General features: G+C 60.6%; 91 protein-coding genes and 1 tRNA gene (2 of these 92 cut by a window edge). 57 read left to right on the top strand and 35 right to left on the bottom strand.

Going from position 1 to position 115,343, the window contains the following annotated elements:
- Positions 1-8,111, bottom strand: the 5' portion of a protein-coding gene (locus AB4N91_RS26040; protein WP_460111893.1) for a retention module-containing protein. It extends 6,631 nt beyond the left edge of the window; 8,111 of the gene's 14,742 nt are visible here — the first part of the coding sequence; the start codon lies at positions 8,109-8,111; its stop codon lies off the left edge, out of view.
- A gap of 358 nt (positions 8,112-8,469) precedes the next feature.
- Here AB4N91_RS26040 and AB4N91_RS26035 point away from each other — a divergent pair, with 358 nt between their 5' ends.
- The 7 genes from AB4N91_RS26035 (at position 8,470) to AB4N91_RS26005 (ending at position 19,052) form a co-directional block, all read left to right on the top strand.
- Entirely contained in the window at positions 8,470-9,822 is a 1,353-nt protein-coding gene (locus AB4N91_RS26035) for a TolC family outer membrane protein (RefSeq protein ID WP_010464927.1), read from the top strand.
- Positions 9,823-9,858: 36 nt separating this feature from the next.
- The gene (locus AB4N91_RS26030; RefSeq protein WP_460111892.1) at positions 9,859-12,015 is read left to right on the top strand and encodes a type I secretion system permease/ATPase; all 2,157 of its coding nucleotides are present in this window, start codon (positions 9,859-9,861) and stop codon (positions 12,013-12,015) included.
- Complete coding sequence (locus AB4N91_RS26025) at positions 12,005-13,372, top strand: HlyD family type I secretion periplasmic adaptor subunit (protein ID WP_010464925.1); 1,368 nt, start codon at positions 12,005-12,007, stop codon at positions 13,370-13,372. The genes AB4N91_RS26030 and AB4N91_RS26025 overlap by 11 nt, the downstream gene beginning before the upstream one ends.
- 437 nt (positions 13,373-13,809) lie before the next feature.
- Entirely contained in the window at positions 13,810-14,730 is a 921-nt protein-coding gene (locus tag AB4N91_RS26020; RefSeq protein WP_154913441.1) for a LysR family transcriptional regulator, read from the top strand.
- Positions 14,731-14,950: 220 nt separating this feature from the next.
- The gene (locus tag AB4N91_RS26015; protein WP_010464923.1) at positions 14,951-16,486 is read left to right on the top strand and encodes an MFS transporter; all 1,536 of its coding nucleotides are present in this window, start codon (positions 14,951-14,953) and stop codon (positions 16,484-16,486) included.
- A gap of 26 nt (positions 16,487-16,512) precedes the next feature.
- Positions 16,513-17,580 carry an HlyD family secretion protein gene (locus AB4N91_RS26010; protein ID WP_154913445.1) on the top strand — a complete coding sequence of 356 codons (1,068 nt, stop codon included), beginning with the start codon at positions 16,513-16,515 and terminating at the stop codon, positions 17,578-17,580.
- Entirely contained in the window at positions 17,577-19,052 is a 1,476-nt protein-coding gene (locus AB4N91_RS26005; protein ID WP_460111891.1) for an efflux transporter outer membrane subunit, read from the top strand. The genes AB4N91_RS26010 and AB4N91_RS26005 overlap by 4 nt, the downstream gene beginning before the upstream one ends.
- Here the strand turns inward: AB4N91_RS26005 and AB4N91_RS26000 are convergent.
- Positions 19,033-19,722: an NYN domain-containing protein gene (locus AB4N91_RS26000; RefSeq protein WP_460111890.1), complete on the bottom strand. Its 690-nt coding sequence runs from the start codon at positions 19,720-19,722 to the stop codon at positions 19,033-19,035. The two genes, AB4N91_RS26005 and AB4N91_RS26000, sit on opposite strands and share 20 nt — an antisense overlap.
- 497 nt (positions 19,723-20,219) lie before the next feature.
- Between AB4N91_RS26000 and AB4N91_RS25995 the strand changes: the two genes are divergently transcribed.
- Genes AB4N91_RS25995 through AB4N91_RS25980 form a run of 4 tightly spaced genes read left to right on the top strand, consistent with a single transcriptional unit; the run spans position 20,220 to position 24,925 of the window.
- Positions 20,220-21,002, top strand: coding sequence for an efflux RND transporter periplasmic adaptor subunit (locus tag AB4N91_RS25995; RefSeq protein ID WP_154502473.1), 783 nt, complete (start codon positions 20,220-20,222; stop codon positions 21,000-21,002).
- Positions 20,999-22,318: an efflux RND transporter periplasmic adaptor subunit gene (locus AB4N91_RS25990; protein WP_102594837.1), complete on the top strand. Its 1,320-nt coding sequence runs from the start codon at positions 20,999-21,001 to the stop codon at positions 22,316-22,318. Before AB4N91_RS25995 ends, AB4N91_RS25990 begins: the two co-directional genes overlap by 4 nt.
- The gene (locus AB4N91_RS25985; RefSeq protein ID WP_460111889.1) at positions 22,319-24,415 is read left to right on the top strand and encodes an HlyD family efflux transporter periplasmic adaptor subunit; all 2,097 of its coding nucleotides are present in this window, start codon (positions 22,319-22,321) and stop codon (positions 24,413-24,415) included.
- A gap of 12 nt (positions 24,416-24,427) precedes the next feature.
- Positions 24,428-24,925, top strand: a complete 498-nt coding sequence (locus AB4N91_RS25980) for a GNAT family N-acetyltransferase (RefSeq protein WP_460111888.1) — start codon at positions 24,428-24,430, stop codon at positions 24,923-24,925.
- Between the two features lie 116 nt (positions 24,926-25,041).
- On the opposite strand, the gene AB4N91_RS25975 is transcribed toward AB4N91_RS25980, so the two are convergent.
- Complete coding sequence (locus AB4N91_RS25975) at positions 25,042-25,353, bottom strand: DUF6916 family protein (RefSeq protein ID WP_424479449.1); 312 nt, start codon at positions 25,351-25,353, stop codon at positions 25,042-25,044.
- 50 nt (positions 25,354-25,403) lie between these two features.
- Positions 25,404-25,991 carry a phage tail protein gene (locus tag AB4N91_RS25970; protein WP_083375317.1) on the bottom strand — a complete coding sequence of 196 codons (588 nt, stop codon included), beginning with the start codon at positions 25,989-25,991 and terminating at the stop codon, positions 25,404-25,406.
- 241 nt (positions 25,992-26,232) lie between these two features.
- Here AB4N91_RS25970 and AB4N91_RS25965 point away from each other — a divergent pair, with 241 nt between their 5' ends.
- The 7 genes from AB4N91_RS25965 to AB4N91_RS25935 all read left to right on the top strand — a co-directional run bounded on the left by AB4N91_RS25965 (position 26,233) and on the right by AB4N91_RS25935 (position 40,921).
- A complete protein-coding gene (locus AB4N91_RS25965; protein ID WP_154913449.1) occupies positions 26,233-27,804 on the top strand; it encodes a glycosyltransferase family 39 protein in 1,572 nt (523 codons plus the stop codon).
- Positions 27,805-27,930: 126 nt separating this feature from the next.
- On the top strand, positions 27,931-28,767 hold the full coding sequence (locus tag AB4N91_RS25960; RefSeq protein ID WP_460111887.1) for a sulfotransferase family protein: 837 nt from the start codon (positions 27,931-27,933) through the stop codon (positions 28,765-28,767).
- Positions 28,768-28,818: 51 nt separating this feature from the next.
- Positions 28,819-37,011 (top strand): Ig-like domain-containing protein, encoded by an 8,193-nt coding sequence (locus AB4N91_RS25955; RefSeq protein ID WP_460111886.1) that lies wholly within the window; start codon positions 28,819-28,821, stop codon positions 37,009-37,011.
- A 41-nt stretch (positions 37,012-37,052) separates the two neighbouring features.
- Complete coding sequence (locus AB4N91_RS25950; RefSeq protein ID WP_042932453.1) at positions 37,053-38,567, top strand: TolC family protein; 1,515 nt, start codon at positions 37,053-37,055, stop codon at positions 38,565-38,567.
- Positions 38,551-39,156 carry an adenylyl-sulfate kinase gene (gene cysC, locus AB4N91_RS25945; protein ID WP_154913453.1) on the top strand — a complete coding sequence of 202 codons (606 nt, stop codon included), beginning with the start codon at positions 38,551-38,553 and terminating at the stop codon, positions 39,154-39,156. Before AB4N91_RS25950 ends, cysC begins: the two co-directional genes overlap by 17 nt.
- Positions 39,153-39,938, top strand: a complete 786-nt coding sequence (locus AB4N91_RS25940; protein WP_154913455.1) for an aspartyl/asparaginyl beta-hydroxylase domain-containing protein — start codon at positions 39,153-39,155, stop codon at positions 39,936-39,938. Before cysC ends, AB4N91_RS25940 begins: the two co-directional genes overlap by 4 nt.
- Positions 39,926-40,921, top strand: a complete 996-nt coding sequence (locus tag AB4N91_RS25935; RefSeq protein WP_154913456.1) for a sulfotransferase family protein — start codon at positions 39,926-39,928, stop codon at positions 40,919-40,921. Before AB4N91_RS25940 ends, AB4N91_RS25935 begins: the two co-directional genes overlap by 13 nt.
- 86 nt (positions 40,922-41,007) lie before the next feature.
- On the opposite strand, the gene AB4N91_RS25930 is transcribed toward AB4N91_RS25935, so the two are convergent.
- The 3 genes from AB4N91_RS25930 to AB4N91_RS25920 form a co-directional block, all read right to left on the bottom strand.
- The gene (locus AB4N91_RS25930) at positions 41,008-41,391 is read right to left on the bottom strand and encodes a DUF6124 family protein (RefSeq protein ID WP_077747463.1); all 384 of its coding nucleotides are present in this window, start codon (positions 41,389-41,391) and stop codon (positions 41,008-41,010) included.
- A gap of 326 nt (positions 41,392-41,717) precedes the next feature.
- Positions 41,718-42,476: a slipin family protein gene (locus tag AB4N91_RS25925; RefSeq protein ID WP_094469722.1), complete on the bottom strand. Its 759-nt coding sequence runs from the start codon at positions 42,474-42,476 to the stop codon at positions 41,718-41,720.
- 2 nt (positions 42,477-42,478) lie between these two features.
- Positions 42,479-43,012, bottom strand: coding sequence for an NfeD family protein (locus tag AB4N91_RS25920; RefSeq protein ID WP_154913488.1), 534 nt, complete (start codon positions 43,010-43,012; stop codon positions 42,479-42,481).
- A gap of 199 nt (positions 43,013-43,211) precedes the next feature.
- Here AB4N91_RS25920 and AB4N91_RS25915 point away from each other — a divergent pair, with 199 nt between their 5' ends.
- The 9 genes from AB4N91_RS25915 (at position 43,212) to AB4N91_RS25875 (ending at position 52,021) form a co-directional block, all read left to right on the top strand.
- A complete protein-coding gene (locus AB4N91_RS25915) occupies positions 43,212-43,673 on the top strand; it encodes an aminoacyl-tRNA deacylase (RefSeq protein WP_010464901.1) in 462 nt (153 codons plus the stop codon).
- A gap of 138 nt (positions 43,674-43,811) precedes the next feature.
- On the top strand, positions 43,812-44,057 hold the full coding sequence (locus AB4N91_RS25910; RefSeq protein WP_010464900.1) for a DUF2789 domain-containing protein: 246 nt from the start codon (positions 43,812-43,814) through the stop codon (positions 44,055-44,057).
- A 424-nt stretch (positions 44,058-44,481) separates the two neighbouring features.
- A complete protein-coding gene (locus tag AB4N91_RS25905; RefSeq protein WP_154913457.1) occupies positions 44,482-44,910 on the top strand; it encodes a MarR family winged helix-turn-helix transcriptional regulator in 429 nt (142 codons plus the stop codon).
- On the top strand, positions 44,907-46,979 hold the full coding sequence (locus tag AB4N91_RS25900) for an FUSC family protein (RefSeq protein ID WP_077747464.1): 2,073 nt from the start codon (positions 44,907-44,909) through the stop codon (positions 46,977-46,979). The genes AB4N91_RS25905 and AB4N91_RS25900 overlap by 4 nt, the downstream gene beginning before the upstream one ends.
- Positions 46,976-47,185 (top strand): DUF1656 domain-containing protein, encoded by a 210-nt coding sequence (locus AB4N91_RS25895; protein ID WP_010464893.1) that lies wholly within the window; start codon positions 46,976-46,978, stop codon positions 47,183-47,185. The genes AB4N91_RS25900 and AB4N91_RS25895 overlap by 4 nt, the downstream gene beginning before the upstream one ends.
- Positions 47,182-48,069 carry an efflux RND transporter periplasmic adaptor subunit gene (locus tag AB4N91_RS25890; protein WP_010464891.1) on the top strand — a complete coding sequence of 296 codons (888 nt, stop codon included), beginning with the start codon at positions 47,182-47,184 and terminating at the stop codon, positions 48,067-48,069. Before AB4N91_RS25895 ends, AB4N91_RS25890 begins: the two co-directional genes overlap by 4 nt.
- On the top strand, positions 48,066-49,514 hold the full coding sequence (locus AB4N91_RS25885) for an efflux transporter outer membrane subunit (protein WP_288113960.1): 1,449 nt from the start codon (positions 48,066-48,068) through the stop codon (positions 49,512-49,514). Before AB4N91_RS25890 ends, AB4N91_RS25885 begins: the two co-directional genes overlap by 4 nt.
- An 81-nt stretch (positions 49,515-49,595) precedes the next feature.
- The gene (locus AB4N91_RS25880) at positions 49,596-50,231 is read left to right on the top strand and encodes an NADH:ubiquinone oxidoreductase subunit N (protein WP_083375310.1); all 636 of its coding nucleotides are present in this window, start codon (positions 49,596-49,598) and stop codon (positions 50,229-50,231) included.
- Positions 50,232-50,515: 284 nt separating this feature from the next.
- Positions 50,516-52,021, top strand: a complete 1,506-nt coding sequence (locus tag AB4N91_RS25875; RefSeq protein WP_083375309.1) for a YdgA family protein — start codon at positions 50,516-50,518, stop codon at positions 52,019-52,021.
- A gap of 74 nt (positions 52,022-52,095) precedes the next feature.
- On the opposite strand, the gene AB4N91_RS25870 is transcribed toward AB4N91_RS25875, so the two are convergent.
- Positions 52,096-53,625, bottom strand: a complete 1,530-nt coding sequence (locus AB4N91_RS25870) for an FAD-dependent oxidoreductase (protein WP_460111885.1) — start codon at positions 53,623-53,625, stop codon at positions 52,096-52,098.
- A gap of 139 nt (positions 53,626-53,764) precedes the next feature.
- On the opposite strand from AB4N91_RS25870, the gene AB4N91_RS25865 reads away from it, so the two are divergent.
- From AB4N91_RS25865 to AB4N91_RS25840, 6 genes are all read left to right on the top strand, one after another.
- Complete coding sequence (locus AB4N91_RS25865) at positions 53,765-54,325, top strand: YbhB/YbcL family Raf kinase inhibitor-like protein (RefSeq protein WP_460111884.1); 561 nt, start codon at positions 53,765-53,767, stop codon at positions 54,323-54,325.
- An 89-nt stretch (positions 54,326-54,414) separates the two neighbouring features.
- Positions 54,415-56,118 carry a vWA domain-containing protein gene (locus AB4N91_RS25860; protein WP_460111883.1) on the top strand — a complete coding sequence of 568 codons (1,704 nt, stop codon included), beginning with the start codon at positions 54,415-54,417 and terminating at the stop codon, positions 56,116-56,118.
- Between the two features lies 1 nt (position 56,119).
- Positions 56,120-56,686, top strand: coding sequence for an RNA polymerase sigma factor (locus AB4N91_RS25855; RefSeq protein ID WP_460111882.1), 567 nt, complete (start codon positions 56,120-56,122; stop codon positions 56,684-56,686).
- Positions 56,683-57,321, top strand: a complete 639-nt coding sequence (locus AB4N91_RS25850) for a hypothetical protein (protein ID WP_460111881.1) — start codon at positions 56,683-56,685, stop codon at positions 57,319-57,321. Before AB4N91_RS25855 ends, AB4N91_RS25850 begins: the two co-directional genes overlap by 4 nt.
- A gap of 20 nt (positions 57,322-57,341) precedes the next feature.
- Positions 57,342-57,608: a hypothetical protein gene (locus tag AB4N91_RS25845; protein WP_154502514.1), complete on the top strand. Its 267-nt coding sequence runs from the start codon at positions 57,342-57,344 to the stop codon at positions 57,606-57,608.
- Positions 57,605-57,847, top strand: a complete 243-nt coding sequence (locus AB4N91_RS25840; RefSeq protein ID WP_010464870.1) for a hypothetical protein — start codon at positions 57,605-57,607, stop codon at positions 57,845-57,847. Before AB4N91_RS25845 ends, AB4N91_RS25840 begins: the two co-directional genes overlap by 4 nt.
- A 29-nt stretch (positions 57,848-57,876) precedes the next feature.
- On the opposite strand, the gene AB4N91_RS25835 is transcribed toward AB4N91_RS25840, so the two are convergent.
- Positions 57,877-57,953: transfer RNA gene (locus AB4N91_RS25835), tRNA-Arg, on the bottom strand.
- A 349-nt stretch (positions 57,954-58,302) separates the two neighbouring features.
- Between AB4N91_RS25835 and gabD the strand changes: the two genes are divergently transcribed.
- The 3 genes from gabD (at position 58,303) to AB4N91_RS25820 (ending at position 62,558) form a co-directional block, all read left to right on the top strand.
- On the top strand, positions 58,303-59,745 hold the full coding sequence (gene gabD / locus AB4N91_RS25830; RefSeq protein ID WP_010464868.1) for an NADP-dependent succinate-semialdehyde dehydrogenase: 1,443 nt from the start codon (positions 58,303-58,305) through the stop codon (positions 59,743-59,745).
- 185 nt (positions 59,746-59,930) lie between these two features.
- Positions 59,931-61,208, top strand: coding sequence for a 4-aminobutyrate--2-oxoglutarate transaminase (gene gabT, locus AB4N91_RS25825; RefSeq protein ID WP_077747474.1), 1,278 nt, complete (start codon positions 59,931-59,933; stop codon positions 61,206-61,208).
- Positions 61,209-61,343: 135 nt separating this feature from the next.
- Positions 61,344-62,558, top strand: a complete 1,215-nt coding sequence (locus AB4N91_RS25820; RefSeq protein ID WP_221107964.1) for a response regulator — start codon at positions 61,344-61,346, stop codon at positions 62,556-62,558.
- Positions 62,559-62,629: 71 nt separating this feature from the next.
- Here the strand turns inward: AB4N91_RS25820 and AB4N91_RS25815 are convergent, their stop codons facing one another.
- Together AB4N91_RS25815 and desA are read right to left on the bottom strand one after the other, a co-directional pair.
- The gene (locus AB4N91_RS25815; protein WP_102595053.1) at positions 62,630-63,619 is read right to left on the bottom strand and encodes a GGDEF domain-containing protein; all 990 of its coding nucleotides are present in this window, start codon (positions 63,617-63,619) and stop codon (positions 62,630-62,632) included.
- Positions 63,620-63,874: 255 nt separating this feature from the next.
- Complete coding sequence (desA, locus tag AB4N91_RS25810; RefSeq protein WP_145309089.1) at positions 63,875-65,059, bottom strand: delta-9 fatty acid desaturase DesA; 1,185 nt, start codon at positions 65,057-65,059, stop codon at positions 63,875-63,877.
- A 146-nt stretch (positions 65,060-65,205) separates the two neighbouring features.
- On the opposite strand from desA, the gene dibA reads away from it, so the two are divergent.
- The 6 genes from dibA (at position 65,206) to AB4N91_RS25780 (ending at position 71,363) form a co-directional block, all read left to right on the top strand.
- The gene (gene dibA / locus AB4N91_RS25805) at positions 65,206-67,125 is read left to right on the top strand and encodes a phosphodiesterase DibA (RefSeq protein WP_460111880.1); all 1,920 of its coding nucleotides are present in this window, start codon (positions 65,206-65,208) and stop codon (positions 67,123-67,125) included.
- A gap of 204 nt (positions 67,126-67,329) precedes the next feature.
- Positions 67,330-67,512 carry a sulfur starvation response protein OscA gene (gene oscA, locus AB4N91_RS25800; protein WP_010464855.1) on the top strand — a complete coding sequence of 61 codons (183 nt, stop codon included), beginning with the start codon at positions 67,330-67,332 and terminating at the stop codon, positions 67,510-67,512.
- A 74-nt stretch (positions 67,513-67,586) separates the two neighbouring features.
- The gene (locus tag AB4N91_RS25795; protein ID WP_460111879.1) at positions 67,587-68,600 is read left to right on the top strand and encodes a sulfate ABC transporter substrate-binding protein; all 1,014 of its coding nucleotides are present in this window, start codon (positions 67,587-67,589) and stop codon (positions 68,598-68,600) included.
- Between the two features lie 69 nt (positions 68,601-68,669).
- The gene (gene cysT, locus AB4N91_RS25790) at positions 68,670-69,488 is read left to right on the top strand and encodes a sulfate ABC transporter permease subunit CysT (protein WP_007899634.1); all 819 of its coding nucleotides are present in this window, start codon (positions 68,670-68,672) and stop codon (positions 69,486-69,488) included.
- 12 nt (positions 69,489-69,500) lie between these two features.
- On the top strand, positions 69,501-70,370 hold the full coding sequence (gene cysW / locus AB4N91_RS25785) for a sulfate ABC transporter permease subunit CysW (protein ID WP_458369075.1): 870 nt from the start codon (positions 69,501-69,503) through the stop codon (positions 70,368-70,370).
- Positions 70,371-70,373: 3 nt separating this feature from the next.
- On the top strand, positions 70,374-71,363 hold the full coding sequence (locus tag AB4N91_RS25780; RefSeq protein WP_010464846.1) for a sulfate/molybdate ABC transporter ATP-binding protein: 990 nt from the start codon (positions 70,374-70,376) through the stop codon (positions 71,361-71,363).
- Between the two features lie 92 nt (positions 71,364-71,455).
- Here AB4N91_RS25780 and AB4N91_RS25775 read toward each other — a convergent pair whose 3' ends face one another.
- The gene (locus AB4N91_RS25775) at positions 71,456-71,974 is read right to left on the bottom strand and encodes an Mpo1 family 2-hydroxy fatty acid dioxygenase (protein ID WP_010464844.1); all 519 of its coding nucleotides are present in this window, start codon (positions 71,972-71,974) and stop codon (positions 71,456-71,458) included.
- A gap of 84 nt (positions 71,975-72,058) precedes the next feature.
- Between AB4N91_RS25775 and AB4N91_RS25770 the strand changes: the two genes are divergently transcribed.
- Positions 72,059-72,745, top strand: a complete 687-nt coding sequence (locus AB4N91_RS25770) for a Crp/Fnr family transcriptional regulator (protein WP_010464842.1) — start codon at positions 72,059-72,061, stop codon at positions 72,743-72,745.
- A gap of 70 nt (positions 72,746-72,815) precedes the next feature.
- The gene (locus AB4N91_RS25765; RefSeq protein WP_154502551.1) at positions 72,816-73,181 is read left to right on the top strand and encodes a response regulator; all 366 of its coding nucleotides are present in this window, start codon (positions 72,816-72,818) and stop codon (positions 73,179-73,181) included.
- A 156-nt stretch (positions 73,182-73,337) separates the two neighbouring features.
- On the opposite strand, the gene AB4N91_RS25760 is transcribed toward AB4N91_RS25765, so the two are convergent.
- Positions 73,338-74,342, bottom strand: a complete 1,005-nt coding sequence (locus tag AB4N91_RS25760) for an AraC family transcriptional regulator (protein ID WP_010464838.1) — start codon at positions 74,340-74,342, stop codon at positions 73,338-73,340.
- 100 nt (positions 74,343-74,442) lie between these two features.
- Between AB4N91_RS25760 and AB4N91_RS25755 the strand changes: the two genes are divergently transcribed.
- The 7 genes from AB4N91_RS25755 (at position 74,443) to AB4N91_RS25725 (ending at position 84,335) form a co-directional block, all read left to right on the top strand.
- A complete protein-coding gene (locus AB4N91_RS25755; protein WP_304818576.1) occupies positions 74,443-75,516 on the top strand; it encodes a fatty acid desaturase in 1,074 nt (357 codons plus the stop codon).
- A gap of 384 nt (positions 75,517-75,900) precedes the next feature.
- Positions 75,901-76,482: an alpha/beta hydrolase gene (locus tag AB4N91_RS25750; RefSeq protein ID WP_424481378.1), complete on the top strand. Its 582-nt coding sequence runs from the start codon at positions 75,901-75,903 to the stop codon at positions 76,480-76,482.
- Between the two features lie 59 nt (positions 76,483-76,541).
- Positions 76,542-77,474 carry a sigma 54-interacting transcriptional regulator gene (locus AB4N91_RS25745; protein ID WP_083375298.1) on the top strand — a complete coding sequence of 311 codons (933 nt, stop codon included), beginning with the start codon at positions 76,542-76,544 and terminating at the stop codon, positions 77,472-77,474.
- Positions 77,475-77,648: 174 nt separating this feature from the next.
- Entirely contained in the window at positions 77,649-78,431 is a 783-nt protein-coding gene (locus AB4N91_RS25740; protein ID WP_010464830.1) for a MetQ/NlpA family ABC transporter substrate-binding protein, read from the top strand.
- 686 nt (positions 78,432-79,117) lie between these two features.
- Positions 79,118-80,221: an efflux RND transporter periplasmic adaptor subunit gene (locus AB4N91_RS25735; RefSeq protein ID WP_145309097.1), complete on the top strand. Its 1,104-nt coding sequence runs from the start codon at positions 79,118-79,120 to the stop codon at positions 80,219-80,221.
- The gene (locus tag AB4N91_RS25730; RefSeq protein ID WP_424481377.1) at positions 80,218-81,285 is read left to right on the top strand and encodes an efflux RND transporter periplasmic adaptor subunit; all 1,068 of its coding nucleotides are present in this window, start codon (positions 80,218-80,220) and stop codon (positions 81,283-81,285) included. Before AB4N91_RS25735 ends, AB4N91_RS25730 begins: the two co-directional genes overlap by 4 nt.
- On the top strand, positions 81,282-84,335 hold the full coding sequence (locus tag AB4N91_RS25725; RefSeq protein WP_010464825.1) for an efflux RND transporter permease subunit: 3,054 nt from the start codon (positions 81,282-81,284) through the stop codon (positions 84,333-84,335). The genes AB4N91_RS25730 and AB4N91_RS25725 overlap by 4 nt, the downstream gene beginning before the upstream one ends.
- Positions 84,336-84,449: 114 nt before the next feature.
- Here AB4N91_RS25725 and AB4N91_RS25720 read toward each other — a convergent pair whose 3' ends face one another.
- The 13 genes from AB4N91_RS25720 to AB4N91_RS25660 form a co-directional block, all read right to left on the bottom strand.
- Complete coding sequence (locus AB4N91_RS25720; RefSeq protein WP_083375296.1) at positions 84,450-85,079, bottom strand: class I SAM-dependent methyltransferase; 630 nt, start codon at positions 85,077-85,079, stop codon at positions 84,450-84,452.
- A gap of 175 nt (positions 85,080-85,254) precedes the next feature.
- Positions 85,255-85,611 (bottom strand): DUF6124 family protein, encoded by a 357-nt coding sequence (locus AB4N91_RS25715; protein ID WP_083375295.1) that lies wholly within the window; start codon positions 85,609-85,611, stop codon positions 85,255-85,257.
- Between the two features lie 542 nt (positions 85,612-86,153).
- A complete protein-coding gene (locus AB4N91_RS25710; protein WP_077747487.1) occupies positions 86,154-86,798 on the bottom strand; it encodes a methionine ABC transporter permease in 645 nt (214 codons plus the stop codon).
- Positions 86,788-87,909, bottom strand: coding sequence for a methionine ABC transporter ATP-binding protein (locus AB4N91_RS25705; RefSeq protein ID WP_460111878.1), 1,122 nt, complete (start codon positions 87,907-87,909; stop codon positions 86,788-86,790). The genes AB4N91_RS25710 and AB4N91_RS25705 overlap by 11 nt, the downstream gene beginning before the upstream one ends.
- A 2-nt stretch (positions 87,910-87,911) precedes the next feature.
- Positions 87,912-88,721 (bottom strand): MetQ/NlpA family ABC transporter substrate-binding protein, encoded by an 810-nt coding sequence (locus tag AB4N91_RS25700; RefSeq protein WP_172792016.1) that lies wholly within the window; start codon positions 88,719-88,721, stop codon positions 87,912-87,914.
- A gap of 143 nt (positions 88,722-88,864) precedes the next feature.
- Positions 88,865-90,223 carry an LLM class flavin-dependent oxidoreductase gene (locus tag AB4N91_RS25695; protein WP_077747490.1) on the bottom strand — a complete coding sequence of 453 codons (1,359 nt, stop codon included), beginning with the start codon at positions 90,221-90,223 and terminating at the stop codon, positions 88,865-88,867.
- A complete protein-coding gene (locus tag AB4N91_RS25690) occupies positions 90,223-91,416 on the bottom strand; it encodes an SfnB family sulfur acquisition oxidoreductase (protein ID WP_172792018.1) in 1,194 nt (397 codons plus the stop codon). Before AB4N91_RS25690 ends, AB4N91_RS25695 begins: the two co-directional genes overlap by 1 nt.
- 23 nt (positions 91,417-91,439) lie before the next feature.
- A complete protein-coding gene (locus AB4N91_RS25685; protein WP_010464809.1) occupies positions 91,440-92,681 on the bottom strand; it encodes an SfnB family sulfur acquisition oxidoreductase in 1,242 nt (413 codons plus the stop codon).
- A 323-nt stretch (positions 92,682-93,004) separates the two neighbouring features.
- Positions 93,005-93,769: a hypothetical protein gene (locus tag AB4N91_RS25680; protein WP_102593417.1), complete on the bottom strand. Its 765-nt coding sequence runs from the start codon at positions 93,767-93,769 to the stop codon at positions 93,005-93,007.
- 491 nt (positions 93,770-94,260) lie between these two features.
- A complete protein-coding gene (tcyN, locus tag AB4N91_RS25675) occupies positions 94,261-95,016 on the bottom strand; it encodes an L-cystine ABC transporter ATP-binding protein TcyN (RefSeq protein WP_154502563.1) in 756 nt (251 codons plus the stop codon).
- 4 nt (positions 95,017-95,020) lie between these two features.
- Positions 95,021-95,686 (bottom strand): cystine ABC transporter permease, encoded by a 666-nt coding sequence (tcyL, locus tag AB4N91_RS25670; RefSeq protein ID WP_010464804.1) that lies wholly within the window; start codon positions 95,684-95,686, stop codon positions 95,021-95,023.
- Entirely contained in the window at positions 95,686-96,486 is an 801-nt protein-coding gene (tcyJ, locus tag AB4N91_RS25665; protein ID WP_010464802.1) for a cystine ABC transporter substrate-binding protein, read from the bottom strand. Before tcyJ ends, tcyL begins: the two co-directional genes overlap by 1 nt.
- A gap of 248 nt (positions 96,487-96,734) precedes the next feature.
- The gene (locus AB4N91_RS25660; RefSeq protein WP_200667460.1) at positions 96,735-97,733 is read right to left on the bottom strand and encodes a D-cysteine desulfhydrase; all 999 of its coding nucleotides are present in this window, start codon (positions 97,731-97,733) and stop codon (positions 96,735-96,737) included.
- 190 nt (positions 97,734-97,923) lie between these two features.
- Here AB4N91_RS25660 and epsC point away from each other — a divergent pair, with 190 nt between their 5' ends.
- The gene (gene epsC / locus AB4N91_RS25655; protein ID WP_010464798.1) at positions 97,924-98,850 is read left to right on the top strand and encodes a serine O-acetyltransferase EpsC; all 927 of its coding nucleotides are present in this window, start codon (positions 97,924-97,926) and stop codon (positions 98,848-98,850) included.
- 427 nt (positions 98,851-99,277) lie between these two features.
- Positions 99,278-101,233 carry a choline transporter BetT gene (gene betT / locus AB4N91_RS25650; RefSeq protein WP_169857611.1) on the top strand — a complete coding sequence of 652 codons (1,956 nt, stop codon included), beginning with the start codon at positions 99,278-99,280 and terminating at the stop codon, positions 101,231-101,233.
- An 18-nt stretch (positions 101,234-101,251) separates the two neighbouring features.
- Here the strand turns inward: betT and AB4N91_RS25645 are convergent, their stop codons facing one another.
- Both AB4N91_RS25645 and AB4N91_RS25640 read right to left on the bottom strand, forming a co-directional pair.
- The gene (locus AB4N91_RS25645; RefSeq protein WP_010464795.1) at positions 101,252-101,512 is read right to left on the bottom strand and encodes a hypothetical protein; all 261 of its coding nucleotides are present in this window, start codon (positions 101,510-101,512) and stop codon (positions 101,252-101,254) included.
- 135 nt (positions 101,513-101,647) lie between these two features.
- Positions 101,648-102,388, bottom strand: coding sequence for an SDR family oxidoreductase (locus AB4N91_RS25640; protein ID WP_077747494.1), 741 nt, complete (start codon positions 102,386-102,388; stop codon positions 101,648-101,650).
- A 124-nt stretch (positions 102,389-102,512) separates the two neighbouring features.
- Between AB4N91_RS25640 and AB4N91_RS25635 the strand changes: the two genes are divergently transcribed.
- Both AB4N91_RS25635 and mgrA read left to right on the top strand, forming a co-directional pair.
- Complete coding sequence (locus AB4N91_RS25635; RefSeq protein ID WP_077747495.1) at positions 102,513-103,403, top strand: LysR family transcriptional regulator; 891 nt, start codon at positions 102,513-102,515, stop codon at positions 103,401-103,403.
- A 163-nt stretch (positions 103,404-103,566) separates the two neighbouring features.
- Complete coding sequence (gene mgrA / locus AB4N91_RS25630) at positions 103,567-104,604, top strand: L-glyceraldehyde 3-phosphate reductase (protein ID WP_102593420.1); 1,038 nt, start codon at positions 103,567-103,569, stop codon at positions 104,602-104,604.
- A gap of 144 nt (positions 104,605-104,748) precedes the next feature.
- Here mgrA and tauD read toward each other — a convergent pair whose 3' ends face one another.
- From tauD to AB4N91_RS25595, 7 genes are all read right to left on the bottom strand, one after another.
- Positions 104,749-105,591 (bottom strand): taurine dioxygenase, encoded by an 843-nt coding sequence (gene tauD / locus AB4N91_RS25625; protein ID WP_427701438.1) that lies wholly within the window; start codon positions 105,589-105,591, stop codon positions 104,749-104,751.
- A 139-nt stretch (positions 105,592-105,730) separates the two neighbouring features.
- Positions 105,731-106,564, bottom strand: coding sequence for a taurine ABC transporter permease TauC (gene tauC, locus AB4N91_RS25620; protein WP_010464786.1), 834 nt, complete (start codon positions 106,562-106,564; stop codon positions 105,731-105,733).
- The gene (gene tauB / locus AB4N91_RS25615; RefSeq protein WP_154502578.1) at positions 106,561-107,355 is read right to left on the bottom strand and encodes a taurine ABC transporter ATP-binding subunit; all 795 of its coding nucleotides are present in this window, start codon (positions 107,353-107,355) and stop codon (positions 106,561-106,563) included. Before tauB ends, tauC begins: the two co-directional genes overlap by 4 nt.
- Positions 107,356-107,371: 16 nt before the next feature.
- Positions 107,372-108,349: a taurine ABC transporter substrate-binding protein gene (gene tauA, locus AB4N91_RS25610; RefSeq protein WP_200667464.1), complete on the bottom strand. Its 978-nt coding sequence runs from the start codon at positions 108,347-108,349 to the stop codon at positions 107,372-107,374.
- A 242-nt stretch (positions 108,350-108,591) separates the two neighbouring features.
- Complete coding sequence (gshA, locus tag AB4N91_RS25605) at positions 108,592-110,175, bottom strand: glutamate--cysteine ligase (RefSeq protein ID WP_010464781.1); 1,584 nt, start codon at positions 110,173-110,175, stop codon at positions 108,592-108,594.
- 280 nt (positions 110,176-110,455) lie between these two features.
- Positions 110,456-110,839, bottom strand: a complete 384-nt coding sequence (locus AB4N91_RS25600) for a PaaI family thioesterase (protein WP_010464779.1) — start codon at positions 110,837-110,839, stop codon at positions 110,456-110,458.
- Positions 110,839-113,163, bottom strand: coding sequence for a Tex family protein (locus AB4N91_RS25595; protein ID WP_460111877.1), 2,325 nt, complete (start codon positions 113,161-113,163; stop codon positions 110,839-110,841). Before AB4N91_RS25595 ends, AB4N91_RS25600 begins: the two co-directional genes overlap by 1 nt.
- A 361-nt stretch (positions 113,164-113,524) precedes the next feature.
- On the opposite strand from AB4N91_RS25595, the gene ompR reads away from it, so the two are divergent.
- Together ompR and AB4N91_RS25585 are read left to right on the top strand one after the other, a co-directional pair.
- A complete protein-coding gene (gene ompR / locus AB4N91_RS25590) occupies positions 113,525-114,265 on the top strand; it encodes an osmolarity response regulator transcription factor OmpR (RefSeq protein ID WP_010464774.1) in 741 nt (246 codons plus the stop codon).
- A 101-nt stretch (positions 114,266-114,366) separates the two neighbouring features.
- Positions 114,367-115,343: the 5' portion of an ATP-binding protein gene (locus AB4N91_RS25585; protein ID WP_010464772.1), read on the top strand. The gene runs 337 nt beyond the window's last position; the window shows 977 of its 1,314 coding nt (coding positions 1-977); its start codon is at positions 114,367-114,369; its stop codon lies beyond the right edge, outside the window.

The raw sequence follows: 115,343 nt of genomic DNA, 5'->3' as shown, positions 1-115,343 counted from the left end.
GTGTCGGCAGGATGGCTCAACGTGGCGGTGTAGTTGATCTGACCACCTTCGCCGACGGTGCTCACATCGGCACTGAGCTTGAGCGTGGTGGTATCCACGGTGTCGTTGACGGTGGTGGTGTGCGTGGTTTTGCTGACGTCGAGTTTTTCGAAATTGCCGCCGTCGGTGCTGGCGATGCCAACGGTGATTTTGCTGCCGTCCTTGTAGACGTCATCGCTCGGCGCCGGAACGGTGATGAGGCCCGACTTGTCGCCGGCCTTGATCAAGACGCTCTCGCCGTTGCTCAGTTTGACCGTCATGTCGGTGCCGGCGGCATTGCTGAGGTTGACGGTGTACGTAATGGTGCCGCCCTCGACCACGTAGTCGCTGGCGGTCATGGTCACTTTGGTGGTGTCCAGGGTGTCACTGATGGCGGTCGAGGTCGGGGTCTTGTCGGCGACCAGGCTCTCGTAATTGCCCCCCGTCACATCCTTGATGGCGTTGGTCAGCGGCTCGTGGCCGACCAAGGCATCGTTCGGCGCTTTGACGGTGATCGAGGCGTTACTTTCGCCGACCGCAATGGTGATTTTTTCGCCATTGGACAAGGTCACGACGACCGGCGAACCGGTGACCGGCGCGGTGACGGAAGCGGTGTAGACCACGTTGCCGCCTTCGGCGACAGAGGAAGTTGCGGTCAGGCTGACGGTCGACGTATTGATCGTGTCAGTGACTTCAGTAACCGCCGCTCCCGGGCTGGTGACCAGGTTTTCGAAGTTGCCGCCAGTCGCGTCTTTGATGGTCGCTTCGACTTTTCCGGCATCTTTGTAGACGTCATCGGCTGGTGCCTTGACCGTCACGGAGCCGACCGTCGCGCCGGCCGCGATGGTGATCACGGCACCGTTCGACAGGTTCACAGTGACCGGGGTGCCGGCAGCATTGGTCAACGTCGCGGTATAGACAATCGAACCGCCTTCCGCGACCGAGTCGGTAGCGCTCAGGCTGACGGTGGTGGTGTCTGCGGAATCAGTAATCGAGGTGTCTGCCGACTTGCCGTCGATGTCCAGCTTCTCGTAGTTGCCACCCTTCGCGTCGTCGATTTTCACGCTCAGAGAACCACCGCCCGCCAATGCGTCGTTTGGCGTTATGAAGTCCACACTGGCGCTGCTCGAGCCGACCGGAATGGTGATGGTCTGGCCGTTGGACAAGGTCACGACAACCGGCGAGCCGGTCACCGGAGCGGTAACGGACGCGGTGTAAACCACGGTCCCGCCTTCCGCCACGCTGCTGTTGGCCGTCAAGCTGACGGTCGAGGTATCGAGGGTGTCGGTAACGTCAGTCACTGCCGGAACAGTGCTTGGCACCAGGTTCTCGAAGTTGCCACCAGTCGCGTCTTTGATGGTCGCTTCGACTTTCCCGGCGTCTTTGTAGACGTCATCGGCTGGTGCCTTGACCGTCACGGAGCCGACCGTCGCGCCGGCCGCGATGGTGATCACCGCACCGTTGCTCAGGTTCACGGTGACCGGGGTACCGGCAGCATGGGTCAACGTCGCGGTGTAGACGATCGAACCGCCCTCAGCCACCGAATCCGAAGCGCTCAGGCTCAGGGTGGTGGTGTCTTTGACGTCGGTCACCGAAGTCACCGCCGGGGTTTGATTCGCCACCAGGTTTTCGTAGTTGCCGCCGGTGGTGCCATCGATTTTCACGCTCAGAGAACCGCCGCCAGCCAAGGCGTCGTTCGGTGCAACAAAATTCACGCTACCCGAACTCGCGCCGACCGGAATGGTGATGAACTGGCCGTTGGACAACGCCACTACCACCGGCGAACCGGTCACTGGCGCATTGACCGACGCGGTGTAAACCACGGTGCCGCCTTCGACCGTGCTGGCCGTGGCGGTCAGGGAGACGGTGCTGTTGTTGATGGTGTCGGTTACGTCGGTGACTGCTGGCGTCTTGTCGGCCACCAGGTTTTCGAAGTTGCCACCGGTGGTCTTGGTGATGCTGGCGTCGACTTTTCCAGCGTCTTTGTAGACGTCATCCTTGGGGGCGGCGAAGTTCACCGAACCGCTGGTGGCGCCCTTGGCGATGTTGATGACTGCGCCGTTGCTCAACGTCACGGTCATTGCAGTGCCAGCGGCATTGGTCAGGGTCGCGGTGTAGACGATCGAACCACCCTCGGCGACCGTACCGGTGGCGCTCAGGCTCAGGCCGGTGGTGTCGGTCGAATCGGTGACGGTGGTGACCGCTGGCGAAGAGCTGGTGACGACTTTTTCGAAGTTGCCGCCGTTGTGGCTGGCAATCGTTGCCTGGACTTTGCCGCCGTCGATGTACGGCGTATTGGCCGGTGCGGCGAAGTTCACCGACCCGGTGGTGGCGCCGGCGGCGATGTTGATCACTGCGCCGTTGCTCAACTTCACGGTCATCGCCGTGTCCGTCGGGTTGCTCAGGGAGGCGGTGTAGGTGATCTGGCCACCTTCGCTCACGGTGTGGCTGGCCGACAGGGACAGGGACGTCGTGTCCACCGTGTCTTTGACGGTGGTGCTCACTGACGTCTTGCTGACGTCGAGTTTTTCGAAGTTGCCACCGCTGGCGTCCGTCATCTTGACGGTGAGCTTGCCGGCATCCTTGTAGACGTCGTCGCTCGGCGCCGCGATGGTGACCGAACCGCTGGTCTTGCCGGCTGCGATGGTGATGGTCTCGCCGTTGCTCAGCTTGACGGTCACCGGGGTTTGCGCGGCGTTGGTCAGGGTCGCGGTGTACGTGATGTGCGAACCTTCGAGCGCAGACTTGTCAGCGCTGAGGGTCAGTTGTGTGGTGTTAGTGGTGTCGGCGACGTTGGTCACGGCCGGATTCGGGCTGGTGACCAGGTTCTCAAAGTTGCCGCCAGCGGCGTCCTTGATGGTGACTTCGAGTTTGCCAGCGTCTTTGTAGACGTCGTCTTTCGGCGCGTCGACGGTCACGGTGCCAGTGGTTTTACCAGCCGCAATGGTGATCACGGCACCGTTGCTCAGGGTCACGGTGACCGGAGTGCCGGCCGGATTAGTCAGGCTCGCGGTGTAAACGATCGACCCCCCCTCGTTGACGTTGCCGGTGGCAGTCAGCGACAGGGTGGTGGTGTCGACGGTGTCGGTCACGCTGGTGCTGACCGGGGTTTTATCGGCGACCAGGTTTTCGTAGTTGCCGCCACTGACGTTGGTGATCGAATTACTCACCGGCGCGTGGCCGCTCAGCACATCATTCGAGACCACGGCGTTGACGGTGCCGCTGCTGGCGCCGACCGCTATGGTGATGGTCTGACCGTTGGCCAGCGTCACGATCACAGGCGAGCCGGTGACAGGTGCGCCGACCGAGGCGGTGTACACCACGGTGCCGCCTTCAGCCACGGCGCTCGTTGCGGTCAGCGTGACGGTCGACGTGTCGAGGGTGTCGGTGACGCTGGTCACCGCTGCGGCCAGGTCCTTGACCAGGTTTTCGAAGTTGCCGCCAGTGGCATCCTTGATGGTCGCTTCGACTTTGCCGGCGTCTTTGTAAACGTCATCGGCCGGAGCCTTGACGGTCACGGAGCCGCTGGTGGCGCCGGCTGCAATGGTGATCACTGCGCCGTTGCTCAGGGTGACGGTGACTGGTGTGCCAGCCGCGTTGGTCAGGTTGGCGGTGTAGACGATCGAACCGCCTTCAGCGACCGAATCGGTTGCTGTCAGGCTCAGCGTGGTGGTGTCCGCCGAGTCGGTGACCGAGGTGTCGGCCGACTTGCCGTCGACGTCCAGCTTCTCGTAGTTACCGCCCTTGGCGTCGTCGATTTTGACGCTCAGCGAGCCGCCGCCGGCGAGGGCATCGTTCGGCGCAACGTAGTTCACGCTGGCGCTGCTCGAACCGACCGGAATGGTGATGGTCTGGCCGTTGGACAAGCTCACGACAACTGGCGAGCCGGTCACTGGCGCGGTGACGGACGCGGTGTACACCACGGTGCCGCCTTCGGCGACGGAAGAAGTCGCAGTGAGGCTGACGGTCGAGGTGTCGACGGTGTCGGTCACATCGGTGACCGCTGCCGCTGGGTTTTTCACCAGGTTCTCAAAGTTGCCGCCAGTGGCGTCCTTGATGGTGACTTCGACCTTGCCGGCGTCTTTGTAGACGTCATCGGCCGGTGCCTTGACGGTCACGGAGCCGCTGGTGGCGCCAGCGGCGATGGTGATCACCGCGCCGTTCGACAGGTTTACGATGACTGGTGTGCCAGCCGCGTTGGTCAGGTTCGCGGTGTAGACGATCGAACCGCCTTCAGCGACTGAATCGGTTGCTGTCAGGCTCAGCGTGGTGGTGTCCGCCGAGTCGGTGACCGAGGTGTCCGCCGACTTGCCATCGACGTCCAGCTTCTCGTAATTGCCGCCCTTCGCATCATCAATCTTGACGCTCAGCGAGCTGCCGCCCGCCAGGGCATCGTTTGGCGCAACGTAGTTCACGCTGGCGCTGCTCGAGCCGACCGGAATGGTGATGGTCTGGCCGTTGGACAAGCTCACGACAACCGGCGAACCGGTCACTGGCGCGGTGACGGACGCGGTGTAAACCACGGTGCCGCCTTCGGCCACGGACGAAGTCGCAGTGAGGCTGACGGTCGAGGTGTCGACAGTGTCGGTGACGCTGGTCACCGCTGCGGCCGGGTCCTTGACCAGGTTTTCGAAGTTGCCGCCAGTGGCGTCCTTGATGGTTGCTTCGACTTTGCCCGCGTCTTTGTAGACGTCATCGGCCGGCGCCTTGACGGTCACGGAGCCGCTGGTGGCACCGGCGGCGATGGTGATCACCGCGCCGTTCGACAGGTTTACGGTGACTGGTGTGCCAGCCGCGTTGGTCAGGTTGGCGGTGTATACGATCGAACCGCCTTCAGCGACCGAATCGGTTGCTGTCAGGCTCAGAGTGGTGGTGTCCGCCGAGTCGGTGACCGAGGTGTCGGCCGACTTGCCATCGACGTTGAGCTTCTCGTAGTTACCGCCCTTGGCGTCGTCGATTTTGACGCTCAGCGAGTTGCCGCCCGCCAGGGCATCGTTTGGTGCAACAAAATTCACGCTACCCGAACTTGCGCCAACCGGGATGGTGATGGTCTGGCCGTTGGACAAGCTCACGACAACTGGCGAGCCGGTCACTGGCGCAGTCACGGACGCGGTGTACACCACGGTGCCGCCTTCGGCCACGGACGAAGTCGCAGTGAGGCTGACGGTCGAGGTATCGACGGTGTCGGTGACGCTGGTCACCGCTGCGGCCGGGTCCTTGACCAGGTTTTCGAAGTTACCGCCAGTAGCGTCCTTGATGGTTGCTTCGACTTTGCCCGCGTCTTTGTAAACGTCATCGGCTGGCGCCTTGACGGTCACGGAGCCGCTGGTGGCGCCGGCTGCAATGGTGATCACCGCGCCGTTCGAAAGGGTGACGGTGACCGGCGTGCCGGCCGCGTTGGTCAGGTTCGCGGTGTAGACGATCGAACCGCCTTCAGCGACCGAATCGGTTGCTGTCAGGCTCAGAGTGGTGGTGTCCGCCGAGTCGGTGACCGAGGTGTCAGCCGACTTGCCGTCGACGTCCAGCTTCTCGTAATTGCCGCCCTTGGCATCATCAATCTTGACGCTCAGCGAGCTGCCGCCCGCCAAGGCATCGTTTGGTGCAACAAAATTCACGCTACCCGAACTTGCGCCAACCGGGATGGTGATGGTCTGGCCGTTGGACAAGTTCACGACAACTGGCGAGCCGGTCACTGGCGCGGTGACGGATGCGGTGTAAACCACGGTGCCGCCTTCAGCCACGGACGAAGTCGCGGTCAGGCTGACGGTCGAGGTATCGAGGGTATCGGTAATGTCAGTGACTGCCGGAACAGTGCTCGGCACCAGGTTTTCGAAGTTGCCGCCAGTGGCGTCCTTGATGGTCGCTTCGACTTTACCGGCGTCTTTGTAAACGTCATCTGCAGGCGCCGGGACGCTCACGCTGCCAGTGGTGGCACCCGCCGCGATGGTGATCACCGCGCCGTTCGAAAGGGTGACGGTGACCGGCGTGCCAGCCGCATTGGTCAGGGTCGCGGTGTACAGAATCTGACCACCCTCAGCCACTTCGGTGGACGCCGACAGGCTCAGGCCGGTGTCGTCCTTCGAGTCGGTAATGGCGGTCAGCGCCGGCTCGGTGCTCGGAGTCAGTTGCTCGAAATTGCCGCCGGTGGTCCCGGTGATGGTGGTGCTGACGGTGCTGCCGTTGTTGTAAACGTCATTGTCCGCGGTATCGACGGTCACGCTGCCGGTGGTCTTGCCCGCTTCGATGGTGATGACCGAGCCATTGCTCAAGGTCACGGTCATCGGCGTGCCGGCCGGGTTGGTCAGGGTCGCGGTGTAAGTGATCTGGCCGCCTTCGACCACGGTGCCGGTGGCGGTGAGGCTCAGGCCGGTGTTGTCGACCGAGTCAGTAATGGTGGTGACCGCTGGCGTGGTGCTCGGAGTCAGTTGTTCGAAATTGCCGCCGGTGGTCCCGGTGATGGTGGTGCTGACGGTGCTGCCGTTGTTGTAAACGTCATTGTCCGCGGTATCGACGGTCACGCTGCCGGTGGTCTTGCCCGCTTCGATGGAGATGACCGAGCCATTGCTCAAGGTCACAGTCATCGGCGTGCCGGCCGGGTTGGTCAGGGTTGCGGTGTAAGTGATCTGGCCGCCTTCGACCACGGTGCCGGTGGCGGTGAGGCTCAGGCCGGTGTTGTCGACCGAGTCGGTAACGGTGGTGACCGCAGGTGTAGTACTCGGCACCAGGTTTTCGAAGTTGCCGCCGGTAGCGCCAGTGATCGTGGCGCTGACGGTGCTGCCGTTCTGATAAACGTCATTGGCCGCAGTGTCGACGTTCACGGTGCCGGTGGTTTTGCCGGCTTCGATGGTGATGGTCGAGCCGTTGGACAGGGTGACAGTCACCGGCGTTTGAGCCGGGTTGTTCAGTGTGGCGGTGTAGGTGATCTGGCCGCCTTCGGTGACCGTCGAACCCGCCGTCAGTGTGAGGGTGGTGGTGTCCGGCGAGTCGGTAATGGTGGTCACGGCCGGAGCCGGGTTTGGCACCAGGTTCTCAAAATTGCCGCCGGTGGCGCCGGTAATCGTGGTGGTGACCGTGCTGCCGTTGTTGTAGACGTCGTTGGCTGGAGTCGACACGTCGACGGTGCCAGTGGTTTTACCCGCATCGATGGTGATCGTCGACCCGTTGGACAGGGTGATGGTGACCGGTGTCTGCGCCGGGTTGGTCAATGTCGCGGTGTAAGTGATCTGGCCGCCTTCGGTGACGCTGGCGCCAGCGGTCAAGGTGACCGTTGTGGTGTCGACGGTGTCGGTGACCTGGGTCACGGCCGGTGTCGTCGGCGGGGTGACGGTGATGCCGTTGCCACCCGTGGTGCCGGTGACGGTCACGCTGATCTGGGTCGAGTCGTTATAAACAGTGTCGTTCGGCGCGAGCGGGACGTTGACGGTACCGGTCAACTGGCCGGCCTGAATCACGATCACGGAGCCATTGGACAGGGTGATGGTCAGGTCGGTCAGCGGCGCCTGGGTCAGGGTCGCGGTGTAAACCAGTACGCCACCGGCCTCGGTGATGCTCGGCGTGGCGCTCAGGCTCAAGGTCGATTCGCGCTGTACGTTGGCGCTAGTGTCAGCCGTCTGGCCACCGGTGGTGAGTTGTGCCGCCTGCGCCGCAGTGCTGAGGCCCGCGGTCGGGAAACCAATGGTCGGGTCTACCCGGCCAGCGGTTGCATCCAGCATCACGAAGCTGTGACCGCCACCCGCCGCACCGCCCGTGCCCGCAGCGGTAGGGCCGGCTGCGGTGGCTTCGAGTTCAGTGGTCGGGTCGGCACCGGCAACGATGGCTTGTTGCAGTTCTTCAACCGATGGCGCGGCTTGTGCAGTGGCTTCTGACAGGTCAGTGCTGGAATCCGGGTCGCTGGCGCTCCACTGAGTGTCGCGGCCCAGGTCCAGGGTGCGGCCGTCAGCCAGTTCCAGCGTAACGGCGCCCGCCGCGCCCGTGTCTACCTGATCGCCGACAAACAATCGGTCGCCTTCAACGAGTACTCGGCGAATGCCCTCTGGGGACACCGCGAAAACCTGACCGACAATGCTTTTGACGATGGCAACAACACTGCTCATTGAAGACTCTCCGGGTGTCACGTTCAGTTGACTTCCATGGACCTGATGGCGCTTTCGCCAACTCAGTCTGGACGTACTTTCAAGGTATTCGAGGCACAACTTTGACGCGGTTAGCCGTCAACAAATTGGCTATACTTTTTCGCTATAAACTATATGCCAAACTATTGACCTTAGTGCTGTCATCCTAAACACTCGTCCCAGTAATGTCACATTGATATTTAGGTAACTACCCGCCCCGCAGAGTGCGATTCAGTTCCAAATTCAAACTTTCCGACACACGGTCATTCCGATGGTCATCATCCGATGCAGCGGTACGTTCTGCAGTGATTCAAGACAAGTAATTCCGGGAAATTCCAACATGCGTTTGCACCTGTTCAAGGCTCTACCCTTCGCTCTAGCCGCCAGTTTTGTTCAGGCGCAGTCACTTCCGGAGGCCATGCAACAGGCGTTGGATGTCCATCCGGAAATCCAGGCAGGTGTTAATAGTCGATTGGCCGCGGATTATCAGTTAAAGGCGGCAAAAGGTGGATACCTTCCCCGGGTCGATCTGCTGGGCGGTTATGGTCGCGAAGGCACTGACAGCGTCACCACCCGCGCGGCCGGCAGTGACAATCACTGGGAAACCCTGAACCGCAGCGAGTCAAGTTTGCGTCTGTCGCAAATGGTTTTTGACGGTTTTGCGACGTCCAGTGAAGTGGGGCGTCAACAAGCCACCGTTAATTCCCGTGCTTATTCCTTGTTGGGCACGTCCGAACGTACCGCGCTGACCGTGGCTCAGGTTTATCTGGATGTACTGACCCGCCGCGAGTTCGTGCGCCTGGCCACAGACAACCTGAAGAGCCACGAACGTATTTTTGACCAGATCAAGTTGCGCACCCAGCGCGGCGTCGGCAGCGGTGCCGACCTCGACCAGGCCGAAGCGCGTATGGCCCAGGCCCGCAACAACCTGATCACCGAACAGACCAACCTGGCGGACGCCGAGACCAACTTCCTCAGTGCCGTGGGCCAGATGCCGGATCAACTGGAGCGTCCTGCCGATTTCCTCGCGCTGTTGCCGGCCAACCTGAATGAAGCCCGGGCGCAGATGCTGGAAAACAGCCCGATCCTGCGTTCGGCCGAGTCCGACATCGCTGCGGCCGAGAAACAGTACGATGCCGCCAAATCGTCCTTTTACCCGCGCTTCGATGCCGAACTGGGTCGCTCCGCCGACAACGATCTCGACGGTCAGAATGGTCACAGCAACGAATGGCAGGCGATGTTGCGCATGCGCTTCAATCTGTATGCCGGCGGCAGTAACAAGGCGGATCTGGAATCCAAGTCCTACCTGTCCAACCAGGCCCTGGATATCCGCAACAACGCCCTGCGCGTATTGAATGAAGAACTGGGCCTGGCCTGGAATGCCTTGAACAACGCCAACGCCCAGGTGCCGATCGCCCAGCAATATGTCGATCACAGCACCAGCGTACGCACCGCGTACCAGAAGCAGTTCAGCCTGGGCGAGCGCACCCTGCTCGACCTGCTCGACAGTGAAAACGAACTGTTCACCGCTTCCCGTCGCCTGGCCGAGATCAAGAACATTCAGTTATTTACTCAATACCGAATCAAGGCGACCATGGGCGAGTTGCTCAAGAGCCAGGGAGTGGTCGCACCGTTGGCATCCGTTGTGCAGAACGACGTGAAGCCCAGGGTCCAGCTACCCGGGATGAATTGAGTCTTCCCTTTTTACTGTTAGCCAAGAGTGCCGAGCGTGGAATCAGAAGTCAGTCGAGTTCAACTCATTCATGATCCACGCGCGCTGCACGACGATCCGTTACTGGATGGTCTGCTAGCCCTTTGCACCCTGCATCAGAAACCGGCCAGCGCCGCGATGCTGACCACCGGCCTGCCGTTGCCCAAGCAGCGTCTGAGCGTTGAGTTGTTGCCCCGCGCCGCCGCTCGCGCCGGTCTGCAAGGGCGGGTGCTGGTGCGCAAGCTGGAGCAGATTCCGGCGATTGCGATGCCGGCGCTGCTGCTGCTCAAGGATGGCCGCAGCGCCGTCCTGCTCGGCTGGCACGGTGAAGACCAGGCCCGCCTGCTGATCAGCGAAAGCGACGGTGGCGAAAGCCTCGTCAGCCGCGAACTGCTGGCCGACGACTACATCGGCAAAGTGTTCTTCGCCCAACCCCAGCACAAATTCGACGTCAATCACGGCACGCTGATCCCGCGCGCGCGCTCGTGGTTCCGCGACACCCTCAAGCGTTCGCGCTGGCTGTACGCCGACGCCATCGCCGCCAGTTTCCTGATCAACATCATCGCCATGGCCGCGCCGCTGTTTGTGATGAATGTCTACGACCGCGTGGTGCCGAACCAGGCGGAATCGACGCTGTGGGTGCTGGCCATCGGCATCACCGGGGCGTATCTGTTCGACCTGATCCTCAAGAGCCTGCGCAGCCTGTGCCTGGACCTGGCCGGGAAGAAAACTGACCTGATCATTTCGGCGACGTTGTTCGAACGCATTGTCGGCATGGCCATGAAGTACCGCCCGGCCCGGGTCGGTAGCTTCGCGCAGAACATCCATGAGTTTCAGAGCCTGCGCGACTTCCTCGCCTCGCTGACCCTGACCAGCCTCATCGATCTACCGTTTACGCTGCTGATCTTCATGGTCATCGCCATTCTCGGCGGGCACCTGGTGTGGATTCCGGTGCTGGCATTCCCGATTGCCCTGCTGATCGGCTATGCGCTGCAAAAGCCGCTGGTGGCGACCATGGAACGAACCATGGCCTTGGGCGCCGAGCGTCAGTCGAGCCTGATCGAAACCCTCGCCGGCCTCGATGCGGTGAAGGTCAACAACGCCGAAAGCGAACGCCAGTATCAGTGGGAACAGACCATCGGCACGCTCAGCCGCCTCGAACTTCGGGTGAAAATGCTCTCCGGCCTGGCGATGAACATCACCTTGCTGATCCAGCAATTGGCCGGGGTGATCATGATCGTCTTCGGCGTGTACCAGATCATTGCCGGCAATTTGAGCATGGGCGGTCTGATTGCCTGCTACATGCTCAGTGGCCGCGCGCTCAGCCCGCTGGCTTCGTTGTCCGGCCTGCTGACACGCTACCAGCAAGCGCGGGTGACCATGGTCTCGGTGGACCAGATGATGGAGTTGCCGCAAGAACGCAACTTCGAAGAGCGCCCGCTGAGCCGCAAGGTACTGCAAGGCGCCATCGAATGCCGGCAGATGAACTTCACCTACCCGAATCAACAGAACGCGGCGCTGAAAAACATCAACCTGATCATCAAGCCGGGCGAGAAGATCGGCATCATCGGTCGTAGCGGCTCGGGCAAAAGCTCCTTGGCCAAACTGCTGGTGGGGCTCTATCAGCCGGACGACGGCGCGCTGTTGGTGGACGGTGTCGACATTCGTCAGATCGACGTCAGCGAATTGCGCCACAACATCGGCTACGTCGCGCAGGACATCCAGCTGCTGGCCGGCACCCTGCGCGACAACCTGGTCTCGGGCGCGGGCTATGTAGAAGACGAAATGGTCCTGCAAGCCGCCGAGCTGGCCGGCGTGCATGAGTTTGCCCGCCTGCACCCGCAAGGCTATGAGCTGCAAGTCGGCGAACGCGGGCAGAACCTGTCCGGCGGTCAGCGCCAGAACGTGGCCCTGGCCCGTGCGCTGCTGCTCAACCCGCCGATCCTGCTGCTCGACGAACCGACCAGCGCCATGGACAACACTGGCGAAGAACGCCTCAAGCAACGCCTCGCGGCGGTGGTTGAAAACAAGACCGTGGTGCTCGTGACGCACCGGGCTTCATTGTTGTCGCTGGTGGATCGCCTGATCGTCATCGACCGCGGACAAATACTCGCCGATGGCCCGAAAGCCGCCGTGATGGAAGCGTTGAAGAAGGGGCAGATCAGTGTTGCTTAAGTCGGGTTTCAAGGATTCGATCCGCCGTTACTTCAAAGGCTCCGAGTCGCTGCATGGCCAGCCACTTCCCGAGGTCAATAAAGCCCTTATCGAAGACGCCCCGCGTGTGGTGCGGCTGACGATCTGGGCGATCATCGGCTTTTTCATATTCCTGATGCTCTGGGCCAATTACGCGGTGATCGACGAAGTCACCAAGGGCGACGGCAAGGCGATTCCGTCGTCGAAGATCCAGAAAATCCAGAACCTTGAGGGCGGTATCGTCTCCGAGTTATTCGTCACCGAAGGGCAGATTGTCGATGCCGGTGCGCCGCTGATTCGTCTGGACGACACGCGGTTTGCCTCCAACGTGGGCGAGACCGAAGCCGATCGGCTGTCGATGCTGCTGCGCGTGGAGCGCTTGAGCGCCGAGGTCGATGACCGCCCGCTGAACTTCCCCGCCGATGTGCTCAAGGCTGTTCCCGGTCAGGCCGCCAGCGAAGAGTCGCTGTACATCAGTCGTCGTCAGCAACTGCACGATGAGATCGGTGGTTTGCAGGAGCAGTTGATCCAGCGCCAGCAAGAGCTGCGCGAATTCACCTCCAAGCAGGCGCAATACCGCAATGGATTGTCATTGCAGCGCCAGGAAATCAACATGTCCGAGCCGCTGGTGGCTCAGGGCGCGGTGTCGCCGGTCGAGGTTTTACGGCTCAAGCGGGCTGAGGTCGAAACCCGTGGGCAACTGGACGCCACAACGCTCGCAATCCCGCGCGCCGAATCGGCAATCAAGGAAGTGCAGCGCAAGATCGACGAGACGCGCGGCAAGTTCCGCAGCGAAGCCCTGACCCAACTCAACGAGGCCCGCACCGACCTGAACAAGGCCCAGGCCACCGGCAAGGCACTGGAAGACCGGGTCAGCCGGACGCTGGTCACTTCGCCGGTGCGCGGCATCGTCAACAAGTTGCTGGTAAACACCATTGGCGGCGTGATCCAGCCGGGCAGCGATCTGGTGGAAATCGTACCGCTGGACGACACCTTGCTGGTGGAAGCGAAGATTCGCCCGCAGGACATTGCGTTCCTGCACCCGGGCCAGGAAGCGACGGTGAAGTTCACGGCGTATGACTACACCATTTACGGTGGGCTGAAGGCCAGGCTTGAGCAGATCGGTGCCGACACCATCACCGATGAAGACAAGAAGACGACGTACTACATCATCAAACTGCGCACGGATCGCAGTCACCTGGGGACAGATGAAAAGCCGTTGCTGATCATCCCGGGGATGGTGGCTTCGGTGGATATCATTACTGGCAAGAAGACAGTTCTCAGCTATTTGCTCAAGCCGATTATCCGGGCCCGCGCCGAAGCGCTGCACGAGCGGTAGTTCTCGGTTGGGGCTGATGGCCTCTTCGCGGGCAAGCCTCGCTCCTACAGGGATTTGTGAACGCGCTATCCCATGTAGGAGCGAGGCTTGCCCGCGAAGGCGGTCTCAAAAACGCCGCAAGTCAAAAGCCATATCGTTATTCATTAACGGTATTCAAATTTCAATTCTTGGTGAAGAGCCTGGTGTTTGACACGCTGGAGCGCGTGACTGTTAAACGCTGGGGGACGCAGCGCTGAGTTTTGCAGTGTCTGAGCTGGCCTCATCGCGAGCAGGCTCACACCCACAGGGTTTTGTGTTGAATACAAAATTTGCGTCCACTGAAGATCTCCTGCAGGAGTGAGCCTGCTCGCGATGAGGCCGGTCCAGCCAACACAATAATTGGGGATGTTTGCTAGCATTGCGTCTGAATCAATCCAGCCCAGACACGAGTGCTCAGCATGCAACTCCCGGACATGAACCTTCTGGTCGCCCTAGACGCCTTGCTCGATGAAGGCAGTGTGGTGGGTGCCGCGCGGCGGATGAACCTCAGCCCGGCGGCCATGAGCCGAACACTCACGCGAATCCGCGAGGCCATCGGCGATCCGATTCTGGTGCGCGCCGGTCGTGGTCTGGTGCCGACGCCCAAGGCGTTGGAGCTCCGCGAGCAAGTGCGCGACGTCGTCGAGCAGGCCGCATTGCTCTTTCGCTCGGCTGATGCGGTGGACTTGGGTTCGTTGCGTCGTCGGTTCAACATCCGGGCCAATGACTTCTTCGTCGGTGTCTACGGCGGCAAGCTGTTTGACACCCTCGACCGCCAGGCGCCGCATTGCGAGCTGCGCTACGTCCCCGAGGGCGATGGCGATGATGAAGCGCTGCGCGAAGGGCGCATCGACCTGAGCATCAGTAACACCCGGCCGCTGACCCCGGAAGTGAAGGTGCAGAATCTGTTTTCCACTCATTTCGTCGGCCTGGTTCGCGAGGACCATCCACTGTTCGACGAAGAGATCACGGCCGAGCGCTTCGCCGGTTTCTCTCACATCAGCATGTCCCGTCGCGGCATTGCTCGCGGGCCGATCGATACAGCACTCAATGCCCTTGGGCTGGAGCGACGAGTGGCGGTGATTGCGCCGAGTTTCCATGCGGCGATGTTTGCGCTGCCGGATTCCAACCTGATTTTACCGGTGCCCAAGGAAGCGCTCTTGAGTGTGCGGCGCCTGGGCTTGAAGCTGCGCTCGTTTACCCTGCCGGTTCCCTTGCCCACGCTGATGCTGACCCAGGCCTGGCACCCGCGTTTCGACAAGGATCCGGCGCATCGCTGGCTGCGTGAAACACTCAAGGCGTGCTGTGAGGAAACCTGGCTGGCCGCACAACCCACCTGAAATTGAACACTGTCCCCTGCAGGAGCGAGCCTGCTCGCGATAGGGCCATCACATTCAACATAGAGGTTGACTGAACCACCGCTATCGCGAGCAGGCTCGCTCCTGCAGGGGGTTTCACATTGCTGCGTCTGGCGCACTTATAACCTGCCCATAAGTCAATTTTCGTCAGGCCCCTCACTTCTTAAAATACTCCGTTATTCAAACCCGGAGCCTGCAGCAAATGACGTCCCCCTCGGTCACGGCATCTCTCGCCACGGCCAGTCCAGCCGCCGTTACGCCCCCTGTTTTCGGCCCGCGGATCATCATCGGTCTGGTGGGCGTATTGCTGGCGGTATTGGTGTCGGGTCTCAATGAGATGGTGACCAAGGTCGCGCTGGCTGACATTCGCGGCGCAATGGCGATCGGCTACGACGAGGGCACCTGGCTGGTTGCCAGTTACACGGCGACCTCGGTTGCCGCCATGGCCTTCGCGCCCTGGTGCGCGGTGACGTTCTCGCTGCGGCGCTTCACCCTCTGCGCCATCAGCGCCTTCACCCTGCTGGGCGTGTTGTGCCCGTTCGCTCCGACCTACGAAAGCCTGCTGCTGATGCGTACGTTGCAAGGTCTGGCCGGCGGCGCGCTTCCGCCCATGCTGATGACCGTTGCGCTGCGTTTTTTACCGGCCAATGTGAAAGTTTATGGCTTGGCGGGTTATGCCTTGACGGCCACCTTCGGTCCAGGGCTCGGCACGCCTTTGGCCGGTTTGTGGACCGAGTACGTCGGCTGGCAATGGACCTTCTGGCAAATCATCGCGCCGTGCCTGATCGCCATGGCGGCGGTGGCCTATGGTTTGCCGCAGGATCCGCTGCGTCTGGAGCGCTTCAAGCAATTCAACTGGCGCGGCTTGCTGCTGGGTTTTCCGGCGATCTGCATGTTGGTGATCGGCATCCTTCAAGGCAATCGGCTGGACTGGTTCGAGTCGAGCCTGATCTGTGGATTGCTCGGCGGTGGGTTGCTGCTGTTGGTACTGTTTTTGATCAATGAATGGTCGCAGCCGATTCCGTTTTTCAATATGCAGATGCTCGGCATCCGCAACCTGTCCTTCGCCTTGCTGGCCCTGGCCGGTGTGTTGGTCGTGTTGCTGGCAGTGATCATTATTCCGTCCAGCTACCTGGCGCAGGTTCAGGGTTATCGCCCGGTTCAGACCGCGCCGATCATGCTGCTGGCGGCCCTGCCGCAGTTGATCGCGCTGCCGTTGGTGGCGGCGCTGTGCAACCTGCGTTGGGTCGATTGCCGCTGGGTGCTGGGGCTCGGCTTGAGCATGTTGGCGCTGTCATGCATCGGCGGTTCGCAGCTGACCTCGGTGTGGATTCGCGACGATTTCTACGCATTGCAATGGCTGCAAATTTTCGGTCAACCCATGGCGGTGCTGCCTTTGCTGATGCTCTCGACCGGCAGCATCACGCCGATGGAAGGCCCGTATGCCTCGGCCTGGTTCAACACCGTGAAAGGCTTGGCGGCGGTGATCGCCACCGGGGTGATCGAGGCGTTGACCACGTCGCGGCTGCATTTCCATTCGACCATGCTGGTGGACAACCTCGGCAACTCCCCTCTGACCAACAGCGACGGCGCCGGCCTTGCCCATCGGCTGCATGAGCAGGCTGTGGTGCTGACGGCATCGGATCTTTATCTGTGCATGGCCGGCGTCGCGCTGACGTTGATCTTGCTGATTTTCTGGCTGCCGACGCGGATTTATCCACCGCGTGCACCGACATGAATGCTTCACTGAAACAGAAGGTTTTTATGACGACTCAAACAAAGCAAAAAGTGGCTGTCGGCGTCGCCGCAGTGGTGGCGGTCGGCGTGCTGATTTACCTGCTGGCGCCAGGCGTTTTCGGTAAGCGCAGCCAGCAGAACACCAATGATGCCTTCGTCTCGGCGGACTTCACTTTGGTGGTGCCTCGCGTGGCGGGTTTCATCAAGGAAGTGCTGGTGGAAGACAACCAGCAGGTCAAGGCCGGGCAGTTGCTGGCGTTGATCGATGACCGCGACCTGCGTGCCGCCGCCCAAGCCGCCGATGCCGAAACGCTGGTGGCCAGGGCGCAACTGCAAAATGCTAAGGCGACCCTTGAACGCCAGACGTCGGTGATCGCTCAGGCCCAGGCCACGGTGGTGTCGGCCAAGGCTGAAATGGCCTTCGCCGAGCATGAACTGAACCGCTACAACCACCTCGCCGGGGTCGGTGCCGGCACTGTGCAGAATGCTCAGCAAGCGCGCACGCGCATCGATCAGGCCTCCGCGCGGTTGGCCAATGTCACGGCGGTGCTGGCGGCGGAACGCAAGCAAGTGGAGATCCTCACCGCGCAGCGCGACGCGGCCGACGGTGGATTGAAGCGGGCGCAAGCGGCGCTGGAAATGGCCAGCTACGAGTTGTCTTACACGCGCATCGTTGCCCCTCAGGACGGCATGGTGGGCGAGCGGGCTGTGCGGGTCGGCGCTTACGTAACGCCGGGCAGCAAGATTCTGGCGGTGGTGCCGCTGGCACAGGCTTACGTGGTCGCCAATTTCCAGGAAACCCAACTGACCGACGTGAAGCCTGGGCAGGATGTGCAAGTGCGTGTCGACAGCCTCGGAGGCGAGGTCCTGACGGGGCGCGTCGAGAGCATCGCGCCGGCGACCGGTGTGACGTTTGCGTCGATCAAACCGGACAATGCCACCGGCAACTTCACCAAGGTGGTGCAGCGAATTCCGGTGAAGATCATTCTGGATCCGGGGCAGGCATTGGCCGAGCGGTTGCGGGTGGGGATGTCGGTGGAGGCGAGGATTGATACGGCCAGTGAGGCGACTGCGTCCGAGGTGGTTCAGCGATGAAGATCTGCGTTGGCCACTGGCCTCAACTCACCCTGTGCGCCTCGCTGGTCATGAGCCTTTCCGCCTGCACCGTCGGCCCCGACTTCCAGAAGCCTCAACCCCAAAAAATCACTGAATGGTCAAAACCATCAAAAGCCGCCGCCAGCGAAGCGGTATCCACCGACATGAACGAACGCTGGTGGGACGTCTTCAACGACCCAAAACTCTCGGCCCTGACCCAGCGCGCCTTGACCGATAACCTCGATCTGAAAATCGCCAGCAGCCGCTTGCAGCAAAGCCGTGCGGCGCGTCAGGTCATCACGGCCGACCGTTATCCGAATACCGCCGCCACCGGCAGCTACGGGCGCAAACGCAACAGCGGAGAAGGTCTGAACGACCCATCAGGCAACAACGGTGATTCGGCGTTCAACCTCTGGGACGCAGGTTTCTCCGCCTCCTGGGAACTGGATTTCTGGGGCCGTGTGCGCCGCGAAACCGAAGCCGCCGATGCGACCCTGGAAGTCGCGGAAAACGATCGCCGTGGGGTGCTGCTGTCGGTGCTCGCCGAAACCGCTCAGGACTATATTCAACTGCGCGGCGTACAGAGCACGCGGGCCGTTACCGAGCAAAACCTCGAGGTCGCCCGGCACAGCCTGAAACTCTCGCAACTGCGTCTGGCCGACGGCGTTGCCACTGACCTTGATGTCGCCGAAGCGGCTGCCCAAGTCGCCGCCATCGAGTCGCGTCTGCCCGCGCTGGAACAGCGCCAGTCACAACTGATCAACGCCCTGAGCTTGTTGATGGGCGAACCGCCTCAAGCGCTCCAGGCCGAGTTATCCACAGACGCCCCCGTGCCTTCGACACCGCGCCAGGTCGCCATTGGCCTGCCGTCGCAATTGGCTGAACGCCGCCCGGATATTCGTCAGGCCGAAGCCCGACTGCACGCCGCTACTGCGAGCATCGGCGTGGCCAAGGGGGACTTCTATCCGCGGATTACCCTGTCGGGCAACATCGGTTCGCAAGCCATGCAACTGAGCGATTTCGGCTCTTGGGGCTCGCGCTTGTTCGGCATCGGCCCGCAATTCAGCCTGCCGCTGTTCGATGGCGGCCGCCTGCGCGGGGTCCTGAACTTACGCGAGGCCCAGCAACAGGAAGCCGCCATCGCCTACCAGCAAACCGTCCTGCGCGCCTGGCATGAAATCGACGATCAACTGAGCGCCTACAACGCCAGCCAACTACGCCGCGACAGCCTCGCCGAAGCCGTCCGCCAAAACCGGATCGCCCTGCGCACCGCGCAGCAGCAATATGTGGAAGGGGTGGTGGATTTCGTTAACGTACTGACAGTGCAAGGCGCCTTGTTGGCGACACAGGAGCAGTTTGTCGAGAGCTCGACCGGGGTGTCGCTGGCGATGGTGGGTTTGTATAAGGCGTTGGGTGGGGGATGGGAGTCGGTGTATCCGTTGGCTAGTGTCGTTACCAGTAATCCGGTTTGATGGCGGGAGCCTTATGGGTCGGTACCCGTGTCTGAAATTGGTGTACCTGCAACTCTTCAGAGGTGACGACACGCCGCATCCAGTGAGAGTGCTCCTTCAAAGAACCTGGTGATGGGCGGTTTAACTCGGCACGGTGAGGAAGAATGACCCCGACTTTCATGTCAGGAAAATCTTCTCGAATTGCTTTCAGGGCTGGAGTCATGTCTGTGTCACTGGATACCAGGACTAGCTGTTCGATTTGTTTATTAGCATGGAACTTGGTCTGTCTTGCGGCTGTGCGATACATGCTGATCGCAATGTGGACATCTGTCTCTTTCTCTTCAAGCTTCCAGATGTCGACTTTGTCTTGGCGAGAGGCGCCAGTTTTTCTGTCAATGAAGCGAGGTGCTTTCGCGGGCTCAAGCTTATGGCGACCGTAGTGAACGGCAACGTTGGTTGCTTTTAATGCACGCAAATAGGTGTCTTGAGCTTCTTTGGAGGCTCGGCCGCGAGTTGAAAGCTCTGGCTTGACGGATGAGGTGAAGTAATCAACCGAGATTAATGAGCTTTGGGGATTCTCGATGTAAGCGACATGGCCCAGCAAACTTTTCAGATTGAGCCATTTGTATGGCGTGCCCGCGAGTAATCCATAGAACACGTTGTAGCCATCGACAAAAAACGCGGTTCGCACAAACTCAATCCTCTGAAACGAAAAAACCGGCCGAAGCCGGTTTCTTCACCCCAACGGCCAGTGAATTTAATCTCTGCGTACGGGGTTCAGTTGGGGAATCCTAAGTCGGGTGTGTCATATACGTCAACCCACTGGCTGATCAACATTTGACTCGATTGAAGGATTTCCAGCGCCGGCGAGTCAGTTTTGATCGCCGACCTTGGTGATGGTCAAGGCGTTATCGGCCTGAGTTATTAGTAATTGCTACAGGAAGAGTGTTGAGGTGCTGCATTTCGATAAAGGTTTGAAGTGTCGATCGCTGCTCTCCGTATCGATTGAAAGTACGTTCCCAATCTGATGTGGGATTTATTACCGATAGCTACTGAAGGAAAGCCCACGTTTTCGTGCTGAGAAATCAGGCAATTTTGAAACAGCACATTTCTATCCAAGGACATCTATCCACTTGACGCCCACCCACCCTGTCATAGACTCCGCTCATCCGTCAGGGAGATACGGTTATGCGGCGTTTTTGTGTTTGGGTTATTGGATTGACCGTTGTGTCCTGCGCAGTCCACGCGCAAACGCCCGCGCCAGACGATCCGTTGTTGGAAAACAGCACCGCTGGCAGCAATGCGACAACCAGCAGCGAGGCCCGGGGCGTGTTGCGTGCTCGGGATCAGGCGGTGCTCGCCAGTGAGTTGTCCGGGCGCATTGTCGAGCTGCCGTTCAGTGAGGGCGAGTCGTTCAAGAAGGGCGATACGCTGGCGCGTTTCGATTGTTCCGCTTATCAGGCCCAGCTCAATGCGGCGCAGGCTGCCAACCGTGGTGCGGGTGAAGAGCTGTCCCACAACAAACAGCTGGCGGCGTTGAATTCGGTCGGGCGTTTTGAAGTGGCGCGGGCCCAAGCCAAAGTCAGCGAGACGCAGGCGCAGTCTCAGGTTTATCAGGTTCAGGTGAAACGCTGCAGCGTGCTGGCGCCGTTCGATGGCCAGGTCGTCGAGCGCAAGGTCAAACGCTATGAAAGCGTGGCGGCCGGTGCACCGTTGCTGGATGTGGTAGACAATCGAACGCTGGAGATCCATCTGCTGGTGCCGTCACGCTGGATGGCCCGGCTCAAGCCCGGTCAGACCTTCAGCTTTGTCCCCGATGAAACCGGTCAAGCGCTGGATGCCACAGTCAAACGCCTCGGCGCTCGAATTGATGAAGGCAGCCAGACCTTGTTGCTGGTTGCAACACTGCCCAATGCCAACGGTTTGCTGGCCGGCATGAGCGGTACGGCGCGTTTCGCGGAGCTTAAATGAACGCGCCCGCTGCGAGCGGTGCCGAACAGGTCTTCGCCAGGTTTCTTGATCTCGAACGCCTGACCCGCGCTGCACGCACGCCTGCGCAACTGGCCTACAGCCTGGTCAATGACGGGCAGGCGCTGTTTGGTTTTCGTCATGCGGCGCTATTGATTGCCGGCAAGGTGCAGGCGGTGACGGGTGTCAGTGCCGTCGACCCGAATGCGCCATTCGTGGCGTTCGTCGAGCAGGCCGTGGCGCAGTTGTTCAAGGCCGGTGTGCTGAAGCAGGCAAGGGTGATACCGGCGAATGTCCTCAGCGAATCGATTCAGGCCGATTGGCAAAGTCTTTCGGCGGCTCAGGTGTTTTGGCTGCCGCTGATCGATCACCAGGGCGAGGTATTCGGTGGGCTGTGGCTGGCGCGGGACCTGCCGTGGAACCCTTCCGAGCAAGTGCTGCTGTCGCAACTGGGCGACACTTACAGCCATGCCTGGTTGGCGCTGCAACCGCGCAAACCGTGGCGGCTGCGCTGGACCCGAAAACGTCGGGTGGCACTGGTCGCCGTGCTGTTGCTCGGGTTGCTGATCCCTGTGCGCCAATCGGTGCTGGCGCCGGCAGAAGTGGTTCCATTGGGCGGCCGCGTGGTGGCTGCGCCCTTGGACGGCGTGATTGCCGAATTCCTGGTCAAACCCAATCAGACGGTCAAAGCCGGCGACCTGTTGCTGCGCTTCGAAAGCACCACGCTCAAGGCCCAGGCCGATGTGGCCGAACGCGCCTTGGGGGTGGCCGAAGCTGAACTGAAGGCCAATTCCCAACGCTCGTTCGCCGATGCCGAGTCCAGCTCGAAGATCGATCTGCTGGCTGCGCGAGTCGAGCAAAAACGCGCCGAACGGGATTACGCCCGCGAATTGCTCAAACGCAGTGAAGTCCGCGCCGAGCGCGGCGGTATCGCGGTGTTCGCCGATGCGGAACGCTGGACCGGCAAGCCGGTGCAGACCGGCGAGCGGCTGATGGAAATTGCTGACCCGACCCAGGCCGAGTTGCGCATCGAACTGGCGGTGGGCGACGCGATATCCCTTGAGCCCGGCGCGCAAGTCGCGCTGTTTCTCGACAGCGATCCGTTGCAGCGGCACTTGGCGAAACTCGAACGCTCGGCTTATGAGGCGCAACCCACCGCTGCCGGACAACTGGCTTATCGCCTGGATGCGAATTTCGAGGGCGCACCGCCGCGCATCGGCCTGCGCGGCACCGCTAAAATTTTCGGCGACCGTGCTCCGTTGGCGTTGTACCTGCTGCGTCGACCTCTGGCCGGGTTGCGCCAGAGTGTGGGGCTTTAGATGAGCCTGCCGAGCCTGCGGGCCGACTTGCAATTGTCCGTGGCGACTCCGGCCCTCGATGGCTCGCCGCGCTGGACCCTCGCCGACCCAGTGCGCGGGCGCTATTTCAAACTCGGTGCCGCCGCGATGCGGTTGCTGCGTCATTGGTCGTTGGGGGATCCCGAGCAGGTGTTACGCGCCGCCAACCGCGAGCCCGGGTTGCCACTCGATGGCGCGGAGCTTGAGCAGTTGCTGGGCTTTTTGCGTGGCCACGACCTGATCAGCGCACTCGATCCGCAACAGCGCGCCAGTTACAGCCTGAAGGCGGCCGCCCAGCGTCAGACGCTGTGGCAGATCCTGCTGCACCAATACCTGTTTTTTCGCATTCCCCTGTGGCGCCCCGACGCTTTTCTCAATCGTGCCTGGCCATGGATCGAGCGCTTCGGCCCGCGGGCGCTGCGCTACGGGTTGCCCGTGACGTTGGGGCTCGGGGTGTTTCTGGTGTCGCGGGACTGGCAGCGGTTTATCGCCACCTTCCCGCATCTGTTCAGTCTCGGCGGCGCTCTGGCGTTCGGTGTGGCGCTGTTTTTCGCCAAGCTCTGTCACGAGTTCGGCCACGCCTTCATGGCCAAGCGCGCGGGTTGTCGGGTGCAGAGCATGGGCGTGGCGTTCATGGTGTTGCTGCCGATGTTTTACACCGACGTCAGTGATGCCTGGCGGGTCAATGATCGTCGTGCGCGACTGTTGATCGGCGCCGGTGGTGTGCTGGCGGAATTGCTGCTGGCGAGCATTGCACTGCTGGTCTGGTCATTGCTGCCGGACGGTCCCGGGCGCACCGCTGCATTCATGCTCGCCAGTGCCACCTGGATCACCACGCTGGTGATCAACCTCAACCCGTTCATGCGCTTTGATGGTTACTTTTTGCTCAGCGACTTTTGGGAAGTGGACAACCTTCAAGGGCGAGCCTTTGCCTTGTGTCGTTGGCGGTTGCGCGAGTTTTTGTTCGGCTATGGGGCTGCGGCGCCGGAGCCCTGGTCGCCGAAGATGCAACGTCGATTGCTGATCTGGGGCTATGGCGCGTGGCTGTGGCGTGCGGCGTTGTTTCTCGGGATCGCGCTGGCGGTCTATCACCTGTTCTTCAAGGTGTTGGGGATTTTCCTGATGCTGGTGGAGCTGGTTTGGTTCATCTTCCTGCCGATCTTGAGTGAGTGGCGGCAATGGTGGAGCCGACGGGAGCAAGCCTCTGTTCCCCGCGTGTTGCTCAGCGGTCTGGCCTTGCTCGGACTGGTGCTGGTGCTGGTTTTGCCGTGGCGCAGTGCGGTGGAGCTGCCGACGATGCTGGAAGCGGGACGCGCCAGTGCGTTGCACGCGCCCGTCGCGGCGCGGGTCAAAACGGTGAACGTGCAGGACGGTCAGGTGGTTGTCCAGGGTGAGGTGCTGATCGAACTGGAATCGCCGGACCTGGACTCGCGCCAGGCCATCGTCCGGCGTGAAATCCAGATCCAGCAGTTGCAGATGCGCCGTCAGGCCAGTCGCAGCGAAACCGCCGCCGACGCCGGGATTATCGAGCAACGCCTGGCGGAGGCGGTGGCCGACTATCGCGGACTGGCCGCCCAGCGTGAACGTCTGCTGCTGCGCGCGCCCCACGCCGGCACCGTGCGCGATCTGTTGCCGCAACTGGTGGCAGGTCGCTGGTTGTCGACCAAAGATCCTCTGGCGCGGGTCGTTGAAGACGGTGCACGGTTGCGTGGCTATCTGGCCGAAGCCGAACTGTGGCGCGTGGCGCCGGGGGCCACCGGGCGGTTCATTGCCGATGATCCGATGCACCCGGCGATCGCCGTGCAATTGACCGAAATCGACACCAATGGCGCGGCCTATGTCGATCAGGAAGCGCTGACGTCCGATCACCACGGGCCGATTGCCGTGCGCCGGGATGCGCATCAACGGGCTGAGCCGGTGCAGGGACAATACGGAGCGCGGTTGAGCACCCTCGAAGCCGCGTCGACGCCGATGCAACCCTTGCGCGGCGTGGTGGTGTTGCAGGGCCGCGGCGAGTCGTTGTTGGGCGTGGCCTGGCGCCGCATGGCGGCGCTGGGTGTCAGGGAAAGCGGTTTCTAAGGAGAGCAGGTGATGGCGAATACCGAATCAGTGGCGGCCGATGGTTTGGTGGTTCGGCCCTCGCGGACCAGCGATGGGCCTTTTTTGCACAGTCTTTACCAGGCGGCGCGGCCGGATCTGCAATGGATCGACGGTGAGCGAGAGGTGGTGGAGCAGGTGGTCGCCCAGCAATTTCAGGTGCAGGAACAGGGATTGGGGGAGCGATTCCCCAACGCGATGCATTACGTGATTGAAAAGCTCGACACAGCCATCGGCGCGCTGACCACCGATTTTGGCCCCAATGAAATTCGCGTGTTGTACCTGGCATTCATTCCACAGGCCCGCGGCCAGGGTTTTGGCCGCAAGGTGCTGCAAGGTGTGCTACAAGCCGCCCAACAGATCCGCTGCCCGGTGGCTACGGTGGTCTGGGCCAACAATCCCCATGCGCGCCAGCATTACCTGGCGCTGGGGTTTCAGGTTGAAGAGTGCAGCCCGGCGGCGGAGCGGTTGGTGTGGTATCCACAAGGCTGAATCCACCCCCTGTAGGAGCGAGCCTGCTCGCGATGGCGGAGTATCAGTCACCATAGATGTGAATGAACCACCGCCATCGCGAGCAGGCTCACTCCTACAATGGGATTTCGGTATGTTCAGTTGAAGGCGATATAGAAATACCCCATGTCCGGATCACGGCCCATGGCCGGCACACGAGAGACAAAAATGCCCTGCACCTGACCCAGCATCGGTAACTCCAGCGTGCATAACCCATCCACAAACGCTGTGGGTTCCAGGCTGTTGAACTGGACACTGAACGGCACGCGCTCGCTGTTTGGCATCCGCGAATGGGGCGTTTCTTCAAGCGTGTCGATATGGATCGACAACTCACTGCCATCCGGCAGCCGCAGCGAGCCTGTCTTGCCCAGCAGGGTCTGAAAGTGTTGGCTTTGAACCTGTTGCAACATGGCGTCACTCCCGAAAAACAGCCGGGGGATGGGTATCCCCCGGCCAGACCTCAATTGCGAGAAGGGAACAACCCGTTCAAGGCGATGCTGAAGTTGAGCACCAGGAATGGGTTCATCGTTTCCATCGGCAAACCGTTACCGGCCGACGAGATTTCCCCCGTCACGGCAGTGGCCACGCCCTTCAGCGGTACCGCCGCAGCGCCTTGCGCATCAGAGAAGATGCTCGCCGAGCCCGGGCCGCCGCCCGAAGCACCGATGTACGAGTTGGTCGCGGTTGGAGCGGTGACCGGGTTGCTCGCCGGGCTGGCCAGTTGCAGGGTGGTGGTGGCCGTCAGCCCGGACAAGGCATGGGTGTGATTCGGCAGGTTGGTGATGGTCGCGGTGACGTTCTCGGTCCCGGAGATTTCGCCAATGACCCGTGGTGTCAGGTTCAGCCCGTTGCCCATGCACACCGGCATTCGGCCTTGCAGGTTGGGTAGCATGAAGTTGGTGGAGCCATTGCCGCCGAAGTTGACGCCGAGCAGGGCAAATAGCGCGTTGTATTGCTGGACCGCCAGCGTCTGGCCGTTGCACAGGGCCCAGCCGTTGGGAGCAAAGTTAAAGGCGAAAGGCTGAATAGTGCCCATGAATACTTCCATAGTTCCTTATCCCTCAGGTTAGTGTCTGAAGCGTCACGTAAGGCCCGGTTATCCGGGCGGATCGCGCTGATCAGCCGACTCCATTCATCTCCGTGGCTGGGTCACGCCAAGCCAGAGCGTAGTAGATCCGGATGATTGCCGAATGTCGTTGGTCGTAAAGCCAGCATCGACGACGGCGCTGACGCTGACCTACAGTGATGACACGCTTCACGCTTTTTCACTGGCAGTCCCGAGGGGAGCAATGGAGGCGTACAGAGAATTGCCACTTGAGGGCACCCAAGGCCCGCAAGCGACACCCGGTGCCTGGGCGAGCGTCAAGCGCTTGCTTCGGTGGGTGCGCGAACATTGGCTGTTGCCGATCCTCGCGTTGGCCGCGCTGGTGCGTTTCTACGACCTGACGGCGGCGGCTATCTGGGGCGACGAAGGTTCCAGCCTGCTGATGAGCCAGTTTTCGCTCGGCGGGATCTGGCTGCACGCCGCGTACGATGTCCACCCGCCGCTGTATTTCATGCTGCTGCACGGCTGGGTCGAGCTGTTCGGCGACGGTATATTTTCGATCCGCAGTTTCAGCGCGCTGCCCGGGATCGCCACGGTGTGGCTCGGCGTCTGGCTGATGGACTTGCTCGCCACCCGGCGTGCCGCGCTGCTGGCCGGTTTGCTGCTGGCGCTGCTGCCTACGGCGGTGCGATACAGCCAGGAAGTGCGGATGTACTCACTGCTGGGCCTGTGGCTGATCGGTGCGACGATTGCCTTGGTCTACTGGATCCGATACCCCCGGCGCACGCGTTATCTGGTGGCGTATGTGCTGCTCATGACAGCGGCGTTCTACACCCATTACTTCACCGCCCTGTGCGTGCTTTGCCATTGGCTGTATCTGGGGGTGATCCGCCTGCAACCAGGTTACCGCTTGCGGCATATTCAACGCCCCGGCTGGTGGCTGGCGAACGTGGCGATTGTGTTGTTGTACTTGCCTTGGGTGCCGAGCCTGATCGATCTGGTCCAGCACATGGATCAGCTCAAGGCCAATGGCGATGTGGGATGGGAGGCACCGGTCACGTTCGGCTCGTTGCCGTCGATGATCTGGTCGTTTCTGATCCAGGACGATGGCGAGAACCTGCCGACCCTGATTTTCAGCACGTTACCTTTGGCGTTGCTGGCCTTGATGTGGGTGGCGCTGGCGCGGGATCGCAGCGTGATTCGGGGCAGTGCGCTGGTGGTGATCTACACCGTTGTGCCGTTGCTGGTAGTGTTTGGGGTGTCGTTTGTCTCGCCGGTGTTCATCGAGCGTTACCTCACTGCCTACGCCCTCGGCCTGCCAATGATTGCCGCACTGGCCATTGATCGCCTGTACTCAGGGGCCCGGGTGTTGGCCATGACGGTGCTGGTGTTGTTTGCCGGTGTCGAACTGGTGGGCCTGAATAACAACGCCACGGTCGATAGCAACGACCAGTTCAACGTCATGGTCAATTACGTCAACCAGCACTTCGTTGCCGGTGACCGAATCGTCACCAGCGACATGCTTTGGTACCTCAGCTACGTCTATTACAACCGCACCGACGCCAAGCCGTTGCTGTACACGCCACCGTTATCAGGCGGTGCCTCGAGCCGGCCGAGTGCTTATGGTTTCGGCACGTTGGTGACCCCGGACATTTACCTCGATAGCCTTGGCACCTTGCCTAAAGGCACGGGGCGCGTGTGGTTGATCGGCACTGTCGGTGTGCCGGACGAGTTCGCCCCGTTGCCCGCCGGCTGGCAGAGCGTTGGCCAAACGCAGGCAGGAGGCGCCAATGCGCGCTTGTTCGTGATGCGTTAAGTCAGTAACAAAAATCTTGTTTTTCAGACGATTTAGCTTCGATTTGATATCAAAACACTACTACTGCTTCGGCCATTCATAGTCTACGCTCCGTCATACATAAAGGACTGATGATCAGGTGAAGGGATGCAGCAGTACCACTTTATCTCCGGCTTGCCGCGTTCAGGCTCGACCCTGCTTTCTGCAATCCTGTTGCAGAACCCGCGTTTCCACGCCGGCATGACCAGCCCCGTTGGCGCCCTGTTTTCAGGTGTTCTGGAACAGTGCAGCGCCGGCAGTGAGTTTGGCGCGGTGATCGATACCGATCTGCGCCGACGCTTATTGCGCGGTCTGTTCGACTCCTTCTACGCCGACAAGGCCGACAAACCGGTGGTGTTCGACACCAACCGGCTATGGAGTTCGCGCTTGCCGGCCATCAGCGACCTGTTCCCGCAAGCCAAGTTCATTGCCTGTGTGCGCAATGTCGCCTGGGTCATGGACAGCATCGAGCGTTTGTACCGCGCCAACCCCTTTGAAAACACCAAACTGTTCGGCGACGCGATCGAGCGCAACACCGTCTACAGCCGTTGCGAAACCCTGGCCCAGCGCAATCGCCTGGTGGGATTTGCCTGGGCTGCGCTCAAGGAAGCCTATTACGGCGAACACGCCGAGTCGCTGCTGATCGTCGACTACGACCTGCTGACTCAGGCGCCGGATCGGGTGATGCGGCTGGTCTACGACTTCATCGGCGAACCCTGGTTCGAGCATGACTTTGATCACCTCGCTTACGACGCGCCAGCGTTCGACCAGGCCCTGGGGGTTTCGGGCCTGCACAAGGTCAAGCCGAGGGTCGAACTGCAATCGCGGCGAACGATTTTGCCGCCGGACTTGTTCAAGCAGTACGCAGAATTGTCCTTCTGGCTCGATGGCTCAGCCAGCGCCGCCAATGTCATTCGCATGAAAGCCGATGCCGCGATCAGTTGATCGCGGCATTTTCATTTTCGCGTCACGAAAGTTCGAGTCCGGGTGAGCAGCATGTGGTGGAGCAAAGGCAAGTCGCGGGTTACCGAAGGTGCACGGGCGCTGGCCTCGCCCATGATCATGTCCCTGGAGCCGCGAATGTTGTTCGACGGCGCGGTCGCGGCCACCGTGGCGGATGCCGCCCAGCCTGAAAGCCATCCCACGGCCGACGCGGCGAAAGCGCCGGCGAATGATCAGCCGGTCGCCAGCCAAGACACCCACGGCCAGGCCGATGCCACGCCGGCTTCAACACCCGTTGCCGTACCGGGGCAGAGCGTGGTATTCGTCGATTCCCGGGTCAAGGACGCCGACAGCCTGCTCAAAGGCGTGGCGCCTGGCACTCAAGTGGTTCAGCTGGACGCGAGCCGGGACGGTCTGCAACAGATTGCCGATTATCTGGATACCCATCAGGGCATCAGTTCGGTGCAAATCATTGCTCACGGCAACGCGGGCGACCTGTGGCTGGGCGACAGCTATCTGTCGGCCGACAACGTCGCGGCCCGAAGTGCGGTGCTGGCGGAAATCGGCAAGGACATGAATGCCGGCGGCGACATCATGATCTACGGCTGCTACACCGCCGAAGGTGAGCGAGGCTTGAGTTTTGTCGATTCCCTCGCGCAGCTGACCGGCCGTGATGTAGCCGCTTCCAGCAACCGCACCGGGATCGGCGGCGACTGGGACCTGGAAATTGTCACCGGCAACATCGAAAGCGCCAACGTGCTGTCGACCACGGCCATGAGTGAGTATCAGTGGGGCCTGGCGACCTGGACTGCTACCAACAACGGCAACACCGGTATCGGCTCGTTGCGTGCCGCCATCGCCTCGGCGCAGAACGGCGATATCGTCACCTTCAACGCCAGCATGACGGTGCAGCTGACGTCCGAACTGCTGATCAACCAGAACATCACCGTCGATGGCGACTTGAACAACGACGGCGTGGCTGACGTAATTCTCGACGGTCAGTACCGGACCCGGGTGATTGAAATTGCCGCGGGCAGAACCGTGACCCTTGATGGCCTAGTGATTACCCGTGGCCTGGTGGCGGGAACGGGCGGTAACGGTGGCTACGGTGCCTCAGGGGCCATGGCCGGGGGGATTTTCAACGCCGGCATCCTGACCCTTAACAACGTCAGCGTGACCTCCAATGCCGCTTCCGGCGGCGGTGGCGGCGGCGGTGTCACGGGTGCTTATTACGGCGGTGGCGGTGGTGGTGGCGGCGGTTTGGGCGGTCAGAACGGCGGGCACGGTGGCTCGGCCGGGCCGGGCACCGGCACGTTGGGCGGCCAGGCTGGCAGCGCCAATGCCGGCGGCTACGGTGGCGGTTATGACGCGACCCACATGGGCGGTCGCGGTGGCGCCAATACTGGCGGCGCGGGCGGGCTGGGCGTGTCCTATTACAGTAACGGCGGTAACGGCTCGACGGCCACCAATGGCACGATTTCCATTGGCGGCGGGGGCGGTGGCGCCGGTTGGGACAAAGTTGGTGGCGCTGGCGGCAACGCGGCGGGCGGGATCTACAACGCCAGCAGCGGCACCATTACCATCATCGGCACTTCGACCATCAGCAACAACATCGGCGCCGGTGGTGGCGGTGGCGGTGGCGGTGGCCAAGGCAGCAATGCCAGCAATGGCGGCATCGGCGGTCGGGGCGTCGGCGCGATCTGGAACAAAGGCACGCTGCTGATCACGGCCTCCAACTTCGCGGCGCTGGCTGGTAATGCCGCGGCCAGTGGAGCAGGCGGTACCGCGCAGGGTGGAGGTACAACCGGCACTTCGCCGACCTCCGTCGCTACTATCTTCAACGACGGAGGTGTACTCAACACCGCGTATGCGCCGCCGCCGACCGCAACCATTGTGGTCGCTGACACCACGCTGAGCATCGGCGAAACGTCCTTGGTGACGATCACCTTTTCCGAGGCCGTGACCGGTTTCACCAATGCCGACCTGACCATTGCAAATGGCACCCTGAGCGCCGTCAGCAGCGCCGATGGCGGCATCACCTGGACGGCCACCTTCACGCCGACCGCGAGCATTTCCGATACGACCAACCTCATCACCCTGGACAACACCGGGGTGAACAACGGCCTGGGCACGGCCGGCGTCGGTACCACGAACTCCAATAACTACGTGGTCGACACCTTGCGCCCCACCGTTGGCATCGTGTTCACCGACACCGCGCTGAAGGTCGGCGAAACATCGCTGGTGACCTTCACCTTCAGCGAGGCCGTGACAGGTTTCACCAACGCGGACCTGACGATTGCCAACGGCACCTTGTCGGCCGTGAGCAGCAGCGATGGCGGCATCACCTGGACGGGCACCTTCACGCCAACCGCCAGCATCACTGACGCGACCAACCTGATCACCCTCGATAACACCGGGATCAGCGACCTGGTCGGCAACGCCGGCAGCGGCACCACCGATTCGAACAATTACGCCATCGATACCGTGCGCCCGACCGCGACCATCGTGGTGGCCGACACGGCACTGAAAATCGGCGAAACCTCGCTGGTGACCATCACCTTCAGCGAAGCCGTCAGCGGTTTCACCAACGCCGACCTGACCCTCGCCAACGGCACCCTGAGCGCGGTGAGCAGCAGCGACGGCGGCATCACCTGGACGGCGACCTTCACACCGACTGCCAGCGTCAATGACACAACCAACCTGATCACCCTGAACAACACCGGGGTCAGCGACCTGGCGGGCAACGCCGGCAGCGGCACCACCGATTCCAACAACTACGCCATCGATACATTGCGTCCAACGGCAACCATCGTGGTGGCGGACACCGCATTGAGAATCGGTGAGACCTCGCTGGTGACCATCACCTTCTCCGAGGCGGTGAGCGGTTTCACCAACGCCGACCTGACTATCGCCAACGGCACATTGACGGCCGTGAGCAGCAGCGACGGCGGAATTACCTGGACGGCGACCTTCACGCCGACCGCCAGCATCAACGACACAACCAACCTGATCACCCTGAACAACACCGGGGTCAGCGACCTGGCGGGCAACGCCGGCAGCGGCACTACCGATTCGAACAACTACGCCATCGACACCGTGCGGCCAACGGCAACCATCGTGGTGGCGGACACCGCATTGAGAATCGGTGAGACCTCGCTGGTCACCATCACCTTCTCTGAGGCGGTCAGCGGCTTCACCAACGCCGACCTGACGATTGCCAACGGCACGTTGACGGCCGTGAGCAGCAGCGATGGCGGCATCACCTGGACCGCGACCTTTACCCCGAGCGCCAGCATCAACGACACGACCAACCTGGTCACCCTGAACAACACCGGCATCGCGGATCTGGCGGGCAACGCCGGCAGCGGCACTACCGATTCCAATAACTACGCCATCGACACGGTGCGTCCGACGGCCACGATTGTGCTGGCCGATACCACCCTGACCGCGGGCGAAACCTCGCTGGTGACCATCACTTTCTCCGAGGCCGTCAGTGGTTTCACCAACGCTGACCTGACGATTGCCAATGGCACGTTGACGGCCGTGAGCAGCAGCGATGGCGGCATCACCTGGACTGCGACCTTCACGCCTACCGTTGGCGTGAATGACCTGAGCAACGTCATCACCTTGGCCAACACTGGTGTGGCCGATCTCTCCGGTAACACAGGCAGCGGCACCACCAATTCCGGCAATTACACGATCGACACCGTGCTGCCGACGGCGACTATCGTGGTCGCCGACAATGCGCTGAGAATCGGCGAAACCTCGCTGGTGACCATCACCTTCTCCGAAGCAGTGACCGGTTTCAGCAACGCCGACCTGACCATCGCGAACGGCACGCTCAGCGCGGTGAGCAGCGCCGATGGCGGGATCACCTGGACGGCCACGTTCACGCCGACCGGCAGCATTACCGACGCGACCAACCTGATCGTGCTCAACAACAGCGGTGTGCAAAACGGTTCGGGCAATGCCGGCAGCGGCACCACCAACTCCAACAACTACGCCATCGATACCGTGCGCCCGACGGCCACCATCGTGGTGGCGGACACTGCACTGAGCATCGGCGAAACCTCGCTGGTGACTATTACCTTCAGCGAAGCGGTCAGCGGTTTCACCAACGCCGACCTGACCCTTGCCAACGGCACGTTGAGCGCGGTGAGCAGCAGTGACGGCGGCATCACATGGACGGCGACCTTCACCCCGAGTGCCAGCGTCAATGACACGACTAACCTGATCACCCTGGACAACACCGGGATCGCGGATCTGGCGGGCAACGCCGGCAGCGGCACCACCGATTCCAACAACTACGCCATCGATACGCTCCGCCCTACCGCGACCATCGTCCTGGCAGACCCGACCCTGAGTGCCGGCGAAACCTCGCTGGTGACGATTACGTTCTCCGAGGCCGTCAGTGGTTTCACTAACGCTGACCTGACGATTGCCAATGGCACGTTGACGGCCGTGAGCAGCAGCGATGGCGGCATCACCTGGACTGCGACCTTCACGCCTACCGTTGGCGTGAATGACCTGAGCAACGTCATCACCTTGGCCAACACTGGTGTGGCCGATCTCTCCGGTAACACAGGCAGCGGCACCACCAATTCCGGCAATTACACGATCGACACCGTGCTGCCGACCGCCACCATCGTGGTCGCCGACAATGCGCTGAGAATCGGCGAAACCTCGCTGGTGACCATCACCTTCTCCGAAGCGGTGACCGGTTTCAGCAACGCCGACCTAACCATCGCGAACGGCACGCTCAGCGCGGTGAGCAGCAGTGACGGCGGCATCACCTGGACGGCCACATTCACGCCGACCACCACCATTACCGATGCCACCAACCTGATCACGCTGGACAACAGCGGTGTGCAAAACGGTTCGGGCAATGCCGGCAGCGGCACCACCAACTCCAACAACTACGCCATCGATACCGTGCGTCCGACGGCCACCATCGTGGTGGCGGACACTGCACTGAGCATCGGCGAAACCTCGCTGGTCACGATTACCTTCTCGGAAGCGGTCAGCGGTTTCACCAACGCCGACCTGACCCTTGCCAACGGCACGTTGAGCGCGGTGAGCAGCAGTGACGGCGGCATCACCTGGACGGCGACCTTCACCCCGAGTGCCAGCGTCAATGACACGACTAACCTGATCACCCTGGACAACACCGGGATCGCGGATCTGGCGGGCAACGCCGGCAGCGGCACCACCGATTCCAACAACTACGCCATCGATACGCTCCGCCCTACCGCGACCATCGTCCTGGCAGACCCGACCCTGAGTGCCGGCGAAACCTCGCTGGTGACCATCACCTTCTCCGAGGCCGTCAGTGGTTTCACCAACGCTGACCTGACGATTGCCAACGGCACGTTAACCGCCGTGAGCAGCAGCGACGGTGGCATCACCTGGACCGCGACCTTCACGCCCACCGTCGGAGTGAATGACCTGACCAACGTCATCACCTTGGCCAATACCGGCGTGGCTGACCTTGCTGGCAATACCGGCAGCGGCACCACCAATTCCGGCAATTACACGATCGATACCGTGCTGCCGACGGCGACTATCGTGGTCGCCGACAACGCCCTGAACATCGGTGAAACCTCCCTGGTGACCATCACCTTCAGCGAAGCCGTGAGCGGTTTCAGCAACGCCGACCTGACGATTGCCAACGGCACGTTGAGCGCGGTGAGCAGCAGCGACGGCGGCATCACCTGGACGGCGACTTTCACGCCGACCACCAGCATCACCGATGCCACCAACCTGATTACCCTGGACAACAGCGGTGTGCAAAATGCCTCGGGCAACGTGGGCAGCGGCACCACCGATTCGAACAACTACGCCATCGACACCGTGCGCCCGACGGCCACCATCGTGGTGGCGAACACCACGCTGGCGCTGGGCCAAACCTCGTTGGTCACCATCACGTTCAGCGAGGCGGTCAGCGGTTTCTCCAATGCCGACCTGACCATCGCCAACGGCACATTGAGTGCGGTGAGCAGCAGCGACGGCGGCATCACCTGGACGGCAACCTTCACGCCGACCGTCAGCGTCAACGATGCGACTAACCTAATCACGCTGGACAACACCGGCATCGTCGACCTGGCCGGTAACGCGGGCAGCGGCACCACCGATTCGAACAATTACGCCATCGATACCGTGCGCCCGACCGCCACCATCGTCTTGAGTGATACGACTCTGAAACCGGGCGAAACCTCACTGGTGACCATCACCTTCAGCGAGGCGGTCAGCGGTTTCGACAACAGCGACTTGAGCATTGCCAACGGCACGTTGAGCGCCGTCAGCAGCAGCGATGGCGGGATCACCTGGACCGCGACTTTCACCCCGACCCTCGGCGTGACCGATGCGACCAACCTCATCACCCTGAACAACACCGGCATCGCAGACCAGGCCGGTAACGCCGGTACGGGCACCACCAACTCCGCCAACTACGTGGTGGAAACCCAAGTGCCGACCGCGACCATCGTGATCGCCGACAACGCCCTCAAGGCCGGCGAAACTTCAGGCGTGACCATCACCTTCAGCGAAGCGGTGAGTGGTTTCAGCAACGCTGACCTGACCATCGCCAACGGCACGCTGAGCAATGTCTCGTCCAGCGACGGCGGCGTCACCTGGACGGCGACCTTCACGCCAACGGTCGACGTGACGGACAGCAGCAACCTGATCAGCCTCGACAACAGCGGTGTGATCAATGCGTCAGGCAACAGCGGCGTGGGCGTGACCGATTCCAATAATTACGCCGTCGACACGGCGCGGCCGACCGCCACCATCGTGGTCGCGGACAATCGCCTCGGTATCGGCGAGACCACCACGGTGACCATCACCTTCAGCGAAGCGGTGTCCGGTTTCGACTTGTCGGACCTCAGCGTGGCCAACGGTGTGCTGTCCAACCTGGCCAGCAGCGACGGCGGCGTGACCTGGACCGCGACCCTGACGCCGACGGCGAACATCAACGACACCACCAACCTGATCCTGCTCGACACCGGCAACGTGGCTGACGCGGCAGGCAATGCCGGTGCCGCGATTGCCATTTCCAACAACTACGCCCTCGATGCCACGCGCCCGACCGCCACCATCGTGGTCGCCAATTCGCATTTGGGCATTGGCCAGACCACGCTCGTGACCTTCACCTTCAGCGAGGTGGTCAGCGACTTCGACTTGTCGGATTTGAGCGTGACCAACGGCGAGTTGAGCAACCTGGCCAGCAGTGACGGCGGCAAGACCTGGACCGCGACCTTCACGCCCACAGCAAATATGTCCGACCCGAGCAACTTCATCGCCCTCGACACCAGCAATGTCGCCGACCTGGCAGGCAACATCGGCAGCAGCTTCGCCGTGTCCAACAATTACGCCATCGACGGTGAACGGCCGACCGTCACCGTCGTGGTCGCCAACCCCAACATTGGCGTCGGGCAGACGTCGCTGGTGACGATCACGTTCAATGAAGCAGTGAGCGGTTTCGATCTGTCCGACATCAATGTGGCCAACGGCACGTTGTCCGACCTGTCCAGCAGCGACGGCGGCACAACCTGGACCGCGATGCTGACGCCTACCAACAATGTCAGCAACGGCAGCAACGTGATCAGCCTGAACATCGCGGGCGTCAGTGACGGTTCGGGCAATGCCGGCAGCGGCGCCAGCCAGTCGAATAACTTCGCGATCAACACCGTATCGACCCCAAGTGTGTTGGTGCCGGTCGATCCGGTGATCCCCGTCTCGCAACCCGTAACCGTTGCCGAGCAACCGAACGTGCCGCTGCAACCGATCATTTTCGCCGCGCCAACGGGCGCGCTGGGCTCGCCGCTGACCTTTACCCCGCTGTTCGAAGACCGGGTGATCGGCAACGGCATCCGGCCGCTGGGGGACATTTTCATCAACCGTGGCGCGCTGACCCGCAGCTTCATCGCCCAGGTATTCAGCAGCAGCGACAGTGGCGGCGATGGGTCAGGTCACGGTTTCCTTGGCTTTGGGGGTGGCGATGGCGGGGTATTCAGCACCAGTACGCTGTCGAGTCTGTTCAATCAGGACACCAGCAGTGAACGCGGCGAGCTGAACTCTTTCGGCAGTCATTCCATCAGGGGCGGGGATGTTTCCCAAGGACTGCGCGGCGTGTTTGGCGCGCTGACGCTGAACGAGCAATTGCAACAACTCAAAGACACCGAGCAACGGCAGGTCGACAGCCTGGCCGCAGCGTTGAAACAGGTCGGCATCAGCGAAATGCAGGCCTGAAATAACCATAAAATCAGTGCAGCACTCAGGGGCAGTCAAGGATGAATAGAAGTCACTCGTTGTTGTGCGTCAGCCTGCTGGCGCTTGCGATAAGCGGATGTGCCGTCAAAAGTGAACCGATCGAACGCAGCGTCAGCGAACAGCGCGCCAAGAGCGATCTGCAAAATATGTACACCGGCCAGGAGCCGCTCAGTGGTCCGCTGACCTTGCACCAGGCCATGGCCCGTGCGGTGAAATACAACCTTGAAGGCCGGCTCAAGATCATGGAAGAGGCATTGGCCAAGCGCCAACTCGACCTCGCCAGTTTCGACATGCTGCCGCGCATGGCCCTGGATGCAGGCTACGTCGGGCGTAGCAACGTTGGCGCCTCCAGCAGCCAGAGCGTACTGACCGGCACCCAGTCTTTGGAACCGTCGACCTCCCAGGACCGCGACCGCCGAGTGGCCGACCTGACCATGGTGTGGAATGTCCTCGACTTCGGCGTCAGCTACATCAGTGCCAAGCAACAAGGCGACCAGCGTCTGATTGTTCAGGAACGCCGGCGCAAGGTCATCAACACCATCGTCCAGGACGTGCGCTCGGCCTATTGGCGAGCGGTGGCCGCCGAACGTTTGCTCACGCAGATCGACAGCCTGATGGCGCGGGTCGATACGGCACGCGGCAACAGCCAAAGCATGAGCACCCAACGCATCGGCGATCCGATCCAGGCGCTGGGTTACCAGCGTTCGCTGATCGAGGCGACCCGCCAGTTGCAAGAGCAACGCCGGGCGCTGTCCCTGGCCAAAACCGAACTGGCGACCCTGATCAACCTGCCGATGGGCACCGATCTGAAATTGGCGACCCCGGACGACTACTCGATTCCGCAGTTGAAGGTCGGCATGGCCAGCCTGGAGCATGAAGCCCTGGCCAGCCGTCCGGAGCTGCGCGAACAGGATTACCAGACCCGCATCAGCACTGCTGAAACCCGTAAAGCCATGCTGCGGCTGTTGCCGGGGCTGGAGTTTTCGGCAGGTGGGCATTACGACAGCAACTCGTTTCTGGTCAATGACAAGTGGGCCGACTACGGTGTGAAGCTGACCTGGAACCTGTTTAACGTGATTTCCGCACCGGCCGCGATCAACGTGGCCAAGGCCGGCGAAGAGGTCGCCAAGGCACGGCGCCAGGCCATGTCCATCGCGGTGCTGGCCCAGCTCTATGTGGCGAACGCCAACTACCAGGAAGCGCTGAATCAGTTCCAGACCAACCAGGAACTCTCGAGCATCGACGGGGAGATTCTGGGGCAATTGCGCAACCGTCATCAGGCGGCGGGACTTGGTGAACTGGACCTGATCCAGGGTGAACTGAACACGTTGCAGGCGGATTTGCGCCGGGACCTGTCCTATGCCGATCTGCGTAACGCCTACGGCCAGATCTTCGCCAGCGCCGGCCTCGACCCGATGCCGGACGAGGTGCAATCCACCGAAGTCCAATCCATCGCCACCGCCTTGGCCAACCGCGAAGCGGCGTGGGCGTCGGGCAATATCAGTGTGCCGGTGACCCATGCTCCGGTCCAATAACCTGCTGGCGCCGACCGCGAGCATCAATCGCGAACAACGGGAGACCCGCAATGGTCATCACGGAGCCGCGATCCTGCTGACCGGTTTGCCGGCGGCGGGTAAATCGACGCTGGCCCAGGCCCTGCACGCTGAGTTGTTCGAGCGCGGCGTGCAGAGCGTGGTGCTCGATGGCGACGGCTTGCGGGTCGGGCTCAATCGTGACCTGGGCTTTTCTGACAGTGATCGTCTGGAGAACATCCGCCGCGCCAGCGAACTCGCGGCGCTGTTGGTGGAGAACGGGCAGATCGTCATCCTCGCGATGATCGCGCCGCTGGTGGAGTTGCGTGAGGTGTTCGCTCGCCGTCTGGGCGAGGATTACCGCGAAGTCTGGTGCTGCGCTTCGTTGGCGGTGTGCGAGCAGCGAGATCCCAAAGGTCATTATGCGCGGGCGCGTCGTGGTGACTTGGCAGGGTTTACCGGGATTTCCGCGCCCTATGAACCGCCGACGTCCGCCTCCCTGGTGCTCGACACCGGCGTGCAGTCGGTCGAAGCCTGCCTCGATCGCTTGCTGACCTGGCTCGGCGAGTGTGCGGTGCTGCCGAAACGATGAGCCGGCCGGCATTTTCCCGCTTGCCGGTGGCGGTGGATTTACCGCTGTTGTTGCAGGCGCTGGCGGCGATTGGCGAGGACGCGTGGCATGCGCATTTCAACAGCGATTACTACGCCGGGGACTGGAGTGGTGTGGCGCTGGTGTCGGCGGCGGATGCCCTGACGGAACTGTCCCCGGGGCGTGGCGAACCGCTGTTGCGTGCGCCGTGGTTGCAGGATCCGCGATGGCAGCAGGGCTTGCGGGATCTGCCGCTGGAAATCGTCAGCGCACGCCTGTTGCGACTTGGGCCGGGCGGACAGATTCATGAGCATCGTGACTACGATCTTGGCGGACCAGCCGCCGATCTGCGCCTGCACATTCCGCTACTCAGCCCGCCGAAAGTGGACTTCATGCTGGACGGTCAACGCATGCCGATGACGGCAGGCGAGTGCTGGTTCCTCGACCTGTCGCGACCGCACCGTGTGGACAATCGGGATACTCAGACGCGGGTTCATTTGGTGCTCGATTGCCGGCCGGGTGACTGGCTGGAGCAGGCGATTGTCGACGGTGTATCGACCACGCCGCAGCCGGGTTCGGGTGACGGCGCCTTGCTGCAATTTCAGCGTCTGGTGGCCAGTGATTTGCAGCTTTCGAAGACCTTGCAGGGCTTGCCGGACACCGAGGTGTTTATCACCCGCACCTTGGAGCTGGCGGCGGAGCGAGGCCTGGAATTTTCTCGGGAAGAACTGCGTGCCGCGATGCGCAGCGGTCGCCGCCGATGGAATGAACAATGGAGCGCCTGAATCTCGAAGGCTGGTTGCCGATTCGGATCTGGCAGCCGGCTGGCGAGTGGCAGGTCGATTGGTGCTGGTTCGGGGACACGCCGTTGCATCAGCCGTTTTTTCGCGATGCCGTGGAAGCTGCGCTGAGGTTACCGTTCAATCAGGCGTTTCGTCGGCAGACGCCGTTGGCTGTTCTCGGCGACTGGCAGGCGCAGAGTCCCGGGTTGGCGCCGAGTGCATTCATTTTTCACGCTTCGCGATGCGGCTCGACTCTGATCAGTCAGATGCTCGCGCAACTCACCAACCACATCGTCATCAGCGAACCGCCGCCGCTGGATGCCTTGTTGCGCAGTGGTTTGCCAGTCGTCGAACGGTGTGCCGCGATCAAAGGGTTGTTGTCCGCCTATGGTCAGCGTCGGCTTGGTACGGAGCAGCGGCTGGTGATCAAACTCGATGCCTGGAACATCACCGAATTGCCCCTGCTGCGCGAGTGCTTTCCCGACACGCCCAGGTTGTTTGTGTACCGCGATCCGCTGGAAATCGCTGTTTCCCATATACGCCGCCCGGGCATGCACATGGTGCCGGGAATGATCGGGGCCAGTGGGCTGGATGACGAATGGCCGTTCGACAGTCGTGAGGATTTTATTGCGCGGCGGTTGGGGCGGTTGCTGGCATCGGGGTTGGCGCAATGCCAGGCGTTTGGTGGGTTGGCGGTGAATTACAGCGAGTTGCCGGGCGCAATGGCGGGGCGGTTGGCTGGGTTTTTCGGGTTGGATGACGTGCAGAGGGAGCAAGTGTTTGCGGCGGTGGGGCGGCATGCCAAACAGCCTTCATCGGTGTTTGTCGGGGACTGTGATGACAAGCGGCGTGAGGCGTCGACGTTGTTGCGTGAGCGGGTGGAGCGTTGGGCGCGGGGGCCTTATGAGGCGCTGGTTGCCAAGTCATGCATTGACAGCACTGACGCCATCGCGAGCAGGCTCACTCCTACAGTTGATCTTCAGTGAACACAAATTATGTGTACGACGCAGATCCAATGTAGGAGCGAGCCTGCTCGCGATGGCGGCGGTCAATTCACCGCCAATCGACCTGGCTAAACCTTGGCCTGAGCCTGCTGAATCTGCATCGCCTCCCAATGATCCATCGCCCGCTCTACGAGCAACTGCACGCCATCGGCCATGCGGCTGAGCGCCAAGGCAACCGAACGCCGCGTCCCGTCCACATCGTCCGCCAGATCGGCCGCAATGGCGCTGATGGACAGCAGGTCTTCGGAGGCATTGGCCAGCAGGGCTTCGGTATCGATGTCGGGGGAAACGGTGAAGAGATGGCCTTTGCGGCGTTTGGCTGGTTTTCCGTCAGTCGGGGGGAAGTAGTGGGCGAAGGCGCGGTCTGCGGCTTCCTTGAGTTTTTCGGCTTCGAGGGAATCGTCGGAATCGGTGCCAGGGTTACCTGGTGGATTCGGCGTAATTTTGTGCATATATAAAAATCCTAAACAGTAAGTAGGAGCCGTCACCGTTCGCTTGCACGCGAATGGGGTGGCGGCCGAGCGCAGGTGTGCAAGACCGGGACTGTTTAGGACACCCAGCAGATCCGAGGATCTCCTGCGCGCAGCCGCCATAAAGCAATGAGCCATGGCAATTGCGACCTAAACAGTTTCGTCGGACTTGCACGTCCGTGTCACCGTTTATTCAGTGACAAACCCAGACTAGACCTGGGTTCAGGCCGGAACAAGTTCACCAACACCACTACAACTTGAAGGAAATCTCCGACGGAGTTACCAGACGTTGGTGTTTTCGCGGAAGGTCAGGATTTGGACGACAAATCCGCCATCCCCTTGAGCAATTCGATCGGCAGCGGGAAGACGATGGTCGCTGTCTTGTCCCCGGCAATCGAGCTCAGCGTCTGCATGTAGCGCAACTGCATGGCCCCCGGCTGACGCCCCAACATCTCGGCGGCTTGCATTAGTTTTTCCGAGGCCTGCAATTCACCTTCGGCGTGAATCACCTTGGCCCGGCGTTCCCGCTCGGCTTCGGCCTGTTTGGCGATGGCGCGGACCATCGATTCGTTGAGGTCTACGTGCTTGATCTCGACGTTCGCCACCTTGATGCCCCAGGCATCGGTCTGGGCGTCGAGCACTTGCTGGATGTCGATGTTCAGCCGCTCCCGTTCGGCCAGCAGTTCATCGAGCTCATGTTTACCCAGCACTGCCCGCAACGTGGTCTGGGCCAGTTGGCTGGTGGCCATGAGGAAGTCTTCGACCTGGATGATGGCTTTCTGCGGATCGAGCACGCGGAAATACAGCACGGCGTTGACCTTGACCGAGACGTTGTCGCGGGTGATCACGTCTTGCGGCGGCACGTCGAGCACCACGGTGCGCAGGTCGACGCGGACCATTTGCTGGACCACCGGAATCAGCAGGATCAGGCCAGGGCCCTTGACCTGCCAGAAGCGCCCGAGCTGGAACACCACCCCGCGCTCGTATTCGCGCAGGATGCGGAAGGTCGACCCCGCCAGCGCGATCAGCAGTAACAGCAGCGCGGCAAAACCCAGTTGCAGGCCCATGGCTATTCTCCCTTCGACGCCGCGTCAGCCGCGGCCACTTTCAGCAGTAATCCCTTGCGCGCCACCACCCGGACCTTTTGCCCCGGTTGCAGCGGCGTGCTGCTGAGCACTTGCCACTGTTCGCCTTGCAGGTGCACCCAGCCGTTACAGGCGTTGTCGGCGTTCAACGAAATTACCGGCGTCACGCTGCCCACAAGTCCGGCATCGCCACTGACGTTATGCCGCGGTCGGGTTTTCAGGGCGCGGATCAGCAGGAAAATCAACAGCAGCGCACTGACCAGGCCTAAGCCGATGATCAACGGCACCGGCACCTCGGTGTTGGTCAGAATCACCGCGCCGATGACGAACATCACAATGCCGCCGAGCCCGATCACGCCGTAATTGGGCAGCGCCGCCTCGGCGATCAAAAAGGCGATGCCGAACGTGATCAGCCAGATCCCCATGGGGTTGGGGGCCAGCAAGACAATGGTGTCCGACGCGAAGACCGATCCGCTCAAGGCCAACAGCAGCGCAACTGCACAGCAACGAATGTTCACGCGACCCTCCGGGAGAGTCATTGATGGTTCTTTATACAGTCTAGCTGAGCTGTGGGTTGTACGAATTTTGACCAGTTGTTGACCTTGGCCCGGCGGGCGGATTTCACTCCGGAATGCGCCAGCGGGCCTAGACTTTCAGTACGAAGAAAAGTGTTAACCATCGTCCGCCAAACAGTGTTTGCGGACACCGAGGTGCATCATGCGTATGGCAAGAACCCTGCAGAGCAGCCTGGACAAGGCGCACTGCGAATATGACATCGTGTCCCACCCGCACTCGGCCAGCAGCCTTGAAACCGCGCGACTCGCGGGCATTCCTGCCGAACGGGTGGCCAAGTCAGTTATCCTCGACGACCAACACGGGCATTTCCTGATGGCTGTGCTGCCCGCCAGCCGTCATCTGGACCTGAGCAAAGTTCGCAGCAGTGGCGAATGGCAGATCTCCCGGGAAAGCAACCTGCCGCACCTGTTCGATGATTGCGAACGCGGCGCTGTGCCCGCCCTGGGCGAAGCCTATGGCCTGGACGTAGTCATCGACCCGCTACTGACCCGGCAGAAAGACATCTACCTGGAAGCCGGCAACCACACCAATCTGTTGCGCATGGAAATGCCGCAGTTTCTGAAAATGGTGCCGCACGCCGAGGTGCGTGAATTGAGCCAATGAGTTTTGTGGAGTCAGTGACATCGCCTTCGCGGGCAAGCCTCGCTCCTACAGGATCACGCGGCACCTGTAGGAGCGAGGCTTGCCCGCGAATGACTGCGCAGCAGTCACCCCATCATTTGCCATAAAAAGGAGCCCGACATGGAATCCCCAACCCACAACCTCCCCTCGCTGTTCAAGCAACTAGGCCTGCCGGACGACGCCGAAAGCATCGATAAATTCATCGCCACTCACTCACCGCTCAAGCCGGAATTGCATCTGGCCGATGCGTTTTTCTGGAACGAGAGCCAGGCTCAGTTATTGCGGGAGGAGATTCTGGATGATGCCGATTGGGCGGAGGTGGTGGATCAACTGGATGTGCTGATGAGAAAGGGGCGGGGGGTGTAACCATCTGAACGCAAGACCTTGTCACGGCTTTTCTGAAAGGTGTTACCTGAGCTGAAGTAGCTTTCATGGCGTTGAGTCCAACCATGAGACCGAGTCATGCAGCGTGTTTTGGCAGAAAGAGTCATCAGCATCTCTGAACTCGCGAAAAACGCAGGAACTATAGTGCGTGAGGCGCAAGACAGGCCTATTGAGGTGATTGAAAAAATCAGATCAAGGCCTATCTGGTTTCGGCAGAGCTTTTCGAAACGATGCTGGTGCGTCTGGGCGATTTCAACCTGGGGTCCGGTTGAATGTCGTAAACGGTCCGTCCGGCTACAGAATTGTTTCAAAACTTGACCAACTTTCCCCTCCAATGCCATATTGATAGTTAGCAAGCTAACAGTGTGCATTTCCCCTCGTGCCGAAAAACCTCGACGCTCTCCAGATGAACATCAGCAGCTCCATGGTGGTGGCCGCGCGGCATTGGCGGAAGATCTGCCAGACCACGCTGGTCAACTATGGGATTTCCGAAGCCTGCGCCGTCCCGTTGTTGATGATCGGGCGCCTGGGCGAGGGTGTGCGACAGGTGACGGTGGCGCAGGCGGCTGGGATGGAGAGTCCGTCGCTGGTGCGTCTGCTCGATCAGCTGTGTCACGCCGGTTACGTCTGTCGCACTGAAGACGTCCATGACCGCCGCGCCAAATGCCTGAGTCTCACTGAAACCGGTCGGGAGTTGGTGCAGGCTGTCGAAATCGAGCTGGTGCGTTTGCGCAATGAGGTGCTCGAAGGGATCGACCGCAGTGATCTGGAAGCGACGTTGCGGGTGCTGCGAGCCTTTGAAGCGGCCAACCCGCCATCGGTGGCCAACCCTTGAGCGGATTTTTCACCGGCGTTCCTCCGGCGCGGGACTGGTTCTACGGAGTGCGCACGTTCGCGGCGTCGATGATTGCGCTGTACATCGCCATGCTCATGCAAATGCCGCGTCCGTATTGGGCGATGGCCACGGTGTATATCGTTTCCAGCCCTTTTGTCGGCCCTACCAGTTCCAAGGCGTTGTACCGGGCGGTCGGCACCTTGCTCGGTGCGGCGGCCGCGGTTTTTTTCGTGCCGATGTTTGTCCAGAGCCCGTATGTGCTGGTGGTCGTGATCGCGCTGTGGACGGGGACGTTGCTGTTCCTGTCTTTGCATCTGCGCACGGCCAACAGTTATGCGCTGATGCTTGCCGGTTACACCCTGCCGCTGATCGCCCTGCCGGTGGTGGATAACCCGTTGGCGGTGTGGGATGTCGCGGAAGCGCGAACCGAAGAAATCTTTCTCGGCATCGCGGTGGCGGCCGTGGTCGGTGCCATGTTCTGGCCCCGGCGGCTGGCGCCGGTGTTCAACGATTCGGTGAACAAATGGTTCGCCGATGCCTCGACTTACAGCCTGCGTTTCCTCAGCCGCGACGTGCAACCTGATGAAGTCAGCGCCTTGCGCTCGGCGATGGTGGCGACGTTCAACAGCCTGGAATTGATGATCGGCCAGCTGCCCCACGAAGGCGCGCGGCCGCAGACGGTGCGTAATACCAAGGAACTGCGCGGCCGCATGATTCACCTGCTGCCCGTGATCGATGCCCTCGACGACGCGCTCTATGCCCTCGAACGCAGAACGCCCGAGCTTGTGGATAAGTTTGCGCCGCTGCTGACGGCGACCACCGAATGGCTGAATCACAAGGATGCCGACCTCGGCCGCTGGCAGGCGCTGAAAGATCAACTTGAGGCCTTGCAACCGTCCGCCGAAGCGCTGAATGACCGCAAGCAACTGCTGTTTTCCAACGCCCTGTATCGCCTCGGCGAGTGGATCGACTTGTGGCAAGACTGCCGCAGCCTGCAATACGCCATTCAGTGCGAAAGCCAGGACAGCTGGCGCGCGGTGTATCGGCACTGGCGCCTGGGCCGCCTGTCGCCGTTTCTCGACCGGGGGCTGATGCTTTATTCGGCGGCGTCCACGGTGACCGCGATTATTGTCGCCTCGGTGCTATGGATCCTGCTCGGCTGGACCGATGGCGGCGCTGCGGTGATTCTGGCGGCGGTGGCGTGCAGCTTCTTCGCCTCGATGGACGACCCGGCGCCGCAGATTTTCCGGTTCTTTTTCTGGACCGCGATGTCGGTGTTGTTCGCCAGTCTTTATCTGTTCCTGGTCCTGCCTAACCTGCATGATTTTCCGATGCTGGTGCTGGCGTTTTCTGTGCCGTTCATTTGCATCGGCACCCTGACGGTCAAGCCGCAGTTTTACCTGGGCATGCTGCTGACGCTGGTCAACACCTCGTCGTTCATCAGCATTCAGGGCGCTTACGACGCGGATTTCCTCAGCTTCGCCAACTCCAACCTCGCCGGCCCCGTCGGCTTGCTGTTTGCCTTTGTCTGGACGCTGATCGCCCGGCCATTTGGTGCGGAACTGGCGGCCAAGCGCCTGACCCGTTTCAGCTGGCGCGACATCGTCAGCCTGACCGAGCCGGCCACGCTGGCCGAACACCGGCACTTGGGCGTGCAGATGCTCGATCGCCTGATGCAGCATCTGCCGCGCCTGGCCATGACCGGGCAAGACACCGGCATCGCGCTGCGGGAAGTGCGCGTAGCGCTGAACCTGCTCGACTTGCTGGCTTACACGCCGCGAGTGCTCGGCGCCCCGCAAGTGCTGCTGCATCAAGTAGTGGCCGAGGTTGGCGAGTATTTCAAGGCGTGCCTGAAGGCGGGCGAGCGATTGCCGGCACCGAGCCCGCTGCTGATGACCCTCGACCGCACCCGCCGCGCCCTCAACACCGAGTGCGATGACGGCGCGCGTCTGCACCTGTTGCATGCCCTGAGCGGCCTGCGCCTGTCGCTGCTGCCAGGGGTGGAATTCGTCGCCTTGGGCGAACTCGAAGAACCGCTTCCCCATGGCATCGATGGAGCGCCTTTATGATCGGTGATCTGGATATCAGCGGGGTCTTCCTGCCCACGTTGCTGGTGCTGATGGGCATTACGTATCTGTTGTTCCTGTTGGTGCACGGGCTGCTGACACGCCTGCACTTTTACCGTCTGGTCTGGCACCGGGCATTGTTTAACGTGGCTCTCTACGCCTTGCTGCTTGGCGCCGTGGACTCACTCAGTCGATACCTGATGACATGAAAAAACCTTTTTTGACCCTCGGTCGCGTGGTCCTGACCTTGCTGATCGTGACCTTCGCCGTCGTCGTGGTCTGGCGCATGGTGATGTATTACATGTTCGCGCCCTGGACCCGGGACGGGCACATCCGCGCCGACATCGTGCAGATCGCGCCGGACGTTTCCGGGCTGATCCAGCAAGTGCAGGTGCGTGACAACCAATTGGTGAAGCGCGGCCAAGTGCTGTTCAGCATCGACCAGGACCGATTCAAACTGGCCTTGCGTCAGGCGAAAGCGGCGGTCGCCGACCGTCAGGAAACCCTGGCCCAGGCGCAACGGGAAGCCAAGCGTAACCGCGGCCTCGGCAATCTGGTGCCGGGCGAGCAACTGGAAGAAAGCCAGTCGCGGGTCGCTCGCGCCGAAGTGGCGTTGATGGAAGCCCAAGTGGCGGTGGACAGCGCCCAGCTCAACCTGGACCGCTCGACCATCCGCAGCCCGGTGGATGGCTATGTCAACGACCGCGCGCCGCGTGCGCAGGAATTCGTCACCGCCGGGCGTCCGGTGTTGTCGGTGGTGGACAGTAATTCGTTCCACATCGACGGTTATTTCGAAGAAACCAAACTCGACGGCATTCATGTCGGCCAGTCGGTCGACATCCGCGTAGTCGGCGACCGCGCGCGTTTGCGTGGCCACGTGGAAAGCATCGTCGCCGGCATCGAGGACCGCGACCGCAGCAGCGGCAGCAACCTGCTGCCCAACGTCAATCCGGCCTTCAGCTGGGTGCGCCTGGCCCAGCGGATTCCGGTGCGGATTGCCTTCGACGACGTACCGGCGGATTTCCGCATGATCGCCGGGCGCACCGCCACGGTATCGATCATGGAAGACCAGCCGCAGGAGCCCGCGAAATGAGCAGGGCCTCGGGTTTGGCTGTCGTCGGATTAGGCGTGTTGCTGTCGGCCTGTCAGGTGGTCGGGCCGGATTATCACCTGCCGGACGACGCGGCCATCCACCGTGAAGACTTGCAGGGTGAATTGGCGGTGAACGGTAAAAATGTCGTTTCGGCCCCGGTGCCCGCCGATTGGTGGCGCCTGTATCAGGATCCGCGCCTGGACCAATTGGTGCAGCAGGCCATGGTCACCAATACCGATTTGCGCGTGGCGGCGGCGAGCCTTTCCCGGGCCCGTGCTCAGGTTGACGAAGCGCAGGCGGCGGGCGGCTGGAGCGGCGGCGTGAAAATGGGCGCCCAGCGTTTGCAGGAGTCCGGCGAAGCCTTCTTGCTGGCGGATAAAGTGCCCGTGGCCAACGTTGGCGACATCGGCATTACGACCTCGTATCAGTTCGACCTGTTTGGCACCTTGCAGCGCGGCATCGAAGCGGCCAAGGCCAATGCCGACGCGACCCAGGCTGCCGCCGATACCGCACGCATCACCTTGGTGGCCGATGTGGTTCGGGCCTACACCCAAGTGTGTGCGGCCAATGAAGAGCAGGAAATCGCCCAGCATTCCCTCGACCTGCAAGCCCAAGGCACGACCCTGATCCAGCGTCTGCGCGACGCCGGGCGCGGCGATGAAACCCAGGTCACGCGCTCGCAAACCCAATTCAAATCCTTGCGCGCCGATATGCCGCGCTATGAAGCGGCGCGCCAGGCGGGTTTGTTCCGTTTGTCGATGCTGTTGGCCAAACCGGTCGATCAGTTGCCGGCCGGGACCGCCACCTGCAACGAACTGCCGAAAATCACTCAATTATTGCCGGTCGGTGACGGCGCCACTTTGCTCAAGCGCCGGCCCGATGTGCGCCAGGCCGAGCGCCGATTGGCCGCCGCGACCGCTGGCATCGGCATCGCCACCGGCGAGTTGTACCCGGACATCAGCATCGGCGCGACCGTCGGCACCGTCGGCATCCTGGAAAACCTCGGCAAACCGGCAACCAACCGCTGGGGCTTTGGTCCGTTGCTGACCTGGACTGTGCCGTCCAATGGTTCCCGGGCGCGAATCCGTGAGGCAGAAGCGGCGACCCAAGGCACGCTTGCGCATTTCGACGGCGTGGTGCTCAACGCCATCCGCGAAACCCAGACCAGCCTGGCGCAATACTCCGCGCTGCTGCAACGCCGCGATGCGTTGGCCGATGCCGAACAATCGGCACAACTGGCCGCCGACCAGACCCACCGCTTCTTCCAGGCCGGCCGCGCATCGTTCCTGGCGGACCTGCAAGCCACCCGCACCTACACCGATGTACGGGCGCAATTGGCCTCCGCGAACACGCAAGTTGCCATGAGCCAGATCGATCTGTTCCTCGCGTTGGGCGGTGGCTGGGAAAGCGGACGAACGCAAGCGTCACAACCCGGCAAACCCTGAGGCCGTTGCTATGCTTTGATTTGATGAAGTCGCGCGTCGATTTCATCGATCAAGGCTCGCGTTGGTCATGGGGATCTAATAATGAAAAACCCTTATGCTCCCGGCTTCTGGTGCGCTATTGCGGCATTGGTTCTGCTGTCGGCCACCTATTTCTACGGCATCATGCTGGCCCACCAGATCGACAAGGCTCTGGTGTTCCTCGACAGCGCAGCCGCGCTGATTGCCGTGATGGCAATCGTCGTAGTGGCCTGGGCCTCAGTCCAGGGCCAGCGCATCAAGAAAAGACAACTCGAACAAGGCAAGACCCGGGTGCTGATCTGGGACACCAAGGTGGCTTTGCGTCGGGTCGAAACGGTGTTTGACCGCTATTTCTGGGGCAGTTACTGGCAACCGGGGCGCACGTTCCAGGAAGTCATGGGCGAACTCACCGGCACGCCACTGGAAAAAAGCCTCGATACGTTGAAGAAACAATGCCTTGAACTGGACAAGCAAGTCTCCGAAGACGGCAGGCACTGGCTGAACAACGCCCGCGAACTCTCCGATGTCGCCGCCGCCATGGCCCGCGAACGCTATCAGCTGGACTTCTGCGATCCCCGTGCGGACGTGGCGGGCGGGGCGGTAATCAATCGCGATTTTGAAGTGCTGGTGTATACGTGGACGGCGCGGCTCAAAAGCTTTGATCACCAGCTGGATGAGATGGAAGTTCAGTATTCCTGAATTGATGTTGTCGGTATTGACGCCTTCGCGGGCAAGCCTCGCTCCTACAAGGATCATGCGATACCTGTAGGAGCGAGGCTTGCCCGCGAACGCGATTTCATGACCGCCGAAACTCTCGGCCCGTGCGCGCGGTCCATAGACACTCTTTAACCTTTAAACATTGGGCCGCCCGGTGCGCCTGATGATAATCTCCCTCGCACTTTCAGCGCAGTCGTGACCGCAACCCGTCAAGGGTTCAGGGAAGACGACCACATTTTCAACAACGGACATTGATCGGGTAATTCATGAATAAATCAGCAGGCGTGCTTCTTGGAATCGTCGTTGCCATCGGTGCAATCAGCGCCGGTGGTGCCTGGTACACCGGCACCAAAATCGAAGGCGTGCTGAATACCTCGATCGCTGACGCCAACAAAGAGCTGAAAGCCGCGCTGGTGGGTTCCAACGGCACGGCATCGCTGGAACTGGTCTCGCTGGAGCGCCACGTGTTCAGCAGCACCGCGCACTATCGCCTCAAGGGCGAAGGTGAAATGTTTGGCGAAGCGCCGGTCGAGTTGCTGTTCGTCGACCACATCGAACACGGACCGCTGCCGTTCTCGCGTCTGATGTCGCTGAAATGGCTGCCGGTCATGGCCACCAGTCACTACGAACTGGAAAGAACGCCAACCACCGAGAAATGGTTCGCCGCTGCCAAGGACCAGTCGCCTCTCAAGGGCCTGGTCAATATCGGGTACGACAATTCCACCAACGGTACGCTCGAATTGCTGCCGCTGGACGTGGCGCTGGACGCCACCTCCCATCTGAAGTTTTCCGGTCTGAACCTCGACGTCGCCGCCAGCGCCCAAGCCCAAAAGGTCAAGGCTGACGGCTACATGGACAGCCTGACGCTGACCACGGTGGCTGAAGACCAGACACCCGTGAAGGTCGAGCTGAACGGCCTGACCGTGGCCAGCAACCTGACCAAAAGCACCTACGGTTATTACGTCGGCGACAACACCCTGGAGGTGACCGACAGCAAAACCACCTTCGGCGCCAAACAGTCGGTACTGGGCTTCAAGAAATTTGAAATGAAAAACCACACCGAAGAGTCGGGCACCAGCGCTTCGGGGCGCGCCGATTACAAGGTGGGCGAGGTGTCGTTGAATGGCAAAACGTTCGGTTCTGCGCAGATGGCCATGAGCCTGAAAAACCTCGACATCCCGGCGACCATGTCGCTGATGCAGATCTACCAGACCAAATTGCAGCCCTACGAGAAGGCCGCCGCCGAAGCCGCTGCCGCCGGTGAACCGGCGCCAGAACTGGTGTTGACCCCGGAAGAAGAAGCACAGGTCAAAATCGGTCTGGAAAAACTGCTCGCGGCTGGCCCGCAGGTCGCCCTGGAGAATCTGTCGTTCAAATCCACCAACGGTGAAAGCCGCGCCAACCTGGTGCTCGACCTGACCAAACCGCAGTCCATGGACCTGCCGCCAGACCAGTTGACCCAACAACTGATTGCGCTGCTGGATTTCAATCTGAAAGTGTCCAAGCCAATGCTCGTTGACCTGTTCACTGTGCAATCGCAGATTGACGGTCAGACCGACGCCAAGCTCATCGCCGATCAGGCAACGGCGACTGCTGACATGTTCAGCAGCATGGCGGTCGGTACGCAACTGGCCAAGCTGGAGGGCAACGATGTCGTCACCAAATTGCATTACGCCAACAATCAGGTGGAATTCAATGGCCAGAAAATGACCGTTGAACAATTTGTCGGCTTCGTGATGAGCAAACTCGGCGGCGTTGCACCGATTCAGTAATACCGCTCGCTTCATGGCAACGCCCGGTCTCTGCGAACGCAGGCACCGGGCGTTTTGCTGTCCGCTGTTTAAACCTAATCCACATCCCGAATCAACAGCCACGCCTCATCCACCGGCAGCGGTTGCTTCATCCGTTCAGCGAGCATCGCCATCGCCCGCTCTTTGTCGCAGGCAACAGCCGCCACCACCACGCCGTTCTTGCTGAACAGGCCGATAAAGGGTGGATGGTCAGGGTTGCCTTTGAACTCGACTTCGTCCCAGCTTTCGGCGTGGCCGAGGTAGTCGTAATTTTTGCCGAAGTGCCAGGTCCAGAAATACGGCACGTCGAGGTAGTGCTCGTCGCCGCCCAGCATGTTCGCCGCCGCGATCCGCGCCTGTTGCTGGGCCAGGCGCCAGTGTTCGATGCGCTGGGGCTGGCCGTTGAGCGGGAAGGTCGCGATATCACCCGCCGCCCAGAGCCCGTCGGCCACGCGCATGCCGCCGTCGGCCTGCAGTGAACGGTCTTTTTCCTTGGGCAGGTCGGCAAACGGATCCGTCGCCGGGCTGACGCCTATGCCGACGAGCACCAGATCGGCAGGCAAACGTTGACCGTTTTCCAGTTTCACCGCTTCGACCTTGCCCGCGCCTTCGATTTGCGCGGCTTCGCTGTCGGTATGAAACACCACGCCGTTGGCCACGTGCCGGGCACGAATCGCTTTGCCGACCGCTTCGCCAAACTGCTTGACGAACGGCACTGCGTGGCGCGCCAGCACGGTGACCTCCAGACCGTATTGGCGCAGGGCCGACGCGGACTCCAGGGCAATGAAGCTATCGCCGATGATCACCACCCGTTGGCCGGGTTTTGCAGCGTTCAGAATCCGCGTCGCCTGATCCTTGGAGCGCAGCAGGAAGACTTGCGGCAAGTCGGCGCCTGGCAACGTGAGGGGGTTGGGTGTGCCGCCGGTCGCGAGCAGCGCGGCGTCATAGGTCAGTGACTGACCGTCGGCCAGTCGCAGTGTTTTGTTGGCCGTATCCAGGCTCGCCACTTCACCGTTTATTCGCTCGATGCGCTGCTCGCGGTAAAAGCGTTCATCCCGTAGCGGCGGGACTTCTTCGGGCGGCATTTCCCCGGCAATCACGAATTTGCTCAGCACTGTGCGGTCGTAACCGGCGTCGGCTTCACGGTCGATCAGCACGACACGGCCGCCAAAGCCTTTTTCGCGCAATGCCGCTGCTCCCGCCGTGCCGGCGGCCCCGGCTCCGATGATCACAAACGTACGCTCATCATCGGCTGGCGGGGTGTGGGGATCCGAGAGCGGCTGATCGTCGACCCAGACCTCGTCATCACGCATCTCCAGGGGATAGCGCTTGAGGCTGTCCAGAGACGGCGGATCACACAGCCCGCCATCCTCGATCCGATACGCGGCTTTGTGCCACGGACAGATCAGACGCCCATGGCACAGCGCACCCTCGGCCAGCGGCGCCCCGGCGTGGGGGCATTCACCTTGATAGGCGCGCAATTGATCGCCGACCCTTAGCAAAACTATCTTGGTGTCCGCGATCCGTACTTCCAGGCCTCGGTTTTCGGGCACATCGGCAAAACGGGCGACGCGGTGCAGGGCCATGATCATTCTCCAGGCGGGCGTTTCACTTAAGAGTTTGGCCTTAGTCCCGAGGTTCAGCCAATTCCCACTGCCACCGCACCAACGGTACGGCTATAGTTCGCAGGCCGACGAAGGCCCCATCCGCACAAGGTGCTCCGGAATGACCCGATTGACCTCTCTGAACCCTTGGCTGGCGGCCGTTGCAGTCGCCCTTTGCGTGCAATTTCCGGCGCAGGCCCAGGAGCGTTTCACCGTCAGCATTCCCGGTGTTTCGGATAACCGCCTGTTCACCTCGGCGGCGGCCAGCGACGCCAGCGGCTGCGGCGGCAAGAATCAGTCCCCGGCCCTGAGCTGGAACACCGGCCCCCAGGGCACCTTGAGCTACGCCATCGTCATGCACGACCCGGACGGCCAGAAAGGCCTTGGGGTCGATCACTGGATTCACTACGGCATCAAGGCCACGACCCGTCAGATCCCGGCCGGTGTGGGCGCCAAATCCGCGCTAGAAGGTATGGGCGGCAGCAACAGCAAAGGCACCACCGGCTACATCGGTCCTTGCCCACCCGTCGGCGACAGCTCCCACCACTACATTATCCAGCTCTACGCCCTGGACCTCGCACCGGACGCCTTGCCCGCCGGCCTGACGCGTGCGCAGCTGCTGGAGAAAATCAAAGGCCATGTGCTGAAAAACAGCAGTGTGGTGCGGCGTTATCACCGCTGAGATTAATTTTTCAGCCGGCTTAACCCGAATCTGAACGGGGGCTCGTCTCAGAGGATGAATGGATCAATTTCCTCCTGAGGTCAGCCCCCATGTCCCTCCCTCTGCATTTCCTCCGCCCGGCCGCCCAGGGTTTCACCGTCGGGTTGCTGTTGGCCGTTGCCGGTTGCGGCGCTTCCTCTAAACCTGAGTCCGCCGCTGTGTCGCCACCGGCTCAAGGTGCACTGAAGACTGAGGCGCTGGTGCGCAGCGAGTCCGTTGCCGCAGATGCCTCGATGGCCAAACGCAGCGCCCGTCCAGCCCCCATGGCGAGCTTTGCGCCTGAGGTGGCTGCGCCGGGTTATCGGGATGAGCAGCGCGAGCAATATCAGGCATTGGCGGATAACCCGATTCACAGTGTGGCCGAGGCGCCGGTCTCGACCTTCAGCGCCGACGTCGATACCGGCGCTTACGCCAATGTCCGCCGCTTGCTGAATCAGGGACGCCTGCCGCCCGAAGGCGCTGTGCGGCTGGAAGAACTGGTCAATTACTTCCCCTACGACTACGCGCTGCCCACGGACGGCTCGCCTTTTGGCGTGACCACTGAACTGGCGCCATCGCCATGGAGTCCGCATACCCGTTTGCTGCGCATCGGTATCAAAGCCTCGGACCGCGCAGTCGCGGAACTGGCCCCGGCCAACCTGGTGTTTTTGGTGGACGTCTCCGGCTCGATGGACCGTCGCGAAGGTTTGCCACTGGTCAAAAGCACCCTGAAATTGCTGGTCGATCAACTGCGCGAGCAGGACCGGGTGTCTTTGGTGGTCTACGCCGGCGATTCGCGTGTGGTTCTAGAGCCGACTTCTGGACGGGAAAAAGCGAAGATTCGTACAGCGATTGATCAATTGACCGCCGGTGGCTCGACGGCGGGTGCCTCGGGCATCGAATTGGCCTATCAGATGGCGCAACAAGCCTTCATTCCCAAAGGCATCAACCGCATCCTGCTGGCCACGGACGGTGACTTCAACGTCGGCATCAGCGACTTCGACAGCCTCAAGCAAATGGCTGTGGATAAACGCAAGACTGGCGTTTCCCTGACCACCTTGGGTTTTGGTGTGGATAACTACAATGAACACCTGATGGAACAACTGGCCGACGCCGGCGATGGCAACTACGCCTACATCGACAACCTGCGCGAGGCGCGCAAAGTGCTGGTGGATCAACTCGGTTCAACCCTCGCGGTGGTGGCGAAAAACGTGAAGCTGCAAGTGGAGTTCAACCCGGCGCAGGTCAGCGAATATCGGCTGCTGGGGTATGAGAACCGGGCGCTGAAGCGTGAGGATTTCAGCAATGACAAAGTCGATGCCGGTGAAATTGGTGCAGGACACACGGTGACGGCGTTGTACGAAATCGTGCCCAAGGGCGAGAAGGGCTGGCTGGAGCCGCTGCGGTATGGCAAGGCTGAGCCGGTGGCTTCCGGTACAACTGGGGAGTTGGCGATGCTGCGTGTGCGATATCAGCTGCCGGAAGGTGGGAAAAGTCGCTTGATCGAACGGCCGATTGCGGGTGATTCGGTCGGCAAAGCCAGTGATGACCTGCGCTTCGCGTCGGCTGTGGCAGCGTTTTCCCAGCAGCTCAAGGACGGGCGTTACACCGGTGATTTCAGCCTGAAAGACACCGAAGCCTTGGCGCGCGGTGCACGGGGCGACGACCCATTCGGTCTGCGCGCCGAGTTCGTGCAATTGGTTGAGTTGGCGCAGAGCCTGCGAACCACTACCACCGCCTCCAACACTGAGTCGCATAAAGGAGCTTATAACTGACATGTCCGCGCCTGAACCGAGCGACGAATCGCTACTGGCCCGGTACCGCGCAGGCGACGGGCCAGCGTTCGAGATCTTGTACGCCCGTCATCGCCAGGGCCTCTACCGATTCCTCTTCGGTTTGAGCGGCAGGCCGGAACTGGCCGAAGAGGTTTACCAGGACACCTGGCTGAGCCTGATCCGCAGCACCAGTCAGCCACAAGGCCGGGCGAATTTTCGTACATGGCTTTATCAGATTGCCCGCAACCGATTGATCGATCACTGGCGCAAACATGGCATTCACAACCCTTTGCACGATAGCTACGACGAACAAACCCACGCCGTGATTGATGAGGCGACCGATCCCGAACAACTGCTGAACCTGAGCCGCGACAGCCAACGCCTCGAAACCGCGCTGCACGACCTGCCCGCCGACCAGCGCGAAGTGTTCCTGCTGCGCGCCCACGGCGAACTCGACCTGCCGCAGATCGCCGCCCTCACCGAAACACCCCTGGAAACCGTCAAGAGTCGCTTGCGCTATGCCCAGCAAAAACTGCGTCGGCTGCTGGCCGAGGAGGTACTGACATGACTGACGCCCGTAAAACACCGGAAGACCAAGTGCTTCAGCATTACCGTGAACACGTGGCTGGCGAACCACCGGCTCATCTGGATGCATTCATCCTGGCTGCTGCACACCGTGAAACACCTGCGCACAAACCGAACCTGTGGCAACGCTGGGTCCAGGCTTGCCAGAAACCCCGATGGCAAGTCGCGTTCGCCAGCCTCGTTGGTGTGGCGCTGATGCTGGCGCTGGTGCAACGTACCCCTGAGCAAGTGCCAACTTTGGATTCCAGCCCTGCACCCAAAACCTCGTCTTTTGCGGTCAAGAAAGAAGCTGCAGAAGCGCCGGCATCGGTTGCCCGCTCAATGGCGGCCCCGGCCGGCGCGATGTCCGCGCCTGCGCCCGCACCCGTAGCGCCAATGGCTGAATTTGCCGCGCCGGCGCAGAGCGAATCGATCAGTGCTGACATGGCGGAAGAATCAAAAATGAGCAAACGCCCAGCGGAGGCTCCGGCGAAATTTATCGACGACCAGTTACGTGAAGTGATTCGCTTGCAAAATGCCGGTCAAACCAAAGCAGCTGATGAGCTGATGGCGACCTTGCACAAACGCTTTCCCAAGGAAAATCTCGCGGCTCGGCTCAAGGAATTGCAGAAAAACTGAGCAGCAGGGCGGTCGGCCATTTGGCAACGAGCCCCGAAAGCGCGCACTATCGGCCTATAGCCGATGCGTTGGAGGATGCCGTGGCAAAAAAAATCGACCGCATCGCCCAAATGCTCAACTGCCCGGAAAAGGGTGAGGTATTGCGGCGCGCTGTGACGGAGAGTCGTAAGGAGTTTCTGCTGGCGAAGCAGGCAGAGGAAGCGCTGGAGGAAGACGTTCTTGACGATGAAGAGGTTGAGGACGAAGAGGATGATGAGTATGACGAGTTTGATTGGACGACGGAATGAAAGACCACATTATGCTCGTTTGTGAATCTGACACCTTGGTTGCTCAGCGCTCGTCCTACACGGAATCACAGCAGATGGCAGTTCGGTTACAAGCTAAGGCTATTGAAGCTAGCTGTAATGATCCGCGTCCAAATATCGCCGCCGAAACAGTGTTTGCGGAGTTTTATGTGCTCATTGATGACATTGAGGCTAAGCAAAGCAGGACGGGACACCGCCCACAAAAAAGCCCCAGTCCTTAAGGCCTGAGGCTTTCTCGTTTCTACTAGTATGGTGCACCAGGCGGGATTCGAACCCACGACCCCTGCCTTCGGAGGGCAGTACTCTATCCAGCTGAGCTACTGGTGCAAGCGGGCGCCATGATACTCATATGCACTGCGGGCGTCCATGCTGCTGAATCGACTGCGGTTTTCGCAAGCGTAACAACCGTTTGCTACGTTGATCAGAAAAAGTAGGCAAATGCGGCGTTTTCGTTCTTTTTTTCGAACAGACTATTGTCCTTTACCCCCTTTGATCCTAGGATTCGTTTGAGATTTCAAACGCTCTTGTCTGGGTGCTGAACCGCACGAGTTTCGAACAGTGCGCTATTTATGTGCTTCAGCCCGGTGAATGATTTCCCTGACGGCAGCCTACAAGGCGCCTTTCTACAATCATAATTCGCTCCGCGCTGGTCGCGGTGCTGTTAAGGAAAGCCGACATGCAGCTTAAAGATACCCAGTTGTTCCGCCAGCAAGCCTTTATCGATGGCGCTTGGGTTGATGCGGACAATGGTCTGACGATCAAGGTCAACAACCCGGCAACGGGCGAAATTCTGGGCACTGTGCCGAAAATGGGCGCTGCCGAAACCCGCCGTGCGATCGAAGCCGCTGACAAGGCGCTGCCGGCCTGGCGTGCACTGACCGCCAAGGACCGCGCGAACAAGCTGCGTCGCTGGTTCGAACTGATCATCGAAAACCAGGACGACCTGGCTCGACTGATGACCCTGGAACAGGGCAAGCCATTGGCTGAAGCCAAGGGCGAAATCGTTTACGCCGCTTCCTTTATCGAGTGGTTCGCCGAAGAAGCCAAGCGCATCTACGGTGACGTGATTCCGGGCCACCAGCCAGACAAGCGCCTGATCGTGATCAAGCAGCCGATCGGCGTGACCGCAGCCATCACCCCGTGGAACTTCCCGGCCGCGATGATCACTCGTAAAGCCGGCCCGGCCCTGGCCGCCGGTTGCACCATGGTGCTCAAGCCTGCTTCGCAAACCCCTTTCTCCGCATTCGCGTTGGCTGAACTGGCCCAGCGTGCCGGCATCCCTGCCGGTGTGTTCAGCGTGGTCACCGGCAGTGCCGGCGACATCGGCAGCGAGCTGACCAGCAACCCGATCGTGCGTAAATTGTCCTTCACTGGCTCGACCGAAATCGGTCGTCAGTTGATGGCTGAATGCGCCAAGGACATCAAGAAAGTGTCCCTGGAACTGGGCGGCAACGCGCCGTTCATCGTGTTCGACGACGCGGACCTGGATAAGGCCGTCGAAGGCGCAATCATTTCCAAGTACCGCAACAACGGCCAGACCTGCGTCTGCGCCAACCGTCTGTACATTCAGGATTCGGTCTACGACGCGTTTGCCGAGAAGCTGAAAGTGGCCGTGGCCAAACTCAAGATCGGCAACGGTCTGGAAGAAGGCACCACCACTGGCCCGCTGATCGACGAAAAAGCCGTGGCCAAGGTTCAAGAGCACATTGCTGACGCAATCAGCAAAGGTGCAACCGTTCTGGCGGGTGGCAAGGTCATGGAAGGCAACTTCTTCGAGCCGACTATCCTGACCAACGTGCCGAAAAACGCTGCCGTGGCCAAGGAAGAAACCTTCGGTCCATTGGCGCCACTGTTCCGCTTTAAAGACGAAGCCGAAGTGATCGCGATGTCCAACGACACTGAGTTCGGCCTGGCCTCGTATTTCTATGCTCGCGACCTGGGTCGTGTGTTCCGTGTGGCCGAAGCCCTGGAATACGGCATGGTCGGCGTCAACACCGGGTTGATCTCCAACGAAGTCGCGCCGTTCGGCGGCATCAAGGCGTCGGGCCTGGGCCGTGAAGGCTCCAAGTACGGCATCGAAGATTACCTGGAAATCAAATACCTCTGCCTGGGCATCTAAGCTCGGCAGACGGGAATGCAACAAGCGGAAAGGGCACGAGAGCGCTGTCCCTTTCTGCGCTTCAAACGGAATTTTCTCTGTGGCCGGGAAAGCTGTGGCAGTCGATCATCGCATGCTGCCGTAGTTGCCTCCCCGCCGCATTTTCCTTGAACCACGCCGCCCGATGAGCGGTGAATGAGGACTTTATGAGCAAGACTAACGCATCCCTGATGAAACGCCGCGAAGCCGCTGTACCGCGCGGTGTTGGCCAGATTCACCCGATCTTCGCCGACCACGCGAAGAACGCCACCGTGACCGACGTTGAAGGTCGCGAGTTCATCGACTTCGCCGGCGGTATTGCCGTGCTGAACACCGGTCACGTGCACCCGAAAATCATCGCCGCGGTGACCGAGCAGCTGAACAAGCTGACCCACACCTGCTTTCAGGTGCTGGCCTACGAACCGTACGTAGAGCTGTGCGAAAAAATCAACGCCAAGGTGCCAGGTGATTTCGCCAAGAAAACCCTGCTGGTCACCACCGGTTCCGAAGCCGTTGAAAACGCTGTGAAGATCGCCCGTGCCGCCACTGGCCGTGCCGGCGTGATCGCGTTCACCGGCGCTTACCACGGTCGCACCATGATGACCCTGGGCCTGACCGGTAAAGTCGTGCCTTACTCGGCCGGCATGGGCCTGATGCCAGGCGGCATCTTCCGCGCGCTGTACCCGAACGAACTGCACGGTGTGAGCGTCGACGACTCGATCGCCAGCATCGAACGCATCTTCAAGAATGACGCCGAGCCGCGTGACATCGCTGCCATCATCATTGAGCCGGTTCAGGGCGAAGGCGGCTTCTACGTCGCGCCTAAAGAGTTCATGAAGCGTCTGCGTGCCCTGTGCGACCAGCACGGCATCCTGCTGATCGCTGACGAAGTGCAAACCGGCGCTGGCCGTACTGGTACGTTCTTCGCCATGGAACAGATGGGCGTTGCTGCCGATCTGACCACCTTCGCCAAATCCATTGCTGGCGGCTTCCCGTTGGCCGGTGTGTGCGGCAAGGCCGAATACATGGACGCCATTGCTCCAGGCGGCCTGGGCGGTACTTACGCCGGTAGCCCGATTGCTTGCGCTGCGGCCCTGGCCGTGATGGAAGTGTTCGAAGAAGAGCACCTGCTGGATCGCTGCAAGGCAGTCGGCGAGCGTCTGGTCACTGGCCTGAAAGCCATCCAGGCCAAATACCCGGTGATCGGCGAAGTCCGTGCCCTGGGCGCGATGATCGCGGTCGAGCTGTTTGTCGACGGTGACAGCCACAAGCCGAACGCTGCCGCGGTGGCATCGGTGGTGGCCAAGGCTCGCGACAAAGGGCTGATCCTGCTGTCCTGCGGCACTTACGGCAACGTTCTGCGCGTCCTGGTTCCGCTGACCGCGCCGGATGAGCAATTGGACAAAGGTCTGGCAATTATCGAAGAGTGCTTCTCGGAACTCTGATCTAAAATGTTCATATGAATGTGTGAGCTGATCGAGAAAAAACCCGCTTCGGCGGGTTTTTTTGTCCCCGGGACAAACTGCACCGTCCATGATCAGCATTGACTAAGGTACAAGCATCGCAAAGGGAGCGTGCAGATGACCGCTGTGGTTTTACCGGCTGTACCGCGTGTGTTGGTTGCCGAGGCTGACCCTTGGTCTCGTGACCTGATCAAACAAGTGCTGTTGAGCGTGCGCTGCGACGCACGGCTGGATCTGTGTGCCGATGGTCAGGAAGCGTTGCGGCTGTTGGCGGAAAATCCGTATGACCTGGTGATCGTCGACGGGGAGCTGCCCGGCGTCGACGGTCTGAATGTCTTGCGCAACGTCCGTCAGCGCAAACGCAATCCGCCACTGCCTTTCATCCTGATGAGCAGCCGCAACGACAGCGCCAGTGTGCGCGAAGCCTTGCCCCTGGCGCCCACGGCGTACCTGACCAAACCCCTGAACATGGAAAGCCTGACCCAGCGTCTGCAGGATCTGCTGCTGAACGCCGGTGAAGAGGTTTTCTGTGAAATGCCGACACTGGCGGCCGGTATGACCTTGTCGGTGTATCTGCAGCGCCGTCGCGAACTGGCGGAGGGTGCGCCATTGATGGCCGATGTGCAGATGGCGGTCAACGCCAGCCTGAACACCCGCGGTCTTGACCTGGTGCGGCTGGAAGAGGAAATCCGCACCGACCCGCACATCACCGCCGTTCTGATCGCGGCGGCTAACAGCGCGGCGCTGCACGTTGGCGATGCGGTCCAGACCTTGTCTCAGGCGCTGCACCGCTTGGGCTCCGCGCAAAGCATGAACCTGATCCTCGGGTTGGCACTCAAGCACAGTGCCCGGCTCAGCGATCCGTTCCTGGCGGACTATGCCGAGCGCTTCTGGGACTTGTCTCTGCACACTGCCGAATACGCCCGCACGCTGGCGCGGTTGCTGGATCTGGATCAAGAGCGTTGTTATTGCGCAGGCATTCTGCATTGCCTCGGCGACCTTGCGTTGCTGAGGTGTTTGCAGGAATGGAAGCAGGCCGGTGGCGAGCTGGATGAACGGGAGGAGGTCGGCAATGCCTTGGCCGAGTTCGGCGCAGCCTACGGTTCGTCGCTGCGAACTCGCTGGCGGCTGCCGCTGGAGTTGCGAGAGTTGATTGCTGCGACCTATCAGCTCGGTGGCGGCGTTTATTCTCGTGAAGCGTTGGTGATGAACATGGCCGCGCAACTGGCGCGCCTGACCGAGCACGAGGGCATTGAGGCCTTGGCGAAGAGCCGGACTGCGCGGTTGCTCAAGATCGGCTTGCCGGAGTTGATGCGGCTGCGCAAAAAGTAAACTTCACACAAAAACCTGTGGGAGCGAGCCAGCTCGCTCCCACAGGAGTTGTGTTGGATTTTGGATGGGTGTCACCCGGAAATAATGCGATTTTTTCCCTGGCGCTTGGCTTCATACATGGCGGCATCCGCGCGGGCGAATACGCTGTCGAGGGAGTCGTCCTCCGGCGTCAGGCTGGTCAACCCCTGGCTGACGGTGATGCCGAACGTCTGGTCATCATGGCTGAAGCTCAGTTGCTGAATCTGCCATTGCAGGCGCTCGGCGACTTGCATGGCCATATCGGGTGCACAGCCGGGAAACACCGCTGCGAATTCCTCGCCTCCGATCCGCCCGAATACATCTCCCCGGCGTAATGCGGCTCGACCGCTCTCGGCGATTCGTTGCAGTACGTTGTCGCCCGCTTGATGACCGTAAGTGTCGTTGACCCCTTTGAAGTCATCGATGTCCAGCAACAGGAACGCCATCGGTGCGCCTTGCTTGCGCGCCTGAGCAAACTCGCGCTGGGCGCATTCGAAGAAGTGTCGGCGATTGCTGCTTTGCGTCAGCACATCGGTGGTCGCCAGGCGCTGCAACTCGGCTTCCATCCGTTTCTTTTCGGTGATGTCTTCGGCAATGCCGACGATGATCACCGGTTGGCCCGGCTCGGCCTGGCGGTTGATGAAGCATTTGTCGCTGAGCCAGCGCACCTGGCCGTCGGCGGCGATGATGCGGTATTCGCGGTCTTCAACGGCGCCTTTGACCAGCACTTCGGCGAGGCTGCGCTCGGCGTAGTCGAGGTCATCGGGGTAAATGCTGTCGCGCCATTCGTTGTAGTCGGACAGCAAGCTGCCAGCCGATCGGCCAAAAATCCGTTCATACGCCGGACTGACGTAAAGCACCTGACGGGTTTCCCAGTTGAAGGCCCAAAGCACCGCGTTGACGCTCACCAGCAGGGAGCTGAACAGCTGTTCGCGTTCGCTCAGGCGCGCGACTTCGCTCTGGGCGTGCATCAGCGCCATCAGGGTTTGAGCAGTGTCGGGCGATTGAGCGAAGGGTGCGTCTTGCAGGTTTTTTGGGACCATTGGGACAACTCTCAAAGGGCGTGCGCCGCTTGAGGTTCGAAAGCAGCAACAACGAAGCCCGCCGGGGTATGGCGAAGTGTCTTTGAGATAGGGGATTTGGAGATTGGTTCCCGCGCTACGTGGCGAGGAGGCTTGCTCCCGCCGGGCGGTATCTGAGGCGCGTTTTTTCAGTTAAAACGCGTCGTCAGATTTTGCGGCGACTTCGTCGCCGCAAGGGGGCAAGCCCCCTCGCCACAAGGAAGAGCTTCGGCAGGGTCAGGCAGCAGCAGGGCGCAGGGAGTAGGTTTTCAACTGGTCGGCGAAGTCGCGCAGGGATTGAATCCCGCTGGCTTCCGCTTCGTGTACCCAATCCTTGATGGCAGCCAGCATGTCGTGACCATTTGAGCTGGTCTTGACCCAGATCTGCTGCAAGGCCAGGCGTTTCTCGTAAATTACCTTCAGCGCCTGGCTGTGCTCGAGCATGGTCTGGATGCGCAGGTGGTGCTTATCGTCCAGCAGACTGGTTTCCCGCGAAAGCAGACGCTTGGCCCGGTGGAACTGGTGACGGACCGAGTGATCGACCTTTTCCAGCTCTTGCTTGACCAGCGGCGCGATGACCAATTTGCGGTATTGGGCCATGATCTGGAAGCGGTTGTTGAGGATCGCCATGGCGGTGTCCATGTCCAGGCTGCCTTTGCCTTCGACGCGGTGGGCGATCGGTGCAACCCGCTGGACCTTGGCCAGGCGGAAGAAACTGAAGACCTGGATCCAGGCCCAACCGAGGTCGAACTCCCACTTCTTCACCGACAGTTTTGCCGAGTTAGGGTAGGTGTGATGGTTGTTGTGCAGTTCTTCGCCGCCGATCAGGATGCCCCAAGGCACCAGGTTGGTCGCCGCGTCGCGGCATTCGAAGTTGCGGTAGCCGATGGCATGACCCAGGCCATTGACCACGCCGGCGGCCCACACCGGGATCCACATCATCTGGATCGCCCAGATGGTGATGCCGATGGTGCCAAACAGCAGCAGGTCGATGACGCCCATGATCGCCACACCCAGCAGCGGGAAACGGCTGTAGAGGTTGCGCTCGATCCAGTCTTCAGGGCAGTTCTTGCCGTAGATGCGCAGGGTCTCCGGGTTCTCCGCTTCGGCGCGGTACAGCTCGGCACCTTTGCGCAGAACGGTGGACAGGCCCTTGATGACCGGGCTGTGCGGGTCATCGACGGTTTCGCATTTGGCGTGATGCTTGCGGTGGATAGCGGTCCACTCGCGGGTGTTCTGCGCCGTGGTCAGCCACAGCCAGAAACGGAAGAAATGTTTCAGGCCAGCATTGAGCTCAAGCGAGCGATGGGCTGAATAACGGTGCAGATAGACCGTGACGCCGATGATCGTCACGTGGGTCATCAGCAGGGTGACTGCCACCAGTGACCAGGGCGACAAGCCGAGAAAACCTTCGTACCACATAGGCTATAGGGCCCTCGATAAAGAAAAAAACAGCCGTTGCATTATCACTAAGCCCACAGATAAAACCAGTCACCCTTTCAGATAAGAGTGGCTGGATGTTTCTTTAACCTATAATCCCATCCTTTTCGCAGGGACAAGGACGGCTAATGTCTGCCACCTATCGCGACGCGTCGCGAGCAGCGCTGCTCTATCTATTGATTTCCATCGTCTGGTTGCAGCTCAGCGGCTATTTATTGAACAGTTTCTTCGATGGCTCCGACGAGTTGGTACGTTGGCAACTGATCAACGGTTATGCCTGGATCCTGCTGAGCACCGGCCTGATCTTCGTTGCCAGAGCGCGATTGCTCCGTTGCCTGGGGATCGGCAACACATTGAGTGAGCGTCATGAAGAGCGCGAGCGTTTGCGCCAGGCGGCAGCTGTGTTCGATTGCACACGTGAAGGTGTGCTGGTCACCGATAGCAACGGGCTGATCGTCCACGTTAACCGGGCGTTCATGGAAATCACCGGCTACTCGCAGGCGGAAGTGCTGGGTCAGCGACCGAGCCTGTTCAAGTCGGGCCATCACCCCGCGGATTTTTACCAGACGATGTTCGTGACACTCAAGAGCCTCGGCGAGTGGAGCGGGGAGATCTGGAACCGCCGCAAAAGCGGTGAGATCTACCCGCAATGGCAGACGATCCGCGTCATTCGCGACGATCAGGGCCAGCTCAGCCATTACGTCGCGGTGTTTTCCGACATTAGCGCAATCAAGAATTCCGAACATGAGCTCAAGCACCTGGCTCATCACGATCCGCTGACGGATCTGCCTAACCGCTTGCTGTTCACCGACCGTACCGAGCAGGCGCTGACGTCAGCGCAACTGCACAAGCGTGGCTGTGCATTACTGATGATCGACCTGGATCATTTCAAAATGATCAACGACAGCCTTGGGCACACCATCGGTGACGAACTGCTCAAGGCCGTGGCCGAGCGATTGCAGGCCATGCTCGGGCCGGAGCTCACGCTGGCGCGGCTCGGTGGCGATGAGTTCGCGGTGCTCGCCGAAAGCTGTCCGCAGTTGATGCAGGCGGCGGCGCTTGCGCAACGGATCATTGATGTTCTCAAAGAACCGTTCCTGATCGGCGGGCATCAACTGTTCATCAATACCAGCATCGGTATCAGTCTGTTCCCCGGCGATGCCTTGAGTGCCGAACAATTATTGCGTAACGCTGACTCGGCGCTGTTCAAGGCCAAAAGCGCCGGTCGCGATGGCTACGCCTTGTACACCGAAGAGCTGACCGCCCATGCCCAGAATCGGGTCGAAACGGCTGTTGAACTGCGCCGAGCGCTGGAGCAGCAGGAGCTGCGCGTTTATTACCAGCCGGTTCACGACCTCAGGACCCGTCGGCTGGTGGGCGCCGAGGCGCTGGTGCGCTGGGAACATCCGCAACGAGGGCTGGTGCCGCCGGCAGAATTCATTCCCATCGCCGAACGCACCGGATTGATCGCGGAGATCGATGCGTGGGTGATGCGCCAGGCTTGTCAGCAAATGTGCTCGTGGCAGCAGGCCGGTGTGGCGTTGTCGTTTATCGCGGTAAACGTCTCGTCTCGACTGTTCGCTCGCCGTGAGCTCTTTCAGCAAGTGGCGAAAGTGCTTCACGAAACCGGGCTCGATCCAGCGTTTCTGGAACTGGAAGTCACCGAGAGCGCGGTCATGGAAGACCCGGGAGTGGCCTTGGAGCAGATGCATCGACTGCGCGAGTTGGGTGTGCGGCTGGCCATCGATGATTTCGGCACCGGCTATTCGTCGCTGCTGCGGCTCAAGCGTTTGCCGGTGCAGAAGCTCAAGATCGATCAGGGCTTCGTCGCAGGATTGCCATGGGATGAGGACGACGTGGCGATCGTGCGGGTGATTATCGCGCTGGCGCAAAGCATGGGGATGCAGGTGCACGCCGAAGGGATCGAGCAGGTCGAGCAGGCGCGTTTCCTGCTCGAACACGATTGCGATCTGGGCCAGGGCTACTGGTTTGGGCGACCGGTTCCGGCCGAGCAGCTCGATTGGGCGCATGCGCCGGAAATTCGCTAAGCGCAGGTCCCCCCTTAATCCGTGACGCAAAGCGTCACCGGATACTTCCCCCCTTCGCGCATAGCGCCGAAGCGATCTGCTTTCTGGTTATATAAACATTCTTAAATAGTCTTTTTAAGAATATCTACGCGTCTCTAGTATTGCTCTCACGCCGCAAGCAGTGCCGCCACTGCCAGGCAATCTCTCAGTTGAAGGAGCAGCACCATGAGCGCATCCCTACGTAGCGTTGAGGGTCAAGACGAAGCCACCATCTTGCGTGAGATCCAGAGCGCACTGCGCGACCTGCGTTTTGGCGCAGTCGAGATCACCGTGCACAACGCCCAGGTGGTCCAGATCGAACGCAAAGAAAAATTCCGTCTGCAAAGCCCGAGCAACAAACCGAGCTGAAAAAAACCGGCAGCCCGCGCTTCCAGCACTCCATAAAAAAGCCAACACATCCAAGAATTCCAGGAGCTTTCACCATGTCGTCGATTCGTCATTTCGCTTTGGCCGCCCTGGCCAGTGCATTTTTTGCTGGTTCTGCGGTTGCCAAGGATTACGAGTTGCTCAACGTGTCGTATGACCCGACTCGCGAGCTGTATCAGGATTACAACGCCGAGTTCGTCAACTTCTGGAAGAAGGACCACGCTGGCGATAACGTGAAAATCCAGCAGTCCCACGGTGGTTCCGGCAAACAAGGCCGTGCCGTGATCGATGGTCTGCGCGCCGACGTGGTGACCCTGGCCTTGGCCGGGGACATCGACGAAATCGCAAAACTCGGCAAGACCCTGCCGGTCGACTGGCAGAAGCGTCTTCCCGAGGCGAGCACGCCTTACACCTCGACCATCGTGTTCCTGGTACGCAAGGGCAACCCTAAAGGCATCAAGGACTGGGGCGACCTGGTCAAAAACGACGTGTCGGTCATCACTCCTAATCCGAAAACCTCCGGCGGTGCGCGCTGGAACTTCCTCGCGGCCTGGGCCTACGGCCTGAAAGCCAACGGTGGTGACGAAGCCAAGGCCAAGGAATACGTGCAGACCCTGTTCAAGCATGTGCCGGTCCTGGACACGGGCGCTCGCGGTTCGACCATTACCTTCGTCAACAACGGTCAGGGTGATGTGTTGCTGGCCTGGGAAAACGAAGCGTTCCTGGCTTTGAAAGAAGACGGCGGCGCGGACAAGTTCGAAATCGTTGTGCCTTCGCTGTCGATCCTCGCCGAACCGCCGGTGGCTGTGGTCGACAAGAACGCCGAGAAAAAAGGCAACGCCGAGATCGCCGAGGCGTACCTCAAGCACCTGTACAGCCCCGCCGGCCAGGAAATTGCGGCGAAAAACTTCTATCGTCCACGTGACAAGGATGTGGCCGCCAACTACAGCAAGCAGTTCCCGACCCTGGACCTGGTGACCATCGACAAGGATTTCGGCGGCTGGAAAAGCGCTCAGCCGAAATTCTTCAATGATGGCGGTGTGTTCGACCAGATCTACCAGGCGCAGTAGTTTTAAATAGCCATCAACGAGCCCCGGATTTAAGTTCGGGGCTTTGCGCGTTCTCAACCAAGGACTTTTATGTCGCGTCGTATCTCCCCCGTCATACCCGGCTTCGGGCTGACGCTGGGCTACACCTTGGTGTACCTCAGCCTGATTGTGCTCATTCCACTGGCGGCGATGTTTGTGCATGCCGCTCAACTCACCTGGGATCAGTTCTGGGCGATTATCTCGGCGCCACGGGTGCTGGCGGCGTTGAAGCTGAGCTTCGGCACCGCGCTCTATGCCGCGATCATCAACGGCATCATCGGCACGCTGCTGGCCTGGGTGCTGGTGCGCTATACCTTCCCTGGACGCAAAGTCATCGATGCGATGATCGACTTACCCTTCGCTTTGCCCACCGCCGTGGCCGGTATCGCGCTGACTGCGCTATACGCGCCCAATGGTTGGGTGGGTCAGTTTGCAGCGGACCTGGGTTTCAAGATCGCGTATACCCCCCTCGGCATCACCCTCGCCCTCACTTTTGTGACACTTCCATTCGTAGTACGTACCGTACAGCCAGTATTGGCTGATATCCCGCGTGAAGTGGAAGAAGCGGCAGCGTGCCTGGGTGCAAAACCGCTACAGGTTTTCCGCCATATTCTGGTGCCCGCGCTGCTGCCAGCCTGGCTGACCGGTTTCGCGTTGGCCTTTGCCCGCGGGGTCGGCGAGTACGGTTCGGTGATTTTCATCGCCGGCAATATGCCGATGAAAACCGAGATCCTGCCGCTGCTGATCATGGTCAAACTCGACCAGTACGATTACACCGGCGCCACGTCCATTGGTGTACTGATGCTGGTGGTTTCCTTCGTCCTGTTGCTGCTGATTAACTTGCTGCAGCGGCGCATCGAAACCCCATAAGGAGGCGCAGAAATGTCCCAATCGTCTATTGCTGCTGCTTCCTCGAACGCTGCCCGTCGTGGCAGCGCTTCGTCGCGGCGAATCCTCATCGGCCTTGGCTGGCTGGTGTTCGTCCTGTTCCTGTTGCTGCCGCTGGTGATCGTGGTGTCTCAGGGCCTGAAGCTCGGAATCGGTGCGTTCTTCACCGCGATCTTCGAACCCGACGCGCTGTCGGCCCTGAAACTCACGGTGATTGCCGTGCTGATATCAGTGCCGCTCAACCTGGTGTTCGGTGTCAGCGCTGCATGGTGCGTGAGCAAATACTCGTTCCGTGGCAAAAGTATGCTGGTCACGCTGATCGACCTGCCGTTCTCGGTATCGCCGGTTATCGCCGGTCTGGTCTACGTGCTGATGTTTGGCGCCCAGGGCCTGTTCGGGCCGTGGTTGCAGGATCACGACATCCAGATCGTCTTCGCCTTGCCGGGCATCGTGCTGGCGACGATTTTCGTCACCGTGCCGTTCGTGGCGCGTGAACTGATCCCGCTGATGCAGGAACAAGGCACCCAGGAAGAAGAGGCTGCGCGCTTGCTCGGGGCCAATGGCTGGCAGATGTTCTGGCACGTCACCGTTCCCAACATTAAATGGGGCCTGATCTACGGCGTGGTGTTGTGTACCGCGCGGGCCATGGGTGAATTCGGTGCGGTGTCGGTGGTTTCCGGGCACATTCGCGGGGTGACCAACACCCTGCCGCTGCACGTCGAGATCCTCTACAACGAATACAACCACGTGGCCGCGTTCGCTGTGGCGAGCCTGTTGCTGATCCTGGCGCTCTTCATCCTGCTGCTCAAGCAGTGGAGCGAAAACCGTATTAACCGCCTGCGCGCCAGCGCCGCGGAGGAATAAGTCATGTCGATCGAAGTGCGTAACGTCAGCAAGAATTTCAATGCGTTCAAGGCGCTGGACAACATCAGCCTGGACATTCAAAGCGGCGAACTCGTGGCCCTGCTCGGCCCTTCGGGTTGCGGCAAGACCACGCTGCTGCGGATCATCGCCGGCCTGGAAACCCCGGATCAGGGCAACATCGTGTTCCACGGTGAAGACGTCTCCGGCCACGACGTGCGTGATCGCAATGTCGGCTTCGTGTTCCAGCACTACGCGCTGTTCCGTCACATGACGGTGTTCGACAACGTCGCGTTCGGCCTGCGCATGAAACCGAAAAACCAGCGCCCAAGCGAAAGCCAGATCGCGGTGAAGGTTCATGAACTGCTGAACATGGTGCAACTGGATTGGCTGTCGGATCGCTACCCGGAGCAACTCTCCGGCGGCCAGCGTCAGCGTATCGCGTTGGCCCGTGCCTTGGCGGTGGAGCCGAAAGTCCTGCTGCTCGATGAACCGTTCGGGGCGCTCGACGCCAAGGTCCGCAAGGAGCTGCGTCGCTGGCTCGCACGGCTGCACGAAGACATCAACCTGACCTCGGTGTTCGTGACCCACGACCAGGAAGAGGCCATGGAAGTCGCCGACCGTATCGTGGTGATGAACAAAGGCGTGATCGAACAGATCGGCTCACCGGGCGACGTCTACGAAAACCCGGCCAGCGATTTCGTTTATCACTTCCTCGGTGATTCGAACCGCCTGCATCTGGGCGAAGACAACCATGTGCTGTTCCGCCCGCATGAAGTGTCGCTGTCGCGGCATGAGCTGGAAGACCATCACGCGGCGCAAGTGCGGGATATCCGTCCGCTGGGCGCGACCACTCGGGTGACGTTGAAGGTCGAAGGCCAGAGCGAGTTGATCGAAGCTGAAGTGGTGAAGGATCACGACAGCCTGATCGACCTGGCGAAGGGCGATACGCTGTTCTTCAAGCCCAAGGTCTGGCAGAAACTCGCCAACATCTAAGGCAAAAGCTTCGCGGGCAAGCCTCGCTCCTACAGGGGATCTATGGCGTACATAGATCCCCTTTAGGAGCGAGGCTTGCCCGCGAAAGCAATCTACGCAGCAGCGCGCTTCGGATTGACCCGCACCCCACCCACCCGCGCCTCGATCTGCTCTTTCAAATCCCGCCGCATCCCTAGCAAAAACGCCAGTTCAACCACCACAAACAGTGGCCCGACAATCAACCCCGTCACATCATCGACAAACGCCGGTTTGCGTCCTTCATAGTGATGACCGACAAACTGAATCGCCCAGCCCACCACAAACATCCCGATCCCGCTCGAGAGCCACACCAGCGTACTTTGCTGCGCGAGAACCTGACCCGCCCAGACGCACAGCCCCAGCAGCACCGTCATCAACACCCCGAGCCGTACCTCCAAGCGCAGGTAAAACCATGCCGAGGCCAGTGCCAGCAGCACCGCCGGCGACACCCAGCCCCCGACCCATTGCGGCCGCGACAGCAGCACCGCCACCGCCACCACAATCAGCGGAATCCCGATAAAGTGGCTGGCGATATTGCGCGGGTCACGGTGGTAAGCGGCGTATTGACTGAGATGGTCAACGAGGCTTTTCATTGTTATTCCTCCTGTAGGGTGATTGATCATGCCTCGGGTTCACCTTTCGCTCTGTCAGGCAGGCGACAATCTCCAGGAGTTTTCATGAACATGCAGGTTTGGCGTTCGCGCCTGGAGTCGGGGCAGTGGTTCAGTCATTTACCGGTTCCCTTACAGGATAGTCTGCTGGCTGCGGCCCGGGTGCGACGGTTGTCGACCGGGCAGCTGTTGTTCAAACGCGGTGACCCGCCGTGCGGGTTGTATGCGGTGATCGAAGGCGCGGTACGCATCGGCGCGGTCAGCGAGCAGGGCAAGGAAGCGCTGTTGAGCCTGGTGGAATCGCCCCATTGGTTCGGCGAAATCTGCCTGTTCGACGGCCAGCCACGCACCCACGATGCGTTCGGCGTTGGCCAGTGCACCCTGTTGCACATCCCGCAGGCGGCATTGCTGGCGTTGCTCGACGAACAACCGGTGTATTGGCGGCAGCTGGCATTGCTGATGAGCCACAAACTGCGCCTGACCTTCATCAACCTCGAACAGCTGAGCCTGATGCCCGCCCCGGCACGCCTGGCTCACCGCCTGCTGATGATCGCCGAGGGCTACGGCGAATACGATCCGCCGCGCCGAGTGCTGCAACTGCCGCAGGAGCAACTGGCGTCAATGCTGTCGCTGTCGCGCCAGACCACCAACCAGATCCTCAAGGACTTGCAGGGGCAGGGCATTCTGAATTTGAAGTATGGCGAGATCGAAATCCTCAACGCCGAGGGCTTGCGGGCATTGGCGATTTTCTGAAACTCAGCGTTTTTGATGGGCTTTGCCCGCGAAGACGCCTAGCCTGTGATGACGACAATCGAGGTGTGCCATGCGTGTGCTGCTAGTAGAAGACGAACAGGAGATCGCCAAACGCCTGGCCAACGGCCTGAACGAGGCGAGTTATTCAGTCGATGTGGCGCTCAACGGTATGGACGGGCGTCGCTTTATCGAGTCCGGCGAATACGATCTGATCATCCTCGACGTGATGCTGCCGGGGCTCAACGGCTGGCAGTTGCTGCAACAGATCCGCAAGCTCGGCGACACGCCGGTGCTGTTGCTGACCACCAGGGACGGCATCGAAGATCGCCTGCGCGGTCTGGAGCTGCATGAAGATGATTACCTGCTCAAGCCGTTTGCCGTGAGCGAACTGGTGACGCGGGTGCGCAAGTTGTTGCGGCGGGATCGGGGGCGTTAGGGCGTTACTGCGGTGTCTGGCCTGGCCCCTTCGCGGGCAAGCCTTGCTCCTGCAGGTTTTTCGATTTGCCGCGATATTGTGGTCCATATGGAACCACTGTAGAAGCGAGGCTTGCCCGCGAAGAGGCCGGTTCTGGCAAACCATCTTTCCGATGTTTCACCGCAACCCATCCCGAAACTGCCCCGGTGTCATCCCGGTCCAGCGCTTGAACGCGCGGCTGAAGCTGCTGGTATCGGCGAACCCCAGCATATAGCTGACTTCACTCAACGAGCATTGCGGGTCACGCAGGTGCAGCAGCGCCAGGTTTTCGCGGCTTTCATTGAGCAGCGCGTCGAATCGACAACCTTCGTCCGCCAGATGCCGTTGCAGGCTGCGCAAGCTCAGGTGCAGGGCCTTGGCGATGTGTTCGGCGCTCGGTTCGCCTTCGGGCAATTGTTCTTCAATGGCATCGCGGACCTTGCGTTCCCACGTCAGCGGCTTGAGTTGCGCCAAAGTACGCTTGAGCACTGCTTCGTTGTGTTCAGCCAGTTCCGGGTTGGCATCGTCCAGGTGACTGTCGAAGTCCACGAGGGCAAATTCCAGTCGGTCCTCGTCGGCGGCGAAGTGCACCGGCGAACGAAAGACTTTGTGCCATTGATGCGGGTCGGCCGGTTCCGGGCGGCGCAGATACACCGCCAGCGGGGCATATTCGCGGCCCAGGCGATTGCGGCAGGTGCGCACGTAAATCGCGGCAAACGCGTCGATGGCCTCCAGCGCCGGTGCGGGATTGCCTTGCGGAATTTTCAGACGGAAGCGGTAGCGATCTTCAGCGCGGGTCAGTTCCAGTTCCAGCGCATCGCTGACCACCTGGTGATAACGCACGATGCGCTCGAACACTTCGCGCAGACTGCCGCTGGCCACCAGCGCATAACCGAGCGCATGGAACGTGGTCGGGCTGACAAAACGCGACACCCGCAAGCCAATCGCCGGGTCGCCGCTGACCTGCACCGCGATTTCCCACAGGCGCGTGGTGCCCGACAACGGGTAACGGGCGTTCGGGTCGTCCATCAATTGCGGGTCGAGCCCCGCCTGCTGGCACAGAGCGGTGCTGTCGAGGCCCAGCGCATCGAGTTGCTTGCGCAGGGCGCGGGTCCAGCTGGCGAGGGAGGTCGGTTCAGTCATGCTGATTGGCGCTTCCGGTCAACAGGTTGGCGTTCACGGCTACCACGGTGTGAGGGTTCACAAGGCAGGATGCGAACATCAATAACCAGAGGATGGAAGCATGGACGGTACTTCTGCAAGTCCCCAGCGACTGAATGCAGCCCAACGATCAGCGCATATTCGCGAAGTGGTGCTGGCCAGAGGGGTCGAACTGCGCAAACGCTACCCCATTCTCAACCATCAGGACGCCTTGGGCGCGGGCATTCTGGCCTTCGCGCTGGCCGGAATGATCGGTTCAGCGGCGCTCTACCTGACCGGGCACCTGGCCTGGTGGGCGTGCCTGTTGCTCAACGCGTTTTTCGCCTCGCTGACTCACGAGCTGGAACACGACCTGATTCATAGCATGTACTTTCGCAAACAACGGGTGCCGCACAACCTGATGATGGGCCTGGTGTGGCTGGCGCGCCCGAGCACGATCAATCCATGGATTCGCCGGCATCTGCACCTCAATCACCACAAGGTGTCCGGTACGGAAGCCGACATGGAAGAGCGCGCGATCACCAACGGCGAGCCTTGGGGATTTGCGCGGTTGTTGATGGTCGGCGACAACGTGATGTCGGCGTTCATTCGCATGCTGCGCGCCAAGACCTGGGCGCATAAATTCAGCATCATCAAACGCACGTTGAAGGTCTACGCGCCGCTGGCGCTGGTGCATTGGGGCGCCTGGTACATGTTCCTCGGTTTCCATGCGGCGAATGGCATTGCCTACCTGATGGGGTCACCCATCGAATGGTCGGCGACCACGCTGTCGGTGATGACAGTCATCGACATCGCGGCGGTGGTGATCATCGGCCCGAACGTGTTGCGCACGTTTTGCCTGCATTTTGTCAGCTCCAACATGCATTACTACGGGGATGTGGAGCCGGGGAATGTGATTCAGCAAACCCAGGTGCTGAACCCTTGGTGGATGTGGCCGATGCAAGCGTTCTGCTTCAACTTCGGCAGTAGCCACGGGATTCATCACTTCGTGGTGAAGGAACCGTTTTACATCCGCCAGATGACCGTGCCGGTAGCGCATAAGGTAATGCGCGAGATGGGCGTGCGGTTCAATGATTTCGGGACGTTTGGGCGGGCGAACCGGTTTGTGCGTGAGGAAACAGCAGAGGCGCAGGAGGTGCGTGCCGCTCAGGCGTGATCGATGTTCTCGGAAACTCAACACGGCAAAGGCGCCCGTCATCAATCTGACCCAAAGGGTCGGTACGTTATGACCCAAACAGGATGACTTGGTAGTTGCTGTATCGCGATCCAATTATGCGTTTAGGATCTAATAAAGTAATTAAATATTCCTTTATTGGATAAGCATTTAAGTCAATCATCGCATCCAGTGGTGTTGATTAGCGCTGGCAAATTTTGAGTTTCCGGGGCCGTCTCCTTGGCAGGGTGCGGTCCCTTTTTTTGTCTTTTTAAAACCACCGAATATTCCTTATAGGTCTTAATAAATAGCTTCTTATTCCTTAACGGATATAACTCTCCTCTCTATACTCGACCGGGAACAGACACGCAGCAGGAGAGCTCCCCCATGCGCAACGAATCAATTCGCTACCTGATTGTGCCGGGCTGGCAAGGATCGCCGGAAGATCATTGGCAAAGTCACTGGCAGAACAGCCTGCCCAATAGCGCTCGGGTGGAGCAGGCCGACTGGCTGACGCCGCGTCGTGAAGACTGGGTTGCCGCGCTGGCAGAAGCAATTGCTGCCGACAGCACGCCGGTGATCTTGATTGCGCACAGTCTGGGTTGCATTACGGTCGCCCATTGGGCGGCCACGGCATCGCTGCATTTTTTGCGACAGGTTCGCGGTGCCTTGCTGGTCGCGCCGGCGGACGTTGAACGTCCGGCATGTGCTCCGGCCTTGCGCAACTTCGCACCGATTCCCACAGCCCTTTTGCCCTTCCCGAGCCAGGTCGTCAGCTCCGACAACGACAGCGCCGTGAGTGCGCCGCGAGCCCTGGAGCTGGCTCGCAACTGGGGCGCCGAGGCGGGGATTCTGCCGGGTGCCGGACACATCAACGTGAAGTCCGGTCACCAGCGCTGGGAGCAGGGATTTGCCTATCTCTACCGCCTGCAAAATCGAATGGAACACCACGCCCTGCGACGTGCTTGAACCTTTTTCTTTTTTAGAACGCCAACCCGTCTCCCGGCGGTTCAGGGCGGGAGTCTGCCATGAGTTTCGAAGCCTTCGGTCAGCCACTGCTGACCTTTCCCGACGCAGAAAAAAGTCCCCTGAGTATTCGCGCCAAGGCGCTGGTGTTTGTCGATCCACGTTCCCGGCAGTTGCGCCTGGAGCTGGAACAACTGGCGCCGCGCTCGATCTCGGTGTTGATCCGTGGTGAAACCGGCAGCGGCAAGGAATTGCTTGCGCGGCACATCCATCGTGCCAGTGATCGCGGCGGGTTATTCGTCTCGGTCAACTGCGGCGCCATCAGCCCGACCTATGCTGACGCCGAACTGTTCGGCTATGCCGCCGGCAGTTACAGCGGATCGGCCAGCAGCCGCGCGGGGTGGTTCGGTTCGGCCAATGGCGGCACGCTCTATCTGGATGAGATCGGCGACTTGCCGCTGCCGATCCAGATCAAATTGCTCGCCGCCCTGGAAAACCACGAAGTCACCCGCGTTGGCGCTCAGCAACCGAGCCCGGTGGACGTGCGCCTGGTGGCGGCCACCAGTATCGATCTGGCCCAGGCGGTGGCGGCCGGGAAATTCCATGAGCGGCTTTATCACTACCTCAGCGAAGGTCAACTCGAACTGCCGGCATTGCGTGACAGGGTCGGGGATATTTTGTCGCTGTCAGAATATTTCCTCGGCATCTACAGCCAGCGCCTCGACCTGCCGGTGCCGCTGATCAGTGAGGCCGCGCAGTTGGTGCTGGAGCGGCACAGTTGGCCGGGCAATACCCGGGAGCTGGAGAATGTCATTCACTTTGCGCTGCTGGTCAGTACCGGCGACGAGATTTTGCCGGAGCATTTGAATCTGCCTGAAGTGCCTGTGTCGTTGGTGCAGATAGAGCAGCAGATCGCTCAAGTGAGCAAAAACGGCACGGCTGACGAGCGTTCGGCTCTGAAGGATCTGCTCGAAAGCTTTAGCCGAATGCTGTAACCCGTGTGGGTTAGAGCTGTATGAACAAAATGGAATATGAGAGTGAATAAAAGATATTGTTCGGGAATAAAAAATCCCGGTATTGTCCGCCTCACGCCAGCGATAGCACTTCACTGGCACACGTACTATTTAGCCGTCGTCGCTGACGACCGTGATTTTCGATAAGGACACTGCATGAAAAAGGTTCTGTTGTTCACCGCACTGGCGGCTGCCCTGACCGCGGGCCTGGCCCAGGCTGGCGAGAAACTGGTGGTGGCGGCGACCCCGGTTCCACACGCCGAGATTCTGGAACTGATCAAGCCAACCCTCGCCAAAGAAGGCGTGGACCTGGAAATCAAAGTGTTCACCGACTACGTTCAGCCGAACGTACAGGTCGATCAGAAGCGTCTGGACGCCAACTACTTCCAGACCCTGCCGTACCTGAAAAGCTTCAACGAAGGCAAAGGCACTAATCTGGTAACCGTGATCGGCGTGCACGTCGAACCATTCGGCGGCTACTCGAAGAAAGTCAAAACCCTGGCTGAGCTGAAAGACGGCGCGACCATCGCCATCCCGAACGAAGGCAGCAACAGCGGCCGTGCCCTGATCCTGCTGCAGAAGGCTGGCCTGATCGAGTTGAAAGACCCGAAAAACGCTCTGGCTACGCCGAAAGACATCGCCAAGAACCCGCACAACTTCAAGTTCAAGGAACTGGAATCGGCCATGCTGCCGCGTGTGCTGGATCAGGTCGACCTGGACATGATCAACACCAACTACGCGCTGGAAGCAGGTCTGAACCCGGCTAAAGATGCGCTGGTGATCGAAGGTGCCGATTCGCCTTACGTGAACTTCCTGGTGGCTCGTCCGGACAACAAGGACAGCGTTGCCATCCAGAAACTGGCCAAAGCCCTGACCAGCCCGGAAGTGAAAGCATTCATCGAGAAGAAGTACAGCGGCGCGGTACTGCCGGCGTTCTGATTCGCGAGGTAAACCCCTTCAAGGTTTCGAACGCCGACGGCTGGTAAAGCGTCGGCGTTTTTTTTTGCCTGCGAGAAACCTGTGGCGAGGGCGTTTGCTCCCGCTGGGTTGCGACCCTAAATCCTGCACATGCGCTTCTTCAGGCACACCGTTTCGACTGATTTTGCGACTGCTGCGCAGTCGAGCGGGACGGTGCGGCGGTCCGACAAGCTCCCTCGCCACAAAAGCGCCCGCGCATTCAGGCTACCCTGGCCTCCAGCGCCCGGCGCAATGCCACCAATAACTTCACGATTTCCTGCGGATCCAACCGCTGTGGCACTTTCATCTCAGCCATTTTTCTCTTCCTTGTGAGGGTTCAGCCAGGGAGTCTGGCCAAAAGCTGTGCGTCCTTGGAGGGGCTTTTTGAAAAAAAGATCCCTCCTACAGCTGCAAGGAAAATAGTCGTCTTCTTTCGCCGCGACAAATCCGCGGGATAGTTTTTTGCGTGATGCGACAAGGTCGACGTGAAGCTGGCCAACACGACTGTCATCCGAACCTCAGGCTGGCTCTCAGTGGGCTCCGCCGCGTGCTACAAGATTTGTGACTTGATGGCTTTATTTGAGGGCGTCAGGTGCACCCATGGAACCCTGTTCTAAGCTCACAGTCGTATCGCCATTGGCACGTCCGTACAACGCAAAGGAGTCTGCATGGCTGGTCCCGGATTGAAAATAGCGGTTGGTCTGAGCCTCCTTGCACTACTGACCGCGTGTGGCGATAAAAAACCGGTCGAGAAGGACCGTCCACGGGTCTTCGTCCAGGAGGTCAAACCCTTGGATTACGCCGCGTCGGTGACGCTCACCGGCGATGTTCAGGCCCGGGTCCAGACTGAGTTGTCGTTCCGCGTGGGCGGCAAGATCATTCAGCGCATGGTCGATGTCGGTGACCGAGTGTCGGCCAAACAAGTGCTGGCCAGACTCGATCCCAAAGACCTGCAGACCAGCGTCAATTCGGCCCAGGCCCAAGTCACCGCCGAGCAGGCCCGGGTCAAGCAGACCGCCGCCGCGTTTGTCCGCCAGCAAAAACTCCTGCCCAAGGGCTACACCAGCCAAAGCGAATACGATTCCGCGCAAGCTGCCTTGCGCAGCAGTCAGAGTGCGTTGACCGCTGCCCAGGCGCAATTTGCCAACGCCCGTGAACAACTCGGCTACACCGCGCTGATTGCCGAGGCGCCAGGCGTGATAACGGCGCGTCAGGCCGAGGTCGGCCAGGTGGTGCAGGCGACGGTGCCGATTTTCAGCCTGGCGCGCGATGGTGAGCGTGACGCGGTGTTCAACGTCTACGAATCGCTGCTGGCCGAGGCGCCGGAGGATAAAACCATCGTGGTCAGCCTGCTCGACAACCCGTCGATCAAAACCACTGGCACCGTGCGGGAGATCACCCCGGCGGTGTCCGCGCAGACCGGCACCGTGCAAGTCAAAGTCACCCTCGACAGCCTGCCCGAGGGCATGCAACTGGGCTCGGTGGTAAGCGCTACGGCCAAGACTCCGGGCAAGTCCGCCGTGGAATTGCCGTGGTCGGCCCTGACCAAAAACCTCAGCGATCCGGCGGTATGGCTGGTGGATGGCGAGGGCAAGGCGCAACTGCACAATGTTACGGTCGGTCGTTACCTGACCGGCAAAGTGATCATCAGCGCCGGCCTGCAGAGCGGCGAGAAAGTCGTCATCGCGGGCGGTCAGTTGCTGCACCCCGGCGTGAAAGTTGAAATCGCCGAAAACACCTACAAGGATCTTGCTGTGGAAGCCCAGCCATGAAGCGTCTGTTACTGGTGTGCACGGCGATGATGCTGGCGGCTTGCTCGAAAGAGGAACCGCCGCCGGAGCCGATACGTCCGGTGCTGTCGGTCAAGGTCCAGTCGCTGAACGAGGAAAATCTCGGCCGCTTCGCCGGCAGCATCCAGGCCCGCTATGAAAGCAATGTCGGGTTCCGCGTGCCGGGGCGCATCGCCAGCCGTAACGTCGATGTCGGTGCCGAAGTGGAAAAGGGCGCGCTGCTCGCCACCCTGGACCCTACCGATCAGCAGAATCAGCTGCGTTCCGCCCAGGGCGATCTGGCCAGCGTCCAGGCGCAATACATCAACGCCCAGGCCAGCGCCCGGCGGCAGCAGGAATTGTTCGATCGCGGCGTCGGCGCCCAGGCGCAACTCGATGTCGCGCAGACCGACCTGAAGACCACCCAGGCCTCTCTCGATCAAGCGAAGGCGGCGGTCGATCAGGCCAAGGATCAGCTCAACTATGTCGAATTGCGCTCGGACCACAAAGCCATCGTCACCGCGTGGAATGCCGAAGCCGGGCAAGTCGTCACCGCCGGCCAGCAAGTGGTGACCCTGGCGCAGCCGGACATCAAGGAGGCGGTGATCGACCTGCCGGACACCCTGGTCGATCAACTCCCGAGCGACGTCGTCTTTCAAGTCGCGGCGCAACTGGACCCGAGTATCAACACGACGGCCACTGTTCGTGAAATCGAGCCCCAGGCCCAGAGTGCGACCCGTACCCGTCGAGCCCGCCTGACCCTGACAGACACACCGCCCGGTTTTCGCCTGGGCACCGCGATCAGCGTCACCCTCAGCTCCGCGATCAAACCCCGCATCGAACTGCCCTTGAGTGCGCTACAGGAGGTCGGTGGGCAATCGCGCATCTGGGTCGTCGATACGCAGACCCAGACCGTTGCCCCACGGGACGTCAACCTTCTCAGCCGCACCGATTCGACCATGGTCCTGGCCAACGGTGTGAAGTCGGGTGAGCGGGTGGTCAGCGCGGGTGTGAACAGCCTGAAACCCGGACAGAAAGTGAAAATCGACGAGGACAGCCCCCAATGAAAGGGAGTTTCAACTTATCCGAATGGGCTCTCAAGCATCAGTCGTTTGTCTGGTATTTGATGTTCGTCGCGCTGCTGATGGGCGTGTTCTCGTACATGAACCTGGGGCGCGAGGAAGACCCGTCGTTCACCATCAAAACCATGGTCATCCAGACCCGCTGGCCGGGCGCGACCCAGGAAGAAACCCTCAAGCAGGTCACGGATCGCATCGAGAAAAAACTCGAAGAGCTCGACTCCCTCGATTACGTCAAAAGCTATACCCGGCCCGGCGAGTCCACGGTGTTCGTCAACCTGCGCGACACCACCAGTGCCAAGGACATCCCGGAAATCTGGTACCAGGTGCGCAAGAAGATCAACGACATTCGCGGTGACTTCCCCCAAGGCCTGCAAGGGCCGGGATTTAACGACGAATTCGGTGATGTGTTCGGTTCGGTCTACGCCTTTACCGCCGACGGCTTGTCGATGCGCCAGTTGCGCGATTACGTGGAACAGGTTCGCGCTGAAATTCGTGAAGTGCCGGGGCTGGGCAAGGTCGAGATGGTCGGTGAGCAGGACGAAGTCCTCTACCTGAATTTCTCTACCCGTAAACTGGCGGCGCTGGGTATCGATCAACGCCAGGTGGTGCAAAGCCTGCAAACCCAGAACTCGGTGACCCCGGCCGGTGTGATCGAGTCCGGCCCGGAGCGCATCTCGGTGCGCACCTCCGGGCAGTTCGCTTCCGAGAAAGACCTGGCCAACGTCAACCTGCGGCTCAATGACCGCTTCTACCGCCTGGCCGACATCGCCGACATCAGCCGTGGCTACGTTGACCCGGCGACCCCGGAGTTCCGTTTCAACGGTCACCCGGCCATCGGCCTTGCCATCGCCATGAAGAAGGGCGGCAACATCCAGGAGTTCGGCAAGGCGTTGCACCAGCGCATGACCGACCTGACCGCAGACTTGCCGGTGGGCGTTGGTGTGCACACTGTGTCCGATCAGGCCGAAGTGGTGGAAAAAGCCGTCGGAGGCTTCACCAGTGCCTTGTTCGAAGCGGTGGTGATCGTGCTGATCGTCAGCTTCGTCAGCCTCGGTGTGCGCGCCGGGCTGGTGGTGGCGTGCTCGATCCCGCTGGTGCTGGCCATGGTGTTCATCTTCATGGAATACAGCGGCATCACCATGCAGCGGATTTCCCTCGGCGCATTGATCATCGCCCTCGGCCTGCTGGTGGACGACGCAATGATCACGGTCGAAATGATGGTCACACGCCTGGAAATGGGCGAGACCAAGGAGCAGGCGGCGACGTTTGCCTACACCTCCACGGCGTTCCCCATGCTCACCGGCACATTGGTGACCGTCGCCGGGTTCGTGCCCATCGGGTTGAACGCCAGCTCGGCGGGCGAGTACACCTTCACCCTGTTTGCCGTTATTGCGGTGGCGATGCTGGTGTCGTGGATTGTCGCTGTGTTGTTTGCCCCGGTGATCGGCGTGCACATTCTCAGCGCCAAGGTGAAACCCCATGACGCCGAGCCCGGGCGCATCGGCCGTGCATTCAATTACGGGATGTTTTGGGCCATGCGCAATCGCTGGTGGGCGATCGGTATCACCATTGCGCTGTTCGTGGCCTCGGTGTTTTCCATGCAGTTCGTGCAGAACCAGTTCTTCCCGTCGTCGGACCGCCCGGAAATCCTCGTCGACCTCAACCTGCCGCAAAACGCCTCGATGGCCGAAACCCGCAAGGCGGTGGACAAGCTCGAAGCGACGCTCAAGGATGACCCGGACATCGTGCGCTGGAGCACTTACATCGGCGAAGGCGCAATCCGTTTCTACCTGCCCCTCGACCAGCAATTACAGAACCCGTACTACGCGCAACTGGTGATCGTCAGCAAAGGCCTGGAATCGCGCAACGCCCTCAGTCAGCGCTTGCGCGAACGGCTGCGCAAGGATTTCGTCGGGATCGGCAGCTACGTCCAGGCGCTGGAAATGGGCCCGCCGGTGGGTCGCCCGATTCAGTACCGGGTCAGCGGCAAGGACATCGATCAGGTGCGCAAGCACGCCATCGCCCTGGCCACCGAGCTGGACAAGAACTCGCACATCGGCGAGATCATTTACGACTGGAACGAACCGGGCAAAGTCCTGCGCATCGAGATCGCCCAGGACAAGGCGCGGCAACTGGGGCTGTCGTCGGAAGACGTGGCCAACCTGATGAACAGCATTGTGGTTGGTTCGCCGGTGACTCAGGTCGATGACGATATCTACCTGATCAACGTCGTGGGGCGCGCGGTGGACGCGGAACGTGGCACGCCGGAAACCCTGCAAAACTTGCAGATCGTGACCCCGAGCGGCACGTCGATTCCGCTGCTGGCGTTCGCCACGGTGCGCTATGAACTCGAGCAACCGCTGGTCTGGCGCCGCGACCGCAAGCCGACCATCACCATCAAGGCGGCAGTGCGTGATGAGATTCAGCCGACTGACCTGGTGAAACAGCTCAACCCCGCCATCGATAAATTCGCCGCCGGTTTGCCGGTGGGTTACTCGGTCGCCACGGGTGGCACGGTGGAGGAAAGCGGCAAGGCCCAGGGGCCGATTGCCAAGGTGGTGCCGCTGATGCTGTTTCTGATGGCGACCTTCCTCATGATCCAGCTGCACAGCGTGCAGAAGCTGTTCCTGGTGGCGAGTGTCGCGCCGCTCGGGCTGATCGGCGTGGTGCTGGCGTTGATCCCGACGGGCACGCCAATGGGCTTTGTGGCGATCCTGGGGATTCTGGCGCTGATCGGCATCATCATCCGCAACTCGGTGATCCTGGTGACCCAGATCGACGCCTTGGAGAAAGAGGGCGTTTCACCTTGGGATGCTGTGGCGCAGGCCACGGAGCATCGACGCCGACCGATTCTGTTGACCGCTGCGGCGGCCAGCCTGGGGATGATCCCGATTGCCCGGGAAGTGTTCTGGGGGCCGATGGCTTACGCCATGATTGGCGGGATCATTATTGCGACGTTGCTGACGCTGCTGTTTTTGCCAGCGCTTTATGTCGCCTGGTACAAAATCCGCGAGCCGCAGAAAGAGGTGCAGTAAGGCGAGCGCTACGCGCTTATCGCGAGCAGGCTCGCTCCTACAGGGGGACCGCGTCCGTCTGGACAACTCGGTCAACTGTAGGAGCGAGCCTGCTCGCGATGGCGTCCTGTCAGGCTACACCGGCTTGCGCCACACACTCGCCAACCAAGGCTGCTGCTCCCGCGGCAGCCCCGCCGGCCGGTAGTAATGCTCCAGCTCCACAAACCCCGCCTCAGTCAGTAATTGCTGCCACGCCGCAAGATCGTGGTAAGCCCCATAACGCGGCCCATTCCACCCTTCCTGATTCTCGCCGCGAGGATTGGAACTGAACAACACGCCACCTGGCTTCAACGCCCTGCGCAACTCCTTCAACACCCGAGGCAATTCCTGGCGCGGGATATGAAACAACACCGCATTGGCAAAAATCCCGTCGAAGCGTTCATCCGGCAGGTCCAGCTTCAGAAAGTCCTGCTGCCATACTTCGCATCCACTGTCCTCACGCGCCATCTGCGCAAACTTTTCCGAACCATCAAGCCCGACAGCCCTGTGGCCCATGCGCGTGAACGTCTGCAAATCCCGCCCCGGCCCACAGCCGAAATCGAGAATGTCGAACGGCGCCTCGCCCTGAATATGCCGCAGCAGGGCATCGATGTTCTGGCTGACATCATGATCGCGAGTCCCCTCGCGAAAACCTTCGGCCACCGAGTTGTAATGGTCCAGGGTGGTGGCGGTGATCTTCTGGAGGTCGTCGGGGGTTTGCTTCATGGTCGGCTGCGCAGGCAATGGGGATATGGCCGAATATACGCCATCAGACGTGGGGCTGCTTCGCAGCCATTCGCGGGCAAGCCTCGCTCCTACAGTTGATCGAGTTGTTTCGACAGACGCGTACTCCTGTAGGAGCGAGGCTTGCCCGCGAAGGCGATTTCACTGCCGACCGATGTCAGCCCTGCTTCATCCCCAAACAATCAATGGAGCGATCAACCATGGCTTTGGCAATCTCCAGCAAATGCCAAACGGAAAACACCATGGCTCGATCCGCCCCCTTGAGGTGATCGCCACACTGATACGCGGTGACTGAAGCGCAGCGCAGCAAGTCCGCAACATAGAGTTGGGTGTCTTCAAAGCTCACGTCTTCACTGACGTTGTAGAACCGCAGTTCATCGGGGGCCGAAGGCTGTTCTCCGGTGAGGTAGAAATCGATCGCACGATAAAGGGCGGAACGATCTCTGAGTGGATCGTCGGTGGGTTTGTCTTGGGTGGATGTTTCGAGAGGTGGATCGGGGACAGATCTTTTCATTGGCGTTGCTCCTATTGCTGCAGGGGAGCCGACACCTTCGCCTACTAAGCGGTGGGTGGCAGCTGTACGCAGGTAGTAGGCCGGTCAATAGGAAAACCGGTGCACCCGAGAGTGCCCCACGTACAGCCACCATTTTCTGCACGCGGCAAGCAACACCGGGCATGAGCATGGAACCGCCATACGCCTATTGTTCCGGGCTACTAAACCCGATCACTGATGAGCAGTGACGGACCGAGACTAGCCACCGAATTTGGCAGGCGCAAGCGAGCGGAATGATCTAGGAAATGTCCTGCAAATGAAAGGGACCAGGCCTGTAGGCACACTGATTTTCCTGTGGGAAATGTTCCCCCTGTTGCGAGGGAAATTGCCCGTGTCGAGGACACTTTTGTGGCGAGGGAGCTTGCTCCCGCTGGGCTGCGAAGCAGCCCCCAGCCATTCAATAAGGTGTGTCAGATAAACCCGGTCTAAAGATCTTGCGATTGCTGCGCAATCGAGCGGGAGCAAGCTCCCTCGCCACAAAAGCGCTACAACCTTGACCGTGTTCAGCGCTTGTTGAGCCCCCGAGCCAAGCGATCCCCACCCAGCTGGATGATCGCCACCAATACCACCAGCAACACAATCACCGTCAGCATGATCTGGCTGTCAAACCGCTGATACCCATACCGATACGCAATGTCCCCCAACCCCCCCGCACCAATGGCCCCGGCCATGGCCGACGAGTTGATCATGGTCACCAACGTGATGGTGAAACCACCGACAATCCCCGGCAGCGCCTCGGGCAACAGCACATGCCAGACGATGTGCCAGCGCCGGCAACCCATCGCTTGGGCCGCTTCGATCAAACCGTGATCCACCTCGCGCAAACTGACTTCGGCTATGCGCGCAAAGAACGGCGTGGCCGCAATCGTCAGCGGCACCACCGCGGCCCAGACCCCGTAAGTGGTGCCGACGATCAACCGGGTGAACGGAATCAGCGCCACCATCAGAATCAGAAACGGAATCGAGCGGAACAGGTTCACGAAGGCGCCCAGTGCACGGTTCAGCGCCGGTGCTTCGTAGATGCCGCCTTTGGTGCTGGTGACCAGGATGACCGCCAGCGGAATCCCCGCCAGCAGCGCAATCAGCGACGACACGCCCACCATCAGAAACGTGTCGATGAAGCCTTGCAACAAACGATCAAACCACATAACCGAGCACCTCCACCTGTTGCGCCCAGTGGCCGGCGCGCTGACGCAGTTGCTCGGCGCCCAAGGACGATCCCGTCACCGTCAGCAGCAATTGCCCCAGCGCATGGCCCTGAATGCGTTCCACGCCACCTTGCAGCAACCTCACGCGACCGCCGAGGGCGCTGAACAGCGCTGCCAGATCCGGTTCGTCTGTGGCGCTGCCGGTGAAGCGCAAACGCAACACAACCGCCGCGTCCGAGGACTGAGGTTGTGGACGCAAACCGCTTTGCAGTTCTTCCGGCAGCGCGTGTTGCAGCGGCGCGAGCAAGGTCTTGCTGACTTCATGCTGCGGGTCGCCAAAGACTTTCCAGACCGGCCCTTGCTCGACGACTTTTCCGTGTTCCAGCACCACCACCCGATCACAGATATCGCGGATCACCGCCATCTCGTGGGTGATCAGTACGATGGTCAAACCCAGCCGCTGATTGATCTCGCGCAGCAGGCCGAGGATCGATTGCGTGGTCTCCGGGTCCAGTGCCGATGTGGCTTCGTCACACAGCAGGATCTCCGGGTCATGCACCAACGCGCGGGCGATGCCGACACGCTGTTTCTGTCCGCCGGACAGCTGCGCCGGATAGGCCTTGTGCTTGCCTTGCAGGCCGACCAACTCCAGCAGTTCGCGGACTTTCTGTTCGCGTTTTTCCTTGGGTACACCAGCGACTTTCAGTGGCAATTCGACGTTCTGCCAAACGGTCTTGGCCGACATCAGATTGAAGTGCTGGAAGATCATGCCGATCCGTCGGCGCAGCGCGACCAGGCGGTCTTCATCGAACTCGCCGATGTCCACTTGATCGATCAGCACCCGGCCGCTGCTCGGTTGTTCGAGACGGTTGATGGTGCGGATCAGCGACGACTTGCCAGCGCCGCTGCGACCGATGATGCCGAACACTTCACTGCGCTGGATCGCCAGGTCGATGCCGTGCAACGCCGCCACTGGACCCTGCTGGCCGGTGTAGGTTTTGCCCAGGCCGATGAAGCGCACATGAGCGCGGTTCAGGTCCGGGTGCAGTTCGGTCTGTTCGGCTTTATGTGGCTCTGGAATCTCCAGTCGCCGTTGGATCGCGGCCGTCATCCTCAGCTTTCCCAGCCGGCTTGATAGAGCTTGCCGTGGGCTTTATCCAAGGCTGCACGAACAGCCGGCGAGTGCTGGTAGATATCGACAAACTTGATCAGGCGCGGATCGGTTTTGCTCTTGGGCTGGATCACGAACTGGATCACGTATTCCTTGTGATCAAGACCGTCGAACAGCAAGGCCGAACCGGCATCGAAGGTCTTCGACAGCCGGATATACGCCGGGTAGCCCTGCACCAGATCGGCATCGTCATAGGCGCGCACCAGCTGTACCGCTTCAACCTGGAGGATTTTGATGTTCTTCGGGTTGGCGATGATGTCTTCTTCGGTGGCCTTGTAGCCGACACCCGGCTTGAGGGTAATCAGGCCAGCCTTGGCCAGCAGTTGCAGGCCGCGACCGCTGTTGATCGGGTCGTTGGCGATGGCGACGCTGGCGCCTTGCGGCAGTTCATCGAAGCTTTTGTATTTTTTCGAGTAGAGGCCGACGTTGTTGATGATCCCCGGCGCGAATGGCACCAGGTCAAAACCGGCGGCAGCCTTGGCGTTTTCCAGGAACGGGACGTGCTGGAAATAGTTCACGTCGATGTCGCCGGCCGCGAGGCTGACGTTGGGGGCGATCCAGTCGCTGAACTCCACGAGGTCGACTTGCAGGCCTTGTTTTTTGGCTTCCTCGACGGCGGCTTCCAGCGGGATGGCGAAGGCGGCGGTGGTGCCGACTTTCAGCGGCGCGTCGGCGGCGAAGGTGACAGAGCTGAAGAGGCCGAGGGCCAGGGCCAGTGCTTTGACTGGGTGGGAGAGGCAGGTCTTTTTCATGATGGGGTTTCCAGTCAGTGCATAAATTTTGGGTGTTTGGGCGGGCCTCTTCGCGGGCAAGCCTCGCTCCTACAGGTTCAGCGCCGTACCGGACACTTGTGATCGACCAATACCTGTAGGAGCGAGGCTTGCCCGCGAAGCTTTTAGCGCCGAAACGCCGAGCCCGTATGTTGCTCAGGCAAATGCGCTTCGCCGTGAAACAGCTTTTCCCGCAGGCTGCCGTTGTCATAAGCCGTTTTGTACGACCCACGCCGCTGCAGCTCCGGAATCACTAGCTCAATGAAATCCACATAGCTTTCCGGCGTGACAATCCGTGTCAGGTTGAAGCCATCCAGCCCGGTCTCGGCGATCCACGATTCCAGTTCGTCCGCCACTTGCTCAGGCGAACCCACCACCGTGATGTAGCGGCCGCCGAGGGCGTGTTGCTCGAGCAATTTGCGCCGGGTCCAGTCGTTGTTTTGCAGGTTTTTGGTCGCCGACTGGATCGCATTGCTCTTCACGTACTGGATCGGCTCGTCGATCTCGTAGTCGGAGAAGTCGATGCCGGTCGACGCCGAAAAATGCGCCACGCCGGCCTCCGCGCTGGCATAACTCAGGTATTCGGCGTGCTTGGCCCAGGCCAGCTCCTCGGTGGCGCCGACAATCACGTTCAAGCCCATGAACACCTTGATGTCTTCGGGATTGCGCCCGGCTTCAACCGCGCTGGCGCGAACCTTATCCACCTGAACCTTGGTCGACGGTTTGTTCTGCCCGCTGATGAACACGCACTCGGCATGACGCCCGGCGAACAGCAAACCGCGATCGGAACTGCCGGCCTGGAACAACACCGGCGTGCGCTGCGGCGATGGCTCGCAGAGGTGATAACCCTCGACCTGATAGAACTCACCCTTGTGTTCGACCTTGTGCACTTTTTCCGGTTGGGCGTAGATCCGCTGTTGCGGGTCATTCAACACCGCTCCGTTTTCCCAGCTGCCTTCCCAGAGTTTGTAGAGCACTTCGAGGTATTCATCGGCCTGGTCGTAACGGCGGTCGTGTTCGACCTGTTCGCTGAGGCCCATGGCCTTGGCGGCGCTGTCGAGGTAACCGGTGACGATGTTCCAGCCGACCCGGCCGCGACTCAGGTGATCGAGCGTCGACAGGCGGCGGGCGAACAGGTACGGCGGTTCGTAAGTCAGGTTGGCGGTGAGGCCGAAACCGAGGTTTTTCGTCACCGCCGCCATGGCTGAAACCAGCAGCAGTGGGTCGTTGACTGGCAGCTGGATCGATTCTTTCAGAGGCACGTCCACGGAGTTCTGGTAGACGTCGTACACGCCGACGATATCGGCGATGAACAGACCGTCGAACAAGCCGCGTTCCAGCAACTGCGCCAGTTCGGTCCAGTATTCAATCGTTTTGTACTGGGTGGAGGTGTCCCGTGGATGCGTCCACAAGCCGTGGTTGATGTGCCCGATGCAGTTCATGTTGAACGCGTTGAGCAGGATCTTCTTTCTCGCCTCGGCCATCAGATGGTCCCTCGCAACGGAGGGTTTTCATCGTTGAGGTAGTAGTTGCCGACGGCGTGATACTTCCAGCGCACCGGGTCGTGCAGGGTATGCACCCGCGCGTTGCGCCAGTGGCGATCGAGGCCGTGTTCGATCAGCGTTGCCTGGCTGCCGGCCAGTTCAAACAACGTGCTGCCGGCGGCGAGGGAAATGTCGGTGCTGATGGCGCGGGCTTCGGCAACGGCAATCGAGGCCGCAGCGACGGTCTCGGCGTTGGTGTTGGCCTGGGCTTTGTCGAGGAATTCGCCGGAGCGTTCCAGCAAGGCTTCGGCGGCGTGCAGGCGAATGCTCAGGTGGCCGAAACTCTTGAGGGTGAGCGGGTCGTCAGTGGCTTTTTCATGGGTGGCGTCGATCCACGGTCGGGTTTTGGTGCGCACGAAGTGCAGGGCATCTTCATAGGCGGCGCGGGCGATGCCGGTGTCGATGGCGGCGTGAAGAATCTGTGCCAGCGGGCCAACGGTGGTCGGGCGCTCGAACGCACTTTGAAACGGGATGACGTCTTCGGTGGCGACGTAGACGTCTTCGAACACCACCGAACCGCTGCCGGTGGTGCGCTGGCCGAAACCGCTCCAGTCGTCGATGACGGTCAGGCCTTTGCTGTTGTGGGGGACGAACGCCAGTTGCTGCACGCCGTTTTCATCCACCACCGACGTCGGAATGCGTTGCGCATAGATCGCGCCGGTCGCGTAGAACTTGCGCCCGTTGATGCGATAACCGTCAGCGTCGCGGGTCAGGCTGGTGACGCGGTCATGGGCGGTTTTGGTGCCCAGTTCCGCCAAGGCATTGCCGAAACGCTGGCCGGCGAGCACTTCGGCGTACAGGCGTTTTTTCTGCTCTTCGCTGCCGTTCACGCGCAGCACTTCGAGGGCGTAGAAATGGTTCTGCGGGATCTGTCCGAGCGAGCCGTCAGCCTGGGCAATCAGCGCGATGACCTTGGCCAGGGTCACGTTGGAAACCCCGGCGCCGCCGTATTCCTTGGGCACGCTGATGCCCCAAAGACCCGAGCGGGAAAACACTTCCAGCTCCGGGTGCGGCAAACGGCGTTCGCGGTCGCGCAGGGCGCTGTCGCGTTTGAAATCTTCGGCCAGATCGGTAGCGACGATCAGGGCTTGCTCATCGCTGGTTATGACCGCGACGTGGTGAGAATGAGTCATGTGTTTCTCCAGAGATCTGGTCGTTAAATCCAGGAGTGGCGAGCGGGCAGCGTGCCGTTCAGGTGATAGCTGCCGATGGCGTGGTATTTCCAGCGCACCGGGTCGTGCAGCGTGTGCACGCGGGCGTTGCGCCAGTGGCGGTCGAGGTTGAATTCGGCGAGGGTCGCGCGGCTGCCGGCCAGTTCGAAGAGCTTTTCGCTGGCGAGCAGCGAGATCTCGGTGGTCAGCACTTTTGCTTCAGCGACGGCAATGGACGCGCGCGCGGCGGACTCGGCAGTGAGTGGCGCGGCGCTGACCTCATCGAGTACTTGTCCGGCCTTGCGCAGCAGTGCCTCGGCGGCGTGCAGTTCAATTTTCAACTTGCCGATATCGGCGATGACGTAGAGGTCGTCGCTGGCCCGCTCGACCTTGGCGTCGATCCACGGACGGGCACGGGTTTTCACGAACTCGATGGCGTCGTCGATGGCACCGCGAGCGATACCGGCGTCAATGGCCGCTTGAATCAGTTGCGACACGGCACCCTGGATGTTCGGGCTGTCGTTGATCTTCCAGTTGTCTACCACCAGCTCGGCGTCGACCCGCACGTTGTTGAGCAAAATGGTGCCGCTGGCGGTGGTGCGCTGACCGAAGCCTGACCAGTCATCCACAATGCGCAGGCCCGGTGTGCCGCGACGGACGAAGGCCAACACTTGCTTGCCGTCGTCGTTCAGCGCCTTGACCGCCACCCAATGGGCGAACAGTGCGCCGGTGGAGTAAAACTTCTGCCCGCTGATGACAAAACCATCCCCGTCAGCGGTGATTCGTGCTTTGAGTTCCAGGGTGTTTTTGGTGCCGCGCTCCGGCCCGGCATTGCCGATGCGCCAGCCTTCGAGCACGCTTTTGAACAGCTGTTTTTTTTGCGCCTCGGTGGCGCTGCCGAATACCAGGTGCAGGATGCCGAACTGGTTCTGCGGGATCTGTCCCAGTGCCGGGTCCGCCGCAGAAATGATCGCGAAAACCTCGGCCAGGGTGACGAACGAAACCTGCGGGCCACCGTACTCGCGCGCAATGGAAATGCTGCCCAGGCCGCTGCGGGTGAACTGTTCGATTTGCGACCATGGCAATTTGCGCTGCCGGTCACGTTTGGCCGCTTGCAGGCGGGCGACTTGCGCCAGCTCATGGGCGGCCTTGATGGCTTGTGCGTCGTTGCGCAGGACCTGCGCGGGCAACAACTGGGGGGCGATGTCCAGATCACTCTGAACGATTGCATCTGCCAGACTGGACATCAGTGCCGCTCCTTGGCTGCACGCAATGCCCTGGCGATCTGCACTGGGTTGATTGTGTTCCGGACCATACCTACCTCACATCTCATGGAGTCGCCGCGAGGGTTGCGGCGAACGAAAATCAAGAATGTCCGGTGGTCCGGTGCATATACCCTAAACATGTATAAAAAATTAATAAACTAACTTTTAGTAATATGCATAGAAGGGTGTTGCTTCCCCTGTAGGAGCGAGGCTTGCCCGCGAAGGCGGAGTGTCGGGGACCTTTGATGTTGGCTGACGCACAGCCTTCGCGGGCAAGCCTCGCTCCTACAGGGACGGCGGTGTTTTTACTTTTTGCGCGTTTCGGCGGCTTTCAATTGCTCTTTGAACGGCACTTTCAGATAGGGATTGTTGCAACCGATCTTGAGCCAGCGCGGTGGTGCCCAGCCGGAGTTGTTGCCCACGCGATCGAGGATGCAGTAAGTCACCTCCAGCCGAAGGTCTTCGCCGGCTTCGAGAATGATCGCCGGCGGCACCCAGACCTGAACCGGCTGGCCCACCTCGTCGGCCTTGAGCTGCGGCAGGTCCATGCGCACATCACCCCAGCGCAGGGTGATTTCATCGTCGACGGCCATGTTCAGGTAAGGCTCGATGGTCAACGGCACGCCCCGCTTGATCTGGTTCGGATTGACCCCCTGACGGCGAATGGTTTCGGGGATGCCCACTGGCGCCAGGTGCTCGTTTTCGTGGCCGCACAGCGTGAGTGGCTGACCGCCCGGGCAATCGAGCTTGATCTGTACCCGTGTGGCGAGCGACAGCGCCGGCCCCTGTCCGACTTGCATGACGCGGTAGTGAATGCAGGAGGAGCCATTGGCAATGAAGCTTTGCGGCACACGCAGACTGACGACTTCGCCGACATCGTCGGCCATGAGGACGCGGGAGGCGACGTAGCAGTTGTCCCAGAACAGTTCGATCAGGTCGCCTTCGTCCATGCCGGGGTAGGGCGCCACATCGATCAGCAGATGGGCCGCCGAAGTGACATTGATGCCAGTCTTGTGGGATTGCGCCAGGGTAGGGGCCGCAAGTCCGGATTTATTCGAGGTGCTTGTCATGGGTTTCTCCTTGACGCCTTGCAGCGAAGTCCGTTTCTGAAAAAATCAAAAGGCGTGTATTACCGAGCAACAAAGTTGTTCACTATTTGCAAGTTTCAATAATGGTTTTTAACGATGGTTGACGCCTGCTGGGGACTAGATAAGAGTGCGCCTGAATAGGTGTCAATAGAACTGGCTAGTTAAGTAGGGTATTCAGTGCTATTCAGAAAAATCCTACGCCTTGAAGTTAATATGCCGCACCGCTCTGTCGAATTTCGCCGCGTATTTATTGATTTTCGGGCGTGGGTGGCGGCGACGGTGTGCTCATTGATGGCACTGGATCTGGCGGATTTTAGGCGCGTTGAATCTGTTGCAGAACATATATATGTACCGCATGCAGTTGTAAAAATTTATCTATTGTTCGAATGAACGAGAAGAGAGAATCGAGCGATGTGGGTGGCGGGATAAGTTGTCACTTCCATCCATGGAAGTTGACAAATAGTGAAGCGATATTAATGGTTGGTGTTATTCAGGAACTTGCTGAGAAACTGCTTCGTCCGTTCTTCTTTCGGGTTGGCAAACAACGCCTTGGCTTCGCCTTGCTCGACGATCACACCCTTGTCGAAAAACACCACACGGTTGGCCACGTCCCGGGCAAAGCCCATTTCGTGGGTAACGATCACCATGGTGCGCTTCTCTTCGGCCAGGCTGCGGATGGTCGCCAGCACTTCACCCACCAGCTCTGGATCAAGCGCTGAGGTGGGTTCATCGAACAGGATCACTTCCGGCTCCATCGCCAGTGCACGGGCAATCGCCACACGCTGCTGCTGACCACCGGAAAGGCGTCGCGGGTAAGCGTCTTCCTTGCCCGCCAGGCCAACCCTGGCCAACAGCTTTTTACCCAGGGCAACGGCGTCGGCGTGCGGGATCTTCTTCACGATGATCGGGCCTTCGATGACGTTTTCCAGGGCGGTGCGATGGGGGAACAGGTTGAAGTTCTGGAACACGAATCCGACGTGCTGACGCAAGCGCCGCACCAGGTTCTGCTGCTGGTTCAACGGGCGGCTGCCATCGATCTCGATGTCACCGACCTTGATCCGGCCGCTGGTGGGTTCTTCCAGAAAATTCAGGCATCGCAGGAAGGTGGTTTTACCCGAGCCACTAGGCCCGATGATCGCGACGACCTCACCTTCCTTCACTTCCAGATCGATGCCGTTGAGCACCACTTGACCCTTGAACTGCTTTGTCAGTTTTTCCACGACAATCATTGGGTCAGGACTCCTGGTCGTGCCGATTGACCCGCTCTTCCAACTTGTTCTGCAGGTGCGAGAGCACCGTGGCCAGAATCCAGTAGATCAGCGCGGCGGCAAGGTACATGGTGAACACTTCGAAGGTGCGTGCTGTGATCAGCTGCGCCTGGCGGAACAGTTCCGGCACCTGGATGGTGGCGGCCAGCGCGGTGTCCTTGACCAGCGAAATGAAGCTGTTGCCCAGCGGCGGTAATGCGGTGCGCATCGCTTGCGGGATAATGGCCCGGCGAAGGGTTTGCGCACGGGTCATGCCGATGCTGGCGGCAGCTTCCCACTGACCGCGCTCGATGGAGCTGATCGCGGAGCGCAGGATTTCACAGGCGTAAGCGGCCATGTTCAGCGAGAAGCCGATCAGGGCCGCCGGCAGCGGATCGAGTTCCATGCCCAATTGCGGCAAGCCGTAATAGATCACGAACAGTTGCACCAGCAACGGCGTGCCGCGAAAGAACGACACGTAGATGCGGGCGATCCAGCTGACCAGCTTGAAGCGCGACAGGCGCATCAGTGCCAGGCCGAAGCCCAGCATGAGGCCGAAGAACATCCCGCCCAGGCTCAAGATGACCGTGTAGTAGGCCCCCTTGAGCAGGAAAGGCAGGGAGTCCAGTGCGAGTTGAAAAGCTTCTTCCATTATTGAGTGACGTCAGCGCTGAAGTATTTTTCCGAAAGCTTTTTCAGCGTACCGTCGGCACGCAGCTTGTCGATGGCTTTGTTCACCGCAGCCAGCAACTCAGGCTCGCCTTTGCGCAGGGCAATACCGGCTTCCTGGCGGGAGAACGCTTCGCCGGCGGCGGTGGTGTCCTTGGCTTTTTTGGCGTATTCCAGGGCGGCCAGACGGTCGATCAGAATGGCGTCGATGCGGCCGACGCGCAGGTCCTGGAACTTGGTCGGATCATCGTCATAGGTCTTGATGATGGCTTTTGGCTGATTGTCTTTGAGCCACTGCTCGTAGTTGGTGCCCAGGCCTACGCCGACTTTCTTGCCGGCCAGATCGGCGGCAGACTTGATGTTCAGCTCCGCGGCCTTCTTGGTCAGCACCAGCGCCTGAATCCCGGAAACGGTGTACGGCTCGGAGAAGTCATACTTCTTCTTGCGCTCTTCGGAGATGGTCACCTGGTTGATCACTGCGTCCAGACGTTTGGATTCCAGCGCCGCGAGGATGCCGTCCCATTTGGTCGGTTGCAGTTTGACCTTCACGCCCAGTTCTTTGGCCAGGGCTTCGGAGAACTCGACTTCGAAACCGGCCAGTTTGCCGTCGGCGTCAACGAAGCTGAACGGTGGGTAAGTGCCTTCCAGACCGACGTTGATCACGCCCGCGTCCTTGATTTTTTGCAGCTGCTCACCGGCAACCGCCTGCCCCAGCAGACCGGCGCTCAGCGCCAGGCCCAGCGAACCGACCAGCAGATTTCGACGTAGTGCGGAAAAATTCATGACAAGCCCCTGTGTTTTCTTATGAAGACGCTTTTAGGAATGTTGGCAAAATCGGGATTTGGACGACTGCAATATCCTGCCCTAAAGCAGCGTATGCGTCTCGCTGCAAATTCGCCTGCGGCGTGACTATATGATGGCGCTTTTAGATAGGAAAATAATAAATATCGTGTTTGTTATTCTTTTATTTCATATGAGATGCACGCGATTCCCTGTGGCGAGGGAGCTTGGTCCCTCGCCACAGGAGTACTTCAACTGGTCAGCGAGTCCTTGTAGGCAAACAACGCTGGTGCCCCGCCGGTATGCAGGAAAATGATCGGGCCATCGTTGAACCGTTGACGACCGATGCCATCCAGCAACCCGGCCATGGCTTTACCGGTGTAAACCGGGTCCAGCAGCAACCCTTCCTGACTCGCCACCAGCTTCACCGCCGCCAGCGTCCCGGCATTCGGCTCGCCATACCGCGGGCCAAAATATTCGTCCCACAGTTCGATCTTGAAACTCTCCGGCAGGCTCACGCCCAGCAACTCGGCAGTGCGCTCGGCCAGGCCCTGGACTTTCGGGCGCTGATCTTCATCGCTACGGGACACCGTGACACCAATCACTGGCAAATCCGGCAGTACTTCACTCAGTGCCAGCGCCAGACCACTGTGGGTCCCGGCACTGCCCGAGGCCAGGACCACGGCGGCGAATTGCAGGCCGGTGTCCTTGATCTGTGCGGCCAGTTCCAGCCCGGCGCGCACATAACCCAAAGCGCCCAGCGCATTGGAGCCACCAATTGGCACCAGATACGGTTTCTTGCCGTTATTGCGTAAACGGTCGGCCAAGGCTTGCAGTTGCTCGTCGGCATTGTCGAGGTTTTCCACCAGCTCGACCTTGGCATCGAACAGGTCGAGCAGCAGCCGATTGCCGTTGCCCAGGTAGTTGGCGTCGTCGGTGCCCAATGGATTTTCCAGCAGCGCGACGCAGCCCAGACCAAGCTTGGCCGCAATGGCGGCAGTCTGGCGCACGTGGTTGGACTGAAGCGCACCCGCGGTGATCAACGTGTCGGCGCCCTGGGCCAAGGCATCGGCCGCCAGGTATTCGAGTTTGCGCAGCTTGTTGCCGCCCATGGCCAGCGGTGTCAGGTCATCGCGTTTGACGTACAGATCACGGCCGAGCCAGGTCGACAGCCGTTCGAGTTTTTCAAGCGCGGTAGGGTGGCCGAGGAGGTCGAGGCGGTTAAAGCGGGCAAGCTGTTGTTTGATCATGGGTCCGTACTGGCCAAGGAAGATGTCAGGACTATAGGCACGGCTATATGCATGGGCAACCGTCAATCGCTTATAGCCAAAAGAACTGAACACAGCACAATTGGTTCTTAATTCGGCCTCCAGACCTTGCCGTAAAGTAATCGCCGACAACGCGGCCAGACACTCCGGCCGCCCGTGAGGAGTTTTTACCGTGAGCGAGCGTTCCAGCCATTGGCAATTGCAGACCATCGTCAGTCAACTGCGTACTGCGCGGGACCAGTGGCGCGCACAAAACGGCCGAGTCAGCGGCGAGCAGGGCGGTCGCGAATTGCCTTCCCGGGCCGCCATGGCGGAGATACTGGAAGCGCTGTGCGGTGCCTTGTTTCCGATGCGTCTGGGACCGGTGGATTTGCGTGAGGAGAGTGAAGACTTCTACGTCGGGCACACGCTGGACGTCGCGTTGAACGCGTTGCTCGCGCAGGCACGACTCGAACTGCGTTACGCCGCTCGTCACAGCGCCGAAGCTGACACCGAAGTGGAGGCCAAGACTATTGCGATCATTCAGGATTTCGCCCTCGCGTTGCCGGGGCTGCGCAGCTTGCTGGACACCGATGTGCTGGCGGCCTATCACGGTGACCCGGCAGCTCGCAGCGTCGATGAAGTGCTGTTGTGCTATCCCGGGATTCTGGCGGTGATCCACCATCGCCTGGCGCACCATTTGTACCGCTCGGGGTTGCCGCTGCTGGCGCGGATCAGCGCAGAAATCGCCCACTCGGCCACCGGTATCGACATCCATCCTGGGGCACAGATCGGTCGCAGCTTCTTTATTGATCACGGGACGGGTGTCGTGATCGGCGAGACGGCGATCATTGGTGAACGCGTGCGGATTTATCAAGCCGTGACGTTGGGCGCCAAGCGCTTCCCGTCGGATGAGGACGGCCAGTTGCAAAAGGGCCATCCGCGGCATCCGATCGTTGAGGATGATGTGGTGATCTATGCCGGCGCGACGATTCTGGGGCGGATCACCATTGGCAAGGGCTCGACCATTGGCGGCAACGTCTGGCTGACCCGTAGCGTACCGCCGGGGTGCAACCTGACGCAGGCGAATTTGCAGCATGATGACGGGACGCAGAAGTAAGCTTCGAAATTTCAGCTGATTGCACCGGCCTCATCGCGAGCAGGCTCGCTCCCACAGTGGATAGGTGTTGGACCACAGATTTTTGAACGACACATTTCCCTGTGGGAGCGAGCCTGCTCGCGAATGGATTTCAAGGCGCACGGTAATCATGGCATTTAGCTAATTTCCCGCTGAACGAATCCCCCCAATCCCACGTCATACCCATCCTTGAGCTAGCGTACAGAACGTACCGCCGAGCCCTGCGATTAGTCCTTAGCACCCTATTCATGTTTAACTTGAACGCTCATTCAAGTTAAACCGCCGGTTTGCTGCCCGTTCACAACAGGAGGCTTGCCTTGCCGAGTCCGTTATTGATTGCCCTGTTTCACCCCCTTGAGGTGCACCTTTCATGAGTGCATCGTCCCTCCCTCCAAGCGGCCAGGTCCGCATGAATCCGCCGGTGTTTTATTTCGCGGCGACCTTCATTCTGCTGTTCGGCATCGTCGTCATTGCCATGCCTGAACAGGCCGGCGCCTGGCTGCTGGAAGCGCAAAACTGGGCGGCCAATACGGTCGGCTGGTATTACATGCTCGCGATGACGCTGTATCTGGTCTTCGTGGTGGTCACCGCCTTGTCTGGTTACGGCAAGATCAAGCTCGGTGCCGACCACGACGAGCCCGAATTCAGTTACCTGTCCTGGGCCGGCATGCTGTTCGCCGCCGGGATCAGCATCACGCTGTTCTTCTTTTGCGTGTCCGAACCGCTCACTCACCTGGCCCAACCACCGCAAGGCGAGGCCGGCACGGCGGATGCGGCGCGTCAGGCGATGCAGATTCTGTTTCTGCACTGGGGCCTGCACGGCTGGGGCGTGTTCGCCTTTGTCGGCATGGCGCTGGCCTACTTCGCCTACCGCCACAACCTGCCGCTGGCCTTGCGTTCGGCGCTCTATCCGCTGATTGGCAAGCGCATCAACGGCCCGATCGGTTACGCCGTGGACGGCTTCGGCATCATCGCCACGGTGTTCGGCCTCGGCGCCGACATGGGCTTTGGCGTGTTGCACCTCAACTCGGGCCTGGACTACCTGTTCGGCATCGCTCACACCCAGTGGATTCAGGTCGGCCTGATCACGTTGATGATGGGCGCGGCGATCATCGTCGCGGTGTCCGGCGTCGATAAAGGCGTGCGGGTGATGTCCGACATCAACATGCTGCTGGCCTGTGCGCTGTTGCTGTTCGTGTTGTTCGCCGGTCCTACGCAGCACTTGCTCAACACCCTGATCCAGAACATCGGCGACTACCTCGGCGCGTTGCCGATGAAGAGTTTCGACCTGTACGCCTACGACAAACCCAGCGACTGGCTGGGCGGCTGGACCGTGTTCTATTGGGCCTGGTGGATTGCGTGGTCGCCGTTCGTGGGCCTGTTCATCGCCCGGATCTCCCGTGGCCGTACCATTCGCGAATTCGTCTTCGGCGTGTTGCTGATTCCGCTCGGTTTCACCCTGGCGTGGATGTCGATCTTCGGCAACAGCGCCATCGACCAGGTCCTGAACCACGGCATGACCGCACTCGGCATGTCGGCCGTCGACAATCCGTCGATGACCCTCTACCTGCTGCTGGAAACCTACCCGTGGAGCAAAACCGTCATCGCGGTGACGGTGTTCATCAGCTTCGTGTTCTTCGTCACCTCGGCCGACTCCGGCACCGTGGTGCTGTCGACGCTCTCCGCCAAGGGCGGCAACCCGGATGAAGACGGGCCGAAATGGCTGCGGGTGTTCTGGGGCGCGATGACCGCGCTGGTGACCAGTGCGTTGCTGTTCTCCGGCAGCATCGATGCGCTGAAGTCAGCGGTGGTGCTGACGTCGTTGCCGTTCTCGATGATCTTGCTGCTGATGATGTGGGGGCTGCACAAGGCGTTCTATCTGGAGTCGCAGAAGCAGATCGCGCAGCTGCATTCCCTGGCGCCGGTGTCCGGCTCGCGGCGGGGCGGTTGGCGTCAGCGTTTGACCCAGGCCGTGCATTTCCCGTCCCGCGATGAGGTCTATCGCTTCCTCGACACCACGGTGCGCCCGGCGATCGAAGAAGTGAGCGCCGTGTTCGTCGAGAAAGGATTGAACGTGGTCACTCAGCCCGACCCGGCCAACGACAACGTCAGCCTGGAAATCGGACACGGCGAAGAGCATCCGTTTATCTATCAGGTGCAGATGCGTGGCTACTTCACGCCATCGTTTGCCCGTGGTGGCATGGGTTCCAAGGAACTCAACAACCGCCGTTATTACCGGGCCGAAGTGCATTTGAGCGAGGGCAGCCAGGACTACGATCTGGTGGGTTACACCAAGGAGCAGATCATCAACGACATCCTTGATCAGTACGAACGGCATTTGCAGTTCTTGCACTTGGTGCGTTGAACGTAGTGGCGGTGCTGTTCACGTTTCGGTGGTCAACACCATGAACAGCACCAGCGCCGCCACCGGTACACCGAACACGGCGCTGCCAACGACCAGTTCCGTGCTCAACGGCTGGCCGGCATTGACCATGCCGACCGCGCCGTTGATCAGTGTCAGGGCCAGCCACAGGACCACAAAACTGTAGGCCAGGGTCTCGCGGCTGAAGCCGATTTTCTCGCCGATGAACAGCATCAGCGCCAGCAGGATCAGGCCGAAGGTGATGATGATCGTGGTGTGCATGATGCATTCCGTCCTTTAGATGTGTGCTGCCCTCAAGACCGCCTTCGCGGGCAAGCCTCGCGCCTACAGATTGCGCGCAACCCCTGTAGGCGCGAGGCTTGCCCGCGAAGGCGTCTGGCCTGCCTGCAAACCAGCTTAAACCAATCCACCATTCACCCGCAGAATCTGCCCATTGACCCAAGCCGAATCCGGCCCGACCAGAAACGACACCACACGAGCAATGTCCTCCGGCTGACCGAGACGCTCCAGCGGAGGCATCTTGGCGAAGGTCTGGATCTGCTCTTCGCTCTTGCCGTGCAAAAACAATTCGGTCGCTACCGGCCCGGGGGCGACTGCGTTGACGGTGATGTTGCGCCCGCGCATTTCTTTGGCGAATACCTGGGTCAGGGATTCCACGGCCGCTTTGCTGGCGATGTACACCGCGTAGCCTGGCAGGTTCATGCCAACGGTGCTGCTGGAGAAATTGACGATCCTCCCGCCGTCATTCAAACGGGTGGCCGCTTCGCGCAAGGTGTTGAAGGTGCCGCGCGCGTGGATGTTGAAGGTCTGGTCGAACAGTTCGTCGGAGTGTTGCGCCAGCGCCATCACTTTGAGAATGCCGGCGTTGTTGATCAACACATCGACCTTGCCCAGTTGCGTTTCTGTCTCGTCGAACATCCGGCGTACGTCGTCGGCATTGGCCACATCGGCCTTGATCGCTATGGCTTGATGGCCGGCCTGACGCAACTCCACCACCCGTTTTGAGGCTTCGATGGCGCTGCTGGCGTAGTTGATGGCGACGGCGAACCCTTCGCTGGCCAGTTGTCTGGCGATCACGGCACCGATGCCACGGGAGGCGCCGGTCACGAGGGCAACTTTCGAAGTTTGAGTAGTCATGGTGAACCTTTGAAGGTGTTTGTTGGGGTGAAGCCAGATTCACATGTTTACCGAAGTCGATAAATGCACGAGAGTTGCCTTGACTGTTCAATAATCGCCAACAATCGAGGAGCAGGAGCCGAGCGTGGATCAAGTCAAAGCAATGAAGGTTTTCGTGCGGATCTACGAGCGCAGCAGCTTCACGCTGGCCGCCGAGGACCTGAATCTGCCGCGGGCGACGCTGACCCATACGCTGAATCAGTTTGAAGCGTGGCTCGGTACGCGCTTGTTGGAACGCAGCACCCGCAGGGTGCGTCCGACGCTGGACGGCGAGGCCTACTATCAGCGTTGTGTGCACTTGCTGGCGGAACTGGAAGAAGCCGAACTGGCGTTTCGCGGTTGCGCACCCAAAGGCCGCTTGCGCGTTGACTTGCATGGCACCCTGGCCAGGCATTTTGTGATCCCGGCATTGCCACAATTCATGGAGCGTTACCCGGACATCGAGTTGTCCATCAGCGAAGCCGACCGTTTTGTCGACCTGATCGCTGAAGGCGTCGACTGCGTGCTGCGCGCCGGCACCTTGAGTGATTCGGCGCTGATCGGAAAACGTATCGCCAGCCTGCGCCAGATCACCTGCGCCAGCCCCGCCTACCTGCGTCAATACGGTGAACCGAAAAGCCTTGAAGACCTGAAACACCATCGCGCGGTGAACTACGTCTCGCGCACCACCGCCAAGTTGTTCCCCTTCGAATTCATGGTCGATGGCGAGCTGAAAGAAGTCGCTATCGAAGGCGCGGTTTCAGTGTTCGGCGCGGAAATCTACGCGGCGTCGGCAATTGCCGGGCTCGGCCTGATCCAGTGTCCGCATTACCGAATGGAGGCGCAGATTTCCCAAGGCCTGGTGCAAGAAGTCCTCATCGACACGCCGCCACCGTCAATGCCGGTTTCGGTGCTGTACCCCCACAACCGACACATGTCGCCACGGGTTCGGGTGTTTGTGGATTGGTTGGGGGAGCTGTTTACGGGCGCTGTTTGACCTTGCTGTTCTTGATCGTTCCCACGCTCCGCGTCGGAACGATCATCTGTGAAACGTTTCAGCTTTTTCTCGAGTCCGAGGTTTATCGGCGTTTGTCTGGGCGTATGCTGGGCAACTTGCGAAGCAGTCGATACCAACTTCAAGACAGACAAGAGAGGATTCGATGACTTACACCGCTGCCGAAAACCGCTACGACTCTATCCCTTACCGCCGCGTAGGCCGCAGCGGTCTGGTGCTGCCGGCGCTGTCCCTGGGGCTGTGGCACAACTTCGGTGACAGCACGCCGATCGACACTCAGCGCTCGCTGTTGCGCACCGCCTTCGACCTGGGCATCAACCACTTCGACCTGGCCAATAACTATGGCCCGCCGTATGGCAGCGCCGAGATCAACTTCGGTCGTTTGCTGCGTGAAGACTTCAAGCAGTACCGCGACGAGTTGATTATTTCGAGCAAGGCCGGCTGGGACATGTGGCCCGGCCCTTATGGCCAGGGCGGCGGTTCGCGTAAATACGTGCTGGCCAGCCTCGACCAGAGCCTGCAACGCCTGGGCCTGGACTACGTGGACATCTTCTATTCCCATCGCTTCGACCCGGACACGCCGCTGGAAGAAACCGCCAGTGCGTTGGCCACCGCCGTGCAGCAGGGCAAGGCGCTGTACATCGGCATCTCGTCCTATTCCGGGGTGAAAACCCGTGAGATGGCGGCGCTGCTGAAAGAGTGGAAAGTACCGTTGCTGATTCACCAACCAGCCTACAACCTGCTTAATCGCTGGGTTGAAAAGGATCTGCTGGACGTCACCGACGAACTCGGCACTGGCGTGATTGCGTTCACGCCGTTGGCGCAGGGCTTGTTGACCGACAAGTACCTCAATGGCATTCCGAAGGATGCGCGGGTCAATCGCCCGGGCGGTGGTTCTTTGCAGGAATCTCATCTGTCCGAAGCCAACATCGCCCACGTGCGCGGGCTCAACGAAATCGCCAAGCGTCGCGGTCAGAGCCTGGCGCAACTGGCGTTGGCATGGACGCTGCGCGATCCGCGCGTGACCTCGGCACTGATCGGTGCGAGCCGGCCGGAGCAGATTATCGAGAACGTCGGAGCGTTGAAGAATTTGAGTTTCAGCGCGGAAGAACTGGCGGAAATTGACCGGTTTGCCCAGGAAGGCGGGATCAATCTTTGGGAGAAACCTTCGACGGCTGAATAAGTGTTCGGCACGGGGGCTTGCTGCGCCTGTTCCTGCCTCTTCGCGAGCAGGCTCGCTCCCACAGTGGATTTGTGTCAGGCACAGACCCTGTGGGAGCGAGCCTGCTCGCGATGGGGCCAGAACAGGCAGTAAAGAACTCAGGGCTCACCGAAAGAAAGGCACATCCCCCAACACAGTCGCCCGCTGCATCACCCGCCGCGCCGGTCGGTAATCATCCACGGCGTAATGCTGTGTCACGCGGTTATCCCAGAACGCCACGTCATCTTTTTGCCAACGCCAGCGAATGGTGAATTCCGGCCGCGTCGCATGAGCAAACAACAGCTTCAAAATCGCTTCACTCTCGGTGTCCGACAGCTCATTGATCTTCGACGTGAAGCCTTCATTGACGAACAACGCCCGGCGCCCGCTCACCGGGTGTGTGCGGATCACTGGGTGCGACAGCGGTGGATTTTTGCGGCGTGCTTCTTCCCACTGGGCCAACGCTTGCGGCGTGTTGCCATATCGCTCCAGCGGGAACGAGCGGGTGAAATCGTGTGTGGCCGTCAGGCCTTCGAGCAAGCTTTTCATCGGCGCGGACAACGCTTCATACGCCGCGATGCCACTGGCCCACAACGTGTCGCCGCCAAACTCCGGCAACAGCTTGGCACTCAGCACCGCTCCCATGGCCGGGGTCGGCAGAAAGGTCACGTCGGTGTGCCAGATCGCGTTGTCGCGCACGTCGGTGACGGCGGTGTCGAGGATCAGCACTTCGGGCTGTTCCGGCACGTTCGGGTAGATCGGATGGATGTGCAGGTCGCCAAAATTCGCAGCGAATCGCGCCTGCTGTTGCGGCGTGATCGGCTGGTCGCGGAAGAACAGCACTTGATGCTTGAGCAGCGCTTGCTCGATGGCGTCGCGCTGTTCCTGATTCAGTGGCTGGCTGACGTCGATGCCGATGATTTGGGCGCCGAGGGCCGAGCTGAGGGGGACGATGGTCAGGTTGCTCATGGTGATTCTCTTTAATCCGGGGTGCCGAGCTTTTGTAGGAGTGAGCCTGCTCGCGATAGCGGAGAGTCAGGCGACAGGGTGGTGGCTGATACACCGCCATCGCGAGCAGGCTCGCTCCCACATTAAGATCCCAAAAAACTCAGTGGGCCTGGCCGTGCCACGGCACCAGTTTGCGTTGCAGGGCGCGCAGGCCCATTTCCATGGCAAACGCGATCAAGGCAATCACCAGAATTCCCAGCACCACCACATCGGTGACCAGGAATTGCGCGGCCGACTGCACCATAAAACCCAAACCGCTGGTGGCGGCGATCAATTCGGCGGCAACCAGCGTCGACCAACCCACACCGAGGCCGATGCGCACGCCAGTCAAAATATCCGGCAAGGCGCTCGGCAGAATCACATGGCGAATCAATTGCGCCCGGGTCGCACCCAGCGACTGCGCGGCGCGCAGTTTGGCCGGGTCAACCGTGCGCACGCCAGTTGCAGTGGCGATGGCAATCGGGGCGAAAATCGCCAGGTAGATCAGCAAGACTTTCGACAGCTCACCGATGCCGCACCAGATCACGATCAGCGGCAGGTAAGCCAGCGGTGGAATCGGCCGGTAGAATTCGATCAACGGATCGAGCACGCCGCGGGCGATGCGGTTATGGCCGATGGCGATGCCGATGGGCACGGCGGTCAGCACCGCGAAACCAAGGCCCAGACCGATACGGCTGAGACTGGCCCCCAAGTGCTGCCACAACGTTGAATCCATGTAGCCGCTGGTCACCAGCAGCCAGCCCTTTTGCAGCACGGCGGACGGTGGTGGCAGGAACAGCGGTTCGATCATCCCTGTGGCGGTGACGGCCCACCAAATGACAACCAGCGCCACCAGCGTCAGCACGCTGATCCACCGAGTGCTGAGGCTGCGACGTGACGGGATGTCCGTGGAACCCGGTTTAACCGCGACGGCGGGAATTTGATAGCTGCTCATGCGCGCTCCTGCCGCTGGGCGGTGCTGCGTTGGGAGAACACTTTGGCGAGTACGTGTTCGCGAGTTTCGATGAAGCGCGGGTCGGACTTGATCGAGCGAGCGGACTCACCGGCCGCATACCGCTGACCGAAATCCAGGCTCAGGCGCTCGACGATTTGTCCCGGATCAGGCGCCAGCAGAATCAGGTCCGTGGCGAGGAACACCGCTTCTTCGATGTCGTGGGTAATCAGGAAAACCGGTTTGGCGGTGCGCTGCCAGACTTGCAGCAGCAGCTCCTGCATCTGTTCGCGGGTGAAGGCGTCGAGGGCGCCGAAGGGTTCGTCCATCAGCAAAACGCGCGGGTCGGCGGCCAGCGCGCGGGCCAGGCCGACACGTTGCTTCTGGCCACCCGAGAGCTGCCAGATCCTGCGATGTTCGAAACCGGAAAGGTCCACCAGTGCGAGCATTTTCTGAGCGCGCAGTTCACGTTTTTCCCGCGCAATGCCGGCCAGTTCCAAGCCGAAACCGACGTTGGCCAACACGTCCTGCCAAGGCAGCAGGGCGTCGTCCTGGAACACCACGCCGCGTTCGGCGCCCGGGCCTTTGACCGGCACGCCGTCAAGGGTGATGCGCCCGGCGCTGGGTTCGACGAAACCGGCAATCAGGTTCAACAGCGAGGTCTTGCCACTGCCGGACGGGCCGAGGGCCACCAGCAACTGCTGGGGGCCCAGGCTCAGGGAAATATCCGCCAGTACCGGTTCGGCGGCGCCGGGGTACTGTGCGCTGATGCGCTCCAGCTGTAGCAAAGCCATCGCAGTTAACTCCCGATCAGTTGGTGATGTACTTGGCGCTGACGTAAGGGGCGTAGTCCGGCAGCACGGCCTCGACCTTGCCTTGTTCCTTGAGGAAGGCGGCGGTGTCGGTAATGGCCTTGGTGGTCGGTGCGCCGAGGGTGATCACTTGGTCAGCCGCCAGCGGGAAGACGTTGCCTTGCAGCAACAACGGAATGTCGCTGGCCTTGGCGCCCGACAGTTTGACAAGCTTGTCCACGTTGCTTTGATTGGCCAGCCAGGCTTTCGGGTCTTTGCGGTAATCGGCGTAGGCGTCGAGGGTCACTTTGGCGAACGCAGTGACGATTTCCGGGTGCTTCTCGGCGAAGTCCTTACGCACGATCCAGGCATCGAAAGTCGGAGCGCCGAACTTGGCCAGTTCGCCGGAGGTAATCAGCACTTTGCCGTTTTCCTTGGCGACACCGAGGGCTGGGTCCCACACGTAAGTGGCGTCGATATCACCGCGTTTCCACGCAGCGATGATGGCGGGCGGAGCGAGGTTGAGCACGGTGACCTTCGACGGATCGATGTTCCAGTGCTTGAGCGCCGCCAGCAGGCTGTAGTGGCCGGTGGAAACGAACGGCACGGCGATTTTTTTGCCGATCAGGTCTTGCGGAGTCTTGATCCCGGAGCCGTCGCGGGCGACCAGGGCTTCAGCTGCGCCGATCTGGGTGGCAATGAGGAAGGTTTCTACCGGGACTTTGCGGGTGATGGCCGCCGTCAGGGGGCTGGAACCGAGGTAGCCGATCTGCACGTCGCCGGAAGCGATGGCGGCGATGATGTCGGCGCCGTTGTCGAATTTGCGCCAGTCGATTTTGGCGTTGGTGGCTTTTTCGTAAGCGCCGTCGGCCTGGGCGACCTTCGCCGGGTCAACCGTGGTCTGGTAGGCGACGGTCACGTCAGCCGCCTGGGCAAACAAACTCGCAGCAGCCAGAGACGCGGCCACCAAGAGGCGAAGAGAGAAATTCAGTTTCATTGAGAAGCTCCTTGTCAGGCGACCGAGAGTCGGCGTGAAAGGAGACTAAATGATCTAAGAATCCGAAAATAAATAACTTTTTCGAATGAGCTTATGAGCGGAAAATTCTAAGGGAGACCGCAGTGCGGCCATAGCGGGCAAGCCTCGCTCCTACAGATTCGGGGTCGAGTCACAAATGGGGACCGACACAAAACTGTAGGAGCGAGGCTTGCCCGCGAAAAGGTCTGAAGGACCTTCTGATGTTAGTTGCTGATCGCCAGAATGCTCGCCTGATACGACCCGACAAACACATCGAAATCGCCGACTTCGTTCTGCTCCAGCGCCACCTGCTCAGCCAGCGAGGAGCGTGCGCGTTCTTCAAACTTCGCCTGATCTTCGCTATTCAACGGCTCGCTGCGGAAAAACTCCGCATGCGCCTGGCTCTGGCGCAGGGAGAACTGGGCAAAGCTCTCCTTGTGTTCAGCCATGGCCGCCAGCACTTGTGCTGAAGGTGTACGCGACGAATCCTTGACCTTCTCCATCTGCACGTCCAGCGCCTTGCTGTGGGCATCGCCGCCATGGCTTTGATCAAGCAGCGCCGCGAGCGGAGCTATTTTTTCCAACAATTCGCCGGCCCATTCCTTCAGGTCGACCGGTTGACCGTCACGCTGCAGTTGCAGGCCCGGACGACGACCTTCCTTGACCACGCTGAGGAAGTTCGAGGTCGCGTTGCCGCACGAAGTATTGGTCAGCAGCGGGCTGTCGTTCAGCGCGCAATACAGCAGGAACGCGTCGAGGAAGCGCGACTCTGGCAAATCGATGCCCATCGGCAGGAACGGATTGATGTCCAGGCAACGCACTTCGACGTACTGAATGCCGCGGGCCACCAGCGCCTGGATCGGCCGTTCGCCGGTGTAGGTCACGCGCTTCGGGCGGATGTTGGAGTAGTACTCGTTTTCGATCTGCAGGATGTTGGTGTTGAGCTGAACCCACTCACCGTCCTGATGCGTACCGATTTCGACATACGGTGCATACGGCGTGGCGACCGCTTTGCGCAGGCTGTCGGTGTAGCTGGCCAGATCGTTGTAGCACGGCGTCAAGCCGGCCTGGGCGTTGCTCTGGTAACCCAGGTCACTCATGCGCAGGCTGGTGGCGTATGGCAGGTACAAGGTGTCCGGGTCCAGTTGCTCCAACTGGTGCGAACGACCGCGCAGGAAACCGGCGTCCAGCGCAGGGGAGGCGCCGAACAGGTACATCAGCAGCCAGCTGTAGCGGCGGAAGTTGCGGATCAGCGCAATGTAGGCTGACGACTGATAGTCGCGGTCGGTGCCGACAAATCCTTCAGCCTCTTTAAGCAGTGGCCAGAGCTTTTCCGGCAGGGAAAAGTTGTAGTGAATCCCGGCGATGCACTGCATGGTCTTGCCGTAACGCAGGGCCAGGCCCTTGCGGTAGACGTACTTGAGCTGACCGATGTTGGACGTGCCGTAATAGGCGATCGGGATGTCTTCCTCGGCCGGCAACGGGCACGGCATCGATGGACTCCACAGAAACTCGTTGCCGAGCTTGCTGTAGGCAAAACGGTGAATCTTGTCCAGGCTCGCCAGCGTATCGGCCGGGTCTGGCAGGGCCGGGGTAATGAATTCCAGCAGCGACTCGGAATAGTCGGTGGTGATTTGTTCATTGGTCAGCGCGGAACCCAATGCTTCCGGGTGCGGCGTTTGCGCCAGGCGACCTTCGCCGGTCACGCGCAGGCATTCACGTTCGATGCCGTGAAGGCACTGTTCGAGCAGAGAGAGGTTAGCGCGCTCGCCAAGCAGAGCCAGGCGGCGGTTGAGAAGTTCGCTCAAGTTGGATTCCTTCACGCGTCAGTCGCCCCAATATGGGGGTGGGCAAGACGGTCTACAAGGGTGAAGTTGAAACTGGCGTTTTCGCCTGGTTTTTGGACCGTACACGGCTGCTGACAGCAGCCAAGGAATTCCCTGTGGGAGCGAGCCTGCTCGCGAAGAGGGCGTGTCAGTCAACATTGATGTTGTCTGATACATCGCCTTCGCGAGCAGGCTCGCTCCCACAGGAAACTTCGGCGCTGCAGTCACAGCGCCGAAATTAACTCAAATCGATGACTTCTAGCTACAGGACAGCGAACGTGCCTTGTGCTTTTGCGACGAGTTTGTCGCCTTGCATCACGTCGGCTTCGACCACCAGCGTGCGCCGGCCCGGGTGAATCACCCGCGCCGTGCACATCACTTCACCGTCGGAAACGGCGCGAATGTAGTTGATCTTGCACTCGATGGTCGCGCTCTGCTGGTCAAAGCCGTGGGTGCTGGAACAGGCCAGCCCCATGGCAATGTCCACCAGACTGAACAAGGCCCCGCCGTGCAGCTTGCCGCCGCGATTGCGCAGCTCTGGCGCAAGCCCCAGGGCAACTTGCGCCACCCCGGCTTCCAGACTGTGCAAGCGACATCCCAGCAGCTTGAAAAAAGCGCTTTCGGTCAGCCCGGCAGGGATCTCCATCAGCGTTTCTTCAACTGCTTGGCGTTGGCAAACAACGACGCCATGGCGTTGTTGGCCGGGGCCGCCGTCGTGGTTTCTTTGCGCGGTGCGTTATTCTGGGACTGGCGTGGCGCCGACCCCGGACGCGCACCACGAGCGCCGTCGATTTTCTCGCCCGGGGTGTCGCTCATGCGCATCGACAGACCCACGCGTTTACGCGGGATATCGACTTCCATGACCTTCACTTTCACCACGTCTCCGGCCTTTACCGCTTCGCGCGGATCCTTGATGAACTTCTCCGAAAGCGCAGAGATGTGCACCAAACCGTCCTGATGCACGCCGATGTCGACGAACGCGCCGAAGTTGGTCACGTTGGTGACGACGCCTTCGAGGATCATCCCCAGTTGCAGATCCTTGAGGTCTTCGACGCCTTCCTGGAACTCGGCGGTCTTGAACTCCGGACGCGGGTCACGGCCCGGTTTTTCCAGCTCTTGCAGAATGTCGGTGACCGTTGGCAGACCAAAGGTTTCGTCGGTGTACTTCTTCGGGTCGAGACGCTTGAGGAAGCTCGCGTCGCCGATCAACGAGCGAATGTCACGGTCGGTCTCAGCGGCAATGCGCTGCACCAGTGGATAGGCTTCCGGGTGAACCGCCGACGAATCCAGCGGATTGTCGCCGTTCATGACGCGCAGGAAACCGGCCGCCTGTTCGAAGGTTTTCTCGCCCAGACGAGCGACTTTCTTCAACGCCGCACGGGTTTTGAACGCGCCGTGCTCGTCGCGGTGGCTGACGATGTTCTGCGCCAGGGTCGCGTTGAGGCCGGAGATGCGGGCGAGCAGCGCCACGGAGGCGGTGTTGACGTCCACGCCCACGGCGTTCACGCAGTCCTCGACCACGGCATCCAGGCCACGCGCCAGTTTCAGCTGCGACACGTCGTGCTGGTACTGGCCGACGCCGATGGATTTCGGATCGATCTTCACCAGTTCGGCCAGCGGATCCTGCAAGCGGCGGGCAATCGACACGGCGCCACGGATCGACACGTCGAGGTCCGGGAATTCCTTGGAAGCCAGTTCCGACGCCGAGTAAACCGATGCACCGGCCTCGGAGACCATGACCTTGGTCATCTTCATCGCTGGGTATTTTTTGATCAGCTCAGCGGCGAGCTTGTCGGTTTCACGGCTGGCGGTGCCGTTGCCGATGGCGATCAGGTCCACGGCATGCTTGGCGCACAGGGCCGCCAGAATCGCGATGGTCTGGTCCCATTTGTTGTGCGGTACGTGCGGGTAGACCGTGGCGTGATCCAGCAGCTTGCCGGTGGAATCGACCACGGCGACCTTGCAACCGGTGCGCAGGCCCGGGTCGAGGCCCAAGGTGGCACGCGGGCCGGCCGGGGCCGACAGCAGCAAGTCGTGCAGGTTGTGGGCGAACACGTTGATCGCTTCGGTTTCCGCGCCATCGCGCAACTCGCCGAGCAAATCGGTTTCGAGGTGGGTGTAGAGCTTGACCTTCCAGGTCCAGCGCACCACTTCGCCCAGCCATTTGTCGGCGGCGCGGTTCTGGTTCTGGATGCCGAATTGCTGGCCGATCATGCCTTCACACGGGTGCATGGTGCCCGGCAGCTCGTCGCCGACTTTCAGCGCCGAACTCAGGATGCCTTCGTTGCGGCCACGGAAAATCGCCAGCGCGCGGTGCGACGGCATGCTTTTCAGCGGTTCGTCGTGTTCGAAGTAGTCGCGGAACTTGGCGCCTTCCTCTTCCTTGCCGGCGATGACGCGGGCACTGAGGGTCGCTTCCTGCTTGAGGTAGCTGCGCAGCTTGTCCAGGAGGCCGGCGTCTTCGGCGAAACGTTCCATCAGGATGTATTTGGCGCCTTCGAGGGCCGCCTTCACATCGGCCACGCCTTTTTCGGCGTCGACGAAGCGTGCGGCTTCGGCGTCTGGCGTCAGGGTCGGGTCGTTGAACAGGCCGTCGGCCAGCTCGCCGAGGCCGGCTTCCAGGGCGATCTGGCCCTTGGTGCGGCGCTTCTGCTTGTACGGCAAGTACAAGTCTTCCAGGCGGGTCTTGGTGTCGGCGAGTTTGATGTCGCGTTCGAGTTGCGGGGTCAGCTTGCCTTGCTCCTGGATGCTGGCAAGGATGCTGATACGCCGTTCGTCGAGTTCTCGCAGGTAGCGCAGACGCTCTTCCAGATGACGCAACTGGATGTCATCGAGGCTGCCGGTCACTTCTTTCCGGTAACGGGCGATGAAGGGAACGGTAGAGCCTTCATCGAGTAGCGCGACGGCCGCTTCGACCTGTTGTGGGCGTACACCGAGTTCCTCGGCGATGCGGCTGTTGATGCTGTCCATAAAACCACCTGACAAATTGTGAAAGCAGGCTCGCAGGCGCAGGGAGAAAGGCTCGGCGAGTCTGGTTGAGCGGCCTGGCGTGCGCCGCTACCTGGATCAACAGGTATCCCGTTGACCCGTGAAATCGAACAATGACTGCCGGCGCCATGAAAATAAAAAAGCGGCCACCTGCAGCCATGATCAGACGTTGCCTGACACAAAAGGCCGCGCATTATAACCAGCGTTCTATCATTCAGGGGCATCGCAGGCATTAGCGCGAGGGCCGGATTTCTGGCAGTGAAGGAAAAATCTGCTAACAATGCACACGGTGCGTATAACGGCAGCTACGCCATAATGCGCGCCGAGATCAAAGGAGCATCCAATGAGCAGCACTGCAAACAATGCTGAAGGCGAAAAAATTCTTATTGTTGACGACGATCCAGGGCTCAGCAGCCTGCTGGAACGCTTTTTCGTCAGCAAGGGCTACCGCGCCCGCGCCGTGCCGAACACCGAACAAATGGATCGCCTGCTGGCGCGTGAAGTGTTCAACCTGGTCGTCCTCGACCTGATGCTGCCCGGCGAAGACGGTCTGACCGCCTGCCGCCGGCTGCGCACGGCGAACAATCAGATCCCGATCATCATGCTGACCGCCAAGGGCGATGAGCTGAGCCGCATCAAGGGCCTGGAACTGGGCGCCGACGATTACCTGGCCAAGCCCTTCAACCCGGATGAGCTGATGGCCCGTGTCAAAGCGGTCCTGCGCCGTCAGTCGACACCTGTGCCGGGCGCACCGGGCAGCGAAGACGAAAGCGTGACCTTCGGTGACTACGAACTGTCCCTGGCCACCCGCGAACTCAAGCGCGGTGACGAAGTGCACATGCTGACCACCGGTGAATTCGCGGTGCTCAAGGCCTTGGTCATGAACGCGCGTCAGCCACTGACTCGCGACAAGCTGATGAACCTGGCTCGTGGCCGTGAATGGGATGCGCTGGAGCGTTCCATCGACGTGCAGATTTCCCGTCTGCGCCGGATGATCGAGCCTGACCCATCCAAACCGCGTTACATCCAGACGGTCTGGGGCGTGGGCTACGTGTTCGTTCCGGATGGCGCCGCCACCAAGTGATCGGCGATTTGTAGGAGCGGGTCTTGCGGACAATCGTCCGCAGACTCGCGATCCGCAATATGCGAGCATCGCTCGCTCCTGCAAGTGTGTAGCGGTTATTCATGAAAACCCCCGTTTGGTTCCCCCAGAGTTTCTTCTCCCGCACCCTGTGGCTGGTGCTGATCGTCGTCCTGTTTTCCAAGGCACTGACCCTGGTTTATCTGTTGATGAACGAAGACGTGCTGGTGGACCGCCAATACAGCCACGGTGTCGCCCTGACGCTGCGCGCTTATTGGGCCGCTGATGAAAAGAACCGAGAGAAAATCGCTGATGCTGCCACCCTGATCAGGGTCGTGGGCGCGGGTGTGCCGGAAGGCGAGCAACATTGGCCTTACAGCGAGATCTATCAGCGGCAGATGCAGGCTGAGTTGGGTGCCGACACCGAAGTGCGATTACGCATGCACTCACCGCCGGCCCTGTGGGTTCGGGCACCTAGCCTGGGCGATGGCTGGCTGAAGGTGCCGCTGTATCCGCATCCGTTGCGCGGCCAGAAAATCTGGAACGTGCTCGGCTGGTTCCTTGCTATCGGCTTGCTGTCCACCGCCTCGGCGTGGATCTTCGTCAGCCAGCTCAATCAACCCTTGAAACGTCTGGTGTATGCCGCACGGCAACTCGGCCAGGGGCGCAGCGTGCGCCTGCCGATCAGTGACACGCCGAGCGAGATGACCGAGGTGTATCGCGCCTTCAACCAGATGGCTGAAGACGTTGAGCAGGCCGGTCGCGAGCGCGAGCTGATGCTGGCCGGGGTGTCACACGACCTGCGTACACCGCTGACCCGTTTGCGCTTGTCCCTGGAATTGATGGGCGACCACAACGACCTCACCGACGCGATGGTGCGTGACATCGAAGACATGGACGCGATCCTCGACCAGTTCCTCGCGTTTATCCGCGATGGTCGTGACGAGTCTGTCGAGGAAGTGGACCTGATTGACCTGGTTCGTGAAGTCGCTGCGCCGTATAACCAAAACGAAGAAAAAGTGCGTCTGCGCCTGGAACCGATCCAGGCGTTTCCCTTGCGTCGGGTGTCGATGAAGCGGCT

The sequence above is a fragment of the Pseudomonas sp. H3_D04 genome (assembly GCF_054669175.1).
This window is presented reverse-complemented; position numbering and strand designations above follow the sequence as displayed.

Bases quoted from the DNA above. Each gene is read 5' to 3' on its own strand.
- AB4N91_RS25905 (WP_154913457.1), top strand. From the start codon at position 44,482: ATGAACATCAGCAGCTCCATGGTGGTGGCCGCGCGGCATTGGCGGAAG.
- AB4N91_RS25955 (WP_460111886.1), top strand. From the start codon at position 28,819: ATGTGGTGGAGCAAAGGCAAGTCGCGGGTTACCGAAGGTGCACGGGCG.
- desA (WP_145309089.1), bottom strand. From the start codon at position 65,059: ATGTGGTACGAAGGTTTTCTCGGCTTGTCGCCCTGGTCACTGGTGGCA.
- AB4N91_RS25840 (WP_010464870.1), top strand. From the start codon at position 57,605: ATGAAAGACCACATTATGCTCGTTTGTGAATCTGACACCTTGGTTGCT.
- AB4N91_RS25995 (WP_154502473.1), top strand. From the start codon at position 20,220: ATGCGGCGTTTTTGTGTTTGGGTTATTGGATTGACCGTTGTGTCCTGC.
- AB4N91_RS26005 (WP_460111891.1), top strand. From the start codon at position 17,577: ATGAAGATCTGCGTTGGCCACTGGCCTCAACTCACCCTGTGCGCCTCG.
- AB4N91_RS25700 (WP_172792016.1), bottom strand. From the start codon at position 88,721: ATGAAAAAGACCTGCCTCTCCCACCCAGTCAAAGCACTGGCCCTGGCC.
- mgrA (WP_102593420.1), top strand. From the start codon at position 103,567: ATGACTTACACCGCTGCCGAAAACCGCTACGACTCTATCCCTTACCGC.
- tauD (WP_427701438.1), bottom strand. From the start codon at position 105,591: ATGAGCAACCTGACCATCGTCCCCCTCAGCTCGGCCCTCGGCGCCCAA.
- AB4N91_RS25935 (WP_154913456.1), top strand. From the start codon at position 39,926: ATGGAGCGCCTGAATCTCGAAGGCTGGTTGCCGATTCGGATCTGGCAG.
- AB4N91_RS25640 (WP_077747494.1), bottom strand. From the start codon at position 102,388: ATGACTACTCAAACTTCGAAAGTTGCCCTCGTGACCGGCGCCTCCCGT.
- AB4N91_RS25925 (WP_094469722.1), bottom strand. From the start codon at position 42,476: ATGGGCCTGCAACTGGGTTTTGCCGCGCTGCTGTTACTGCTGATCGCG.
- AB4N91_RS25890 (WP_010464891.1), top strand. From the start codon at position 47,182: ATGAAAAAACCTTTTTTGACCCTCGGTCGCGTGGTCCTGACCTTGCTG.
- AB4N91_RS25815 (WP_102595053.1), bottom strand. From the start codon at position 63,619: ATGGTCCCAAAAAACCTGCAAGACGCACCCTTCGCTCAATCGCCCGAC.
- AB4N91_RS25755 (WP_304818576.1), top strand. From the start codon at position 74,443: ATGGACGGTACTTCTGCAAGTCCCCAGCGACTGAATGCAGCCCAACGA.
- AB4N91_RS25750 (WP_424481378.1), top strand. From the start codon at position 75,901: ATGCGCAACGAATCAATTCGCTACCTGATTGTGCCGGGCTGGCAAGGA.
- tauC (WP_010464786.1), bottom strand. From the start codon at position 106,564: ATGAGCAGCTATCAAATTCCCGCCGTCGCGGTTAAACCGGGTTCCACG.
- tcyJ (WP_010464802.1), bottom strand. From the start codon at position 96,486: ATGAATTTTTCCGCACTACGTCGAAATCTGCTGGTCGGTTCGCTGGGC.
- cysW (WP_458369075.1), top strand. From the start codon at position 69,501: ATGTCCCAATCGTCTATTGCTGCTGCTTCCTCGAACGCTGCCCGTCGT.
- AB4N91_RS25735 (WP_145309097.1), top strand. From the start codon at position 79,118: ATGGCTGGTCCCGGATTGAAAATAGCGGTTGGTCTGAGCCTCCTTGCA.
- AB4N91_RS25875 (WP_083375309.1), top strand. From the start codon at position 50,516: ATGAATAAATCAGCAGGCGTGCTTCTTGGAATCGTCGTTGCCATCGGT.
- AB4N91_RS25965 (WP_154913449.1), top strand. From the start codon at position 26,233: ATGGAGGCGTACAGAGAATTGCCACTTGAGGGCACCCAAGGCCCGCAA.
- AB4N91_RS25990 (WP_102594837.1), top strand. From the start codon at position 20,999: ATGAACGCGCCCGCTGCGAGCGGTGCCGAACAGGTCTTCGCCAGGTTT.
- AB4N91_RS25865 (WP_460111884.1), top strand. From the start codon at position 53,765: ATGACCCGATTGACCTCTCTGAACCCTTGGCTGGCGGCCGTTGCAGTC.
- AB4N91_RS25745 (WP_083375298.1), top strand. From the start codon at position 76,542: ATGAGTTTCGAAGCCTTCGGTCAGCCACTGCTGACCTTTCCCGACGCA.
- AB4N91_RS25760 (WP_010464838.1), bottom strand. From the start codon at position 74,342: ATGACTGAACCGACCTCCCTCGCCAGCTGGACCCGCGCCCTGCGCAAG.
- AB4N91_RS25595 (WP_460111877.1), bottom strand. From the start codon at position 113,163: ATGGACAGCATCAACAGCCGCATCGCCGAGGAACTCGGTGTACGCCCA.
- AB4N91_RS25680 (WP_102593417.1), bottom strand. From the start codon at position 93,769: ATGACAAGCACCTCGAATAAATCCGGACTTGCGGCCCCTACCCTGGCG.
- AB4N91_RS25960 (WP_460111887.1), top strand. From the start codon at position 27,931: ATGCAGCAGTACCACTTTATCTCCGGCTTGCCGCGTTCAGGCTCGACC.
- AB4N91_RS25820 (WP_221107964.1), top strand. From the start codon at position 61,344: ATGACCGCTGTGGTTTTACCGGCTGTACCGCGTGTGTTGGTTGCCGAG.
- AB4N91_RS25915 (WP_010464901.1), top strand. From the start codon at position 43,212: ATGCGTATGGCAAGAACCCTGCAGAGCAGCCTGGACAAGGCGCACTGC.
- AB4N91_RS25690 (WP_172792018.1), bottom strand. From the start codon at position 91,416: ATGACTCATTCTCACCACGTCGCGGTCATAACCAGCGATGAGCAAGCC.
- AB4N91_RS25730 (WP_424481377.1), top strand. From the start codon at position 80,218: ATGAAGCGTCTGTTACTGGTGTGCACGGCGATGATGCTGGCGGCTTGC.
- AB4N91_RS25910 (WP_010464900.1), top strand. From the start codon at position 43,812: ATGGAATCCCCAACCCACAACCTCCCCTCGCTGTTCAAGCAACTAGGC.
- tcyN (WP_154502563.1), bottom strand. From the start codon at position 95,016: ATGATTGTCGTGGAAAAACTGACAAAGCAGTTCAAGGGTCAAGTGGTG.
- AB4N91_RS25720 (WP_083375296.1), bottom strand. From the start codon at position 85,079: ATGAAGCAAACCCCCGACGACCTCCAGAAGATCACCGCCACCACCCTG.
- AB4N91_RS25685 (WP_010464809.1), bottom strand. From the start codon at position 92,681: ATGTCCAGTCTGGCAGATGCAATCGTTCAGAGTGATCTGGACATCGCC.
- tcyL (WP_010464804.1), bottom strand. From the start codon at position 95,686: ATGGAAGAAGCTTTTCAACTCGCACTGGACTCCCTGCCTTTCCTGCTC.
- AB4N91_RS25740 (WP_010464830.1), top strand. From the start codon at position 77,649: ATGAAAAAGGTTCTGTTGTTCACCGCACTGGCGGCTGCCCTGACCGCG.
- AB4N91_RS25645 (WP_010464795.1), bottom strand. From the start codon at position 101,512: ATGCACACCACGATCATCATCACCTTCGGCCTGATCCTGCTGGCGCTG.
- AB4N91_RS25930 (WP_077747463.1), bottom strand. From the start codon at position 41,391: ATGCACAAAATTACGCCGAATCCACCAGGTAACCCTGGCACCGATTCC.
- AB4N91_RS26035 (WP_010464927.1), top strand. From the start codon at position 8,470: ATGCGTTTGCACCTGTTCAAGGCTCTACCCTTCGCTCTAGCCGCCAGT.
- tauB (WP_154502578.1), bottom strand. From the start codon at position 107,355: ATGGCTTTGCTACAGCTGGAGCGCATCAGCGCACAGTACCCCGGCGCC.
- AB4N91_RS25985 (WP_460111889.1), top strand. From the start codon at position 22,319: ATGAGCCTGCCGAGCCTGCGGGCCGACTTGCAATTGTCCGTGGCGACT.
- cysT (WP_007899634.1), top strand. From the start codon at position 68,670: ATGTCGCGTCGTATCTCCCCCGTCATACCCGGCTTCGGGCTGACGCTG.
- AB4N91_RS25725 (WP_010464825.1), top strand. From the start codon at position 81,282: ATGAAAGGGAGTTTCAACTTATCCGAATGGGCTCTCAAGCATCAGTCG.
- AB4N91_RS25855 (WP_460111882.1), top strand. From the start codon at position 56,120: ATGTCCGCGCCTGAACCGAGCGACGAATCGCTACTGGCCCGGTACCGC.
- betT (WP_169857611.1), top strand. From the start codon at position 99,278: ATGAATCCGCCGGTGTTTTATTTCGCGGCGACCTTCATTCTGCTGTTC.
- AB4N91_RS25660 (WP_200667460.1), bottom strand. From the start codon at position 97,733: ATGATCAAACAACAGCTTGCCCGCTTTAACCGCCTCGACCTCCTCGGC.
- AB4N91_RS25705 (WP_460111878.1), bottom strand. From the start codon at position 87,909: ATGACGGCCGCGATCCAACGGCGACTGGAGATTCCAGAGCCACATAAA.
- AB4N91_RS25975 (WP_424479449.1), bottom strand. From the start codon at position 25,353: ATGTTGCAACAGGTTCAAAGCCAACACTTTCAGACCCTGCTGGGCAAG.
- AB4N91_RS26015 (WP_010464923.1), top strand. From the start codon at position 14,951: ATGACGTCCCCCTCGGTCACGGCATCTCTCGCCACGGCCAGTCCAGCC.
- AB4N91_RS25880 (WP_083375310.1), top strand. From the start codon at position 49,596: ATGAAAAACCCTTATGCTCCCGGCTTCTGGTGCGCTATTGCGGCATTG.
- AB4N91_RS25885 (WP_288113960.1), top strand. From the start codon at position 48,066: ATGAGCAGGGCCTCGGGTTTGGCTGTCGTCGGATTAGGCGTGTTGCTG.
- AB4N91_RS25940 (WP_154913455.1), top strand. From the start codon at position 39,153: ATGAGCCGGCCGGCATTTTCCCGCTTGCCGGTGGCGGTGGATTTACCG.
- gabD (WP_010464868.1), top strand. From the start codon at position 58,303: ATGCAGCTTAAAGATACCCAGTTGTTCCGCCAGCAAGCCTTTATCGAT.
- AB4N91_RS25695 (WP_077747490.1), bottom strand. From the start codon at position 90,223: ATGGCCGAGGCGAGAAAGAAGATCCTGCTCAACGCGTTCAACATGAAC.
- AB4N91_RS25600 (WP_010464779.1), bottom strand. From the start codon at position 110,839: ATGGAGATCCCTGCCGGGCTGACCGAAAGCGCTTTTTTCAAGCTGCTG.
- AB4N91_RS25860 (WP_460111883.1), top strand. From the start codon at position 54,415: ATGTCCCTCCCTCTGCATTTCCTCCGCCCGGCCGCCCAGGGTTTCACC.
- tauA (WP_200667464.1), bottom strand. From the start codon at position 108,349: ATGAAACTGAATTTCTCTCTTCGCCTCTTGGTGGCCGCGTCTCTGGCT.
- AB4N91_RS25715 (WP_083375295.1), bottom strand. From the start codon at position 85,611: ATGAAAAGATCTGTCCCCGATCCACCTCTCGAAACATCCACCCAAGAC.
- gabT (WP_077747474.1), top strand. From the start codon at position 59,931: ATGAGCAAGACTAACGCATCCCTGATGAAACGCCGCGAAGCCGCTGTA.
- AB4N91_RS25980 (WP_460111888.1), top strand. From the start codon at position 24,428: ATGGCGAATACCGAATCAGTGGCGGCCGATGGTTTGGTGGTTCGGCCC.
- cysC (WP_154913453.1), top strand. From the start codon at position 38,551: ATGCTCCGGTCCAATAACCTGCTGGCGCCGACCGCGAGCATCAATCGC.
- dibA (WP_460111880.1), top strand. From the start codon at position 65,206: ATGTCTGCCACCTATCGCGACGCGTCGCGAGCAGCGCTGCTCTATCTA.
- AB4N91_RS25770 (WP_010464842.1), top strand. From the start codon at position 72,059: ATGAACATGCAGGTTTGGCGTTCGCGCCTGGAGTCGGGGCAGTGGTTC.
- AB4N91_RS25765 (WP_154502551.1), top strand. From the start codon at position 72,816: ATGCGTGTGCTGCTAGTAGAAGACGAACAGGAGATCGCCAAACGCCTG.
- AB4N91_RS26020 (WP_154913441.1), top strand. From the start codon at position 13,810: ATGCAACTCCCGGACATGAACCTTCTGGTCGCCCTAGACGCCTTGCTC.
- AB4N91_RS25780 (WP_010464846.1), top strand. From the start codon at position 70,374: ATGTCGATCGAAGTGCGTAACGTCAGCAAGAATTTCAATGCGTTCAAG.
- AB4N91_RS26010 (WP_154913445.1), top strand. From the start codon at position 16,513: ATGACGACTCAAACAAAGCAAAAAGTGGCTGTCGGCGTCGCCGCAGTG.
- AB4N91_RS25795 (WP_460111879.1), top strand. From the start codon at position 67,587: ATGTCGTCGATTCGTCATTTCGCTTTGGCCGCCCTGGCCAGTGCATTT.
- AB4N91_RS25850 (WP_460111881.1), top strand. From the start codon at position 56,683: ATGACTGACGCCCGTAAAACACCGGAAGACCAAGTGCTTCAGCATTAC.
- AB4N91_RS25870 (WP_460111885.1), bottom strand. From the start codon at position 53,625: ATGGCCCTGCACCGCGTCGCCCGTTTTGCCGATGTGCCCGAAAACCGA.
- ompR (WP_010464774.1), top strand. From the start codon at position 113,525: ATGAGCAGCACTGCAAACAATGCTGAAGGCGAAAAAATTCTTATTGTT.
- AB4N91_RS25950 (WP_042932453.1), top strand. From the start codon at position 37,053: ATGAATAGAAGTCACTCGTTGTTGTGCGTCAGCCTGCTGGCGCTTGCG.
- AB4N91_RS25895 (WP_010464893.1), top strand. From the start codon at position 46,976: ATGATCGGTGATCTGGATATCAGCGGGGTCTTCCTGCCCACGTTGCTG.
- oscA (WP_010464855.1), top strand. From the start codon at position 67,330: ATGAGCGCATCCCTACGTAGCGTTGAGGGTCAAGACGAAGCCACCATC.
- AB4N91_RS25970 (WP_083375317.1), bottom strand. From the start codon at position 25,991: ATGGAAGTATTCATGGGCACTATTCAGCCTTTCGCCTTTAACTTTGCT.
- AB4N91_RS25775 (WP_010464844.1), bottom strand. From the start codon at position 71,974: ATGAAAAGCCTCGTTGACCATCTCAGTCAATACGCCGCTTACCACCGT.
- AB4N91_RS25710 (WP_077747487.1), bottom strand. From the start codon at position 86,798: ATGTGGTTTGATCGTTTGTTGCAAGGCTTCATCGACACGTTTCTGATG.